General features: G+C 31.1%; 104 protein-coding genes (2 of these 104 cut by a window edge). 61 read left to right on the top strand and 43 right to left on the bottom strand.

The window, feature by feature from the left end; genetic code table 11:
• The 23 genes from WHA43_RS01040 to WHA43_RS00930 form a co-directional block, all read left to right on the top strand.
• Positions 1 to 448, top strand: partial view of a PorP/SprF family type IX secretion system membrane protein gene (locus WHA43_RS01040; protein ID WP_105045325.1) — the 3' end only. Its footprint begins 548 nt before the window's first position; only the last 448 of its 996 coding nucleotides appear in the window; its start codon lies off the left edge, out of view; it ends in the stop codon at positions 446 to 448.
• Positions 449 to 733: 285 nt separating this feature from the next.
• Positions 734 to 1,897, top strand: a complete 1,164-nt coding sequence (locus tag WHA43_RS01035) for a tyrosine-type recombinase/integrase (RefSeq protein WP_226742928.1) — start codon at positions 734 to 736, stop codon at positions 1,895 to 1,897.
• A 54-nt stretch (positions 1,898 to 1,951) separates the two neighbouring features.
• Positions 1,952 to 2,269, top strand: a complete 318-nt coding sequence (locus tag WHA43_RS01030) for a hypothetical protein (protein ID WP_105045323.1) — start codon at positions 1,952 to 1,954, stop codon at positions 2,267 to 2,269.
• 264 nt (positions 2,270 to 2,533) lie between these two features.
• Complete coding sequence (locus WHA43_RS01025; RefSeq protein WP_105045322.1) at positions 2,534 to 2,911, top strand: hypothetical protein; 378 nt, start codon at positions 2,534 to 2,536, stop codon at positions 2,909 to 2,911.
• Positions 2,908 to 3,984 (top strand): DUF418 domain-containing protein, encoded by a 1,077-nt coding sequence (locus tag WHA43_RS01020; protein ID WP_105045321.1) that lies wholly within the window; start codon positions 2,908 to 2,910, stop codon positions 3,982 to 3,984. Before WHA43_RS01025 ends, WHA43_RS01020 begins: the two co-directional genes overlap by 4 nt.
• 336 nt (positions 3,985 to 4,320) lie before the next feature.
• Complete coding sequence (locus WHA43_RS01015) at positions 4,321 to 4,647, top strand: helix-turn-helix domain-containing protein (RefSeq protein ID WP_105045320.1); 327 nt, start codon at positions 4,321 to 4,323, stop codon at positions 4,645 to 4,647.
• Between the two features lie 63 nt (positions 4,648 to 4,710).
• On the top strand, positions 4,711 to 5,568 hold the full coding sequence (locus WHA43_RS01010) for a DNA-methyltransferase (protein ID WP_226742927.1): 858 nt from the start codon (positions 4,711 to 4,713) through the stop codon (positions 5,566 to 5,568).
• A 14-nt stretch (positions 5,569 to 5,582) separates the two neighbouring features.
• Positions 5,583 to 8,348 (top strand): N-6 DNA methylase, encoded by a 2,766-nt coding sequence (locus WHA43_RS01005; RefSeq protein WP_105045318.1) that lies wholly within the window; start codon positions 5,583 to 5,585, stop codon positions 8,346 to 8,348.
• 10 nt (positions 8,349 to 8,358) lie between these two features.
• Positions 8,359 to 8,664 (top strand): hypothetical protein, encoded by a 306-nt coding sequence (locus WHA43_RS01000; RefSeq protein ID WP_105045317.1) that lies wholly within the window; start codon positions 8,359 to 8,361, stop codon positions 8,662 to 8,664.
• A gap of 283 nt (positions 8,665 to 8,947) precedes the next feature.
• The gene (locus WHA43_RS00995) at positions 8,948 to 9,478 is read left to right on the top strand and encodes a hypothetical protein (protein ID WP_105045316.1); all 531 of its coding nucleotides are present in this window, start codon (positions 8,948 to 8,950) and stop codon (positions 9,476 to 9,478) included.
• A 162-nt stretch (positions 9,479 to 9,640) separates the two neighbouring features.
• Positions 9,641 to 10,327, top strand: coding sequence for a T9SS type A sorting domain-containing protein (locus WHA43_RS00990; protein WP_105045315.1), 687 nt, complete (start codon positions 9,641 to 9,643; stop codon positions 10,325 to 10,327).
• Between the two features lie 202 nt (positions 10,328 to 10,529).
• Entirely contained in the window at positions 10,530 to 11,060 is a 531-nt protein-coding gene (locus tag WHA43_RS00985) for an STM3941 family protein (protein ID WP_105045314.1), read from the top strand.
• Positions 11,061 to 11,249: 189 nt separating this feature from the next.
• Positions 11,250 to 11,939 (top strand): hypothetical protein, encoded by a 690-nt coding sequence (locus WHA43_RS00980; protein ID WP_146104879.1) that lies wholly within the window; start codon positions 11,250 to 11,252, stop codon positions 11,937 to 11,939.
• A gap of 155 nt (positions 11,940 to 12,094) precedes the next feature.
• Entirely contained in the window at positions 12,095 to 12,595 is a 501-nt protein-coding gene (locus tag WHA43_RS00975) for a hypothetical protein (RefSeq protein WP_105045312.1), read from the top strand.
• A 187-nt stretch (positions 12,596 to 12,782) separates the two neighbouring features.
• Positions 12,783 to 13,469 carry a T9SS type A sorting domain-containing protein gene (locus tag WHA43_RS00970; RefSeq protein WP_105045311.1) on the top strand — a complete coding sequence of 229 codons (687 nt, stop codon included), beginning with the start codon at positions 12,783 to 12,785 and terminating at the stop codon, positions 13,467 to 13,469.
• Between the two features lie 247 nt (positions 13,470 to 13,716).
• Complete coding sequence (locus WHA43_RS00965) at positions 13,717 to 15,648, top strand: hypothetical protein (RefSeq protein WP_105045310.1); 1,932 nt, start codon at positions 13,717 to 13,719, stop codon at positions 15,646 to 15,648.
• Positions 15,649 to 15,957, top strand: a complete 309-nt coding sequence (locus WHA43_RS00960) for a hypothetical protein (RefSeq protein WP_105045309.1) — start codon at positions 15,649 to 15,651, stop codon at positions 15,955 to 15,957.
• A 256-nt stretch (positions 15,958 to 16,213) separates the two neighbouring features.
• Positions 16,214 to 17,722: an ATP-dependent helicase gene (locus tag WHA43_RS00955; protein WP_105045308.1), complete on the top strand. Its 1,509-nt coding sequence runs from the start codon at positions 16,214 to 16,216 to the stop codon at positions 17,720 to 17,722.
• 2 nt (positions 17,723 to 17,724) lie between these two features.
• Entirely contained in the window at positions 17,725 to 18,387 is a 663-nt protein-coding gene (locus tag WHA43_RS00950) for a DarT ssDNA thymidine ADP-ribosyltransferase family protein (protein ID WP_105045307.1), read from the top strand.
• On the top strand, positions 18,384 to 19,931 hold the full coding sequence (locus tag WHA43_RS00945) for an ADP-ribosylglycohydrolase family protein (protein WP_105045306.1): 1,548 nt from the start codon (positions 18,384 to 18,386) through the stop codon (positions 19,929 to 19,931). The genes WHA43_RS00950 and WHA43_RS00945 overlap by 4 nt, the downstream gene beginning before the upstream one ends.
• A 436-nt stretch (positions 19,932 to 20,367) precedes the next feature.
• Positions 20,368 to 21,426 (top strand): hypothetical protein, encoded by a 1,059-nt coding sequence (locus tag WHA43_RS00940; protein WP_105045305.1) that lies wholly within the window; start codon positions 20,368 to 20,370, stop codon positions 21,424 to 21,426.
• A gap of 32 nt (positions 21,427 to 21,458) precedes the next feature.
• Positions 21,459 to 21,740: a hypothetical protein gene (locus tag WHA43_RS00935; RefSeq protein WP_146104878.1), complete on the top strand. Its 282-nt coding sequence runs from the start codon at positions 21,459 to 21,461 to the stop codon at positions 21,738 to 21,740.
• Between the two features lie 381 nt (positions 21,741 to 22,121).
• Entirely contained in the window at positions 22,122 to 22,808 is a 687-nt protein-coding gene (locus WHA43_RS00930) for a CPBP family intramembrane glutamic endopeptidase (protein ID WP_105045302.1), read from the top strand.
• A 128-nt stretch (positions 22,809 to 22,936) separates the two neighbouring features.
• On the opposite strand, the gene WHA43_RS00925 is transcribed toward WHA43_RS00930, so the two are convergent.
• Positions 22,937 to 23,905, bottom strand: coding sequence for an IS110 family transposase (locus tag WHA43_RS00925; RefSeq protein WP_226742800.1), 969 nt, complete (start codon positions 23,903 to 23,905; stop codon positions 22,937 to 22,939).
• A gap of 387 nt (positions 23,906 to 24,292) precedes the next feature.
• On the opposite strand from WHA43_RS00925, the gene WHA43_RS00920 reads away from it, so the two are divergent.
• From WHA43_RS00920 to WHA43_RS00885, 8 genes are all read left to right on the top strand, one after another.
• Entirely contained in the window at positions 24,293 to 24,856 is a 564-nt protein-coding gene (locus WHA43_RS00920) for a hypothetical protein (RefSeq protein ID WP_226742798.1), read from the top strand.
• Between the two features lie 257 nt (positions 24,857 to 25,113).
• The gene (locus tag WHA43_RS00915) at positions 25,114 to 25,929 is read left to right on the top strand and encodes an SDR family oxidoreductase (protein ID WP_105045301.1); all 816 of its coding nucleotides are present in this window, start codon (positions 25,114 to 25,116) and stop codon (positions 25,927 to 25,929) included.
• Positions 25,930 to 25,940: 11 nt separating this feature from the next.
• Complete coding sequence (locus WHA43_RS00910; RefSeq protein WP_105045300.1) at positions 25,941 to 26,438, top strand: hypothetical protein; 498 nt, start codon at positions 25,941 to 25,943, stop codon at positions 26,436 to 26,438.
• Positions 26,435 to 27,343 (top strand): helix-turn-helix domain-containing protein, encoded by a 909-nt coding sequence (locus tag WHA43_RS00905; RefSeq protein WP_105045299.1) that lies wholly within the window; start codon positions 26,435 to 26,437, stop codon positions 27,341 to 27,343. The genes WHA43_RS00910 and WHA43_RS00905 overlap by 4 nt, the downstream gene beginning before the upstream one ends.
• A gap of 187 nt (positions 27,344 to 27,530) precedes the next feature.
• Entirely contained in the window at positions 27,531 to 28,094 is a 564-nt protein-coding gene (locus WHA43_RS00900; RefSeq protein ID WP_226742798.1) for a hypothetical protein, read from the top strand.
• A 244-nt stretch (positions 28,095 to 28,338) separates the two neighbouring features.
• Positions 28,339 to 29,937 (top strand): hypothetical protein, encoded by a 1,599-nt coding sequence (locus WHA43_RS00895; RefSeq protein WP_105045298.1) that lies wholly within the window; start codon positions 28,339 to 28,341, stop codon positions 29,935 to 29,937.
• 2 nt (positions 29,938 to 29,939) lie between these two features.
• Positions 29,940 to 30,326 carry a hypothetical protein gene (locus tag WHA43_RS00890; RefSeq protein WP_105045297.1) on the top strand — a complete coding sequence of 129 codons (387 nt, stop codon included), beginning with the start codon at positions 29,940 to 29,942 and terminating at the stop codon, positions 30,324 to 30,326.
• A 188-nt stretch (positions 30,327 to 30,514) separates the two neighbouring features.
• A complete protein-coding gene (locus WHA43_RS00885) occupies positions 30,515 to 30,826 on the top strand; it encodes a hypothetical protein (RefSeq protein ID WP_146104877.1) in 312 nt (103 codons plus the stop codon).
• Between the two features lie 351 nt (positions 30,827 to 31,177).
• Here the strand turns inward: WHA43_RS00885 and WHA43_RS00880 are convergent, their stop codons facing one another.
• Positions 31,178 to 32,146, bottom strand: coding sequence for an IS110 family transposase (locus tag WHA43_RS00880; protein ID WP_226742800.1), 969 nt, complete (start codon positions 32,144 to 32,146; stop codon positions 31,178 to 31,180).
• Positions 32,147 to 32,770: 624 nt separating this feature from the next.
• Here WHA43_RS00880 and WHA43_RS00875 point away from each other — a divergent pair.
• Entirely contained in the window at positions 32,771 to 33,568 is a 798-nt protein-coding gene (locus tag WHA43_RS00875) for a DUF3050 domain-containing protein (protein WP_105045295.1), read from the top strand.
• Between the two features lie 235 nt (positions 33,569 to 33,803).
• Here the strand turns inward: WHA43_RS00875 and WHA43_RS00870 are convergent, their stop codons facing one another.
• Positions 33,804 to 34,445, bottom strand: coding sequence for a protein-L-isoaspartate(D-aspartate) O-methyltransferase (locus WHA43_RS00870; protein WP_105047236.1), 642 nt, complete (start codon positions 34,443 to 34,445; stop codon positions 33,804 to 33,806).
• A 138-nt stretch (positions 34,446 to 34,583) separates the two neighbouring features.
• On the opposite strand from WHA43_RS00870, the gene WHA43_RS00865 reads away from it, so the two are divergent.
• The 3 genes from WHA43_RS00865 to WHA43_RS00855 all read left to right on the top strand — a co-directional run bounded on the left by WHA43_RS00865 (position 34,584) and on the right by WHA43_RS00855 (position 37,234).
• A complete protein-coding gene (locus WHA43_RS00865; protein WP_105045294.1) occupies positions 34,584 to 35,543 on the top strand; it encodes a Gfo/Idh/MocA family protein in 960 nt (319 codons plus the stop codon).
• 152 nt (positions 35,544 to 35,695) lie between these two features.
• Complete coding sequence (locus WHA43_RS00860) at positions 35,696 to 36,583, top strand: 3-hydroxybutyryl-CoA dehydrogenase (protein WP_105045293.1); 888 nt, start codon at positions 35,696 to 35,698, stop codon at positions 36,581 to 36,583.
• Between the two features lie 9 nt (positions 36,584 to 36,592).
• Positions 36,593 to 37,234, top strand: coding sequence for an acyloxyacyl hydrolase (locus WHA43_RS00855; protein WP_105045292.1), 642 nt, complete (start codon positions 36,593 to 36,595; stop codon positions 37,232 to 37,234).
• Between the two features lie 9 nt (positions 37,235 to 37,243).
• Here WHA43_RS00855 and WHA43_RS00850 read toward each other — a convergent pair whose 3' ends face one another.
• A complete protein-coding gene (locus WHA43_RS00850; RefSeq protein ID WP_105045291.1) occupies positions 37,244 to 37,717 on the bottom strand; it encodes a Dps family protein in 474 nt (157 codons plus the stop codon).
• 105 nt (positions 37,718 to 37,822) lie between these two features.
• Here WHA43_RS00850 and WHA43_RS00845 point away from each other — a divergent pair, with 105 nt between their 5' ends.
• On the top strand, positions 37,823 to 38,764 hold the full coding sequence (locus WHA43_RS00845; protein WP_105045290.1) for a hydrogen peroxide-inducible genes activator: 942 nt from the start codon (positions 37,823 to 37,825) through the stop codon (positions 38,762 to 38,764).
• Between the two features lie 78 nt (positions 38,765 to 38,842).
• Here WHA43_RS00845 and WHA43_RS00840 read toward each other — a convergent pair whose 3' ends face one another.
• Complete coding sequence (locus WHA43_RS00840) at positions 38,843 to 40,462, bottom strand: ABC-F family ATP-binding cassette domain-containing protein (protein ID WP_105045289.1); 1,620 nt, start codon at positions 40,460 to 40,462, stop codon at positions 38,843 to 38,845.
• 169 nt (positions 40,463 to 40,631) lie between these two features.
• Between WHA43_RS00840 and WHA43_RS00835 the strand changes: the two genes are divergently transcribed.
• A complete protein-coding gene (locus WHA43_RS00835; RefSeq protein ID WP_105045288.1) occupies positions 40,632 to 42,026 on the top strand; it encodes a hypothetical protein in 1,395 nt (464 codons plus the stop codon).
• Between the two features lie 136 nt (positions 42,027 to 42,162).
• Complete coding sequence (locus tag WHA43_RS00830; protein ID WP_105045287.1) at positions 42,163 to 43,968, top strand: DEAD/DEAH box helicase; 1,806 nt, start codon at positions 42,163 to 42,165, stop codon at positions 43,966 to 43,968.
• A gap of 57 nt (positions 43,969 to 44,025) precedes the next feature.
• Here the strand turns inward: WHA43_RS00830 and WHA43_RS00825 are convergent, their stop codons facing one another.
• The 5 genes from WHA43_RS00825 to pheT all read right to left on the bottom strand — a co-directional run bounded on the left by WHA43_RS00825 (position 44,026) and on the right by pheT (position 50,652).
• Positions 44,026 to 45,528 (bottom strand): bifunctional metallophosphatase/5'-nucleotidase, encoded by a 1,503-nt coding sequence (locus WHA43_RS00825; protein WP_105045286.1) that lies wholly within the window; start codon positions 45,526 to 45,528, stop codon positions 44,026 to 44,028.
• Position 45,529: 1 nt separating this feature from the next.
• Positions 45,530 to 46,384, bottom strand: coding sequence for a hydroxymethylglutaryl-CoA lyase (locus WHA43_RS00820; RefSeq protein ID WP_105045285.1), 855 nt, complete (start codon positions 46,382 to 46,384; stop codon positions 45,530 to 45,532).
• 146 nt (positions 46,385 to 46,530) lie between these two features.
• Entirely contained in the window at positions 46,531 to 47,145 is a 615-nt protein-coding gene (locus WHA43_RS00815; protein ID WP_105045284.1) for a LysE family translocator, read from the bottom strand.
• Positions 47,146 to 47,147: 2 nt separating this feature from the next.
• Complete coding sequence (locus WHA43_RS00810; RefSeq protein ID WP_105047235.1) at positions 47,148 to 48,182, bottom strand: quinone-dependent dihydroorotate dehydrogenase; 1,035 nt, start codon at positions 48,180 to 48,182, stop codon at positions 47,148 to 47,150.
• Positions 48,183 to 48,225: 43 nt separating this feature from the next.
• The gene (gene pheT, locus WHA43_RS00805; protein WP_105045283.1) at positions 48,226 to 50,652 is read right to left on the bottom strand and encodes a phenylalanine--tRNA ligase subunit beta; all 2,427 of its coding nucleotides are present in this window, start codon (positions 50,650 to 50,652) and stop codon (positions 48,226 to 48,228) included.
• A gap of 200 nt (positions 50,653 to 50,852) precedes the next feature.
• On the opposite strand from pheT, the gene WHA43_RS00800 reads away from it, so the two are divergent.
• Entirely contained in the window at positions 50,853 to 52,844 is a 1,992-nt protein-coding gene (locus WHA43_RS00800) for an LTA synthase family protein (RefSeq protein WP_226742911.1), read from the top strand.
• On the opposite strand, the gene WHA43_RS00795 is transcribed toward WHA43_RS00800, so the two are convergent.
• From WHA43_RS00795 to WHA43_RS00775, 5 genes are read right to left on the bottom strand one after another with little or no spacing between them, the layout of a single operon-like run.
• Positions 52,833 to 53,393 carry a phosphatase PAP2 family protein gene (locus WHA43_RS00795; RefSeq protein WP_105045281.1) on the bottom strand — a complete coding sequence of 187 codons (561 nt, stop codon included), beginning with the start codon at positions 53,391 to 53,393 and terminating at the stop codon, positions 52,833 to 52,835. The genes WHA43_RS00800 and WHA43_RS00795 overlap by 12 nt on opposite strands.
• 1 nt (position 53,394) lies before the next feature.
• The gene (locus WHA43_RS00790) at positions 53,395 to 54,549 is read right to left on the bottom strand and encodes a peptidylprolyl isomerase (protein ID WP_105045280.1); all 1,155 of its coding nucleotides are present in this window, start codon (positions 54,547 to 54,549) and stop codon (positions 53,395 to 53,397) included.
• Entirely contained in the window at positions 54,549 to 55,256 is a 708-nt protein-coding gene (locus WHA43_RS00785) for an FKBP-type peptidyl-prolyl cis-trans isomerase (protein ID WP_105045279.1), read from the bottom strand. Before WHA43_RS00785 ends, WHA43_RS00790 begins: the two co-directional genes overlap by 1 nt.
• A 2-nt stretch (positions 55,257 to 55,258) precedes the next feature.
• A complete protein-coding gene (gene gldI, locus WHA43_RS00780; protein ID WP_105045278.1) occupies positions 55,259 to 55,795 on the bottom strand; it encodes a gliding motility-associated peptidyl-prolyl isomerase GldI in 537 nt (178 codons plus the stop codon).
• The gene (locus WHA43_RS00775; protein WP_105045277.1) at positions 55,785 to 56,813 is read right to left on the bottom strand and encodes a DHH family phosphoesterase; all 1,029 of its coding nucleotides are present in this window, start codon (positions 56,811 to 56,813) and stop codon (positions 55,785 to 55,787) included. Before WHA43_RS00775 ends, gldI begins: the two co-directional genes overlap by 11 nt.
• A 175-nt stretch (positions 56,814 to 56,988) precedes the next feature.
• Between WHA43_RS00775 and WHA43_RS00770 the strand changes: the two genes are divergently transcribed.
• Positions 56,989 to 57,408, top strand: coding sequence for a nucleoside-diphosphate kinase (locus WHA43_RS00770; protein WP_105045276.1), 420 nt, complete (start codon positions 56,989 to 56,991; stop codon positions 57,406 to 57,408).
• A gap of 62 nt (positions 57,409 to 57,470) precedes the next feature.
• Here the strand turns inward: WHA43_RS00770 and WHA43_RS00765 are convergent, their stop codons facing one another.
• Positions 57,471 to 57,767: a DUF721 domain-containing protein gene (locus WHA43_RS00765; RefSeq protein ID WP_105045275.1), complete on the bottom strand. Its 297-nt coding sequence runs from the start codon at positions 57,765 to 57,767 to the stop codon at positions 57,471 to 57,473.
• Positions 57,767 to 58,846: a DNA replication/repair protein RecF gene (recF, locus tag WHA43_RS00760; RefSeq protein WP_105047234.1), complete on the bottom strand. Its 1,080-nt coding sequence runs from the start codon at positions 58,844 to 58,846 to the stop codon at positions 57,767 to 57,769. The genes WHA43_RS00765 and recF overlap by 1 nt, the downstream gene beginning before the upstream one ends.
• Before the next feature lie 114 nt (positions 58,847 to 58,960).
• Between recF and WHA43_RS00755 the strand changes: the two genes are divergently transcribed.
• The 7 genes from WHA43_RS00755 (at position 58,961) to WHA43_RS00725 (ending at position 65,130) form a co-directional block, all read left to right on the top strand.
• Positions 58,961 to 59,728 (top strand): tetratricopeptide repeat protein, encoded by a 768-nt coding sequence (locus tag WHA43_RS00755; RefSeq protein WP_105045274.1) that lies wholly within the window; start codon positions 58,961 to 58,963, stop codon positions 59,726 to 59,728.
• Positions 59,729 to 59,799: 71 nt separating this feature from the next.
• Positions 59,800 to 60,306, top strand: a complete 507-nt coding sequence (ribH, locus tag WHA43_RS00750) for a 6,7-dimethyl-8-ribityllumazine synthase (protein WP_105045273.1) — start codon at positions 59,800 to 59,802, stop codon at positions 60,304 to 60,306.
• A 134-nt stretch (positions 60,307 to 60,440) separates the two neighbouring features.
• Positions 60,441 to 60,716 carry a riboflavin synthase subunit beta gene (locus WHA43_RS00745; protein ID WP_105045272.1) on the top strand — a complete coding sequence of 92 codons (276 nt, stop codon included), beginning with the start codon at positions 60,441 to 60,443 and terminating at the stop codon, positions 60,714 to 60,716.
• Positions 60,716 to 62,527, top strand: coding sequence for a DNA mismatch repair endonuclease MutL (gene mutL, locus WHA43_RS00740; RefSeq protein ID WP_105045271.1), 1,812 nt, complete (start codon positions 60,716 to 60,718; stop codon positions 62,525 to 62,527). Before WHA43_RS00745 ends, mutL begins: the two co-directional genes overlap by 1 nt.
• Positions 62,528 to 62,530: 3 nt before the next feature.
• The gene (locus WHA43_RS00735; protein WP_105045270.1) at positions 62,531 to 63,262 is read left to right on the top strand and encodes a rhomboid family intramembrane serine protease; all 732 of its coding nucleotides are present in this window, start codon (positions 62,531 to 62,533) and stop codon (positions 63,260 to 63,262) included.
• Positions 63,262 to 64,113 (top strand): rhomboid family protein, encoded by an 852-nt coding sequence (locus WHA43_RS00730; RefSeq protein WP_105045269.1) that lies wholly within the window; start codon positions 63,262 to 63,264, stop codon positions 64,111 to 64,113. The genes WHA43_RS00735 and WHA43_RS00730 overlap by 1 nt, the downstream gene beginning before the upstream one ends.
• A gap of 6 nt (positions 64,114 to 64,119) precedes the next feature.
• Positions 64,120 to 65,130: an endonuclease/exonuclease/phosphatase family protein gene (locus WHA43_RS00725; protein WP_105045268.1), complete on the top strand. Its 1,011-nt coding sequence runs from the start codon at positions 64,120 to 64,122 to the stop codon at positions 65,128 to 65,130.
• A 6-nt stretch (positions 65,131 to 65,136) separates the two neighbouring features.
• Here the strand turns inward: WHA43_RS00725 and WHA43_RS00720 are convergent, their stop codons facing one another.
• A complete protein-coding gene (locus WHA43_RS00720) occupies positions 65,137 to 66,297 on the bottom strand; it encodes an FAD-dependent monooxygenase (RefSeq protein WP_105045267.1) in 1,161 nt (386 codons plus the stop codon).
• A gap of 27 nt (positions 66,298 to 66,324) precedes the next feature.
• Positions 66,325 to 66,642: an antibiotic biosynthesis monooxygenase family protein gene (locus WHA43_RS00715; RefSeq protein ID WP_105045266.1), complete on the bottom strand. Its 318-nt coding sequence runs from the start codon at positions 66,640 to 66,642 to the stop codon at positions 66,325 to 66,327.
• A gap of 96 nt (positions 66,643 to 66,738) precedes the next feature.
• Here WHA43_RS00715 and mtaB point away from each other — a divergent pair, with 96 nt between their 5' ends.
• Genes mtaB through WHA43_RS00700 form a run of 3 tightly spaced genes read left to right on the top strand, consistent with a single transcriptional unit; the run spans position 66,739 to position 69,738 of the window.
• Positions 66,739 to 68,073, top strand: coding sequence for a tRNA (N(6)-L-threonylcarbamoyladenosine(37)-C(2))-methylthiotransferase MtaB (mtaB, locus tag WHA43_RS00710; RefSeq protein ID WP_105045265.1), 1,335 nt, complete (start codon positions 66,739 to 66,741; stop codon positions 68,071 to 68,073).
• Positions 68,074 to 68,127: 54 nt separating this feature from the next.
• Entirely contained in the window at positions 68,128 to 68,790 is a 663-nt protein-coding gene (locus WHA43_RS00705) for an alpha/beta hydrolase (RefSeq protein WP_105045264.1), read from the top strand.
• A gap of 45 nt (positions 68,791 to 68,835) precedes the next feature.
• Positions 68,836 to 69,738: a lytic transglycosylase domain-containing protein gene (locus WHA43_RS00700; RefSeq protein ID WP_105045263.1), complete on the top strand. Its 903-nt coding sequence runs from the start codon at positions 68,836 to 68,838 to the stop codon at positions 69,736 to 69,738.
• Between the two features lies 1 nt (position 69,739).
• On the opposite strand, the gene WHA43_RS00695 is transcribed toward WHA43_RS00700, so the two are convergent.
• From WHA43_RS00695 to WHA43_RS00670, 6 genes are all read right to left on the bottom strand, one after another.
• Positions 69,740 to 69,937, bottom strand: coding sequence for a YwbE family protein (locus WHA43_RS00695; RefSeq protein ID WP_262903992.1), 198 nt, complete (start codon positions 69,935 to 69,937; stop codon positions 69,740 to 69,742).
• A gap of 82 nt (positions 69,938 to 70,019) precedes the next feature.
• Complete coding sequence (locus WHA43_RS00690) at positions 70,020 to 70,211, bottom strand: cold-shock protein (protein ID WP_105045262.1); 192 nt, start codon at positions 70,209 to 70,211, stop codon at positions 70,020 to 70,022.
• A gap of 109 nt (positions 70,212 to 70,320) precedes the next feature.
• A complete protein-coding gene (locus tag WHA43_RS00685) occupies positions 70,321 to 71,262 on the bottom strand; it encodes an NAD(P)H-dependent flavin oxidoreductase (RefSeq protein ID WP_170039481.1) in 942 nt (313 codons plus the stop codon).
• A 10-nt stretch (positions 71,263 to 71,272) separates the two neighbouring features.
• Entirely contained in the window at positions 71,273 to 72,940 is a 1,668-nt protein-coding gene (locus tag WHA43_RS00680) for a S8 family serine peptidase (protein ID WP_105045261.1), read from the bottom strand.
• A gap of 51 nt (positions 72,941 to 72,991) precedes the next feature.
• Positions 72,992 to 74,179 carry a tRNA 2-thiouridine(34) synthase MnmA gene (mnmA, locus tag WHA43_RS00675; protein WP_105045260.1) on the bottom strand — a complete coding sequence of 396 codons (1,188 nt, stop codon included), beginning with the start codon at positions 74,177 to 74,179 and terminating at the stop codon, positions 72,992 to 72,994.
• A gap of 87 nt (positions 74,180 to 74,266) precedes the next feature.
• On the bottom strand, positions 74,267 to 74,980 hold the full coding sequence (locus WHA43_RS00670) for a toxin-antitoxin system YwqK family antitoxin (protein WP_105045259.1): 714 nt from the start codon (positions 74,978 to 74,980) through the stop codon (positions 74,267 to 74,269).
• A gap of 195 nt (positions 74,981 to 75,175) precedes the next feature.
• Here WHA43_RS00670 and purB point away from each other — a divergent pair, with 195 nt between their 5' ends.
• From purB to WHA43_RS00655, 3 genes are read left to right on the top strand one after another with little or no spacing between them, the layout of a single operon-like run.
• Complete coding sequence (gene purB / locus WHA43_RS00665; RefSeq protein ID WP_105045258.1) at positions 75,176 to 76,519, top strand: adenylosuccinate lyase; 1,344 nt, start codon at positions 75,176 to 75,178, stop codon at positions 76,517 to 76,519.
• 6 nt (positions 76,520 to 76,525) lie between these two features.
• On the top strand, positions 76,526 to 76,930 hold the full coding sequence (locus WHA43_RS00660; RefSeq protein ID WP_226742912.1) for a hypothetical protein: 405 nt from the start codon (positions 76,526 to 76,528) through the stop codon (positions 76,928 to 76,930).
• 8 nt (positions 76,931 to 76,938) lie between these two features.
• Positions 76,939 to 77,703: a TerC family protein gene (locus WHA43_RS00655; RefSeq protein WP_105045257.1), complete on the top strand. Its 765-nt coding sequence runs from the start codon at positions 76,939 to 76,941 to the stop codon at positions 77,701 to 77,703.
• A 15-nt stretch (positions 77,704 to 77,718) separates the two neighbouring features.
• Here WHA43_RS00655 and WHA43_RS00650 read toward each other — a convergent pair whose 3' ends face one another.
• Complete coding sequence (locus WHA43_RS00650; protein WP_105045256.1) at positions 77,719 to 79,014, bottom strand: MFS transporter; 1,296 nt, start codon at positions 79,012 to 79,014, stop codon at positions 77,719 to 77,721.
• A gap of 76 nt (positions 79,015 to 79,090) precedes the next feature.
• Complete coding sequence (locus WHA43_RS00645) at positions 79,091 to 79,912, bottom strand: M48 family metallopeptidase (protein WP_105045255.1); 822 nt, start codon at positions 79,910 to 79,912, stop codon at positions 79,091 to 79,093.
• Between the two features lie 175 nt (positions 79,913 to 80,087).
• Here WHA43_RS00645 and msrB point away from each other — a divergent pair, with 175 nt between their 5' ends.
• The 5 genes from msrB (at position 80,088) to folD (ending at position 84,949) form a co-directional block, all read left to right on the top strand.
• A complete protein-coding gene (msrB, locus tag WHA43_RS00640; protein WP_105047230.1) occupies positions 80,088 to 80,567 on the top strand; it encodes a peptide-methionine (R)-S-oxide reductase MsrB in 480 nt (159 codons plus the stop codon).
• A 47-nt stretch (positions 80,568 to 80,614) separates the two neighbouring features.
• Positions 80,615 to 81,148, top strand: coding sequence for a DinB family protein (locus WHA43_RS00635; protein ID WP_105045254.1), 534 nt, complete (start codon positions 80,615 to 80,617; stop codon positions 81,146 to 81,148).
• Positions 81,149 to 81,278: 130 nt separating this feature from the next.
• On the top strand, positions 81,279 to 82,607 hold the full coding sequence (gene ffh, locus WHA43_RS00630; RefSeq protein WP_105045253.1) for a signal recognition particle protein: 1,329 nt from the start codon (positions 81,279 to 81,281) through the stop codon (positions 82,605 to 82,607).
• A 216-nt stretch (positions 82,608 to 82,823) separates the two neighbouring features.
• On the top strand, positions 82,824 to 84,077 hold the full coding sequence (locus WHA43_RS00625) for a hypothetical protein (protein ID WP_146104876.1): 1,254 nt from the start codon (positions 82,824 to 82,826) through the stop codon (positions 84,075 to 84,077).
• Positions 84,074 to 84,949 carry a bifunctional methylenetetrahydrofolate dehydrogenase/methenyltetrahydrofolate cyclohydrolase FolD gene (gene folD, locus WHA43_RS00620; protein WP_105045251.1) on the top strand — a complete coding sequence of 292 codons (876 nt, stop codon included), beginning with the start codon at positions 84,074 to 84,076 and terminating at the stop codon, positions 84,947 to 84,949. The genes WHA43_RS00625 and folD overlap by 4 nt, the downstream gene beginning before the upstream one ends.
• Positions 84,950 to 84,963: 14 nt before the next feature.
• Here folD and WHA43_RS00615 read toward each other — a convergent pair whose 3' ends face one another.
• The 3 genes from WHA43_RS00615 to WHA43_RS00605 form a co-directional block, all read right to left on the bottom strand.
• Positions 84,964 to 85,332 carry a cupin domain-containing protein gene (locus WHA43_RS00615; protein ID WP_105045250.1) on the bottom strand — a complete coding sequence of 123 codons (369 nt, stop codon included), beginning with the start codon at positions 85,330 to 85,332 and terminating at the stop codon, positions 84,964 to 84,966.
• A gap of 132 nt (positions 85,333 to 85,464) precedes the next feature.
• The gene (locus WHA43_RS00610) at positions 85,465 to 86,028 is read right to left on the bottom strand and encodes a hypothetical protein (RefSeq protein WP_105045249.1); all 564 of its coding nucleotides are present in this window, start codon (positions 86,026 to 86,028) and stop codon (positions 85,465 to 85,467) included.
• A 40-nt stretch (positions 86,029 to 86,068) separates the two neighbouring features.
• A complete protein-coding gene (locus tag WHA43_RS00605) occupies positions 86,069 to 87,619 on the bottom strand; it encodes a helicase HerA-like domain-containing protein (protein ID WP_105045248.1) in 1,551 nt (516 codons plus the stop codon).
• Positions 87,620 to 87,890: 271 nt separating this feature from the next.
• Here WHA43_RS00605 and WHA43_RS00600 point away from each other — a divergent pair, with 271 nt between their 5' ends.
• From WHA43_RS00600 to WHA43_RS00590, 3 genes are all read left to right on the top strand, one after another.
• Positions 87,891 to 91,034: a WD40/YVTN/BNR-like repeat-containing protein gene (locus WHA43_RS00600; protein WP_105045247.1), complete on the top strand. Its 3,144-nt coding sequence runs from the start codon at positions 87,891 to 87,893 to the stop codon at positions 91,032 to 91,034.
• 75 nt (positions 91,035 to 91,109) lie between these two features.
• Positions 91,110 to 92,417, top strand: coding sequence for a DUF819 domain-containing protein (locus WHA43_RS00595; RefSeq protein ID WP_105045246.1), 1,308 nt, complete (start codon positions 91,110 to 91,112; stop codon positions 92,415 to 92,417).
• A 42-nt stretch (positions 92,418 to 92,459) separates the two neighbouring features.
• Positions 92,460 to 93,161 carry a DUF4369 domain-containing protein gene (locus WHA43_RS00590; protein WP_105045245.1) on the top strand — a complete coding sequence of 234 codons (702 nt, stop codon included), beginning with the start codon at positions 92,460 to 92,462 and terminating at the stop codon, positions 93,159 to 93,161.
• Between the two features lie 70 nt (positions 93,162 to 93,231).
• Here WHA43_RS00590 and WHA43_RS00585 read toward each other — a convergent pair whose 3' ends face one another.
• From WHA43_RS00585 to WHA43_RS00525, 13 genes are all read right to left on the bottom strand, one after another.
• A complete protein-coding gene (locus tag WHA43_RS00585) occupies positions 93,232 to 94,527 on the bottom strand; it encodes a T9SS type A sorting domain-containing protein (RefSeq protein WP_105045244.1) in 1,296 nt (431 codons plus the stop codon).
• A gap of 234 nt (positions 94,528 to 94,761) precedes the next feature.
• The gene (locus WHA43_RS00580; RefSeq protein ID WP_105045243.1) at positions 94,762 to 95,685 is read right to left on the bottom strand and encodes a glycosyl hydrolase family 17 protein; all 924 of its coding nucleotides are present in this window, start codon (positions 95,683 to 95,685) and stop codon (positions 94,762 to 94,764) included.
• A 23-nt stretch (positions 95,686 to 95,708) separates the two neighbouring features.
• Positions 95,709 to 97,139, bottom strand: coding sequence for an MFS transporter (locus WHA43_RS00575; RefSeq protein WP_105045242.1), 1,431 nt, complete (start codon positions 97,137 to 97,139; stop codon positions 95,709 to 95,711).
• A gap of 23 nt (positions 97,140 to 97,162) precedes the next feature.
• Positions 97,163 to 98,626 (bottom strand): glycoside hydrolase family 30 protein, encoded by a 1,464-nt coding sequence (locus tag WHA43_RS00570; RefSeq protein ID WP_105045241.1) that lies wholly within the window; start codon positions 98,624 to 98,626, stop codon positions 97,163 to 97,165.
• Between the two features lie 49 nt (positions 98,627 to 98,675).
• Complete coding sequence (locus tag WHA43_RS00565; protein WP_211290335.1) at positions 98,676 to 99,959, bottom strand: glycosyl hydrolase family 17; 1,284 nt, start codon at positions 99,957 to 99,959, stop codon at positions 98,676 to 98,678.
• 50 nt (positions 99,960 to 100,009) lie between these two features.
• Complete coding sequence (locus WHA43_RS00560; protein WP_226742913.1) at positions 100,010 to 101,815, bottom strand: glycoside hydrolase family 3 protein; 1,806 nt, start codon at positions 101,813 to 101,815, stop codon at positions 100,010 to 100,012.
• 4 nt (positions 101,816 to 101,819) lie between these two features.
• Entirely contained in the window at positions 101,820 to 105,269 is a 3,450-nt protein-coding gene (locus WHA43_RS00555) for a hypothetical protein (protein WP_105045239.1), read from the bottom strand.
• 127 nt (positions 105,270 to 105,396) lie between these two features.
• A complete protein-coding gene (locus WHA43_RS00550) occupies positions 105,397 to 106,233 on the bottom strand; it encodes a glycoside hydrolase family 16 protein (protein WP_105045238.1) in 837 nt (278 codons plus the stop codon).
• A 25-nt stretch (positions 106,234 to 106,258) separates the two neighbouring features.
• Complete coding sequence (locus WHA43_RS00545) at positions 106,259 to 107,668, bottom strand: Ig-like domain-containing protein (protein ID WP_105045237.1); 1,410 nt, start codon at positions 107,666 to 107,668, stop codon at positions 106,259 to 106,261.
• 12 nt (positions 107,669 to 107,680) lie between these two features.
• Positions 107,681 to 110,860: a glycoside hydrolase family 2 TIM barrel-domain containing protein gene (locus tag WHA43_RS00540; protein ID WP_105045236.1), complete on the bottom strand. Its 3,180-nt coding sequence runs from the start codon at positions 110,858 to 110,860 to the stop codon at positions 107,681 to 107,683.
• Between the two features lie 409 nt (positions 110,861 to 111,269).
• On the bottom strand, positions 111,270 to 112,184 hold the full coding sequence (locus WHA43_RS00535; RefSeq protein ID WP_105045235.1) for a glucan endo-1,3-beta-D-glucosidase: 915 nt from the start codon (positions 112,182 to 112,184) through the stop codon (positions 111,270 to 111,272).
• Positions 112,185 to 112,218: 34 nt separating this feature from the next.
• A complete protein-coding gene (locus tag WHA43_RS00530; protein ID WP_105045234.1) occupies positions 112,219 to 114,204 on the bottom strand; it encodes a carbohydrate binding domain-containing protein in 1,986 nt (661 codons plus the stop codon).
• A 13-nt stretch (positions 114,205 to 114,217) separates the two neighbouring features.
• Positions 114,218 to 115,343, bottom strand: partial view of a RagB/SusD family nutrient uptake outer membrane protein gene (locus WHA43_RS00525; protein ID WP_105047228.1) — the 3' portion only. It continues 353 nt past the right edge of the window; 1,126 of the gene's 1,479 nt are visible here — the last part of the coding sequence; its start codon lies beyond the right edge, outside the window — the gene reads right to left on this strand; its stop codon occupies positions 114,218 to 114,220.

The raw sequence follows: 115,343 nt of genomic DNA, 5'->3' as shown, positions 1-115,343 counted from the left end.
TAACAAACCAAATATTTCATTAACTGCTAATGGTAATGTTCCTTTGGATGTTTTTTTATCAATACACACCAAATATTATTTACCTATTTTAGAAAATAACCCAACTTGGTTTACCAATAAAAGTAAGATTTATTTTTTATCTAATTTTATGATGCAAGGCTCAACAAATAGATTGGATATTGGTATGCAATATATTTTTGATGACCAGTTTTCATTTGGTATTGTTGCAGCAACTAATCCAATGAAAAATGTTGATGAAAATCCATTTATTTCATCTATTAGTAGTTTTGTTGGAATCAAATGGCAAGGTTTTCGATTTGGTTATTCGTATGATTTTAATACTTCTAAAATTATCAATACTGGGGGTATTCATGAGTTTTCTGTTGGATATGATTTTGAAGTTAATATAAGACTACTAGATCGTTATAAATGTGTTTCTTATTTTTAAATTTCATTCTTAATAAATAAGAAATTATTATTTCTATTGATGTATACATTTATGTTATTATTTTAAAATAATCCCCTCTGCAAAAGTCTTTACAAAATTGCTGCGCTGTACTTTTTTTTTGCTGCGCTGCTTTTTTTACATACTAGAAAAATTGCTATTTTTTGTGTTTGCTTGTTTTTTTTAGATGCTTATTTATGAACGAGAAAGTTTTAAAAATTAGTTAATGTATTACGATTTTGTAAGCATTTATTTTGTATATTTCAATGCTATTTAAAAAGAATGCTATTGAAAAATCTACCCACTATTGTTTTAGAGCAAGCGGTTTATAAGAAAAATCCGAGGCTTTTGATTCGTTTTCCTTACGATTCTTTACTGATTCAACATGTTCGGCAAATTGATGGAGCTACTTGGAGCAAAACCTTGCGTGTATGGCATGTAGCTGATACGAAAGAGAATTTGGCTTCGATTATTGCTATTTTTAAGGATGTTGCTACTGTAGATATATCAAAAATTGGCACTAATGAGGTTTTTAGGCGCAATTTAACAGAGGCTCAACGAACGTTATTGAATAATTTTTACTTGTATTTGAAAGGCAAAAGGTATAGTGAAAGTACGATACAGACGTATACTTTTTTTGTGGCAGATTTTGTGAATTTTCATACAGAAACAGCTTTAGAAGAACTTACCAATAGATCTGTAGAAGTTTTTATTGAAAAGGTTTTTATCCCCAGAAAGTATTCTATTAGTTCGCAAAGACAGTTTATTAGTGCATTGAAGGTTTTTACTGTTTTTTATCCTCATACAAAAATCAATGATTTGCAATTAGAGCGTCCTAAAAAATCGAGAATATTGCCCAATGTATTGTCTCAAGAAGAAGTTTTACGGATTGTACAGGTTACAAAAAATTTAAAGCATCGCGCAATTATTGTATTGTTGTATTCGTCTGGATTGCGCATTGGGGAAATTACCAGTTTGCAATTAAAAAATATTGATGTTGAGCGTAGGCAAGTAAAAGTAGTGAGTGGCAAAGGGAGAAAAGACAGGTTTGTTGTATTGGCAAGTTCGTTTTTACCTTTATTAATGAATTATTTAACGACCTATGTACCAAAAGTTTATTTTATTGAAGGACCTGAGGGAGAGCGATATTCTGAAAGTAGTATTCGTAAATTTTTAGAGAAAAGTGTTGCTTTGGCAAAGATTTCGAAAAAAGTAACGCCACATACATTGCGTCATAGTTATGCTACTCATTTATTGGAGAATGGTGTTGGTTTGCGACATATACAAGAGTTGTTAGGGCATGCTAAACCAGAGACTACCATGATTTATACTCATGTTGCAAAAAAAGATTTATTAGAAATTAAGAGTCCGTTAGATACAATTTTATTAACTTTAAGCCGAAATACAAAAGATGAACAAAACTTCCTATTATCCGGAAATAATCCGATATAAAAAAGAATTTTGTTCTTGATATAACCAGTTGGGCAACATTTAAAAAATAAACCTATGAAAATAAACAAAGAAGGAACAGTATTCTTTTCATTCGATACTGAAGAAAATCCAAAAGCATTTAAAGAACCTAATTTTATAAATTGGGTAGATTTTGAAATTGACGACAATAAAGGAATTATTACTTCCATAGGTCAGACTTTAAGTGTTAAAATTTTTGTTGGAACTGATGATGAATTTTTAATTTTCAAAACTAATATTTTACCTGAAAAAGGACTTAACAAAATAGCTGTGGCTTGGAGTCCATCAGAAATTAAACTTTTTATGAATGGAGAAAAAATAGAATCAATCAATCCAAATGATTTTAAACCTTAGTTAATTCTTTAAGTTGTTTTTCTGAGAAAGAAACAGGAACTTGTATTCCATTTCTTTTGAATTTAAGGTGTAACTTTACTTTAAGGAAATAATATTTAACCTTGATTTTATAAAAAACGTTGCCCAACACCGTGCATAATTTAGTGCTACTTTTAGCCACTTTGGAAAATTTTTGTTTACTCATAATCTTGTTTTTATTTATTAGTTTTATTTCTTAATTTACGCACCAAACCATGCACAAACACGTTGTAGCCAATTTTAAGAATGAACAGGATATTTACAATTACAATAACGATTTTAGCTTTAAGTATAAATGCAAAAAGTCAATCTAAACTTGATTTCTGTAAAAAATGGAATTTGGAAGGATATATTTATTGGGGAATTACCTTTTCTCCCGAAGAGACAGAAAAAAATGACTATTTGAATTTTATAGAAGATGGAACATTTATTAGTGTTGATGAAGGAAAATTGGAAAACGGAACTTGGAAATGGGATTTAAAAAATAAATCACTTCATTTATGCGATAGCAAATCAAACAAACCAATAATATTTGGAATAATTAAAGTGACAAAGAATGAACTCATTCTTTTATTAAAAGACAATGAAGACAGTATAAAACTTAAATTTCTGGCAGAAAAATGAAAGAAAGAATAATCGGAATTGATATAGCAAGAGCATTAGCAGTTATCGGAATGATAATCGTTAATTTTAAAATCGTGTTTGGCGAAAATGGATTGAGTTGGGTTAAATCATTTGCAAGTGCTTTTGATGGAAAGGCAGCAGCAACTTTTGTGGTTTTAGCAGGCGTTGGACTTGCTTTAATGACAAATTCTGCATTGAAAAATAATGACAGCCAAAAATTAAAAACTGCTCGGATAAGAATTGCAAAAAGAGCATTGTTCCTATTCATTGTTGGTCTTTCATATATAGTAATTTGGCCAGCGGACATTTTGCATTTTTATGGAATTTATATGCTTGCTATTTTGCTTCTACTAAAAAGCAATGAAAAAACTATTTTAATTTCGGCAATTGCATTAATACTGTTTTATCCATTATTAATTGGCTTTTGGAATTACGAAACAGGTTGGAATTTTGACACTTTAGATTATCTCGATTTTTGGACAGTTAATGGATTTTTTAGAAATCTATTCTTCAATGGTTTTCACCCAGTAATACCTTGGACAGCTTTTATGCTTTTTGGTTTTTGGTTTGGCAAACAAGACTTGAAAAGTGACCGATTTATCAAAAAAGCATTTTTGGTTAGTTCAATTACTTTTGTTGTAATTCAAATTTTATCACACGTGTCAATTTCATTTTTATCAGAAGGAAACGAACAAATAGCAAGTGAATTATCAGAAATTATTGGAACAAACCCAATGCCACCATTACCAATTTATATGTTTAATGGTATTGCAATTTCCGTATTAATAATATCAGCTTGTATCATTATCGGAAAAAGATTTTCAACAAACAAAATACTTTTGGCTCTAAATAAAACGGGACAATTAGCTCTAACTTTTTATGTTGCACACGTAATAATTGGTATGGGACTTATTGAAGCAATTAACCCAGAAAAAATGGGGAATTATCCAATAGAATTTTCAGTTGCGTATGCTTTAATTTTTAGTGTTTTATGTGTATTCTTTGCAACTTATTGGCTGAAAAGTAGAGAAAATGGACCTGTAGAATGGATAATGAAAAAAATAATCCGATAGAAAAACTGGCTACAACAATGTATATAAAAAATAGGCGAGACAGTGCTAAATTTGAGCTTCAAAGCTCGTATCAAACTTTGTGCTTAGCCGAAACTGACGTTCTTCGTAATCGCCTACTTTTCATATACTAACCGTTGTGCGTCAGTGTAAAAGCCGACCCGCAAATGGCACATTTGGTTTTTGCCGACACACGAGCCAACGCTAAAAAAACCAAAAGAGCCATTTTTTGCCACCGCTCTGACATAATCCGTAGCTAAAAAAAACTTCTCAAGAATTCTGATTGTAGATAAATATTAGTATTTTTGACAAAATTGTCAAGGCAAAATATTCAAGGTAATGAAAGAAACATTTGGAGAATACATTCACAATTTGCGGGTTGAGAAAGGCTTAACGCTAACAAAACTTGCTGCAGCACTTGATATAGACCAATCAACACTTTCCAAGATTGAAAATAAAAAACGCAATGTTCCAGAGGAAATACTTCCTAAACTTGCTAAAGTTTTCAAGCTTGACATTACTTCTCTTGAAAAGGAGTTTTACAGCGAAAAAATCGCTGAAATGATTTACCGAGTTCCAGACTCAACAGAATTGTTGACATTGGCAGAGGAAAAGGCAAAATATTACAGGTTGTCTAAGTTTAAACAGGGAAATTTAAAATTTTAAAAAATGGCAAAATCAATAGACCAATATATTAACAAAGTTATTCAAGGCGACTGCTTAGAGGTTATGAAAAACATACCAAGCAAGTCAATAGATATGATTCTTTGTGATTTACCATACGGAACAACACAAAACAAATGGGATTCCGTGATTGATTTAGACCAACTGTGGGAACATTATGAGAGAATCATCAAAGATAATGGAGCAATAGCCTTGACCTCACAAGGACTTTTTACAGCTAAGTTAATTATGAGCAACGAAAAATTGTTTAAATACAAAATTGTTTGGATTAAGTCAAAATCAACAAATTTCCTTAATGCAAAAAAACAGCCACTTCGTAAACACGAGGACATCTGTCTTTTTTATAAAAAACAACCATCATACAATCCTCAGATGACGAACGGAGAGGCATACGACAAAGGTATTAGAAAAGACCAATTTACAGGTAGTTACGGAGATTTTAAACCAAAACACGTAAAAAGCAATGGTGAGAGATACCCGAATGATGTTGTTTGCTATGAAGAACAACCCATTGACGATTTTGTATATGTGAAAACAGCGGAATCCGAAGGGCCTGTTTTGCATCCGACACAAAAACCAATTGAATTAGGAAGATACCTTATAAAGACCTTCACAAAACCAGGAGATGTTGTTCTTGACAATGCTTGTGGTAGTGGTAGTTTCCTACTTTCTGCAATTCTTGAAAACAGACAATTTATTGGGATTGAAAAGAATGAAGATGTTCTGCTACATAAAGTTAAGCCAGTTGATTACATAAAAATTTGCACTGACAGAATTCAAGAAACACTTAAACGCAAGGAAATTGAAGAATCAACTTTAAGATTATTCAATGAGCCAATTGCAAAATATCATACACTTAATTACAAAAACGGAAAGGCAAAAGCAAGTCCAGCAATTTATTAATTGAATTACCTGAAATGGCAAAAGTTACATACAACGAAAGAAGTTGGGCAATAGACGTAATAAGTGAAATAGGCTTACACCTTGCAAATAAGAGTTGGCACTTTAAAAGTGCAGGTGGTGAAAGTACCATAAGCAACGAAAAGTCAAGTCTATTTCCTGATGTGTTGATTTTCAAAGACCAAACAAGAAATATCATTTTACAAGGTTGGGAATTGAAAATGCCTGACACACCAATTAATGATGCTGAACTCATTGTCAATGCAATCAAAAAAGCCAAAATTTTACAAAGAGACAGTTTTATTCTGTGGAATGTAAAGAGTGCCGTTCTTTATTCTAAACAAGGAGATTCATTCGCAATTTTAAAAACTTGGAATGACATTGACATTAATAAACGAACAGAAGTAAAACCAAAAGAATCTCTTTGGAAGTCATTACTACATACCATACTTTCAGACTTAAACGGCTATTTTGAATCAGGAGAAATATCAGATGAAGTTTCTTCAGAAATTTTAGCTGTTGATGCAATCATTGATGTTATTCTCGAAAATATATCCTCGACAGCAGAAAATATAAGAGCTAATTTTAGGAGAAACTCAAGACTTGAAGCCAAAATAAATAATTGGTGGTTATCCTCTGCAACTGAATATGGTTATAATCCATCAGCAGTAAAAGACGCTTCAAATAAATTACCTACTATTTCAAAAGTAATATTAACAGATTGGGTTTTTAAAATTATCTTCGCAAATGTTCTGAAAAGGCATTTTAATGAAGCAAGAGCAATAGAATCAATAAACAATGAAACCTCGGTTGAGCAAGCGAAGGAAATAATTGCCTCAATATCCGAGCATTGTAATTTTTGGAACATTTTCAGCGATAACCTTGCAATTGAGTTCATTTCAACTTCTGCTTGGAAACAGATTATCCAGTTAAATCAGTTTCTTTCATCAATCAACATTGCAGGAATTGAAATAGAAATCCTCCATAATTTACTCCAATCTTCGATAGTATCTGCAAAACGAAAGGTTGCAGGACAATTCGCAACACCTAAAAAATTAGCAGATTTATTAGTGAGGTTAACCGTTGAAGACAAAGAAGGAGTTGTAATTGACCCTTGTTGTGGAACAGGAACAATAATCAATCAAGCATATTTGCTCAAAGAAGAATACGAGTTTAACCAAGACGAAATAATAAACAGCATTTGGGCATCAGACAAACATTCTTTCCCTATTCAATTATCTACACTTACTTTGGCTAAGCCAAATAACATCGGCAAAGTGTTAAACATTTTCAGAAAGGATGTGATTGAATTAGTAACAGGGCAGAATGTAACTTTCAAAGACCCGAACAATGGAAACGATATTGTAAAGCTTTTTCCTACCATTGATTATGTTGTTTCAAACTTACCTTTTATCAAGAGTAAAGAAATTCAGGTTTTAAACCCGAACATCACAGAAATAAACAGTTTCATTGAAGAAGAAGCTTACACCACAAAATCATTAAGTGGCAAAAGTGATATTTTCGCTTACATCCCCTTTTATTTACATCAGCTACTTTCTGAAAACGGAAAAATTGGGCTTATACTTTCTAATGCTTGGTTGGGAACTGATTACGGAGAAATTTTCTTAGAGCTTATTCAAAAATTCTATGACATTGAAACTGTTGTAATTTCAGGAAAAGGAAAATGGTTTGACAACGCAGATGTAGTGACTACTTTTCTAATTGCAAAAAAGCGAAACCCAAATACTCCAATAGACCAAAACAGAACAATTTCATTTTGCACCCTAAAAGAAAGCATAAATGAAATACCTGACATCAAACAATTGAGTGAAAATATTTTGTTAGAAACAGAAAATGAAATTGTAGCTATTCAGAATTATTCAGTCAATGAGATAGCCAACTTTGAAACTATTGGTGTTCCTTGGTGCGGTTACTTTGCAAATCTTAATTGGCTTACAGAAGTTTCAGAAAAACTAATTGATTGCAATCAGTTTTTCAATTTTACTCGTGGCGAAAGAAGAGGTTGGAATGCCTTATTTTATCCTGCATTTGGTCATAACATTGAAGCGGAATACATAAGACCAGTTCTGAAAAACCTAAGAGGAACATCAGGACTTTATTGTTCAGCAGATGGAGAAGCATTTTGTTGTTCAAGAAGTATTGCAGAATTAGAGCAACTCAATCATTCAGGTGCTTTGCAATGGATTAGAAATTTTGAAAATCAAAACAATGAAACAGGCGTTCCGCTTACTCAATCTTTGCGCAAAGCAAATATGTTATGGTATGAAATGAAAACCGAAAATATGGCTGACTTTGTCGCCAATGTAAATTACGATAGAAGTTTATTTATTGCAACCTTTGAGAATCGTTCATTCATTGACCAAAGAATGATTGGTCTTTCGCTAAAAGAAGATTTTCAAAATGAAAACAGAATTTTATTGCTTGCCTTATTGAATAGCGTTTTAAGTATGTTTTTCATTGAGAGTTTTGGTTTTGGAAGAGGTTTAGGTGCACTTGATTTGAGAGCAACAAAATTTGAACGAGATTTTAAACTTTTGAATTTCCAGCTTTTATCTAACGACCAAAAACAAAGAATTATAAATGCTTTTCAACCAATTGCCAATAGAAATAGATTGCCTTTAAAGCAAGAAATTGAGCAAGCAGACAGAGTGAATTTTGAAAAAGTTCTATTGGAAGCATTCGGAATTGATGAACACTTTGAAGCGATAAAATCATCCTTATTGGATCTATACAATATAAGATTTGCAGTTAAGAATATCTAATTATTTGAAAATGGAGGCAAAGACAAATGACCTGACTGAAATAACGTTAAAAATGCTTTTAGACGAAGGAATTATTGAAAATGGAACAGTTTTATATTCTGACACTAATCCTACTAAAACGGCAAAGATAAATTCGGACGGTTTTATTGACTTGAAAATTGACGGGAGTCAGAAACTTTATCCATTTCCGAGTGGTGCAGCAAGGGCATTAGTTAACTTAAGTGTTAATGGGTGGAAATTTTGGAAAATAAAAATCAATGATGAACTGAAGGAAATTTCAGAATTAAGACAAATCTATAAGGAAAGAAAAAAGTAATGCCAACGCCAAAAGTCATACACATTTGCAATTCGCACCAGCCAACTCGCAAGCCCAAAATTGCAAAAGAGTATGTCTTTGCCAACGCTGACAGACGACCGAAAAAGAACACCGAACGCACAACAGCGTGTATAAGAAATAGCGGGTTTAGTGTTAAATCAAAGGTCGGTGCTTTTAATAAAAGTCAGTGCCAAACTGATAGTGAAGTGCTTTTTAATCCGCTACTTCTCATACACGCGAAACGTTGGCAATAATTTAAAAACAGACTCGAACTCTAAACGAAATGATGAAAAAATTGACAATAATCGGAATTTGTCTTCTATTTATAAATTGTGCATCACTTCCAAAAATTGAATCAGAAGACCTACAACATATAACGGAAAAAAATATTGCGAAATTAAATGGAATTTACAGCAATTTTGCAGAAAATTCAGAAAAATACATACATCTCACTCTTTCAGGAAGATTGACATCTTTAAAATTAAAAGACACAATTTCCGAAGTAAAAATAGAAGTTCTAAATGACAAAGAAATTCGATTTTCATTTTTACAAAACCAAATGGAAATTGATTCAAAAATCGTGAAATACAAATTGCAAAATGACGGATTCTTACTTTTGCGAAACAAGAACTTTAGATTACACGGAATTCCTTGGATTTTTGGAGATTATGAAATCCGAAAATATGAATTCGGACTTTCTAAATCGGGAAGTTTAATAATGAATGGAATTGAAAAAAGAGAAGGTGCTCATTTAATAATTTTATGGAGTCCAAGTAACAATTATAAGTTTACGGACATTTATGGAAAAAAATAAAAAACTATTGCCAACACCGTGTATAATTAATGGCTTGGTTATCGCCTACTTACGAAAATCCTCGCGGATTTTCTATTCGATTTTTATTTGCTAAATTAGGTGCTTAAACACGCCACTAATCATACACAAAACCGTTAGCCACAAGCTAAAAAAAGAAAAATAATGAAACATTTATTAATATTAATTTCAATAATTTATTCTATTAACTGTTTCGGACAAGAGCCAAATCCTGAATTATTTCAAACTTGGTATTTATATTCAGTTATGGCAAGTGATGGTAGTCCAAGTCCATATATAGTTTCCGAGATAAATCCCAATATAACACCTTCACTAACAATTGTCGAAGATTTAACTTTTAGTGGAATAGGAGCTTGTAATTCATTCAATGGAACATTCATATTCTCGAATAACACTTTAAGTACTGACCAATTTTCAAATTTAACTAATGAATGTGGAATTCAAATTCATAAATCATTTGAAACAGAATATTTTAATTTTATGGAATATGCTATTGGTTACCAAATAACTTCAGAAAATGATGGTTTAGTTTTAAATTTATCAACAGCTGTTTTTGGGGAAGCTGTTTTTAAAAACTTCAAACTAAATATAAAAGATTTTGATTTAAATAAAATTGAAATTTATCCAAATCCAACAAATTCAATTATTTACATTAAATCAAAAAATACCTCTATTACGAAAATTGAATTTTTAAATTCTTTTGGGCAAACTATGAGAATTATTAAAAGTAAGTTTGAATCTATAGATATTTCTAATTTATCTGCTGGAATTTATATGATGAAAATTTATTCGGAATTTGGAATACAAAACAGAAAAATATTAAAAAAATAGAATTTTGAATTTAAAAGCCAGTGGCTAACACCGTATAAAAAAAATTGCTTATTTTTAGCTTCACCAAAGGTAGTTGCATTTTTGCCAACTTCTGAATTTCCTTCGGAAATTCCTCGTTGTCAAAACCGCAACTTTCTTTATACATAAACGTTGTACGTAATTTTAAAATTGCGTATTACAACAAAAAATTAATAAACTTTTAATGAGCACAAAGTACTATTATAAAAATAAAAAAAATGACATTTTTAGAATACTTTTAGTTTTACCTTTAATTGCTTTTTATTACCCATTAACACTTTTTTACATAAGTCCAAGTGAACACATATGGTGGAGAATGCCATCAGAAATCTATGTTTTAATGTTCTCAATTTTTGGATATATAGTAATTAGTTTTTCAATAATTGTAATGTTCAAATTAATTCTTAAAAAAGGTTATGTGAAAATTAATAATGAAGGAATTTATAACGATTTTTTCTTCTCAAATAAAAAAAATCTTAAATGGAATGAAATTGAAAGTATTAGATTAATCAAATACAATCAAAATCTTTATCTTGGTTTTTTTCTAAAAAAAAATGAATTCGGAAAAAAAAGAGGTTTTGATTATCTTGCTCATAAGTTAAACATATCAACATTTGGAACAGGTCATTTTATACATTCTTCATTTCTAAATTGTACATTTATGGAATTAGTAAAAGAGGTAAACAAAAGATTTCCGAAAGGAATTGACACATAAAAAACTAAAAATTAATTTTCATTTTAAAAAAACTACGTACAACACCGTGTATAAAAAATTGCTATTTTTAGCTTACCCAAAAGTTGTTGCTTCTTTGCCAACTTCAGAATTTCCGTTGGAAATTCCTCGTTGTCAAATACGCAACTTTTCATAACACAAACACGTTGGGTAACATATGAAAGAAAATTTATGAAAAAATTGCTAGCTTTAATATTTTTAACTTATTCATCCGGAATTTTTTCACAGAATAAATCTGAATACAACTGTGTGAATGATTTCGATGAAATTGAAACGGAAGTTGAATTGCAGAAGACAGTTAGGTTTAAAATAATTTCCTCTCGAAAGTTATATACAAAAGAAACTTTTGAATTTAGTGAAGGAATTTTAATTGTTTCTAATCTTAATGAAAAATTAAACCCTAAGGAAATTGCTCAAGTAATTTCCACTATTGGAATTAAAAATAATTTGAGTAAAATTACTGCGTTTGAAACTTGTCACGCTTTAGAAATATATTATAAAAACACAAAGCCTAATGAAGAAGAATTAAATCATCTTAAAGAAAATTTAATCATTGAACTTTCTTTAGATATTAATAAATCATTGAGTAAGAAGGAAAGAAAAAGAAACAAGAAAAAAAGAGATTTCATTGAAACTAATGGAATAAATGCTTGTAAAGTTTTATCAAAAAATAAGCCTGAAAATTTTAGCGAGAAAGACCTATCAAATGTAATCGTTTCTGAAAGTTCTAAAAATATTGAGAAAATGTTGAAAATATATGACTTGTCATTTGAAGAAGGTTCTTTAATATTTATGAAAGATTTGACAACCTATTTAGTTGATAATTGTAAAATTATAAAAGATTTTGTAGAAAGGAATTAATAATACGTTACCCAACACCGTACAAAATTAATTGCTTGCTTTTGGCTTACTTACGAAAATCCTCGCGGATTTTCTTTGTCAGTAATTATTTAGTAAATTTATTACTTAAACACAGCAACTAATCTTGTACAAACACGTTGTAGGTAATTAACGGAATGAAAAAATACAGTTCATCTTCATCTTTTGCTTTTTTTGAATCTATTTTAGCTTCTTTAATGATTTTAGGAATTGGAATCTTCTTAGGCATTTCAATTGAAAAAATTGGAATTCAAATCTTAATCATAATTGGAAGTATTTTATTGAGTATTTGGCTAGTTTTATATCAAAGAAAAAAAGTTTTTGAAATAATATTTGAGAAAGAAAAAATAAGAATTGAATATGTTTACAACAGTAATAAAATTGAAATTGACTATGCTGAATTACTAACTGTTGAATATATTTCAACTACCAAAAACCCAACAAGAAACAAAATTGAATTCAAACTAAATGGGAGCATTAAGAAATTAAAATTTTTGAGTGTTGCAGACTCAAATGAATATGTGGAATTTATAAAATTCTTGAAATCAAAAAATGAAAACATAAAATGGAAAGTTTTTCCATCTGACAATATTATGAATCATAAATTACAGGAAGTTTATGGTTTTAATTATCGTTAATTTGAAAGAATAATGACTGAATAAAAACTACCTACAACACCGTACAAAATTAATTGCTTGCTTTTTGCTTACTTACGAAAATCCTCGCGGATTTTCTTCGTCAGTTATTATTTACTAACTTTAGTGCTTTAACCACGCAACTAATTTTGTACAAACACGTTAGCCACAAGCTAAAAAACGAAAAATAATGAAACATTTATTAATATTAATTTCAATAATTTATTCTATAAACTGTTTTGGACAAGAACCAAATCCTGAATTATTTCAAACTTGGTATTTGTATTCTGTTATGGAAAGCGATGCAAGTCCAGGTCCATATATAGTTTCCGAAATAAACCCCACAATAACGCCTTCATTAACAATTGTCGAAGATTTAACTTTTAGTGGAATAGGAGCTTGTAATTCATTCAATGGAACATTCACATTCTTGAATAACACTTTAAGTACTGACCAATTTTCAAATTTAACTAATGACTGTGGAATTCAAATTCATAACTCATTTGAAACAGAATATTTTAATTTTATGGAATATGCTATTGGATACCAAATAACTTCAGAAAATGATGGTTTAGTTTTAAATTTATCAACAGGTATTTTTGGGAATGCCGTTTTTAAAAACTTCACACTAAATACAAAAGATTTTGATTTAAATAAAACTGAAATTTATCCAAATCCGACAAACTCTATTATTTACATTAAATCAAAAAATACTTCTATTACGAAAATTGAATTTTATAATTCTTTTGGGCAAAATATGAGAATTATTAAAAGTAAATTTGAAACTATAGATATTTCTAATTTATCTGCTGGAGTTTATATGATGAAAATTTATTCGGAATTTGGAATACAAAACAAAAAAATATTAAAAAAATAGAATTTGGAATTTAAAAGCCAGTGGCTAACACCGTATAAAATTAATTGCTAGTTTTAGCCAATTTACGAAAGTCCTCGCGGACTTTCTATCTGTGATTTATTTGCTAACTTTAGTACTTAAAACACGCAACTAATCTTATACAACAACGTTGTGGTTTATATTCGCTTAATTGCAAGCGATATTTAATACCTAAAAATTGCACCTTGTTAATAAAAAAAATTGAATATTAATTTTAAATTTAAACAATATGAAAACAGAAAAAATCAACCTAACCAAATTATTTAAAATTGGAATTTTATCCTTTTGCATATCCCTACTATTTAGTAGTTGTGAAAATGATGAATTTATTATTAATTCCTCAAACCAAGAGAAGAACACTAGTTATTCACAAAAAACGTTTGGAAACATTCAAAAAACAGAAAAATTTAAAGAAGCTTTTAATAAGGTTTTTAAAACTAAAAAGCAAGCTTTAACCTCAGATAATAGACTTAAAACAGTTATGGAGGTAAATTACGGTTTTACGATAGATACAAATGCTGTAAATATAATCTCGTCAGATAAGTTTACTTCTTATACAATGCTTATCCATAGGTCAGTTAATGATGAAACTTTTTATGAAAATTTAATAATTCAAATTGACAGTTTAAACAACACTAAAGCTTATATTTTAAAGTATAAATTAAGATCTCAATTAACACCCCATGAAGACCATCATTCATTTGAGCAAGATACTGAAATTACGGTAACACCAATAATTTATGACAATACACAATCTAAAATAATTGAAGAATGTAGAACTATTTGGGTAACATATTGCCCATATCAATTTGAGCATGTAGCTGGTCCATCCTGCTATAATCATCCAGAAAGATTATATCAAAAACCAAAATCAGAATGTATTACTTATGATGATGGACCTGATACTATAGACACAGGAGGAGGTGGAACAAGTGGTGGTTCAACAGGAGTTGGAGGTGGAAGTTCAACTAGTATTTATACTACACCCATTATTTCAAATATAAGCCCTATAAAATTTTATGAAATAATTACTTCATTTGAAGATGCAATAAATTTCGTTCCATCAAGATTTGAAAGTGTAGAAACCCAATTTAGTTATTTAGGTGCAGTTGGTAAATTTCTTAAACAAACTGAATTTTATGAATTAGGTGAAGTGTTATTTGATTTATCCATCAATCAAACTACTGTAAATCAAAATGAAGCCGCTCTTATGGCTTCAAAAACTGTTGAGATTCTGAATCTAATAAAAAATATAGATAATTTTGACCAATTGTCAATAAGCAGTCAAAAAATTGTTGCAACAAATTCATTATTTCTTTCTCTTCTGCCAAATGTAACTTCTATAGTTGGTCAATATTGGCCTAAAAACGATGAAGAATGGATGGTAATTAATGACCTTATTAAGCAATTTTTACCAGAGTTAATTTTAGGTTTTGTTCCTGGAAGTAGTGCTTTAGATGTTATATCTGGAATAAATAAAGCAGACGCAATTACTGTAACTTTAGGTATTGCTGGTTTATTAGTAGATGCATTTGGCGGAAGTATTTTTAAAGGATTTGCTAAAGCTAGTAAGGTGGTATTAAACGCATTTACTTCTTTTAAAATTATTTATAAATATGCTAAAACAATTCGCATAGCCCTAAAAAATGGATTAAAAATTACTTTAGATAATAATACAGTTAAATTATTTAATAAAACTGGAAATGAAATAGGAAGTGTTTTGAGCAATGTATTACGTTTAAAATTCCCTGCTTATGGTGGTGATATCATTTCACATCCATCTAAAACTACTACTATCATAGGAAAATTCGCTAAAGATCAACCTAATGGCACTGATGCTCTCATTAAAAGTGGATTAACTGAAAGTATTAATGGCGTAACCTCTAAAACAACTTTTAATGTTTTGAATGAAGTTCCAAACCCAAATTGGACTACCGATCAACAAATTTGGGACAATATAAATGAACCTTGGTTAAGAGACGCAGCAAGTAGAAATGATATAATTAGAGTTATTTCTGACCCAAATAATCCAATCAATCTTATTAATGATAAAGGACAAATTTCATTTTTTGCAAGAGAACATAATCTTTTAACAACACCTGTTTCACAAGGAGGTTTAGGCTATACGTATAATCCATTAACTTACACATATACAAAATAAATGAATAGTAATTTAAAAGTAAAATACATTGACCAAAGATGGGATGGTGTTGAAGGTTGGTTGGGTAATGACAATTTATTTTGGATAAGATTGGATTTCTTTTTAGAATACTTTATATCTGGTAATTTAGAATTATCTAAAAGACATAAGAATAAAGAATTGAGTTTAGAAGAATACTGCGAAAAGCTATTTGAAAAATTTAATGAAAAAACATTTTACAATAAGAAATTTGAATATACAAAATATACTGAATGGTTAAATATGAAAAATCCAAAAATAAATGAAGTAATTGAATTGTTCAACAAATAATACAAACCACAACCACGTGTATAAAAAATAGCAGTTAAGTGCAAACTACAAGGTTTGTACTTGTCTGCTATCTTTATTGCAAAATCGAAAGTAATCACAATTTTACTCTGCTACTTTTCATACACAACTACGTTGTGCCTCATTGTAGAAAGCCAACCGCACATTCAAGCACATTTGGTTTTTGCCAAACGCATAACCCAAACAAAAAACCAAAAGAGCTTGAATTTTGCCAACGCTCGACAGAAACTGAAATGATATGTTAAAAAAGATAACTTTAAAAGGAGAACAAAAGAAGGTGCTATTCTTACCACCGACAAATCCCATTCAAATAAAGGGAGTTGCAGGAAGTGGCAAGACAACTGTTGCACTATATAGAGCAAAGCACCTACTAGAAACGCAGAACACTCTTTTTCAAGAAGCTAAAATCGTAATTTTCACTTTCAATAAGACATTAGCAGCCTACATAAGAGCAGTAAGTCCTTATATAAATGGTGGGTATCAGAAAGACTCTGACGAGATAAAACCTAAAACACCAGATGGACTTAATGTCACGATTGTGAATTTCCACAGTTGGGCATATCATTTTGCAGGAATTGGGTACAACACAACTGTTATGCAATGGGAACAGATTGAAATTATAGAAAGCATAAAAACCTCACTAACATCTACAAGCTCTAACGTATTAACTAAAAGTTCAGAGTTTTTTCAAGAAGAGATTTCTTGGATAAAGGGTAAGCTATTCAATTCAAAAACGGAGTATGTAGAAGCAAAACGGACAGGCAGGGGAACTTCGGATAGAGTTACTGCAAGTGACAAAGAAGTAATATGGAATGTCTACTTAAAATATAATCAAGAGCTTAAAAACAGGGGGAAAGTTGATTTTGATGATTATGCGATAAAAAGTTTACAAAAAATAGAAAACGACCCATTTTGGAAACCACCCTTCACTCATATAATTATTGATGAAGCCCAAGATTTAAACAAAGCTCAAATCCTAGTTATTTCAAAATTGGTATCTCAAGAAACAGAGAGTATTTCAATCATTGCAGATGCCGCCCAGAGAATTTTTAAGAGTGGTTTTACTTGGTCGGAAGTTGGACTAAATGTTCGTGGTGGTAGGACTATAGAATTCAAAAAAAATTACCGGAATTCTGTACACATTGCTCGTGCAGCTCTTTCCTTGTTGGCTAATGAAGAAGATAAATCAGAATTTACAGATGTAGAAACAGCTCTTTCAGGTGGTCAAAAACCAATTGTAGGTTATTTTGAAGACTTTGATGACCAACTTGCTTATTTGAAAGGAGAATTACAAAACATAAAAAATGAAGGAAAAATAAGTAGTACGATTGTTTTACACAGGACTAATGATGGCGTGAGAAGGATTCAAAACTACCTTAATAATAATGGTTTACAGACCGAACTTGTAAAATCAAATCAGGCTGTAAACTACAATAGTGACAGCATCAAAATCTGCACAATGTCTTCTATTAAAGGGTTAGAGTTCAATAATGTCTTCATAATGGATTTAACAGATGATGTTATTCCCTATCCCCCAGGCTTTATTGAGACCGATGATGAATTTCATATTTCAACTGAAAGAAGGCTTTTATATACCTGTATGACTAGAGCAAGAACAGGTCTTTATCTAATAGGCGATAAGGATAACCCCTCAAGATACATAGCCGAGATTGATGACGATTTATTGAATAATGTTACAGAATCTTCTTCGGATGACGATTTTGAAGATGATGGCCTACCTTTCTAATTATGGAATTAAAAAAAGATTACATAGAATTTCAAAGCGAAATATCAAGGCGGGGAATTGAGTATTTAATACACTTTACGCCAACTATTAACCTGTACAGCATTTTAGAGCAGGAAAAACTAATGTCAAGAAGAGTTCTTGAAAATTTAGATATTGAACAATTCGATATATTGGACTATGTACAATTTACTGATAGTGTCAGATATGATGATAAAAGCTTTATAAATTTATCTATTTCAGGCCCAAACACTTTTCTGTTTTCTAAATTCCAAGAGAGAACAAAAGATGACATAACAATAAATTGGTGTGTCTTGAAAATTGACCCAAAACACATCTATGAAAAGGAGACAAAGTTTGCGGTAACTAATGCGGCATCAAATGCTGCAAAGTCAATTGGAGTAACGGGGGACATTGAAAAATTTAAAATGCTTTTTGCTAACAACATAAACATTCCCTTTGGTGTCCGTGGCAGGTTAAATTCAAAGTTCCCAACGAATGTTCAAGCCGAAGTGCTAGTAAAGGATGAAATACCAATTGAAAGTATTATTCAAGTGTGTTTTGATTCTCAGGAAAGTTTAGCATCTGCAAAAGCTGCATTGTCAGAGTTTAATACAAGTAATTTCGTTGTTGATAAAGAAATTTTTTCGCCAAATCGAGCAATATGAAACCAGAAACTAAATATAAGGGAGCGGTTAAGCTAGCTGCAATTGGGGATGCACTTGGTTGGATAACAGAGTTTGAGAAAAGCTCTGATTCATTGAAGTTAAAATATGGAACTGATTATGTTTCCAATTTCTACGGATGGAAAAAGGAAGTTGGTGGGAGATTCAATGGATACATAGATAATTTGACAAAAGGTTCGTATTCAGACGACACCCAACTTTTGCTTTCTGTTGCAAGGTCAATTAAAGTTGACGGCACTATTGACCGTGAATATTTTTCTAAAATAGAATTACCAAATTGGCTTTTGTATGCACGTGGAGCAGGTCGAACTATCAAAAATGCAGCGAGAAAGATTGAACGAAAATCAGCAAAATGGAATAGTAATTTTTTTAGTTACAAGGCAGGTAATACAACGATAGATTATAGAGAAAGCGGAGCAAATGGTGCAGCAATGCGAATTCTTCCTATAGCTCTAGCTAACTTTGGAGAAATTGATAAAATCAAAGAAGAAATTTTTGCAAACAGTATTGTAACACACGGACACCCAAGAGCAATTATTGGGGCTATGCTTTACGGTTATGCAGTTGATACAATTCTAAAATTTCGACCTGAACATTTTACATACGAAGCATTTTTAACAGAACTTGGAAAAGACATTCATCTTAAGCTTTCAATTCCATTTATTCAAAAAGCCAATTTTAGCATTTGGGAAAAAGAATGGAATAGTAAAGCCAAAATACCATTCAAAGAGCAATATCAAACGATTCTCGATGAAACCCAACAGTATTTGCGAGATGTATATAAGAGTCTGACTAATAAAATCGAAGACGAAAAGGCACTTAGAACTTTAGGCTGTTACCATTCAGATACAAAAGGTTCGGGAACGTCAACTGTAATTGCAGGTATTTTTCTTTGTTGTAAATATCATAAAGAACCAATAAAGGGAATAGAACAAGCTGTTAACTCAATTGGAACTGATACTGATAGCATTGCAGCCTTCACAGGTGGATTAATTGGCTCACTACACGGCACATCCATTATTCCTGATAGGTTTAAATCAATTCAAGATTCAGATTATCTTGAAAATATAGCTGTAAGGTTATTAGAGATTTCAGAGAGCAGGGCAACAGAAATAAAAACTGAAAGACATTCAGAGTTAAAGTCAATAAATCCTATTAACAAAGACAATTTTGAATTAGGTGAATATGTATTTTTCTTACCTCTTGGCAAAGGCAAGGTCGTTCATATTGATAGGCAGGATACTTTAACTAAAGGGAAGTATAATCTAATAATTGATGTTGAATTTGACTTGGGACAAAGTTGTCGATTCGCCCAAATATTGAATAAAACAGAAAAGGAAATTTCTAAATCTGAATCCATTGACAACCTTGACGAGATTGAAAAGGATATAAACTTTTTAAATTCTCTAAAAATAGACTTCCAAACAAAAGAACGAATTGACAAATTTTTGAATGGATTAAACAAAGAGCAACAAAAGGAATTCAGAGAAATCTTAAACCAAATTGAGAAGAATGCCAAACGCTAGCAGTCACATACATTGCCAAGCCGCACCAGCCAACGCTAAAACCAAAGCTTGGCAAAGAGTGTGTCTACCCCATCGCACGACCAAAACGACAGACAAACCAACGACAGAAAAAGAACAACGAAGGCACAACATCACCTATACGCAAGCAGGGGTTTCGTGCTTCGTAGGACAGGAAAGTGGTAAATTTAAAGTTCAGTTCTTCGTAGGAAGTTCAGTGTTTAAAATCCCTGCCTGCGTATAGCTGAGAACCGTTATGGGCAAGTTTATGAAAAGACAACCAAACGGAAAAAGACAGACAAAAGAACCGCCAAAGGAAAACTTTGATAGTTCCTAAAACATATTTTGTAAAAAAGAAAAAAGTTGAGACCAGAAACAACTTTAAAAAACGGGGCAGAACCGAAAAGCCAAAGGAGTAGGAAAAAAATAATTTATAAATATGAAAGAACAGAACAAGATAGGTTGTTTGCCTGCCGTTTTTTGGTTTTTAGGTGGTGTATTCTTAATGACCGGAATTGCTGGTATTCAATGGATTGGTCAAGATGGATTTGATGGCATTGGAAGTTTCTTTATGATACCTTTAGGAGGTTTCCTAATCTATTTAGGTATTAAGAAACATCAGGATTTTAAAAGGAAAATAGAAAAAGAAGAAAAATATAAGAAAGAAGAAAAAGAAAAATCTATCATTAGAAGAGAAGAAATCAATATTCAGAAAAATAATGAAATTAAAATTAAATTAATAAAAGCTGACAATCTTAAAATAAAATTATCAGAAATTCAGGACATTAAGATAATTGATGTTTCAGATTACAAAAATATAATAATTGATAATGAAAAAAGTATTCTTGACAAAGGAGGTGATAATCAATTATTTTCATTTATGAAAATTGATACATTTTTACGTGACTATCGTGGAAGGATAATTTCAGACCAATCTGGTCTGAACGAAGTCCTTGACATTGAATGGCTCAAATCAAGAATACAATTAGAAGGTCAAAGAAATGATTTAGATAAAATCATTGAAAATCTGGATGACATGTCAGCTAAACTAGAAGGTGGAAGAACAAAAGGTTTTGATTCTAATGTAGATAAATTGTTTGAATTAGGAGATGTAATGAAACCGGCATTAGAAAATCAAATAAAAACTATGGAATATTATAGAAACATGGCTGTAGCAATGATTGTTTTTTACTTAAATGACAAAAAAATTAGATATTTTGAAATATATGAAGCTTTTGAAAAACTTGGTGTTTTTGATAGCACATGGCAGAAAAACGTATTGAACAAGCTTGATAATATTGAAATTCGATTAGCTCAAATAAGCAATCAGTTAACAGAGTTAAATCAAAATTTCATTTCTCTTGTTGAATCAAGCGAAAATGTTATTTCAGAACTTAAAGAAATAAATAGCAGTATTATGACCAACAATATGCTTCAAGCCATTAATGCTTATCAAACTTGGAGAATTAACAAGAATACTAAATCATTAAGAAATTGATAATCAAAAAAGAGGTGTTAAAAAAATTTAGTATGGAAGAAATATTAAACAACTTGTTCGTTGGTGAATTACTGTACACAACTGCAAATGGAACTCAATATTTATTTATCGAACGAAGTAATGATTTTGGAGTTACTTATTCTATAAACCAAAATCAAAAAACTCTGCCCTTAAATACTATTAATGCTGCCTTAGAAGCTTTTAATACTGGAGAAGAAATAAATGCTCAATGGTATATTAATTATAACCAAAATGAGTATAACACTAGACCTTGTAATCTTTCAGTATTAAGAGTACTGTTGAATCGTATTTGAAAATCTGGTATTGTAAATTAAATGAGACAAAATAATTTAATTGATCAAATCAAGCATGATATTAATAAAAGGGATGTAAAACATTTCCGAGCATCAGACTTTGATTTTTTGAAACCCAATTCTACAAATTTTATTTGGAAACACTCTGATAAAAACAAGAAATTAAAAGGAAAAGTATACTTTATTTGGATAAAAAGAGGGTTATATAAAATGAAATAAACCAGCCCATAACAGCGTTTATAAGAAATAGCGGGTTAAGTGCTAAATCAAAGGTCTTTACTTTTAATAAAAGTCTGTGCCAGCCCGTAAGTGAAGTGCTTTTTAATCCGCTACTTCTCATACACGCAAACCGTTAGGCATAATTTAAAACCAACCAAGTAAATGATAGGAATTTTAGTAGCAATTGCCATTTCGTGGTTACTTTTATATCTGATTGAAAAGAAGAATATTTTAGCATTAGGATTTCTTCCAATTGGCAAAAGATTAAAACAATTCTTAATCGGATTTTTAATTACTGGAATACTTTGCGTTCTTGTTCAATATTTAGAATCATATCTAAAATCTTCGACTTGGATTTTGAATAAAGAAATTTCGAGCGGAATTATAATAAAATCTTTTTGGTGGGATTTTAAATCTGTATTGACAGAAGAACTGATTTTTCGTGGAGCTTTATTATATATTCTCATCCAAAAAATCGGCTCAAGAAAAAGTATCTTGATTTCTGCAATCGCATTCGGAATTTATCATTGGTTCTCATATGGAGTTTTAGGCAATGTAATGGCAATGATTTTAGTTTTTATCGGAACTGGATTAATGGGTTACGCTTGGGCTTGGGCTTTTTCAAAAACTAAATCAATAATGCTACCTTTCGGACTTCATTTGGGCTGGAATTTTATATACAACACAATATTTTCAAAAGGACCTTTAGGCGAATTAGTATTAATTTCAAAAGGTGGAAATGACTTAACCTATTGGGCTTCATTATTGAATTTTGTCAGTGGATTGGTCATAGTCCCTATTATAGTTCTGATTTACGTAAGATATTTTGTAAAAGAACAAACGGAATAAAAAACTATGCCTAACAAAGAACTGAGTTAAAAAACAAACAATTTTTCAATAATTTTTCTGCAATATTTATCTAAGCTTACAAGTAGCTTTCACCCTTTAAACCATCATTTTTTTTATTTAAAACCTACTTATTTAGGCATTACTGATACAAAACTTTCTTCGTAAGGATTTCCAGATTTTGCAATAGCAAATGCCTGTTTTAACAGCTTATTTGATACTGCTATTAATGCCAACTTTTTACTTTTACCTTTGTTTGTGATTCGCTCGTAAATTTCTCTGCAAGCCTTATTTTGCTTACAAGCACTAAAGGAACATAAAAACAATAAGTTGCGTAGTTTCCTGTTTCCAACCTTACTTATTCTACTTCTTGCTCTTACACTACTGCCAGATTCTCTTATGGTTGGTGTGATGCCCACATAGCTGCACAGTTGTGAAGCATTCTCAAACTTTTTAAATCCATCTGTTACTACTATTAAAAATAATGCTGTTTTAACTCCAATACCAGGAATACTTTGAAGTAAGGTTAATTGAACTTGCTGGTCTTGTTTTACTAAAGAAAGTAGCTTCTGCTCTATCCCTGTGATTTCTTTATCTAACTGTTTTTTAACTCGTTTTAAAGAACTATACACATATTTTGAAGGAATCCCTAAAATCTCCTCGCCATGAATCTTATTCATTTTGGCTGTTCGATTTTTTAGTAAACTATCCATCAAACGAAATAACTGTAAACACTCACTCTGAGCTTCGTTGAGAGCTGTGTATAATGGAACTTCATTGATTAGACCATACTCACAAATCGCTTTTGAATCACTTTTATCGGTTTTAACTTTTGCTAATCGCATTTGTATAAAACGCTTTACTGACAAAGGATTTACTACTGAAACATCTTGATCATTGTGATACAAAAACTGTGCTAAACGATAATGGTAATAGCCTGTAGCCTCCATGATAACTAAACTGTTTTCTCCTAAAATCTTTTGAAACTTTAGAAATCCTTTTTCTGTATTGTTAAATTGTAAGTGACCCTGAACACTTCCATAACAATCAAATACATCTTTACTGATGTCAATTCCAAAAGTTTCTTTATATTTACTCATAACTAATGATTTATGAAAGAATAAACTACTAGAATCACAACAACTTGAAATCGAGATCTAGGTCTCACAGAACTGAACGTGATTTTTAGTAGAAAAGAGAGAGGATTATTCCCGAAGTTTCGGGATTGTCGAAGTTCTAGCTTCACCGTGTATACTAACCTTAATTCTCTCTTTTATTCTTTCTGATTATTGTTTAAATTTATGAATTGTAAACTTAAGCCGTGCATAATTTAGTGCTACATTTAGCAACTTTGGAAAATTCTCGTTTACTTCTCATTTTGTTTATATTTATTAGTTTTATTTCTTAATTTACGCACCAAACTATGCACAACTAAGTTGTAAAACATTTTGACTAAAAAATAAACTTAATAACAAAAAATAAACTGAATGAAAAAAATCTTATTGACCTTGACATTTTGCGGACTGACTTTAATTGCGAAATCACAAACCGCAAGTGTAGAACAATCTACCTACGGAATACAAACAGGAGTTTTAGGAATTTGGGCTCATAAAGAAACGAAATTATCAAATCAAATAGCTTTAAGAGCAGAAATCGGAATGGATGCTGGTTTTTGGGGCGGAAGTTTCTATCCTGAAAATGGATATTTAATGACACCTGTAATTAGATTAGAACCTAGATGGTATTATAACCTTAACAAAAGAGTATCTAAATCGAGAAATATTGGTGGGAACAGTGGGAATTTTTTAACATTACAGACAAGCTACAATCCGAATTGGTTTGTAATTTCAAATTATGATAATGTAGAAGTAGCTGACCAAATTTCCATAATACCAACTTGGGGAATTAGACGAAATATTGGAAACCATTTTACATACGAAACTGGAATTGGAGTTGGATACAGGTATATTTTCGCTAAAAGTGTCGGATATTTAGAAAATGAAGGAGAAGCTGCTTTGAATTTACATTTAAGAATTGGATATCGATTTTAACGGAATAAAAAACGTTTTACAACAATGGCTATAAGTAATTGCTTATTCACGCCTACTTCTGAAAATCCTCACGGATTTTCAGTTTGATGCGTACTTGCAAAGTTAAGTGCTAACCCACGCAACTACTCATAGCCGAGACCGTTAGCAGTAAGCTTAGACCGACAATCCGTAAAAAGAATACAAACAACCTGAATTTGTATTATCAGGCAACTAATGTTTCTTGTGAATTTTGCACCATAATTTTAAAATCATAAGAAATGAAAAAGACAATTTTAATTACAGGTGCAAGCAGTGGCATAGGAAAAGAAACTGCAAAATTATTTCACTCTAAGGGTTGGAATGTAATTGCTACAATGCGAAATCCAGAAAACGAAACTGAATTGAATCATTTAGATAATGTTTTAGTTGCCAAACTTGATGTTTTAGATTTGGATTCAATTCAAAAAGCATTTCAAGACGGAGTTCAAAAATTTGGAAGTGTTGACGTATTGCTTAATAATGCTGGCTATGGTGCATACGGACCATTGGAAACATTTAGTAGAGAAAAAATTGTACGACAATTCAACACCAATGTTATTGGGCTTTTAGACGTTACTAAAACAGTTCTTCCACTTTTTAGACAAAACAAAAAAGGAATTATTATTAATATTTCGTCAATTGGTGGCAAAATGACTTTCCCATTGGGTTCATTATACCACGGGACAAAATTTGCGGTTGAGGGTATTTCTGAATCTCTTAATTATGAAGTAGAGCAATTTGGCGGACAAGTAAAAATTGTAGAGCCAGGTATGATAGCAACAGATTTTGGCGGTAGGTCTTTTGATTTTAGTAATGACGAAAATATGGCAGAATATCAAACAATTGTAGGTGCTTTGATGGCTGCTTTGCCTGTAATGGCACAAAATGCTTCACCTGCAAGTGTAGTTGCGGAGGTAATATTTGAAGCTGCGACAGATGGAAAAAGGCAATTGCGATATACCGCTGGCGAAGATGCGAAAATGCTTATTACAAACCGTCAACAATATGATGACGCTACATTTATAGGAGGCATTAAATCACAATTTGGACTTTAAAACATCCTAATATGAATCCAGTTGTAAAATACTTTAATGGAGAAAAAGCCGAAAGCTATATTTTCATTTTAATAGGAGTCATTGCATTGGCAATGGCTCTCTATTTCATTTTTGCGTTGAAATCCTCATTTTGGAAAGGGGTTGCTATTCCTTTTATAATTGTTGCATTACTTGAATTTATAGTAGGATTTACAATTGTAACAAGAAGTCCAAAAGACATTACACGAGTTGAAACTTTCATCAAAAAAGAACCACAAAGTATAAAAACGCTTGAAATTCCTCGAATGGAAAAAGTAATGAGTAATTTTGTGATTTTTAGATACGCTGAAATAGCATTGATTATTTTAGGCATAACACTTATGTATAGTTCTATGAATGATACATTTTGGAGAGGAATAGGACTTGGCTTGTTCATTCAAGCCAGCATTGTATTATGTTTAGATTTCTTTGCAGAAAGACGTGGGCATCATTATATGGAATACTTAACGGAATTCTCTGAAAAATTATGAAAGAACTAATACACCTTCAAAATATCACAGATTTACATAAGTTGTTTAACATAGGAAACAGTTACCATCCATTGGTAACTGTTTTAGATTTTAGCAAAGTTACAGAGCAATTAGAGCATAATTCTAAAATCACTACCGATTTCTATTCAATTATGTTCAAGAACTATTGCAAGAATAATATTAAATACGGGAGAAAAACGATAGATTTTCAAGACGGAAATTTAATTTGTATAGCACCCAATCAAACCATAGAAATAGATAATGAAGTAGAAGAAAGAGAAGACATAATGGGTTGGGGTTTATTTTTTCATCCCGACCTAATTCGCTCCACCACTTTAAATGACAAAATAAAGAGTTATAGCTTTTTCCATTACGAAGTTTCTGAAGCACTTCATCTTTCGGACAAGGAAAAAAATATTCTTTTTGAATGTATTCAAAAAATACAAATAGAACTTCAAGAGAATATTGATGTACATAGCCAATATATTATTGTTTCAACAATAGAATTATTACTAAACTATTGTTCAAGATTTTATGGCAGACAAATGATTACAAGAAGCCAAGCCAACAAATCAACAATTTCCCAAATAGAAACAATACTGACAGAGTATTTTGCGAAAACAAAAGTAGAAGAACAAGGATTGCCAACTGTTAAGTTCTTAGCCGACAAGCTTCATTTATCGCCCAGTTATTTAAGTGACCTATTAAAAAAGGAAACAGGCAAAAATGCACAAGAACACATTCATTATTACCTTATTGAAGAAGCAAAAGGTTTGCTCTTAAATTCCGACAAAAATATTAGCGAAATTGCATTTAATTTAGGTTTTGAATATCCACAATACTTCAATAAACTTTTTAAACAAAAGACCGGTAAAACACCAATGGAATATAGAATCTTAAACTAAAAAAGCCTACTGCTAACAGGCGTTTGGCGCAATGGCGGGTGACGTGGTTAATTGAACATTCTACCTCACATCAACTTTTGTGGTGTATTGACAGTTTTGTGCCCCGAAATCCGCCACTGCGCCAAGCGCCAAAACGTTGTAAAACATTTTGACTAAAAAATAAACTTAATAACAAAAAATAAACTGAATGAAAAAAATCTTATTGACCTTGACATTTTGCGGACTGACTTTAATTGCGAAATCACAAACCGCAAGTGTAGAACAATCTACCTACGGAATACAAACAGGAGTTTTAGGAATTTGGGCTCATAAAGAAACGAAATTATCAAATCAAATAGCTTTAAGAGCAGAAATCGGAATGGATGCTGGTTTTTGGGGCGGAAGTTTCTATCCTGAAAATGGATATTTAATGACACCTGTAATTAGATTAGAACCTAGATGGTATTATAACCTTAACAAAAGAGTATCTAAATCGAGAAATATTGGTGGGAACAGTGGGAATTTTTTAACATTACAGACAAGCTACAATCCGAATTGGTTTGTAATTTCAAATTATGATAATGTAGAAGTAGCTGACCAAATTTCCATAATACCAACTTGGGGAATTAGACGAAATATTGGAAACCATTTTACATACGAAACTGGAATTGGAGTTGGATACAGGTATATTTTCGCTAAAAGTGTCGGATATTTAGAAAATGAAGGAGAAGCTGCTTTGAATTTACATTTAAGAATTGGATATCGATTTTAACGGAATAAAAAACGTTTTACAACAATGGCTATAAGTAATTGCTTGTTCACGCCTACTTCTGAAAATCCTCACGGATTTTCAGTTTGATGCGTACTTGCAAAGTTAAGTGCTAACCCACGCAACTACTCATAGCCGAGACCGTTGTGGTTTATATTTGACCAAATTACTAGCTGAATTAAAAAATCAAAAAATTGCAACTAGTTAAACTACTAAAATTGAATATTAATTTATAAATTTAACCAAAATGAAAAACAAAAAAAACAAAATTACTAATCTTTTAAAAATAGGAATTCTATTCTTTGGAGTTTCTTTATTACTATGGAATTGTGAAAAAGATGAATTTACTTCTAATCCAGATCAGAGCAACTTATTATCCAAACTTCAAAGCGAATTTAATGCTGAAAGTTTCAAAAAAGCAATACCTTATGAATTTGAGGTACTTTGGAATAATGAAAACAAAAAATATCATAAAGAATTAGAAATATATTATTACGAATTTCCTATCAATTTCACTAATTCTTTCAATCCTAACAATTTTAAAACTATAAATGTTAGTAAATATTCAACTATTTATAAAGTTTTTGTAGTTGAGAACGAAAATCAAGAACACTCTTTTTACATTTATAAATCTTATACTGAAAATATAAATAAGAAAAAACTAAAAGAGAAAAACATTTTATTTGAAGAAGAAATCTCATATGGTTTAAACCATATTCTAAACAATGAAGGAGAAATAGTATATGCTGAAAAAATTGAAAACGGTAAAAAAGACGAAAATATTTTTTTTAATAAAGAATTTAAAAAGAAAAAACCTAAAGATAATTATCAAAGTAGAATGATGCAAGATTGCTATACTGTTACAACATATCATTACACTGACAATTATATTAAATGGGGTAATGGTCCTTATACATATGTTAGTACGACATTTAATGGGACAAGTACAGAAACTATTTGTGAGTCTTATTGGTTACCAGATTTAAATATTGGTGGTGGTGGTAATTCTGGTGGTTATTATACAAACCCAGGAAATAGTCCTGCATATCAAGATTGTCAGTCAAATAGCAATAAAAATTATCAAGGTAGATATGTAGAAGAAAGCAATCCTTGTAAATATGTGATATCTGTAAACCCTATTGAATGTGGTGAGGGTTATGTATACGACCCAGTTTTGGGTACTTGTGTCGAAGAGGATAAAATTATTAATGAACTTACGGGGAAAGCAAAGTGCTTAAACTACCATTTAGACAAAAAAGGTGATTCTTTTATAAAAGATATTTTAAGAAAGTTTCAAGGAGATTCCGAATTTGATATTAAAATAAAATCTGAAGATAAAGTTTATAGAAACGGAACAAGTATTGAATTAAATGGAAAAACTATAGAACCTATTAATGGTATTATAGAAATCAATATTAGTACTGACAAATTTTCCAATATGCCTGCTTTAGGTGCTGTTAGAACTCTAATTCATGAATATATTCATGCAGACATTTTCAGTAAATTAAACACAAAGTATCCAACAAATGGAGATTTAGATTTTAAAACAACATACGAAAAATACGAAATAGAAAAGCAACATAACACAATGGGGGAGCTATATGTTACATCTATGAGAGATGCTTTAAAAAGTTTCCACAAAGATGTTTTGGTTGGAGACTACAATTACCTTACAAATAATGGAGCAAACCCATTACCTGATAGTTTTTATGAAGCATTAGCTTGGCAAGGATTAAAAGAACATAATGTGAAACCTTACACTGACTTATCAATTTCCAAAAAAGCTGAATTAACAAATAGTTTAAACCTTTACTATCATAGTACCACAAAAAACTGCCCAGAGTAATTATGAAAAAATCATTTATATTATTTATTATACTTATTATATCTTCTAGTAGTTCAATTTATGGACAAAAAAGAGATACATTATTTATTAATTACAACGATAATTTATTATTAAAAAAATGGCAAGACCCAAATAATAATGAATTTTCTTATAGAATAAAAGGGACTGGTAATAATGGTCTTGTATATTTATTGGAACAGAAAAAATATAATAATTTGAAACATAAAAAAATTAAATGTCTAAAGAAATTTTTAAAAAAGAAAGATATTTATAATAAAAAAGGTAAAAAAGATGATTGGAAGTTAAATCAATTTTTGGATAAATACATAATTTTTTTGGTTAAAGGAAAAGAATTTACAAAATTAGAGCCAAGATATGAAATAGATTAAAATACAAACCACAACCAAGTATATAAAAAATAGCAGTTAAGTGTAAATTTTAAAGGCTTATACTTTTCTGCTATTTTAACTTATAAACTAAATATAATCGTATGTTTATTCTGCTACTTTTCATATACAAAACGTTAGCATTCATTATGATGAAATTAACCAATTACGAAATAGAAGTATTTAATCTAATGTTGAGAGATAGGTTCAGTAATGAAGAATTGAATTCTATTTTGAATAGTCCAATTACAGGATATAATTTTACGGGCGCAGGATATTTCCTTGAATTAACTAATGATATACTTCCAAAAGATAGAAGGGCTATTTCAGAGCCAACTTTATTCGGACGTGCGGACAACATTGAAGTTGGATTTTTAATTTTTATTGAGAATTCTAAACTGACTCTCGAATGTCACAGTTGGGGAGAAGAAAACCCGCCAGAAACTATAAGAGAAAAGACAATATCCGTTGAAATTATTGAATTGGACAATAAAGAAAATTGAAGAAGGAAGTTGTAGGAAAAGAATAAAAAACGAAAATTTAAATGAAATAAATCTACAAAAAAGTAAAAAGTCAGAATTGAATCTGTCAGAATTTAGTGTTTGTGGGAATTGAATTTGGAGTTAAATTGTTTGTTAGAATTTACAAATTGTGAAAAATTGTCTGTCAGAATTGACTTTTAAAGAAAATTTAAGAAATTAAGAACAAAATCATAATTTAAAAAAACAACGAAATGCTAACAAAGAACTGAGTTAAAAAACAAACAATTTTTCAATAATTTTTCTGCAATATTTATCTAAGCTTACAAGTAGCTTTCACCCTTTAAACCATCATTTTTTTTATTTAAAACCTACTTATTTAGGCATTACTGATACAAAACTTTCTTCGTAAGGATTTCCAGATTTTGCAATAGCAAATGCCTGTTTTAACAGCTTATTTGATACTGCTATTAATGCCAACTTTTTACTTTTACCTTTGTTTGTGATTCGCTCGTAAATTTCTCTGCAAGCCTTATTTTGCTTACAAGCACTAAAGGAACATAAAAACAATAAGTTGCGTAGTTTCCTGTTTCCAACCTTACTTATTCTACTTCTTGCTCTTACACTACTGCCAGATTCTCTTATGGTTGGTGTGATGCCCACATAGCTGCACAGTTGTGAAGCATTCTCAAACTTTTTAAATCCATCTGTTACTACTATTAAAAATAATGCTGTTTTAACTCCAATACCAGGAATACTTTGAAGTAAGGTTAATTGAACTTGCTGGTCTTGTTTTACTAAAGAAAGTAGCTTCTGCTCTATCCCTGTGATTTCTTTATCTAACTGTTTTTTAACTCGTTTTAAAGAACTATACACATATTTTGAAGGAATCCCTAAAATCTCCTCGCCATGAATCTTATTCATTTTGGCTGTTCGATTTTTTAGTAAACTATCCATCAAACGAAATAACTGTAAACACTCACTCTGAGCTTCGTTGAGAGCTGTGTATAATGGAACTTCATTGATTAGACCATACTCACAAATCGCTTTTGAATCACTTTTATCGGTTTTAACTTTTGCTAATCGCATTTGTATAAAACGCTTTACTGACAAAGGATTTACTACTGAAACATCTTGATCATTGTGATACAAAAACTGTGCTAAACGATAATGGTAATAGCCTGTAGCCTCCATGATAACTAAACTGTTTTCTCCTAAAATCTTTTGAAACTTTAGAAATCCTTTTTCTGTATTGTTAAATTGTAAGTGACCCTGAACACTTCCATAACAATCAAATACATCTTTACTGATGTCAATTCCAAAAGTTTCTTTATATTTACTCATAACTAATGATTTATGAAAGAATAAACTACTAGAATCACAACAACTTGAAATCGAGATCTAGGTCTCACAGAACTGAACGTGATTTTTAGTAGAAAAGAGAGAGGATTATCAATGTTGTCGAAGTTCTAGCTTCACCGTGTATACTAACCTTAATTCTCTCTTTTATTCTTTCTGATTATTGTTTAAATTTATGAATTGTAAACTTAAGCCGTGTATAAAGATTGTTAGTTTTATAAAAAAACCAATGTTAGTTGCTCATTTGCTAGCTTCTTATTTTGTTCAGAATTACAAAATTAGTAGAGATAGTTGAATTGCGCACGACTTTGAATGGGAACAAAATCTAAAGGAGTTGAAATAAAAAAAAACGAATGAATAACTAAATTTCAACTAATCAAAAAAACTGTTGAAGATTTAAATGAAATTTGGAACTGTACTTTTAATAAATTTTATACAACAACGTTGATATTCATACACAATTCTATTCTACTTATAATTTATACTGCTTTTAGTCAACAAAACTTTCTACTATTTTATCATTTGATAAATTTATGGCTTATTCAAGATATTACATTTATTAAGTTATAATTTTGATTTTAAATTATTGTAAAAATAGAAATGTAAAAAATGAATAAATTAGAATTTATAGAAAATGAAATTTTAGGATTGAGAGATGAATTGAAAAATCATAAACTTTACAAAAATTTACACTCTATTAATGATATTAAAATTTTTATGGAAAATCATGTATTTGCTGTATGGGATTTTATGTCATTATTAAAAAATCTACAAATAAACCTTACTAAAGTTGCAACGCCTTGGACACCACCTAAAAATCCAAAACTTTCAAGATTTATAAATGAAATTGTTTTTGGAGAAGAAAGCGATATAAATGAGTTGGGTGAACCAAAAAGTCATTTTGAGATGTATTTAGATGCAATGCTTCAAATAAATGCAAATACAAATAAAATTAATGATTTTATGACACTCATTAAATTAGGAAATTCAATTGATTATTGCTTTAGTCAAATCAATGTTGATAAAAGAGTAGCTGACTTTGTTAAATTCACGTTTTCAATAATTGAAACAGATAAGACTCACCTTGTAGCTTCTGCATTTACTTTTGGCAGAGAAGATGTTATCCCAGACATGTTTATTGAAATACTAAAAAGTTCAGATTCTGAAAATAAATTATACAGTAAAGTAAATTATTACCTAAAAAGGCATATAGAACTTGATGGAGATGAGCATGGCCCACTATCTCTTGAGATGATTTCTGAATTGTGTAAAGATGATGAACAAAAATGGGATGAAACACTAACTGTAGCTAAACAATCATTAAAAAAAAGAATTGAACTTTGGAATGCTATTTCTGAATTGATAGAGAATGAAAGGCATATTAAAAAAGCTACTTATTTTATTTGATTTTTTTTAATTTCTTTACACCCAATACTTATATTTCTTTTACATCATTTTTTTAAATCATTAAAGTTCGTTTAGGGTAAAAATTGCTTAAAATTATAAGTATAAATGCTAAAAAGTGTAAAACATCGTATTTTGTTAAACTTTATAGATTTAATTTGGCAAGCCACTAAAATTAGTTTAAAAAATAACTCATATCAATCAGCAATCTAACTTAAAGATACTATGAGACTTTTTTTTAACTGCGCTCTTCTAACATAGGCACAAAAGAAAAATCCCCTAATTCATGTTTTTCAAATTCTTTATTAGATTTTCGAATAAACAAGGTCATGATTTGCTTTTGATCTCCTACAGGAATCAATAACATTCCTCCTATTTTTAATTGCGCCATAAGAGGTTTAGGCACAAAAGGAGCGCCTGCTGTTACAATGATTTTATCGAAAGGAGCCTCTTCTGGTAGACCTTTATAGCCATCCCCAAAAATAAATTTCTTAGGATAATACCCTAATTTTGGTAAAAACAGGGAAGTTTTTTTAAACAGTTCGTGTTGCCTTTCGATAGTGTACACTAGTGCTTTCATTTCAAGTAACACAGCCGTTTGATATCCTGAGCCTGTACCGATTTCTAAGATTTTATCTCCTTTAGCAATTTGCAATGTTTGTGATTGAAATGCCACAGTATAAGGTTGAGAAATGGTTTGCTCGGCAGCAATTGGAAATGCTTTGTCTTGATAGGCATGATCTTCAAAACTCGAATCGATAAATAAATGTCGTGGAATGGCACGAATGGCATCCAATACTTTTTCATCGGTGATTCCTTTGTTTTTTAAAACGCTAGCTAATTGATTGCGAAGTCCTTGGTGTTTTACAGTATCTCTCAATGTCATATCCATTTACGAAAGCTAAAAATAACAATATTTTTATTTAAATACTCATAAAATTGTATCTTTGTTTTTTTCGAAATCTAAGGATTATCTCGTAATAGATTTTGAATAAAACCTTATAAATATCTTGAGAGTATGTTGAAAGTTGGAGTTTTAGGTGCTGGTCATCTTGGTAAAATTCATTTGCGCTTATTGCAACAATCTGAAAAATATGAGTTGGTAGGTTTTTACGATCCATCACCTGAAAATACATCGAAAGTAGTGGCCGAATTTGGGTATAAATCTTTTAATTCAGTTGATGAATTGATTGATGCTGTGGAGATTGTAGACATTGTTACCCCTACTCTTTCGCATTTTGATTGCGCCAAAAATGCCATTGAAAAAGGTCGTCATATTTTTGTAGAAAAACCTATTGCAAAAACAGTAATTGAGGCTGAAGCGATTAAAACCTTGGCGAGTCAATATCATGTATTAGGGCAAGTTGGACATGTAGAGCGTTTCAACCCTGCGTTTTTAGCCGTTAAAGACATGATCAATAATCCTATGTTTATTGAAACACATCGTTTAGCGGAATTCAATCCAAGAGGTACAGATGTACCTGTAGTATTGGATTTGATGATTCATGATATTGATATTATTTTATCGGTCGTAAAATCGAAAGTAAAAAATATCCATGCGAGTGGCATTTCTGTAATTTCTGAAACTCCGGATATTGCCAATGCTCGCATTGAATTCGAAAATGGTTGTGTGGCAAACTTAACATCGAGCAGAATATCCATGAAAAACATGCGTAAAACGCGCTTTTTTCAGAAGGATGCTTACATTTCTGTTGATTTTTTAGAGAAAAAAACAGAAGTCGTGCGTATGAAAGATGCCCCCGAAAATCCTGATGATTATGCCATGATTTTGCAAAATGATGAAGGTGTACAAAAACAAATTTATTTTGAAAATCCTGAGATTGTACAAAATAATGCCATTTTAGACGAATTGGAAACCTTTGCAGATGCCATTAATAACAACACTTCTCCTGTTGTTACATTGAGTAATGGGACTGAAGCATTGAGAATTGCACAGTGGGTGATTGATAGTTTTTAGTCTAAACTCTTGATTGTTTGTCCTAAAATTATTTAGATTTACAAATTTGCGTTAGGGATTGAAACGGCATCCTTTTTTGAGGAACGAAAAAAAGATACAGTGGAAAGCCCGAAAAACGCCCAAATAAATAAACAAATTATACATTCTATTTTATGAAAAATATAGCGGTTATTGGTGCAGGAACTATGGGAAATGGCATTGCGCACACTTTTGCACAATGTGATTATAATGTACAATTGATTGATGTTTCGGAAGTTTCATTGCAACGTGGATTGAATACTATTGCTAGTAATTTAGACAGAATGGTGGCTAAAGAAAAAATTACCCAAGCTGATAAAGAGAAAACGTTGGCGAATATCACCACGTTTACTTCTATCAAAGAGGGTGTAAAATATGCCAGTTTGGTTGTAGAGGCTGCTACTGAAAATGTGGCTTTGAAAACACAAATTTTTAAAGAGTTGGATGAAGTTTGTGCTGATGATACCATTTTAGCTACCAACACCTCTTCTATTTCCATTACCCAAATTGGGGCTGCTACCAAAAGAGCTGACAAAGTAATTGGAATGCATTTTATGAATCCTGTGCCTATCATGCAATTGGTAGAAATTATTAGAGGTTACAATACCAGTGATGAGGTTACTCAGTTTATTGTTGATTTGTCTAAAAAGATTGGAAAAATTCCGGTTGAAGTAAATGATTACCCTGGGTTTGTTGCGAATCGAATTTTAATGCCCATGATCAACGAATCTATTGAAACTTTATATAATGGTGTTGCTGGAGTTTCAGAGATAGATACGGTTATGAAATTAGGAATGGCACATCCTATGGGGCCATTGCAATTGGCTGATTTTATTGGATTAGATGTTTGCTTATCTATCTTAAATGTGATGTATGAAGGCTTTAAAAACCCGAAATATGCACCTTGTCCATTGTTGGTAAACATGGTAAGAGCGGGTAAATTTGGTGTAAAATCGGGTGAAGGTTTTTATGACTATTCAGCAAGTAAAAAAGCTGAAAAAGTAGCCAAAATGTTTTCATAAGCCGCGTAAATGAAAAATAAAATTGTAGTTTTCATTGTTCTTTTACTTGTTTTTAAAGGATTTAGTCAAGATACAAAGAAGTCTTTTTTAACCCCTTACAAAATCGGATTTTTATATAATAATGGATCTAATGAAAACTTTATTTTTGATGATCCTGACTATACATATAGCACACAAACCTATAAGGGACAGCTATTTTATCAACTTGGCTCTTGGAAAAGGATTGATTTTGAATTGATTGTACAACCTCAAATTCAGTTTTTACGTCATCAACTTCTCAATGAATGGTATGTAACACCAGATCAAGAAAATTATCAGGATAAAATCGTTGAGTTTACCAAACCTAAATCCATGCACTTATATGGTATTGAATTTGGATTCAGTGGCATTACAAAAATCATACAAAATCTTTATTTTCAGGGAAGTTTGAGTTTGGGATTTTCGGTAATTGATACCCGAACTGAACGTTTGGCACAAGGATTTACGTTTATAGAAAATTTATCTTTTGGATTTTTATACAAAACTACTCCAAAACATCATTTTTACATTGGAACTAATTTTGGACATGTCTCTAACCTTGATTTTCAAAAACCCAATGATGGCTATAATATTCTAGGTTTTGATGTTGGGTATGCTTTTGTTTTGAAGTGAATCTTACAATTATTTCCCCAACCAAGAGTTCAACATCCAAATTGTTTTTTCTTGCTCGGCAATAAAATCGCTCATCATAGAGTTGGTACCTTCATCATTCGATTCATCTGAAAGATGTAAAATTTCACGTTCTAAAACCAATAATTTTGATAAAGAACTAACCACCAATTCAACCGTTTCAACATCATTAGAAATGTCTTTTCCAACAGGCACAGTTGAGGCGTTTAAGTAATCTTGAAAAGTATGCAATGGTTTTCCTTGCAAGGTTAAAATTCGCTCTGCTATTTCATCAATCTTCACTTGTGCATCTGTATAAAATTCTTCGAATTTCAGGTGCAATTCAAAGAAGTTTTTTCCTTTGATGTTCCAATGCAACCCTCTTAGATTTTGATAATAAATTTGAAAGTTTGCGAGCAAACTATTGAGTTTTTCGGAAAGATTTTTACTTTCTTGTTTGTCTAATCCTATAGTTAAAATACTCATAATGAAGTGTTTTTTTGATTCAAAGTAAATTTACCTAAAATTTAGCATAACAAACTATAATTAATATTGATAGTTTTAATATCTTTATCAGATATTATTATTAACATGACAATCACTCAATTAAAATACGTTTTATCGGTTGCTGAATATCAAAATTTCACCATAGCAGCTGAACACAGCTTTGTAACTCAGCCTACTTTGAGCATGCAAATTCAAAAATTAGAAGAAGAGTTGGAAGTAAAAATCTTCAATCGTTCTAAAAAACCGATAGAATTGACCGAAGTTGGTAAAAAAATAGTACAGCAAGCCAAGGTGATTGTCGACGAAAGCAATAGAATTACAGACATTGTGCACCAGCAAAAAGGCTATGTTGGTGGCGAATTCAAACTAGGTATGATTCCAACTATCATGCCTACGTTACTGCCCATGTTTTTGAACAATTTTACGAAGAAATATCCCAAAGTAAAGTTGATTATTGAGGAATTGACCACAGAAGATATCATCAAAAAATTGACAGATGGTCATTTGGATGCTGCCATTGTAGCTACACCTTTAGAAAACGAAGCCATTAAAGAACGTCCTTTATATTACGAGCCTTTTGTGGGTTTGATTCCAGAAAACCATCGTCTTTTTCAATCAAAATATATTGCTGTAGAAGATTTAGAAATGGAAGATATTTTGCTCCTTGAAGACGGACATTGCTTTAAAGACAGCATTATTAATTTATGCAGAAATTACAAAGTTGATAATAAAAAAGGTTTTCAATTGGCAAGTGGAAGTTTTGATACTCTTATCAAACTCTCAAAAGAAGGTTTAGGAATGACTTTATTGCCTTATTTACACACGTTGGATTTGTCTGAAAAAGATAAAAAACACCTCAGGGAATTTCAAAGTCCACCCCCTGCAAGAGAAGTGAGTTTGATTTATCACAGATCGCAACTGAAAATGCAATTGATTGAAGCGCTTAAAAAAACCATTGATGGAGTTGTAAGAGGTGCTATTTCATTTTCGGATGTAAAGATTATTAGTCCTATTCAGAAAAAATAGAGTAGACTTTAGTCAGTAGACTGTAGACTTTAGAAGTTCATCAAAACTACAAACTACAGTCTACTGACTACAGACTATTTATACATACATTTTATCACGTAATTCCTTGATTTTTGGATCTGAAATATAATCATCAAACGTAGTATATCTATCAATGATTCCATTTGGTGTCAATTCGATGATTCTGTTTGCAACTGTTTGTGCGAATTCATGGTCATGAGTTGTAAATAACACAGTCCCTTTAAAATTTATCAACGAATTGTTTAATGCCTGTATAGACTCTAAATCTAAGTGGTTTGTAGGTTCATCTAATAATAAAATATTGGCTCTTTTCATCATCATTCTAGACAACATACAACGCACTTTTTCACCTCCAGAAAGCACATTGCTTTTTTTCAAAGCCTCTTCTCCAGAGAAAATCATTTTTCCTAAAAAACCTCTTAAAAAAACCTCTTCACGCTCTTCTTCAGTTTGCGCATATTGACGCAACCAATCTACCAAATTTAAATTTCCGTCTTGAAAAAATGAAGAGTTGTCTAAAGGCAAATACGATTGTGTTGTTGTAACACCCCATGAATATTTACCTGCATCTGCTTTGTCATTATCTGTAATAATTTCGTAAAATGCTGTAACAGCTCTCGAGTTTTTTGAAATAACAGCCACCTTATCTCCTTTGTTGAGGTTGATATGAACGTCGTCAAATAATTTTTCACCTTCAAAACTTTTGCTCAGTCCTTCAATATTTAAAATTTGATCGCCTGCTTCTCTATCTTGCTCAAAAATAATCGCTGGATAACGTCTGCTTGATGGTTTGATATCTTCAACATTGAGTTTTTCAATCATTTTTTTACGAGAAGTTGCTTGTTTTGATTTGGCTACATTGGCAGAAAAACGACGAATAAATTCTTCTAATTCTTTCTTTTTATCTTCGGCTTTTTTGTTTTGTTGAGCACGTTGTTTGGCTGCTAATTGACTAGATTCGTACCAAAACGTATAATTTCCAGAATAGTGATTGATTTTTCCAAAATCGATATCAGAAATATGTGTACAAACAGCGTCTAAAAAGTGTCTGTCGTGCGAAACAACAATCACACAATTGTCATAATTTGCCAAGAAATTTTCTAACCAAGCAATGGTTTCAAAATCCAAATCATTGGTAGGCTCATCCATAATCAATACATCAGGATTTCCAAAAAGTGCTTGAGCTAATAAGACTCTTACCTTTTGTTTTCCATCTAAATCTTTCATCAAGGTGAAATGAAACTCTTCTGAAACCCCTAAATTCGACAACAAAGCTGCAGCATCAGAATCTGCATTCCAACCATTCATTTCTTCAAAAACGATTTGAAGTTCGCCAATTTTCTCAGCATTTTCATCAGAATAATCTGCATATAAATCGTCGATTTGTTTTTTTATTTTAAACAAATCTTTATTTCCCATGATGACAGTTTCCAAGACAGCAAATTCATCAAACTCGTTGTGATTTTGAGTAAGAACAGACATTCTTTTTCCGGGTTCTAAATGAACTTGACCTGAAGTTGGATCTTGTTTTCCAGAAATTATTTTTAAAAAAGTTGATTTTCCTGCGCCATTTGCACCAATAATTCCGTAGCAATTTCCTTGCTGGAATTTGGTATTTACTTCATCAAACAAAACTCTTTTTCCGAATTGGACAGATAAATTAGAAACTGATAACATATTGTAAAATTTTGTGCAAAAGTACGAATTTGATTTACTTTTGTGGCCTGATTTTAAATGCTTTTTGAGGATTTTTTTTAAGGAAGCATTGTTGATTTTTTAACAGCGCATTAACAATCATAGCTATTCTGAATACCTAAATTTGTGTTGTCTATAGTAAAGCCGGTAAATGTTTACATATTTAAAAAATATATTATTTTTAATAGTTTCTATTTCTTTAATTAATTGTAAATCAGAGACAAAAGAAACACATACTTATTTTGGTGGAAAAATAATCCATCCAAAATCTGATCATGTTATTTTGTATTCTATGGATCAAGCCATAGACACTTTTTATCTTGATGAAAACAATAATTTTTTTGGAGAATTAAAAATTGCTTCAGAAGGACTGTTTTACTTTACACACGGATACGAAAATCAGTACATGTATTTGCAACCCAATGACAGTTTGCTTTTACGTTTAAATACATGGGATTTTGATGAATCACTTGTTTTTGCAGGAAAAGGTGCAGACAGAAATAATGTATTGATTGATTGCTTTTTAGAAGAAGAAAAAGAATCAAATAGTACGTATGAATTCAATAAATTAGACCCAAAGAAATTTAAAGAAAAATTTGATTCCTTACTTAAAGACAAACTTTTTTTGTACGATGAATATGTAAAAACTCATCCTGAAGAAAGTAATGGCTACCGAAAAGTATTGAAAGTTGCTTTGACCTATCCTTTGTATGCACGTTTGGAAAAATATCCAATGATTCATGCGAAACTGATGGAATCAGATAAACTTCCTGAGATTGACAATTCATTTTACGATTACAGAAAAACTGTAGAAATTGATGATGATTCGTTGATTTATTATCCTCCGTATTCAAAGTACGTAAGAAATCATTTGTACAACGAAACCTATTCATTAGGATACCCACCTATGAAGCGAAATTATTCTGCCAATTTCACTTCGGATTTGTTGACTATAATCAATAAGAAAATTTCACATGAAGACACAAAAAATGCATTTTTAAAACAAACTATTTTAAGTCATTTTTTCAATAAATCAAGTTGTAATTTAAATCAAATACCTTTTGATAAGTATTTGAAATTCAGTACAGATGAAGAAGACAAAAAGCAGGTTGAAAACTTAATTGAAGATACAAAATACATTCTTTTGAATAGTAAATTACCCGAATTTACCATCAACGATTATTTATATACGCCAAGATCAATTCATGAGTTGATTGGAGGTAAAAATGCTTTTCTTTTCTTTTGGAGTCCAGAATACGTATCGGAATCCTATTTAGTTTCTCGGATCAATTTTTTATCAAACACCTATCAAAACATTACTTTCATTCCCATAAAAATTGACGGTGTAAAAACAGAACGCATTGAAAAACTAGATATCAAAAATCAATTTTACTTAGCAGATGATAGTAAAGCAAATGATTTTTTAACTTCAAAAATGCCGCGTTCTATTCTTGTAAATAAACAAGGAAAAGTAATGAATGGCTATGCCTCTATTTCATCACCAAACTTAGATGAATACCTAGAAAATTTAAATAAATTAAAATAATCAGTAATTAGTTGCTAATCATTTAATTTAGACTACCTTTGCACGATTTTTAAAACGAGATTTTTTCGTTTAAAATCAAGTCGAAATTTAACAAACGGTTTGCAGGTGGGCGTCTGTGAATCACAAAAAACACAGTATGTCAACATTTTTAGAGTTGGGTTTGAAAGAACCTATCACAAGAGCATTATTAGATTTAGGATATGAAAATCCTACAATTATTCAAGAAAAAGCAATCCCGCAAATCATTTCTTCAAAGAGCGATTTAAAAGCTTTCGCACAAACAGGCACAGGAAAAACAGCCGCTTTTAGTTTGCCAATTTTACAGTTGGTAGATGAAAACAACCCTCACACACAAGCAATTATTTTATCGCCAACAAGAGAATTAGCCGTTCAAATAGGTAAAAACATCCAAGATTTTTCAAAATACTTGAAAAATTTAAAAGTTGTAACAGTATATGGTGGTGCAAGTATGGAAGAACAAATTCGTTCTCTTAACAAAGGTGCACAAATCATTGTTGGTACACCAGGTAGAACTTTAGATTTGATTAATAGAAAAGCGCTAAAGCTTGGTAATATTGATTGGTTGGTGTTGGATGAAGCTGATGAAATGCTGAATATGGGCTTTAAAGAAGATTTAGACAGCATCTTACAAGTTACACCAAAAACCAAACAAACATTGTTATTTTCTGCAACTTTTCCTGCGGAAGTTGAGGCAATTTCTAAAAACTATATGACCAAACCTGTAGAAATTACATCTGGTCAAAAAAATGAAAGCTCAGACAATGTTAGTCACGAATATTATTTGGTAAACGAAAGTACACGTTACCTTGCTTTGAAAAGAATTGCAGATTTAAATCCTGATATTTATGGAATCATTTTCTGTAGAACGAGAAGGGAAACCCAAGAAGTTGCTGATAAATTAATCAAAGACGGTTATAATGCAGATGCATTGCACGGAGATTTATCTCAAGCACAAAGAGATTCTGTGATGGATAAATTCCATAATAAAAGTGTGCAATTACTGGTTGCTACTGATGTAGCTGCACGTGGAATTGATGTAAACAACTTGACACACGTTATCAACCACAAATTACCAGACCAAATTGAAAACTATAACCATAGAAGTGGACGAACTGGACGTGCTGGAAAAAAAGGAATTTCATTGGTTTTGGTAAACAATAAAGAAAAAAGCAAATTAAAACCGATTGAAAAAATCATCAATAAGAAATTCATTGAAACAAGAGTTCCTTCTGGAAAAGAAATTTGCGAAAGTCAATTAATGCACTTGATAGAAAGAGTAAAAAATACTGTCGTAAATGAAACTCAAATTCAAGAATTTTTACCAAGTATATATAAAAAATTAGCTGACTTTTCTAGAGAAGAATTGATTCAGAAATTTGTTTCGCTTGAATTCAATACCTTTTTATCATATTATGAAAATTCAAAAGATTTGAATGATTTATCTAGAGACACTTCAAGAGCTAGATCTACTAGTGAAAATATGACCCGTTTTTTTATTAATGTTGGTAGAAAAGACAATTTAAATCCTGCGAAATTGATTGGATTGATCAATGATCAAAACATCGGACATAAAATTGAAATTGGTGCGATTGATATTTTAGATACTTTTTCGTTTTTTGAAATCGATAAAAATTTCGAAGAAAAAACTTTAGAAGCATTTGCTACCAACCAACCAGATTTTGAAGGACGAACAGTAAATGTTGAAATCACTAAAAAAGAGCGTTCAGGAAATTCAAGAAGAGATGGTAAAAAACCATTTGCTAAAAAAGACGGTGGTTTTGGAAGACGCAGAAGTGATGAAGGGGCAGCAAAAAAAGGAGCTGATTTTAGTGGAAGAAAAAGAACAGACAGAAAATTTAGTGATCGTCCAAAAAGTTCTGTAGATAAAAAAGCAGGTGGATTTGGTAGAAAAAGAAAATAATATACCTCACTTTAAAACTAAAAAAAAGCTTGACAAATTGTGAAGCTTTTTTTTTTATTATTTTTTCAAATATGCAACTACTGCTTTTCGGATATCAAAAGCCATTTCACTCTCTTTTGGATGATACACAGAAAGCACTTCTTTGTGTGTTTCTGTTAAAAAAGGAATGTCAAAACCTTTCAATAAATAATCAGAAAATGCTACTGTATATGTTTTTTGAATATCTAAACTTTTACCTTTAATAAGCCACTGCTCTCCTACTTTTTCAACATTGAAACGTTGCAAATAAGCACCTGTTCCAGCTGCTAAAACCCCATAATCAAGGACTCTTTTTAGCAATCTTCCTTTGATTTGTACTTTTAAAATTGCACCTCCATATGGCAACACTCTAAAAATATCAACAGGCGTTATATTCCCTACTAAAACATCATCAATACGAATAGAACCTCCATTTACCAAAGCACAATCAACTTCATCATTAAAAGAAAAAGACATAGATTTTGTAATCAACACTCCTAAATTGGTTTGCTCACTGCGAATTGGCGTATCTCTACCATCCAAGCCAGGATTGGCATTGAAAATAATTTCATTCGGATTATCAATGATTTTTTTGATATTATCTGTTAAAATTGTTTGCCACTTTGCTACAATTTTCCCTACATTTTCGTCGTCTTTGATGCCTTTGTTTATCTCTTTCAATTCTGAAACAACTGTTGCATTTTTTGTATGTTTATCAAACGAAATCCGATGAACATATACTGTTTTGGCATTTGCATCCGCTTTTGTAATTATCACATTCCCTACTTTTTCTGAACTATTGGTGTGTTCATGACCACCCATAATCAATGGAATGTTAGGCAATAATTTGGCAATTCGTTTGTCATTTACAATTTTCACATGCGTTAAACCAAAAACCACATCAACACTGTCTTTGACAGCATTGTATGAGGCTCTTGCCTTATCAAACATGTTTTCATAATACACATATTCTTTTGGATTTGAAGGAATGCAAACACTGATAAAACCAATTTTGATTTTTGTACCATCTGCATCTTCAAACTCTTTGATAAAGGTGTCTTGCAAAGGTACTTTTACACCATTTTTTTCTTTGTAAAAAGATATAGTATCTTTTTCTGAAACCAATTTTACGTTGGATGAAATCCAAGGAAAATGACTTTCATTCAGTCTTTTTTGTAAATCGTTTTGCGATAAATCAAACTCGTGATTTCCAAATGCAACTACATCAAAGTTCATGGCGTTCATCACTTCAATCATTTGCCTTCCATAAACTCGCTCATTATCAACCTTTAAAGTTCCTAACAAAGACGGATTTAAAAAATCACCTGCCATTACTAACAAGGTATTTTTATTTTCTTGCAACAACTGTTGATGTAAGGTTTCTACTCTTGCCATTCCTCCAAATTCTCCACCTTGAATGGGTGCAATCTCATACACATCATTAAGTTGCATAATGGTAAAATCAATTTTGTCGTTATTTTTTACACACGAATAAAAAGAAATTAAGAACGTAAAAAGGAATAGGAGTTTATGATTTTTCATGTCAAAATATTTCTAAGGCTTTGTTGTAAGCGCTCTCAAAACTCATGGGTTTTATGTTGGTATTGGCTTTTTGCGCCGTAAAATAACTCAGTAATTTTTCAGTAGGCATGTTTCCTGTCAAATCATCTTTTGCCATTGGACAACCTCCATACCCTTTAATAGCGCCATCAAAACGAACGCAACCCGCTTTGAAAGCTGCATTAACTTTTTCGAACCAAGAATCAGGAGTAGTATGCAAATGCGCCCCAAATTCAATTTTTGGGTATTGTGAAATTAAATTGGAGAATAAATAATCAATAATTTCGGGAGTTGAACTGCCAATTGTGTCTGATAATGATAAAATTTTCACTCCCATTTTAGCAAGTTTTTCTGTCCATTTTCCTACAATATCAACATTCCAAGGATCTCCATACGGATTTCCAAAACCCATAGACAAATAAGCAACAACTTCTTTATTTGTTTTGATAGAAATTTCTAAAATCTCATCCAAAGTTTCAATAGATTCTTCAATCGTTTTGTGTGTATTTCGCATCTGAAAATTTTCAGAAATAGAAAAAGGATAGCCCAAATAATCAATTTCTTCAAATTGCGAAGCATCGCTTGCACCTCTTGTATTTGCTACAATTGCCAATAATTTGGTCTGTGTTCTAGACAAATCTAACATTGCTAAAACTTCAGCAGTATCTCGCATTTGAGGAATGGCTTTAGGCGATACAAAACTTCCAAAATCTATGGTATCAAAACCCACATTCAACAACGAATTGATGTACAATGCTTTTTTTTCGGTAGGAATAAAATGACTTTTAATGCCTTGCATGGCATCTCTTGGACATTCTATGATTTTGACTTGTTTCATTGAAATCAAAGATAGCGAAAGAAACGAATTTGTAAAATTATTTATTACAGAAAATTATTGAATTTTAAAAAATAAGATTGCTTTTTTGAGAAAAACACAAAGAATACCCATTCAACTATCTTTTCAAATTTATTTATGTATAAGAATTACCAAAAAATGAGAAGTGCAATCCCAACAAAAACAAGAATTTGTGCCCATTTTAAAATCAAACCAGTTTGTTTGTTTTGAAGAATATAATCAGAAATTTTACCTCCTAAAAAGGCAATACTTCCAAAAATAATAAAAGAAACTAAGATAAAAATAAGTCCTAAAATGTAAAATTGAATAACTGATGAAAGCTCTTTAGAAAACAAAAATTGCGGAAAAAAAGCCAAGAAAAAAATAGTCACTTTCGGATTCAAGACATTCATTAAAAAGCCTGTTTTGAATAGTTGTAAAGTGGATTTTTTTTGAATGTTTTCTGTTGAAAAAGTAATTTCAGCATCACTTTGATACACTTTGTAAGCCAAAAACAACAAGTATGAAGCTCCGAATACTTTTAATAAAAAAAACAGATTTTCATGACTTTTAATGATTGCAGAAACACCAAATGCAACCAAAGTTGTATGAATAATACAGCCTGTCATTAAACCAAAAACAGTGGCAAATCCGTATTTTTTTCCATTGACAATGCTTTGCGTCAATACAAAAATATTGTCAGGACCTGGAGAAATAGCCAAAATAGACGTTGCTAATGCAAAAGAAATCAACGTTTCAAACATTGCTACAATTGATTTAAAATTGCTTTGTTGATGCGTTTTATCAAACTTGGTCCTTCATAAACAAAACCTGTGTAAATTTGTATCAAATCTGCACCCGCTTTGAGTTTTTCTAAAGCATCTTGTTCAGAATGAATGCCTCCTACTCCAATAATTGGAAACGCTTTTTGAGAATTTTCTGACAAATATTTTATCACTCTAGTACTTTGATTTTTAATAGGTTGCCCACTCAAACCGCCATTTCCTATTTGTTGCAATCTTTCTTTTGAAACTTTTAAACCTTCTCTTGATGTTGAAGTGTTGGAAGCAATTACCCCATCAATTTTTGTTTCTGCAACCAACTCAATGATTTCATCTAATTGATGATCGTTTAAATCTGGAGCGATTTTTAATAAAATTGGTTTTTTAATTTTAAACGTTTGATTTACTTTTTGACATGCAGTAATTAGTGAAATCAAATAGTCTTTGTCATTCAGTTTTGCATGACTTGAAACATTTGGGCAACTCACATTCAGCACAAAATAATCAACAAAAGGATGTAATTCTTGAAAACATTCTAGATAATCAGCTGTGTAATTTTCTGGCAATGTTTGGGTATTTTTTCCAATATTTCCGCCAATAATAACTTTGTGTTTGTTCTTTTTTAATTGTTTGATAACAGCTTCTAAACCATGATTGTTGAACCCCATTCTGTTGATAATTCCTTGATCTTCTTTTAAGCGAAACAAGCGTTTTTTGGGATTTCCTTCTTGTCCTTTTGGAGTTACAGTACCAATTTCAATAAAGCCAAAACCAAAATCAGCCAATTCGTTATATAAAACTGCATTTTTATCAAAACCAGCTGCCAAACCTACTGGATTTTTAAATGTAAGTCCGAATAATTTGCGCTCTAATCTCACATCATTCAATTGATAATAACTTCTAAAAAGTGAAGAAACAAAGGGAATTTTTGATAAAAACCTAATCAAAGAAAAAGTGAAATAATGCACTTTCTCTGGATCAAAAAGAAATAAAATAGGTCTTAAAATAGTTTTATACATATCCTCAAATGTAAAAAAAAGCTCCAAATTAGGAGCTTATAAATTATCGCAAAACTGCGTTTAAATTTTTCTCAAACGATTGTTGTAATTTTTGCATGATTTTTTCAATTTGCTTTTCTTCCAAGGTTTTTGATTCATCTTGCAATACAAAACTTACAGCGTATGATTTTTTTCCTTCAGGCAAATTACTTCCTTCATACACATCAAACAAATCAACATCTTTCAACAAATTTTTCTCTGATTGAAAAGCCAAATTAAACAATTCCTTAAATTCAGTTTTTGAATCTAACAACAAGGCTAAATCCCTTTTTACTTGTGGAAATTTCGGTAATTCCTGTAATTTAAAATTTTGATTATTTGAAAGCTTTAATACATTTTCCCATTTGAAATCAGCAAATAAAACCTCTTGCTTGATGCCAAATTCTTTTAAAATAGGTCGTTTTACAACTCCAAAATCAACCAAAACTGTTTTTCCTAAACTTAAAGAAATACCTTCAGAAAAAACATCATTCTTTGTAGGACTGTTTTTTAAATTATTCAATCCTAAACGTGCTAAAATAGCTGTCACTACTCCTTTTAGATAGAAAAAGTCACTAGTATTTGTTTGTATATTCCAAGAATCTTTAGCTCTATTTCCAGTTACAAAAAGCGTTAAGTGCTTGTCCTCTGAATAGCCACTTTCAAAATTGTGATAGGTTTTACCAAATTCAAATAATTTTAAAGCATTATTCTTTCTATTGATATTGTAATTAACAGATTCTAATCCACTGAATAACAATGATTGACGAAGTACACTTAAATCATTGCTCAAAGGATTTAAAATGTTCACATTTGCATTTTCGTGTAAGTTTTCACTGAGCTTTACATAAGAACTTTTTGTTAAAGAGTTTGCCATTGTCTCATGGTAACCCAATGAAATTAACTGATTTGCAACGGTATTTTCAATTTTAACTTCATCGTTTTTATCAAAAGAAATTGAGGTGTTTAACTTGTATGAAAACTCGATATTGTTATATCCATAAACACGTAAAATTTCTTCAATAATGTCAGCTTCGCGTTGAACGTCTGTTCTGTAAGAAGGAATTGTCAAACCTAAACCACCTTCAGTTTCACTATTTATTTTAATTTCAAGAGATGCTAAAATATTTTTGATAGTATCTTTTGAAATTACCTGACCAATCAATCGAAATGCATTTTCGTAAGACAAGAATACTTGATAATCTTCAATTTTATCGGGATAAAAATCGGAAATATCAGAAGTAATTTTTCCACCTGCATATTCTTCTACCAATAAAGCTGCTCTTTTTAAAGCATATTTTGTCATGTTGATGTCAATTCCTCTTTCAAATCTAAAAGAAGCATCCGTATTTAGCGCATGACGTTTTGCAGATTTTCGGATAGAAATCGGATTAAAAAAGGCACTTTCAATAAAAATAGAAGTAGTATTTTCTGAAACACCTGAATTGATTCCTCCAAAAACTCCCCCTAAACACATAGGGTTTTCATTGGCATCACAAATCATGATATCTTCATCTGAAAGAGATCTTTCAACTCCGTCTAAAGTGGTGAACTTTGTTCCTTCAGCCAATGTTTTTACAATGATTTTATTTCCTGTAATTTTCTGAGCATCAAAAGCATGCAAAGGCTGCCCTAATTCATGCATTACATAATTGGTAATGTCAACTACATTATTTTTAGGCGTAATTCCGATTGCTTTTAAACGATTTTGAATCCATTTTGGAGATTCTTTTATAGTAATGTCAGAAATGGTAATTCCGCAATAACGAGGCGCCAATTCTTTATTTGGAATCTCAACTTCTATGCGAGAAGTTCGTTCATCTACATGAAAATCGCTCACAGAAGGAGAAATCAATTCTAATTTTAACTCACGTTGAATCAAACCAGCTCGCAAATCTCTGGCAACACCATAATGACTCATGGCATCTGATCTGTTTGGTGTTAAACCAATTTCGAAAACATAATCTGTTTGAATATCAAATACTTTTGCTGCAGGAGTTCCTGGAGCTAAAGAAGCATCTAAAATCATGATGCCATCATGGCTTTTGCCTAATCCGATTTCATCCTCGGCACAAATCATTCCATGACTTTCTTCACCTCTTATTTTACTTTTTGTAATGACAAAAGATTCACCTTTTTCAGTGTATAAAGTTGTTCCAACAGTGGCAACAGGTACTTTTTGACCCGCAGCAACATTGGGTGCTCCACATACAATTTGAACTGGTATTCCATCTCCTAAATCAACAGTGGTTAATTTTAGTTTGTCTGCATTTGGATGTTGTACGCAAGTTAAAACCTCACCAACAACAATCCCCTCAAGACTTCCTTTAATTGATTCAACTTTTTCAATTCCTTCTACTTCCAAACCTAAATCAGTCAACAATTCTCCTGTTTCAGAAGCTTCCCAGCTTACATTTAAAAATTGTTTCAACCAATTGTATGATATTTTCATAAATCTCTTTTTGAGTTTTTCTGGCGCAAATTTAAGTATTTTAATCAACTTATCTTTGAATATTTTTGAAAGTTACGTGGCTTTCAGGGTAAAAAATCAGAAAAATTATCTGATAAAAATCCAATTTTAAAAAGAAAATTTGCATGCTATTAAATTCACTTAAATTTAATACTTTTGATGATTCAAACACCATATTAAAAATGCCAAACTACATAAAGTATATTTTTAAAAATGTACTTTTTCTTTTTGTTTACCTTACAATCTTTCGATTGTTATTTTATTTTTTTGCATTAGATACGACCGGTTTTGATACTTCCGAATTAAAAAATGCTTTTTTCTTAGGATCAAGATTTGATTTAAAATTGGCTTCTTTAGGTGTTTTTCCTATTGCTATTTTGGTTTTAATTCTCAATAACCGATTTTTTGTAAAACCAATATTCAAAAAAACTGCAAACTTTTATTGGGTATTTTTCTATGTTGTGATTACCATTTTTTACTTATTTGATTTTGGATTTTACAATTATCTAAATACAAGAATTGATGCAACTGCACTTCGTTTTACAACGAATTTAATGATTTCACTTCAAGTAATGGTGGAAAGTTATCCTGTGTTTACAGGTCTTTTTGGATTGTTGATTCTTGGAATTCTCGTTTATAAATTTAGCAATTGGCAATACAAAATTGCTGCAAAAAATAGTTTTGTTTTATCTATTAAAAGAAAGAGCATCTATTTTGTGAGTACGATCATTGTGCTCTCATTTTTTATTTATAACAGTTTTACGCATTATCCTTTACGTTGGAGCCAAGCATTTTTTTCGAAAAATATTGCCATCAATCAATTTGCTTTAAATCCGGTTTTATACTTTTTTGACAGTTTTGCTTTTAGAAGTGAAGGTGTTGATTTAGAAGACTTTAAAAAGTATTATCCTATTATTTCAGAAAATTTACATTTACCAAAAGACACGATTTCTTTCGAAAGAAAAATGATTTTCAACAAATCATCTTCAGAAAAAATGAATGTTGTATTTGTGATGTTAGAATCTTTGGGTGTAAAACCTTTGGGGTATTATGGAAATGCCGCAAATGCTTCGCCACATATCGATTCTTTATTGAGAAAAAGTATCCATTTTTCTAACTTTTATGTACATAAATCTGGCACAGCCGCTAGTGTTTTTTCTAGTGTTACAGGATTGCCAGATGTTGATGATATCAATACTGCCTCTAGAAATCCAATGATTATTGATCAGCGAATTTTGTTTGATCAATTTGATGGATATGAAAAATTGTATTTGATTGGAGGAAGTGCTAATTGGGCAAATATCAGAGGGATTTTTCAAGCAAACATAGCTGGTCTTCAAATTTTTGAAGAAGGAAGTTATGAAATGGAAAACAGAGCAGATGTTTGGGGAATTGATGATTACGAATTATTTAAAGAATCTGATGAAGAATTTAAAAAATTACATGAGCAAAAAAAACCATTTGTAGCTTATATACAAACCGCTTCTAATCACATTCCTTTTACAGTTCCTGATAAAAAAGAAGAGTTTATACCACTATCAAAAGATTCAATTTCAGCAGATGTATTGGAAAAATCTGGGTTTAAATCCATTGAGCAACTCAATGCTTTGCGTTATTTAGATTTTAATGTTGGGAAATTTTTAGAAAGAGCCAAAAAATCAGGCTATTATGATAATACAGTTTTTGTATTTTTTGGTGATCACAATACTGCTATGAATCCCACTGATAAATATTCGAAAGAATATGATTTGAATATTCAATTACAACATGTACCTTTTATCATTCACGCACCAAAACTTTTTGCACCAATTGAAATTAAAACATATGGAAAATTGATTGATTTATTTCCAACTGTTATGAGTTTGATGAATATCAATCACACAAATTATACTTTAGGAAGAAATCTTTTAGATCCTTTTGCTGCAAAAGATTCATTTTCATTTGTTTATTTAAGAATGAATGGCGAACCAACCATTGGAATTTTGAAAGACAGTTTATACTTTTCTAAAACACTAGTAACAAAAACAAAAGGATTGTATGATTTAAGAACAAAAACATTGGATGATCTTTCTAAAAAAGATTCTTTAAAAGCCTCACAAATGGACAGTTTGCTGATGGCTTATTACCATTCAACAAAATACTTGTATTTTAATAATAAAAAATTAGCCCATTAGTTTTTTAAAAACAACACTAAATAACTTGTAGTATACAATTGCAAGGATTGTTCCTGCAATAAAACCAGTTACGATATCTAACGGAAAATGAACTCCTAAGTAGATTCTGCTATATCCAAAAATCAAAGGAAAAAGCAGTAAGAAATAGGTGTTTTTGTAATGGTTTCTTAATAAGAGAATTATAAAAACTGTAAAAAAAGTAGACGTTGTAGCGTGACCAGAGGTAAAGCTAAAACTTTGAGGCTGAATAAAATTACGTAATAAATGTTTGATTTCTGGATCGTTATTAGGTCGTAATCTTTGAAAATAATCTTTTATGATGTTTGTAAACTGGTCAGAAAAAGCCACTAAGATTATGATTGATAATAGAATAAATCCGCCTTTTTTTAGCCCGAATGTTTTAAAAATCATATAAAAAATAAGAAGAAATAATGGCGTCCAATACAATTGTTTAGTGATTAACAACCAAAACGAATCCCATTGTTCACTTCCTAAATTATTTAAGAAAATGAGCAGTTCTTTGTCTTTTTGTATAAGAATTTCTAACAAACTACTTTTCTATTTCTATAATTTCTACTTCGAAAATCAAATCTGATTTTGCAGGAAAAGGGCCATAAGCTGCCTCTCCAAAACCAATATAATAAGGCACAAATAAACGAGCTTTTTCACCTTCTCTCATCATTCTTACACCTTCAGCAAAACCGGTAATCATTGGTCTTTGTTTATCATCTAAACGAAAAACCAAAGGTGCTCCACTATCTTCTGTTGATTGTATTTTTTTACCATCTGCCAGAAATAATGAAAAATGAGCTCTTATCGATTTATGATCAACAACTTTTTGTCCTTTTGGATTGCTTTTCAATACTAAAAATCCTAAACCAGAAGCTGTTTTTATAGCATTTGATTCGTCTAATTTTGCGTAAAATGCATTTCTATTCACAAGATATTCATTGTATCTTTTTTCTTCAATTGCATCTTTTATTTTTTGACGACCTTCTTCACCAAGTTCATATTGAACCATTTCTTCTTCGAAAACTTTTGGAGCATCAAACTTTTTTGCATCATCACCAATTCTGATGATTTTAATTGTTTTGATAGTATCAAACTGAACAATTGAATTTACCACTGAAAGTCTCAGAGAATCAATCGCTTTTTGCAGTTTATTTGTATCGGAAAATTGATTTTTTAACTCTTTTAATTGTAAAGAGTTTATAATTGTTTTGCCAAAAACAGCATGTTTTCCGTCTAAATGTTGAGAGGGAGTTTTTGTGATAAAAAACTGACTTCCATTGGTGTCAGGACCAGAATTTCCCATGGATAAAACTCCATAATCGTTATGAGTGTATACATACTCATTGTTTTCATCAACCGGAAATTCATCTCCAAAACGATATCCTGGAAATCCTTTACCTGTTTCTGTTGGATCACCAGCTTGAATGATGAAATTGTTTACCACTCTGTGAAAACGAATTCCATCGTAATATTTTTTTCCTTTAATAGAATCAGGAACTTTTTCGTTATTTCCTTCTGCTAAAGAAACAAAACTGGCAACTGTCATTGGAACATCTTCATAATACAATTCCAATAAAATATCGCCTTTGTTTGTTTGAATTTCGGCATACAAACCATCTTTCAATCCCTCATATTTAGTTGAATTACAGCTAAATATGAAAGGAATTAAAAGTAATAGTTTTAAATATTTCATTATTCGTTAGTGATTTCTAACATTTCAATTTCAAAAATCAACGTTGAGAATGGTTTGATTAAATCACCTCTTTGTTGTGCGCCATAAGCCAATTCTTGAGGAATGAATAAACGATATTTTGCTCCTTTATTCATCAATAATAACCCTTCACTAAATCCTTGTATGAATTGAGTTGGTGTAGCATCAATAGGTTCTTTTCTATCAACTGAACTATCAAAAACTTGACCATCAATTGTAGTTCCGTGGTAATGAATTTTAATTTTTGAAGTTGGTAACGCTTTTTCACCAGAACCTTCTGTCAACACTTCATATTGCAAACCACTATTGGTAGTAATGATTCCTTTTTTTACTTTGTTTTCAGCTAAGAAATCTTCCCCTGCTTTTTTAACAGCACCAAATTTTTTCTCTGCTTCTTTTTGAACTTTATCTTGTTGTAATTTTTGGAAAAATTTACTTAAAAAAGCATTTAAATCCTCTGGCTTTATCAACATGTTTAATGAATCAATACCATTTCTGTACCCTTGTAAAAACAATTCTTTGTTTGCTTCCTCAAAATTGGCTTTTACTTTGATTGCCATGTCTAATCCTAAAGCATAACTTGCTGAATCGATTTCAGTTTTAAGCTCTTTTACATCTTTCACTTGACTATTGCAAGAGATTAAACTTGAAATTGTCAAAAGCACTACTAAATTTTTTAAAATTCTCATTTTTAGTTTGTTATTTTAATTAATGTTACTGTAATTTTTATTGATTGGTTTACTCCAATTTTATTTCCATCACCTAAAACACCAAAAGCATTGTAGAATGGAAGCACAAATGTAATGGTTTCTCCGGTTTTCATCAACTTTATTCCTTTTTGTAAGCCAGAAATAAAATCTTCTTTGTCTATTTTATATGTTTTTTGTCCTAATTCCTCTTTACTATATATAATAGCATCATTCAAATCTGAAATTTGATATACAATAACTACTTCATCTCCTAATTTTGGAGTTGGTAAATTTTCTTGAATTTGATGATTATAAGCATACCAAAAACCTTGTGATGATTGCTTGAAATTAAGTAAAGTGTCTTTTTTAATCAACTCTGCAAGCATCTCATCTTCTGCTTTATTGATTTTTTTTGAATCTTCGATAACCTCTTTATAGATTGTAGTAGAAGGTTTGGGGTTTATAGGTCTTCTTGGTTCAATTTTTGAACAACTTAAAAGAAAAATAAAACTCAACAGAAAAAATGAATTAACTTTCATAAGAATTTTCTAATGCAGTGATATAATTTGGTAACAACTCAATGAATTTTGCAACAGTCTCTTGTAGAGTTAAACTTGATTTTCCTCCTGCTGCATTGTCATGTCCACCACCTTCAAAATGGTTTCTTGCAAACTGATTTACAGAAAAACTTCCTTTAGAACGAAATGAAATTTTGATGATGTTTTGCTCAATATCTTCAATAAAAATGGCTGCAAAAACGATTCCTTTTATAGATAGAGCGTAATTTACAACTCCCTCAGAATCACCTTTTTGGAACTCAAACCTGTTTTTTTCTTCATCAGTCAACGTGATGAAAGCTGTTTTGTATTGTTCTAACACTTTTAGGTTTTGCAAAGCTTGTCCTAATAAAAGTAGTCTGTTTTTTGAATTAGAATCATACACATTTGAATGAATTCTATCATTTTCAGCACCTTTATCAATTAAATCTGCAATAATTCTATGTGTTTTACTTGTAGTTGATCTAAAACGAAAAGAACCAGTATCTGTCATGATTCCTGTGTATAAACAAGTTGCAATTGTTGCATCAATAAGGTGTAAATCATTATTCATTTCTATGAATTGATACACCATTTGTGCAGTAGAACAAATTTCTACATCAGAATACATATACCTAAAATCATCAGGTTGTTGATGATGATCAATCAACACAAAATCGTTAGGATATTTTTGCAACGTTTGCTGCATATCATCACCAACTCTATGCAATGCATTGAAATCCAACAAAAAAATAATATCGGAGTTTGAAATTGCTTTTTGCGCTTGTTTATTTTGCCAATCAAAACGAAAAGTAGTTTCAGAGCCTGGCAACCAATGTAAAAAATCTGGATATTCATTAGGTACTAAAACTGTACAATGATGTCCTTTTTTATCCAAATAGTGCTTTAACCCTAATGTAGCGCCAATGGCATCTCCATCTGGATTTTTGTGGCCAACAATCACGATATTTCTAGAAAATTCTAAAAACTTTTTTAATTCGTTTATTCCTTTTAAAATCATAGGTTGCGAATATACAATATAATCAGAATCTCAAAAAGTTATTTCCAGAAGAAATAAGAGAATAAAATGTTAAATCAATAGTAAAAATAAATTTTAATCGTTTTTAAAAGAGATTGATGTCTATTGTTGTTTATACCATATAAAACCTTACTTTTGCAAAAATTTTAAAAACAGAATGGCTACAAATAGAACATTTACCATGATCAAACCAGATGCAGTTGAAAACGGGCATACTGGAGCAATTTTAGCACAAATTAATGCAGCGGGATTTCGTATTGTTGCATTAAAAAAAACGCAAATGACCAAAAACGATGCAGAAAATTTTTATGAAGTTCATAAAGAGCGTCCATTTTTTGGAGAATTGGTTGAATTTATGACAAGAGGCCCAATTGTTGCTGCAATTTTAGAAAAAGAAAATGCTGTAGAAGATTTTAGAACTTTAATTGGTGCTACAAATCCTGCAAATGCTACTGAAGGAACCATTAGAAAATTATATGCAACATCTATGGGTGAAAATGCAATTCACGGATCAGATTCTGATGAAAATGCATTGATTGAAGGTAATTTTCACTTTTCAGGTAGAGAACAATTTTAAGAATACTTGCAAATTCTTTATGTTATATTTAGGAAAACTCGCTGATTTATTGGCGAGTTTTTTTATGCCAATATGATTTTTGAAATGATATTTTCGCCCATTTCTTCATTCATCATTTTAATTATTTTTTCCTTTCCATACGTTAATTCTTCCCTTAAAACGGAAGATGATAATTGAACAATTAACGTTTTGTTTTGCAATTTTACAGAAGTTGTATATCCTGCAACTCCTTGACCCATCAATTTTGCCCAAGTTTCTTCAATCTGAATTTTTTGCATTCCTTTAGTCAGATTGTTTTCTTTGATAAAAATTTGCATCAAGTCTTTTACCAAAAATGAATCATTTTCTCTTTTTGCCATTACAACTTAAAAATTTGATACGGTTTGTTACTCATTTTTACAATGTTTTCTGTTCTTTCAGGATGTGTATCTGTGATAAAAATTTGCCCAAATTCATCATTATTTACCAAATCTACAATTTGCGAAACTCTGTTTTCGTCTAATTTATCAAAAATATCATCCAATAAAACTATAGGAGTTATGGTTGATTTTTGCTTGATAAACTCAAATTGCGCCAATTTAAGTGCAATCAGATATGATTTTTGTTGCCCCTGAGAGCCAAATTTTTTAATAGGATATTCACCGATATCAAAACTCAAATCATCTTTGTGAATTCCTGCTGTAGTGAATTGTAAAATTTTATCTTTTTCTAATGATTTTTTTAGCAATTGTTTGATTTCAAAATCATGTAAATGACTTTTATACAGCAAATTAACTCGTTCTGAATCTCCTGAAATGATTTGATATTTTTGATTGAAAATCGGAATAAATGCCTCTAAAAATTGCTTGCGAACTTCGTAAATTCTAGTTCCATATTCAGACAATTGCTCATCATAAACCCCTAAATTTAAAGCATCAAAAGTGCGATTCGCAGCAAAATATTTCAACAAAGCATTGCGTTGAGTCAATACTTTATTATATGAAATCAAATCATTTAAATACTGTTTGTTTTGTTGCGAGATAACACCATCAATAAATTTTCTTCGAGTTTCACTGCCTTCTGTAACCAAATCTCGGTCAGCAGGAGAAATAATTACCAATGGAAATTGCCCAACATGTTCTGAAAACTTCTCGTAAATTTTATCATTTCGTTTCAATACTTTTTTTTGCCCTTTTTTAAGACTACACACAATTTTTTCAGGTCTTTCATCAATCAAATAATCACCTTCAATCATAAAAAAAGAAGCATTGTGATTGATATTTTGCACAGCAACAGTATTGAAATAACTTTTTGCAAACGACAAATAGTAAATTGCATCCAATACATTGGTTTTTCCAACGCCATTATTGCCCACAAAACAATTTATTTTCTTCTGAAAATCAAAAGTTTGCGAAGTTATATTTTTAAAATTTACAATAGATAATTTTTGAAGATACATTCCTTTAATTTTACTTCTCAAATGATTCGCAAATTATCGAAAATTTTGCAAAATAAGCGCTTTTAAAATCCAATTAAAAAAACTATTTTTGTGCCCACAAATTTTTAAACAACGATGGCAACATACAAGAAAAGAGGATATAAACCAGGTAACAAGAAAGAAGAAAATCAATCTGATGAATCGGCTTATGAAACAGCAGGAGTATTGAATACTTTAGACGAAACTGCTTCAAAATCTGAAAAATGGATTGAAAAAAATAGCAAACCTTTGATGATTGCTTTAGTTGGATTGGTAGTTGTTTTCTTAGCATATTTAGGGTATCATAAATTTATTGATGAGCCAAAAGAATTAGAAGCTGCAGACGAATTGGCTTTTCCAAGAAAATATTTTGATGAAGCTGCTGTTGCTGGATCAGGAGTTGATTCTCTTTTAAATCTAGGTTTAGAAGGTGCTGACGGAAAATATGGTTTTGTTGATATTGCTGAATCTTATAGTGGAACAAATGCTGGAAATTTAGCCAACTATTATGCAGGTGTATCTTATTTACAATTGAAACAATATGATAAAGCAATTGAATTTTTAAGTAAATTTAATTCTGATGATGAAATGTTAGGCCCTATTTCTTTGGGTGCTATTGGAGATGCATTTTCTGATATCAATCAACCAAAAGATGCTTTGGAATACTATGAAAAAGCCGCTAACAAAAAAGACAACGAATTTACAACTCCTTTATACTTGTTCAAAGCAGGACAAATAGCAATGAATTTGAAAGAGTTTAAAAAAGCTGAAGAATTTTTTACAAAAATCAAAGAAAATTATTCAAAATCTGATCAAGGAAGAGATATTGAAAAATTCATAAATGCAGCAAAATACGCTGAATAGTTTTTATTTTTAGTTTTAAGTTCTTAGTAATTAAAACTTTAAACTTTGAACTCAAAACTTTGAACCAAAAAATGGCAACGACTAATTTAACTTATTACGACAAAACCACTATCCCAAATGCGAATTCATTTCGATTTGGGATTGTTGTTTCTGAATGGAATCCTGAAATAACCCAAAATTTAAAAAAAGGAGCTATTGAAACTTTATTAGATTGTGGTGCTCAAGAAAAAAACATTATTTTTTGGGATGTTCCTGGCAGTTTTGAATTGGTTTTTGGATGCAAAAAAATGATTCAAACTCAAAAATTAGATGCCGTTATTGCCATTGGAAATGTAATTCAAGGTGAAACTAAACATTTTGACTTTGTTTGTGAAGGTGTAACTCAAGGAATTGTTGACTTGAATATAAAATATGATATTCCTGTGATTTTTTGCGTTTTAACAGACAATACCATACAACAATCACTAGATCGTTCTGGAGGAAAATTAGGCAATAAAGGCATTGAGTGCGCCATTGCAGCCATCAAAATGGCAGTTTTAAAAAACACCGGAAAACCAACAGAAAGCATTGGTTTTTAAATAAGAATCCTAAACTATTTTTTAAGAATACTTTTTACATCATTTCTTGATGTATTCCTATTATTTCTTTAAATTTGGATACTTTTAAAATTGGAGAGATTGCTAGTCTTCTTTCTAATAAAGACACATACATTATGGGATTTTTAAAAAGGACAAATAAAAAATTTGAATACAAACCGCGTTTTTACAAAGGAGAAGGAAATCCGTATAAGATAGAACACAAATTAGATAAATACCGAAAAACAACAGGTAAAAACAGAAATCTTAAATCAAAATTAACAGATGCAATTGGCGAGTTAAGAGACTCAGATAAAACAGTTAACAAAACTATTATTTATATTATTATAGTTCTTGTGTTGATTTTTTTATATATCATCGATTTTGATTTGTCTATATTCTTTACAAAATAATGTCAGATATCATTCAGCTATTACCAGATCATGTAGCCAATCAAATTGCTGCTGGTGAGGTCGTTCAACGTCCTGCATCTGTTGTTAAAGAATTGCTTGAAAATGCAATAGATGCTGGTGCAACTGATATTAAATTACTTATCAAAGAAGCAGGCAAAATACTCATTCAAGTTATTGACAACGGAAAAGGCATGAGTGTTACTGATGCTAGAATGTGTTTTGAACGTCATGCAACATCCAAAATAAGAAAAGCTGAGGATTTATTTAGTTTGCACACCAAAGGTTTTCGTGGTGAAGCCTTGGCTTCAATTGCAGCAATTGCGCATGTTGAATTAAAAACCAAACAAGAAGATCAAGAATTAGGAACTTCAATTAAAATTGAAGGAAGCAAAATTGTGTCTCAAGGCTTTATCAATACAGCAACTGGTACAAGTATCGCTGTAAAAAATTTGTTTTACAACATTCCTGCTCGCAGAAAGTTTTTAAAATCTGATACTATTGAAACACGTCATATAATTGATGAATTTCAACGAGTTGTTTTGGCACATCCTGGAATTTCATTTTTATTGCATCACAATGATATTGAAGTGTATAACCTAAAAAGCAGCAATTTTAGAAAACGAATTGTGGCTGTTTTTGGATCAAAAATGAATGAAAAACTAGTTCCGATTGAAGAACAGACAGATATTGTTGCCATTACAGGTTTTGTGACCAAACCCTCATTTTCAAAGAAAAAAAGAGGAGAACAATTCTTTTTTGTGAATGATCGTTTTATCAAAAATAGCTATTTGAATCATGCTGTTGTAAGTGCTTTTGAAGGTTTGCTAGAAACAGGTTCACATCCCTCCTATTTTTTATACTTACAAGTTCCTGCAAATACAATTGATATCAACATTCATCCAACTAAAACCGAAATTGAGTTTGACAATGCAAATGCGTTGTATGCCATGTTGAGAGCGACTATCAAACATAGTTTGGGACAATACAATGTAGCTCCAATTCTGGATTTTAATAGAGATGCCAATTTGGATATCCCTTATCAACTTGAAAAAAGTTCGAGTTTGGCATCAACCCCAAAAATCATTGTAGATCCTAATTTTAATCCGTTTAAAGAGGCAAGTCAAAAAGAAATTCATTTTCCTTTTAACAGAGAAAAACAAACTCAAAATTGGGAATCATTATATACTTCTGTTGAACCTTTACAAGAAATTCAACAAGAAAAACTATTTGAAAATCAGCAAGATAAAACTCAAAAGACATTTCAAATTCAGCGAAAATACATCATCAGTTTGATAAAATCTGGGGTGGTTTTAATTCATCAATCGTTGGCACATCAACGTATTTTGTATGAATCTTTTTTAGAAAGTATTACTGTAAAAGAAGCCAATAGCCAACAATTATTGTTTCCTGTAAAAATTTCGTTTTCATCCAATGAAATTGAAATGATTTATACCATCAAACAAGAATTGGAAAATGCAGGGTTTTCTTTTGATGAATTTACCAAAGATAGTGTTACCATCAAAGGAATTCCAACTTCTGTAACAGAAAGTAAAATTTCGATTATTTTAGAAGATTTATTGAATGACATTAACCTTGAAGTTCCTGATACAAGTTACAGTCATTTTGATGTGATGGCAAAATCGTTTGCCAAAACATTGTCTATAAAAACAGGTACATTTTTATCAGAAAAAGAACAAGAAAATCTAGTAAATGACTTATTTTCGTGCAAAGAACCTTCTATTTCTCCAACTGGGAAGTCAACTTTTAAAACACTGACTTTACAAGAAATAGACAATCTATTTAACAGCTAAAAAATGAACAATTTTACAGACGCTATCAAACATTTGATTGTTATAAATATAATTGTATTTGTTGCTCCGCAATTAATGCAAACGGATTATACCAATATTTTAGCCTTGCATTTTCCTAAAAATGAGCATTTTGGTTTTTGGCAATATGCTACTCACCTATTTATGCATGGAGGTTTTGCGCATATTTTATTTAATATGTATGGTTTATGGGCTTTTGGAACGCCTTTGGAACAAATGTGGGGAAAAAATAAGTTTATTTTCTTTTATTTTTCATCTGGAATTGGAGCTGGTTTGATTTATACTTTAGTAAATTATTATCAATTCAATGCCATTTATGATTTGTTTATACAAGCTGGATTGACTGATAATGAAGTTATTGCAATTTTAAAAGAAGGAAGCACAAATGATATCAGAGTTTTACAAGCAATAACCCAACAGCAATTCAATGAAATTTTTGCTTTATACAATACACCTGCAGTTGGAGCTTCTGGAGCAGTTTACGGTGTTTTAGTGGCATTCGGAATGTATTTTAAAGATGCTAAATTGGCATTGATTTTCTTTCCTGTGCCCATTGCAGCGAAATATTTTATTCCTATTATGATTTTGGGAGATTTATTCTTTGGTGTAACCAAATATTCCGTTGGAAATATTGCCCATTTTGCTCACATTGGTGGTGCTTTAATTGGATTTATCATTGCTTTTTATTGGAAAAAAAATCAATTTAAAATGTACTAATGAGCTTTGTAAATAATTTAAAACATCGATTTGATAAAGGAAATGTAATAGAAAAATTGATATATATCAATATTTTTCTATTTGTGTTAACGCTTTTGATTAGTGTTTTTCAAAGCTTGTTTAAAAATGATGTCAATTGGATGGTTGATTGGTTTTCTTTAGAAGCCAATATCGATTCATTATTTACAAAACCATGGACGCTTATTTCTTATGGATTTTTGCATGCTGATTTTCTGCACATCTTATTCAATTTGATTGCCTTATATTTTATTGGGAATTTATTTATTGACTATTTTACGCAAAAACAATTGCTAACATTTTACATTTTAGGTACTTTTTTTGGCGGCATTTTTTATCTTTTTAGTCAAAATTATTTTCCATTATTTGAAGGAAAAACATCGGTTTTAGTTGGAGCATCTGCAGGAATATCAGCCATATTTATTGGAATTGCAACATATATGCCCAATTACGAATTGAAAATTCGGTTTATTGGTTTTGTAAAATTATGGTATTTAGCTGCAATTTGGGTTGGAATAGACGTTTTAGGTTTGGCAGGAGGAAATGCAGGAGGGCATTTTGCACATTTAGGAGGAAGCCTATTTGGATTTTTATATGTCAGCAAAGCAAGTAATAAAGAGATTGCTATTTTTAAAAATTTAGCAGCAATTTTTTCAGTAAAGAAAAAACCTTTAAAAACAGTTTATAAATCTACAAATACCAAAAGAGAAACAACAAAAAGCGATTTCACTCAAAAACAAATTGATGAAATTTTAGATAAAATTAGCAAATCAGGATATGACACACTTACCAAAGCAGAAAAAGAATTTCTGTTCAAACAAGGAAAAAATTAACGAATTTTGAAAAAGCTATCTATCATCAACAAAATTATTTATTTCATAAATATTGTTGTAGCCATTTTGCTTTTCGCATCCTATTTATTGCCTTTTATTTCACCTGAAAAACTTCCAATTTTAGCAATTGCAAGTTTATTAGTACCTTTTTTAATTTTTGCAAATATCGTTTTTGCTATATATTGGTTGTTGTCATTTAAAAGACAATTTTTAGTATCCTCGTCAATTTTAATTTTGGGTTGGCTAACATTAACACCAATTTACAAATTGTTTGAAAAGAAAACTCTTTCAAACAACAGTCTTTCAGTGATGAGTTATAATGTGCGTCTATTCAATCAATATGAATGGATTAACGATACTGAAATTCCGACAAAAATTAATATGTTAATTCAAGAAAGTTCTCCAGATATTTTAGTATTTCAAGATTATTATTCACTTGTAAATCAAGATTTTAAATTTAACTTCAAATACGTTAATACAAAAACGGCATCAAACAAAAACGGATTGGCTATTTACTCAAAATATCCAATCATAAACAGTGGTTCTTTAGATTTAAAACACACTTCAAACAACATTATTTATGCCGATATTTTAAGAGGAAAAGACACTATCAGAGTTTACAATCTACACCTACAATCACTCAAATTAAAAACTGATAAAGAAAATTTTGGGCAAGAGAACTCAGAAAAATTAGTATCAATTTTAGAGGATGGATTTAAAAAACAAGTCAATCAAACAACTGTATTTTTAGATCATGAAAAAAAGTGGAAAGGCAAAAAAATAATTGCTGGCGACTTTAACAATACGAGTTTTTCATGGGTGTACAATCAAATTTCTAAAGATAAAAAAGATGCATTTATTGAAGCAGGTAAAGGATTTGGAAAAACTTTCAACTATTGGTTTCCACTTAGAATTGATTTTATTTTGACAGATAACACAGCCGAAATTCATCAATTTTCTTCATTTAACCAAAAATATTCTGATCACTTTCCGATAATGACCACAATTAATTGGTAAAAAACATTAATAACTTCTTTTTTTAATAATTGCAAAAGATTTTTTTGAAAGCCTATTTTTAAAAAGCGAAACAATAAAGCTAAATATGTATTTATATCTAGCTAATTTTAACATAAAGGCGCTAAACTTCAATAATTTGCCAAATTCTCTTTTTACTTCAAGTTCGTAATTTTTTAAAGAGGATTCTGAAAAATCATTGTTTTTCAAGCATTTTTGGATATTTTTTGCAGCAATAATTCCTGACATCATTCCTGTTCCAACTCCTTCTTTATAAAATGGGTTTGCTAATCCTGCAGCATCACCAACAAGTAAAAATCTATTTCCTACTATTTTTTGATTTCCAAAAGCATACGGAATTACCCAACCACGCCATTTACTAATTCTGGTTGCATTATTAAACCTATGCTTTATTTGTTGATTTGTCGAGATAATTTTTTCGATTTCATCAACCAAATTAATCTTGTTCTCTTTGATAAAATGAGAATTACTTCCTAAACTCACATTCGATTCCCCATTAGCCAGAGGAAAAATATAGAAGAAAAATGGCATTTTATTATAAATGATTCTAATTTCACTTTCATTTCCTGCAGGCATGTCGTTAATTCCTTTAAAGTAAGCTGTTACAAAAGTTGACATCTTTTCATCATCAATTTTATTTTTAGCTACTTTTTTTGATACAATAGATTGTGCTCCATCAGCACCAACAATAATATTTGCTAAAATTTGCTTACTATCTTTTAATGTAATTAAAATACCTTCTGTTGTTTCCTGAATACTTTTAACAGCATTGCCAAATTCTTTTTGAGTATAGGTTTCAGAAAGTTTTTGTACCAAAAAATTATCAAAATCGATTCTTTTTGCATAAGAAATAATCATATCTCGGTCATTACTCTCTGTAAAAACAATATCTTGTTTAGCATTAATATGAAGTCGAATTATCTTTGAATGTAAAATTTTAGTGTGATTTAAAAATTCTTCAAAAATATTGTCACCCAAGATTTTCATAACCTTATAAGCATATAAAATTAATCCATCTCCACAGGTTTTATCTCTTGGAAAAGTTTCTTTATCAATAATATAATGATGTATTTTAAGTTTTGACAACATTAAAGAAGTTGCTGCACCAGCAGGACCCGCACCAATAATACAAACAGCTGTTTTAATCATACATTTTAAAATTGTAAATTTACTTTTTTATTTCAAAAAACCATATTCGCGTTCCACTTTACAAATTCTCAATTGGTAGGTTCTGTACCATTTTTCTCTACCTAAATTTCTAGCCAAAGTGTGTTCTGTATTATTTTTCCAAGCAGTAATATCTTCTAATGTTCTCCAATAAGAAACTGTAATTCCTATATCATTTCTTGCAGAATCTATTCCTAAAAAACCTTTTTGTTGGCTCGCTAAAACCTCCATTTTTTGAGCAGTTTTCTCATAATCCTCTAAATTTTCGCTAACCACTGTTGTAAAGATAACAGCATAGTATGGAGGTTTTAAATTATTAACAATCATTTTTATTCTCTTTTAATAGGTAAAGCAAAAAGTCAAAAAAACTGAACTTTCATTTATGAATTAAATTGTATTTTTGCATTCTATAAAAATACCTAAATGAGTACAGAAAAAAAAGTAGCTTTTTATACTTTAGGCTGTAAATTAAATTTTTCTGAAACATCTACTATTGCTCGAAATTTTAAAAATGAAGGCTTTCAAAGAGTAGATTTTGAATCAAAAGCTGATGTGTATGTTATCAATACTTGTTCAGTAACTGATAATGCAGACAAGCGTTTTAAATCGATTGTTAAAAATGCATTGAAACAAAACAGCAATGCTTTTTTAATTGCTGTAGGATGTTATGCACAATTAAAACCCGAAGAATTGGCTGCAGTTGATGGTGTTGATTTGGTTTTGGGTGCTACTGAAAAGTTCAATGTAACTAGTTATATCAATGATTTGACTAAAAATGAAGTTGGTGAAGTGCATTCTTGTGAAATTTCGGAAGCTGATTTTTATGTAGGTTCGTATTCAATTGGCGATAGAACACGTGCTTTTTTAAAAGTCCAAGATGGTTGTGATTATAAATGTACGTATTGTACAATTCCACTTGCAAGAGGAATTTCAAGAAGTGATACTTTAGAAAATGTGTTGAAAAACGCCAAAGAAATAGCTTCAAAAGGCATTAAAGAAATCGTATTAACTGGCGTAAACATTGGTGATTACGGAAAAGGCGAATTTGGAAATAAAAAACACGAGCATACTTTTTTTGAACTTGTTAAAGAATTAGATAAAATTGATGGAATTCATCGTTTGCGAATTTCATCCATAGAACCCAATTTATTGACTGATGAAACTATTGAATTTGTATCAAAATCGAATTCATTTGTTCCTCATTTTCACATTCCATTACAATCAGGAAGCGATGAATTGTTAAAGAAAATGAAACGCCGTTATTTACGAAAAACATATACAAACCGAGTTGAGCGCATCAAAGAAACCATGCCAAATGCCTGTATTGGTGTTGATGTGATTGTAGGATTTCCTGGAGAAACTGACGAACTTTTTTTAGAAACATACAATTATTTAAACGCTTTAGATATTTCATATTTGCATGTTTTTACTTACTCTGAAAGACCAAATACTGAAGCTTTTGATATGAAAGGTGTTGTACCAAACAATGTTCGTGCAAAACGCAGTAAAATGTTGCGTGGATTATCAGTTAAAAAAAGACGTGCTTTTTACGAATCTCAATTAGGAAAAACAGCTACTGTTTTGTTCGAAAATGAAAATAAAGAAGGCTACATTCATGGATTTACTGAAAATTACATCAAAGTAAAAACACCTTGGAATCCTTCTTTAATAAACACTTTGCATACTATAACACTTACCGAAATTGATAGCGATGGTTTAGTTCGTTTCGAATTTATAAATGAGCCTGCCTTTATTTAAACTTAAATTTATTTCGTTGAATATAAAATAAATATACCCCCCAATATTTAAAAAATGACATATAAAATTCCTATTTATCTGATGCCAGGTTTGGCAGCTGGACCTGAAATTTTTGAAAATTTATCATTATCAAAAGAGAAATATGAAATCCATTATTTAAAATGGAAAAAACCATTGGATTTAGAGGAAACTATTTCTAATTACGCAATGAGAATGTGTGAAGAAGTGAAAAAAGAAAATCCTGTTTTGGTTGGAGTTTCTTTTGGAGGAATTTTGGTACAAGAAATGAGTAAATTTTTACATTGTAAAAAAGTCATCATTATTTCGAGTGTAAAAACTACTGATGAACTTCCTAAAAGGTTTAAAGTAGCCACTTTTGGAAATTTATATAAAATATTTCCAACAAAAATAATTTCTCATTTTGAAGATTTTAGTCGTTTTTTTATAGGAAAAACACTTCAAAAAAGAGCGTTGATTTATAAAAAATATCTTTCTGAAAGAAATGAAACGTATTTAAAATGGGCAATAAAAAACGTTTTAAAATGGCAACAACAAGAAATTATTGAAAATTTGATTCATATTCATGGAGTTGAAGATAAGATTTTCCCTATAAACAATATCAAAAATGCCATTGAAATTGAAAACGGAACTCACATTATGATATTGAATAAGGCAAAAAAAATATCTGAAATTATCGATAAAAGTTTAACTTTTTAAAGAGCAAAATTTTACCTAATTTTAGGGGTAAATTCAATAAAACCAATGAACAATTCAATTCGCTTTTTATCGTTATTAATCATCGTTTTTACAACTTTATTTTTTGTAAATGGAATTCACAAGTCTGATATTCCGTTAAAAACAAATACTCACGAGAATTATAAAATAAAAGCACTAAAAATTCCTGAAAACCTAAACTTTGCTGGTGAAAGAGTTCCATTAGAAAATCCGAATATTTTTGAAAGAATGGACAGAGAATTGTTGGTAAATACCTATTGGCAATCGAATGGTTTGTTGTTATTTAAGCGCGCAAATAAGTATTTTCCTGTTTTAGAACCTTTGCTAAAAAAGCATGGTTTGCCCGATGATTTTAAATTTTTAGCTTTGGCTGAAAGTGCTTTTATTGATGAAACATCAAGTGCTGGTGCTGCTGGTATGTGGCATTTTATGGTTGAAACTGGAAAAGAATATGGTTTAGAAATCAATAGCAATGTTGATGAACGCTACAATATCGAAAAATCGACTGCAGTTGCTGCTGAATACCTAAAAAAATCAAAAGAAAAATTAGGTTCTTGGACCTTGGCTGCAGCTGCTTACAATGCAGGGAATTTCGGAGTTTCTAGTAGATTAGAAGCCCAAAAAGTAAATAGCTATTATGATGTTTTATTACCTAATGAAACTGAACGCTATGTTTTTAGAATTTTAGCTTTGAAAGAAATAATGACAAATCCTGAAAAATATGGTTTTATTTTTGATAAAGAGGATTTGTATACTTTACCCGAAACAACCATCGTAAAAGTTGATACTACGATTACGAACTTGGTTACTTTTGGTAAAAAATTCGGAGTAACATACAAAGAATTAAAAATTCACAATGCTTGGTTACGAGAGAATAAATTGAATAACAAAAGCGGAAAAGTTTATGAAATTAAAATTCCTGTAAAATAAATTATTCAATTACATTTTTTACCCTTCCAATCAACCCTGTTTCTAATTGAACCTTAATTCCATGTGGATGGTTGACAGATTTTGTTAAAATTTTTGAGACAACACCTTGTGTGATTTCTCCATAAATTTGATGCTCTTTTAAAACAATTTCTACAAACATTCCTTTTTTGATATTTGCTCGTTTTCTACCATCAATCATTTTAAAAATTTTTGTAAAAATAAAAAAGCCTATCAATTTTGATAGGCTTTTGGTAAAAAATTAACTAGTAATAAAATATATATTATAATACTCTTACGTTTACTGCGTTTAATCCTTTTCTTCCATCTTGTAAGTCGAACTCAACTTCATCGTTTTCACGAATTTCGTCAACTAATCCTGACACATGTACAAAATGTTCTTTGTTTGTTCCTTCTTCAGTGATAAATCCAAATCCTTTTGAATCATTGAAAAATTTTACGGTACCTTTATTCATTATAAAAAATTATTGTGTTGTTAATTAGTAACAACGTTATTATGTCACAAAGATACGTTCAATAAATTTATAAACAGCTAATTAATTGATATTCTTTTAATTAAATAGTTTAAAGCTTACTAATGAGTGCTTTAACTTCATTAAATTCAGTAATAATTTCCTCTAAAACAACTTTTGTTGGTTTTATATTATTGATTAAACCTGCGATTTGCCCTATTTCTAGTTCTCCATTTTCTAAATCACCTTCAAAAATTCCTTTTTTTGCACGAGCTCTTCCTAATAAATCTTTCAATTGTTCTATGGTAGGATTTTGCTTATATAGTTCTTGTACTTCTTGATAAAATTTATTTTTTACCAAACGCACAGGAGCTAACTCTTTTAAAGTTACATGAGTATCACCATCTTTTACATCAAGTATGGTTTGTTTAAAATTTTGATGTGCAGAAGATTCAATAGTTGCTGCAAATCTACTTCCAATTTGTACACCATCAGCCCCTAAAACTATGGCAGCCAACATACCTCTTCCAGTTGCAATTCCTCCAGCTGCAATTACAGGAATTGAAACTGCTTGTTTAACCATTGGAATCAATGTAAAAGTGGTAGATTCTTCACGACCATTATGCCCTCCAGCTTCAAATCCTTCACAAACAACGGCATCAACTCCAGCTTCTTGAGCTTTCAATGCAAATTTTACAGAACTCACTACATGTACAACAGTAATTCCTTTTTCTTTCAAAAAGGAGGTCCATGTTTTTGGATTTCCAGCAGAAGTAAATACAATTTTTACATTTTCATCCACAATAATATCCATAATTTTTTCAATTTCTGGATACAACATTGGCACGTTTACCCCAAAAGGTTTATTGGTAGCTTTTTTACATTTTTGAATGTGCTCTCTCAGCACTTCCGGATACATGGATCCTGCACCAATCAAACCCAAACCACCAGCATTTGAAACTGCTGAAGCTAATTTCCACCCAGAAACCCAAACCATTCCACCTTGAATTATAGGATATTGTATGTTGAAGAGTTTTGTTATTTTGTTAATCATTATGTTTTATTTATTCTTTCAAAATCTTAATTGTTCTTGAACCTAAATCACTAAAAATCTTCAAAAAATAAATTCCTTTTTTAAAAGTTGTAATTTCAATGTTTTCAGAGCTTATTACTTGTTTCTCGAACACTTTTTTTCCTAAAACATTATAAATTTCCAATGAATAAGTTGAAGATGAATTCTCTAAAAATTGAATATTAAATGAATTTTTAACTGGATTTGGGCTGATTTTTATATTTGTTAATATACTATCTTCCAAAGAAGCTGTATAATTATTCAAAGCAACTTGAAAATTAGGAATTCCAAACCCATGCTGTGCTGTAGGATTTGAAAACCTGTCTGCTGATTCGTATATAGATTTCTTTAAATAATAATTCAGATTTTGAGCAGATTTACTTTTTTTAGGAGATGATGATTTTAATAAGAAAAAACTATTCTGATTTAAACAAGCTATTAAACCTGCCATAATTGGCGATGAAAAAGACGTTCCATTTGCCGATATTATTGTCCCATTTGAATGGTTAATGACTGCAGCATTTACTCCTTGAGCTAAAATTTCTGGTTTAACTCTTCCGTCTGAACTTGGCCCAAAAGAACTAAAAGAAGCTATTGTCCCTTGATAATTCACTGCTCCAACACTAATAACAGACGTTGCATCTGCAGGTGCAACAATATAGTTCCAAGAATTATCTCCTTCATTTCCTGCAGAGTTTACAACCAAAATACCTTTGCTGTCTGCAATTTCTGCTCCTCTAGAAATAAAAGTAGTTTTTCCGTCCATATCTGCATACGAATAATTGTGCGAAGGATTATCAAAAGTACTGTAGCCTAAAGAAGTATTTATAACATTCACTCCCAAACTATCTGCTTTTTCAGCGGCTTCAACCCAAAGTGTTTCTTCTAAAACAGTTTCTGTTTCTGCAATTTCTGTGATGAATAAATAAAATTTTGCATCAGGAGCTGAGCCAACAAATTCATTTTGAATAAATCCTGCAATGGTTGATAAAACATTAGTACCATGACTATCTCTTGAATAAAAATTAGAATTTCTATCAGCAAAATTATAGCCTCCTAAAATTTGATTATTGTCTCTAACTCGTTTAAAAGCAGGTAATGTATTAACATTAGGAAAACCTGCATCTAAAACAGCAATAATTTGACCTTCGCCTGTTAAGTTTTGTTGATGTAAATAGTCGCCTTTCAACATTTTTATTTGATTTTCTGCACTTCCGTACACAAAATCAGTGAAAGAATTTTGAAATTTTTGATGATGTTTTGCTGTTATTTTTTTTGATGAACGCTTGTTACCATTTAAATTTTTGTTGGCAAATTCTATTCGATTGATAAAAGTAAAGATTGATGAAAGGTTTTTTATATCATTTTCAGTTCCTTGAACATGAATGGCATTTAACCATTTTGATTTTCCTAAAATGGTAATAGCTCCAATATTTTTTAATTGATTGTAATAATTTTCATCAATAGGTACATCTGTTTCATCTAACTTAATTTGTTGCATAGTTCTTCTATCAAGAGAACGTTGAGAAAGCATCTGCAAAGGGTTTGCTAAAAAAATAGCCGAATTTGGCTTATCATTCAAATATAACCAAGCATCTTCTTGTTGAGAAAACAAAAAAAATGACGATATTAAAAAATAAAGAAATAATACTTTTTTCATGATTTGAAGTAAACCATAAAAATATCAAATTTATACCGCCAAAAAAAGTTTTTAGGAAATTACTCCAGAACCCAACAATTCCTCATTTTGATACCAAGCTACAAACTGTCCTTCTTGAATGGCTGACTGCGGATTTTCAAATTCTACATACATCCCATTTTCAACTTGATATAAAGTTGCTTTTTCTAACTTTTGACGATAGCGAATGCGAGCTTCTACAACTAAACTTTTTCCGATTTCCAGTTTTAAATCTTCACGAATCCAGTGAATCTCGTCATTGGCAACAAACAACACATTTCTATACAATCCCGGATGATTTTTACCTTCACCAGTATAAATAATATTCTCATTTACATCAGTTTCTATGACAAACAATGGTTCTTTTGTGCCACCAACAGCCAATCCTTTTCTTTGACCTTTGGTAAAATAATGTGCCCCTTGATGTTTGCCAACAACTTTTCCATCTTGTTTTTTATACCTAAATTTCTGAGAAAAGTATGCTAGTTCAGCTTCTTTGGTTTCAAAAGTTGGAATTTGTCTTAAATATTCATGAAAATCAGCAGGAATTTGAACAATTTCTCCAATTTTTGGCTGCAATTTTTGTTGTAAAAACTCTGGCAAACGTACTTTTCCGATAAAACATAAACCCTGAGAATCTTTTTTTTCAGCTGTAATTAAATTAGCTTTTTTAGCGATTTCTCTCACTTCGGGTTTTAATAGCTCACCAATTGGAAACAATGATTTTGCCAATTGAGCTTGAGATAATTGACATAAAAAATAGGATTGATCTTTATTTCCATCTTTCCCTGCCAACAATTTGTAAATGGTTTTTCCATTAATATTTTCTTCGGATTTTCTACAATAATGACCTGTAGCTACAAAATCTGCCCCTAATTGAAGAGCAATTTTCATGAAAACATCAAACTTTATTTCACGATTGCAAAGCACATCTGGATTTGGAGTTCGTCCTTTTTCATATTCATCAAACATATAATCCACAATGCGTTCTTTGTATTGCTCACTCAAATCAACCACTTGAAATGGAATTTCTAATTTTTGCGCAACAATCATAGCATCATTACTGTCTTCTAACCATGGACATTCGTTGGAAATTGTAACAGAATCATCGTGCCAATTTTTCATAAAAAGGCCAATAACCTCATAACCTTGCTCTTTTAATAAATAGGCTGTAACGCTCGAATCTACACCACCAGAAAGTCCGACAACTACTCGTTTCATCTTTGATTTTTAAAGTGGCAAAGGTACGATTTTGTATTTACAAAAAAGTGACGAAAATGTTTAGATTGATTTACTGTGAACTAGAAATTAGTCTTTCTGTTTTTTTGTGTAGCGATTTTGTTTTTCAATTTCTTTTTCGTCAGTGATTTCTCCATCAATATAAAATTCCCATTTCCCGAATTTCTTTCCCTCTTTATATATGCCTTTTTCACGTAAATTTCCATTCAATTCAAAGAATTTTGCAGGACCATTCAGTACATTATTTTCATAGGTAACTTCTTCGATCAAAATTCCATCGCTCGAAAATTTTTGAGAAATTCCCTGTTTTAAACCATTTTTATAATGTGTAATTTCGGTTGGTTTTCCATTTGGATAATAATTCATCAATTTACCTTCTAATTTTCCTTGATGATACCATTCTTCGGACATTATTTTGCCGTCTTGAAAAAAATATTGCCACTTTCCAACCCTATTTTTATCGATAAAAAATCCTTTGGATTGTAATTTTCCATTTGTCAAATAAAACTCAACTGCAACAGAATCAGTTGTTTCAGAAAATCTTTTGATCATTGATGGTTGCAGCGGATTTGATTCGTCATAAAACTTAAAAACGCCTATTTCCTTGCCATTTTTAAATTGTCCCTCGTATCGAATATTTTGATTGTCATAGTATTTTTTCCAAACTCCAGTTCGTTGTTTATTAGCATCAAATTGATTTATTTTTTGAGCAAAATTTGAAGTCGCAAATAAAAAACAACTCAAAAAAAGTATCGAAGTAAAAATTTTTTCTAGAGAAATCATGCAATGAATTTTTTGTAAATATACAAATCCGAATTTAAAAGATAATTCATAATTTTAATAACAACTTTTCTATTGAAATAGTATGATTCTTAAGAATTAAATAAAAAAATACCGTTAAACTCATAAAAAAAATAGTCAGATTCAAATGAATAAATCTTATGAAATGCCTATTTTTGTAACTTATTTTTTGAAACAATGAACTTGACACCACTAAATGCAATTTCGCCAATTGATGGACGTTATCGCAGTAAAATTGACAATTTAGCGAACTATTTTTCAGAAGAAGCTTTGATAAAATATCGTGTTCGTGTAGAAATCGAATATTTTATCGCACTTTGCGAACTGCCTTTGCCTCAATTAGCTGATTTTAACAAATTAAAATTTTCTGATTTAAGAAGTATTTATCAAAATTTCACTTCAGAAGATGCTCAAAAAATAAAAGACATTGAAAAAATAACCAATCATGATGTAAAAGCGGTTGAATATTTTATCAAAGAAAAAATGGATGTTTTAGGATTGCAAAATCACAAAGAATTCATTCATTTTGGATTGACCTCACAAGACATCAACAATACTGCAATTCCGCTTTCTATAAAAGAATTTTTGGAAACAGTTTTTGTGCCTCATTTTGATGAACTTTTAGCAAAACTAAAAGAGCTCGTAATTGAATGGAAAGATGTTTCTATGTTGGCAAGAACTCATGGTCAGCCTGCATCTCCAACAAGATTAGGTAAAGAAATTGATGTTTTTGTAGTTCGTTTAGAAGCACAAATCGCCGTTTTAAAAAATATCCCAAATGCAGCCAAATTTGGTGGCGCAACAGGAAATTTCAATGCGCATAAAGTTGCGTATCCAAATTTTGATTGGAAAAATTTTGGAAGTCAATTTGTTGAAAATCAATTAGGTTTGCACCATTCTTTTCCAACAACACAAATTGAACATTATGATCATTTGGCGTCATTATTTGATGCTTTGAAAAGAATCAATACCATCATTATTGATTTGAATAGAGATTTTTGGACTTATGTTTCTATGGATTATTTCAAGCAAAAAATCAAAGTTGGTGAGATTGGAAGTTCTGCAATGCCACATAAAGTAAATCCGATTGATTTTGAAAATTCGGAAGGAAATTTAGGAATTGCCAATGCCATTTTTGAGCATTTATCAGCAAAATTACCTATTTCGCGTTTGCAAAGAGATTTGACAGATAGTACTGTTTTACGCAATGTTGGTGTGCCTTTTGGACATACAATCATTGGCTTTACCTCAACTTTGAAAGGTTTGAACAAATTATTATTGAACAAACAAAAATTTGAAGATGATTTAGAAAATAATTGGGCTGTAGTTGCAGAAGCAATTCAAACGATTTTAAGACGTGAAGGATATCCAAATCCGTATGAAGCGTTGAAAGGTTTGACGCGAACCAATGAAAAAATCAATCAAAAATCAATTGCGGATTTTATTGATACTTTGGATGTCTCTGAAGAAATTAAAAAAGAGTTAAAAGTAATTACACCTGCAAATTATACTGGAATATAGTTAATTATGAATTATAAATTAAGAGTTAAGAAATCTAAGCTGTTTTCTTTTTGTTTTGCAATTGCTGTATTTAGCCTTTTTTATTCATGTAAATCAGAATTTTCGGACAATTCAGATCGATTTAAAGAAGGGGTTTTTGAAATTCCTGCAGGAGATAATTTCGTAAAAGAAACCATCATCAGAAAAGATACTATTCAAATAAGTAAATACGGAAATAATGTAGATACTTTATCTATCAAATGGAAAAATAACTTTTTCTATACATTAAAGTATCTCAATCCAAAAAACGAGTTACAAAAAGATCCTATGTATATACAAATCAATAAATTGTATGATGACAAATATGATTTTACAGTAAGAATTGGATTCTCTAAATTCTCTCAAAAAGGCACTGTTTATAAATTAAAATAGTACAATTTATGGAAATATTTTTGCATTCAGAAACTTGGATTGCAATCCTAACCTTAACATTTTTAGAAGTTGTTTTAGGAATTGATAACATCATTTTTATTTCAATTTCCGCTAACAAATTGCCCAAAGAACAAGTTAGAAAAGCAACTCTTTTAGGATTGGCTTTGGCAATGGTAATGCGAATTTTATTGCTATTTAGTATCTCTTATTTGATTGCGTTGAAAGATCCATTTATAAGTTTTGATGTTGATTGGTTTCGATCAGGAATTACAGGTCAAAGTGTCATTTTATTTCTAGGAGGATTATTTTTACTGTACAAAAGTACTCGTGAAATTCGTCATAAAGTAGAACACACTGAAGAGGAAGCTATTTTAAAAACTCCAAAAGTAATTTCGTTTTCAAGTGTAATTGTTCAAATTATTTTGATTGATTTGGTTTTTTCTTTTGACAGTATTTTAACTGCTGTTGGCATGACCAATGGCATTAATGGAGCATTAACTATCATGGTTATTGCTGTGATTATTTCCATTTTAATTATGATGATTTTTGCACAACCCATCAATAATTTTGTACACAAAAACCCAACCATACAAATGTTAGCATTGGCATTTTTAATTTTAATTGGATTTATGCTGATTGCTGAAGCTGCACATTTATCACATACTGAAATTTTTAATCAATCAGTTGGAGTGATTCCAAAAGGCTATTTGTATTTTGCTATTGCGTTTTCACTGGGAGTTGAAATGCTGAATTTGAGAGTTCGAAAGAAATAAAATCTTAAATTTTAATTATTGAACATATTTCGTCTTTTTCATAGTGCTTAAAACAACAAAAGCCGCTAAGAAAAATAGTGCCAAACTCAATACACTCCATTGCATAGAATCAGTCATGGCATATAAAAATCCATAGACTAAGGTTCCTAAAACGATGGCAATTTTTTCAGTAACATCGTAAAAGCTGAAGTAAGTTGCATGGTCTTGCGTTTCTGGTAGTAATTTAGAATATGTAGATCTTGCAAGAGATTGAATTGCTCCTAAAACCAACCCCAGAATTCCACCCAAAGCATAAAAATAAATGGCAACATTTGGGAGTTCTTTGTGTAATAAAAAAGCGCAAAAACAAACAATCATCCAAATAAAAATAGTGATTTTTAAAGCCATTATATTTCCTTTCATTTCTGAAATTCTAGAGAATAAAAATGCGCCAAAAATAGCTACAATCTGGATTAATAAAACTGTAATAATCAAATCAATAGCAGCCAAACCTAATTCTGATGAACCAAAAATGGTAGCCAATAAAATGATCGTTTGAACGCCTACACTCAATAAAAAAAAGGAAATTAAAAAGCGTTTTAATGTCGGATTTTCAACTACTTGTTTTGCTACAATTTTCAATTCTCTAAAACCTTTCCAGATATAATCTTTTTCAGGTTTTCTATTATGAACATTATTAGGCAATTTACGGAATGTGATTTGTGCAAAACCCAACCACCACAAACCTACCATTACAAATGAAATTTTAGAAGCTTGGCTTGCTGTAATTCCGAATAAATCAGGCATTTGAATTAATAATAAATTGATTATCAACAAAATAACTGAGCCAATATATCCAAAAATAAAACCTTTTGCACTAGCTCTATCTTGTTGATCTGGATGTGCAATTTCAGGTAAATAAGCATTGTAAAAAACCAAACTCGCCCAAAAACCAATGCTGGCTAAAATGGTAAAAACAATTCCAATCCAAACAGTTTCAATACTATCAAAAAAATATAAACTCATTACTGACAAACTTCCAAGTGTACAAAAAAAGCGCATAAATTTCTTTTTACTTCCTGTGTAATCAGCAATTCCTGATAAAATTGGAGAGATAAAAGCTACTACTAAAAATGAAAATGACAAGGCATAACTATACAGAGTATCAGGATGTTCCCATTCCATCCAAAGAAAATTTACAACTTGATCTTTGGTAACTGCACTATAATATAATGGAAAAACAGCAGTTGCAATTACCAATGAATATACTGAATTTGCCCAATCGTAAAATGCCCAACTATTGATTAATTTTTTATCTCCTTTTTGTAACATAATCTTGCTAATTAAAATGAAAAGCCATTCAAAAGTAATTCTGAATGGCTCACAAGATACTAAAAGTTATATGAACTTATTTTTTTAAGTTCGTTGTTTGTGCATTGAATTTTTCAGCCAATTTAGTTGCTTCTGGCAAATAATTTCGTAATGTTTCAATTCTACTTTCACTTGATGGGTGTGTACTTAAAAATTCAGGCCCTTGTTTTCCTCCAGATAATTTACTCATTCTTACCCAAACCTCAGCAGCCTCTTTACCATCATAACCTGCCATAATCATAAAAACCAATCCCAATTTATCTGCTTCATTTTCATGAGTCCTGCTAAAAGCCAACAAACCAACCTGAGAACCAACACCATAAGCTAGATTCCAAATTTGGGCTGTTTTTGGATCTTTACTAGAAGTACCAATAGCTACTGCAGCTCCACCTAACTGTTGAATTTGAGCAGAAGACATTCGCTCTTGACCATGTTTTGCAAATGCGTGCGCTACTTCATGCCCCATAACAGCTGCAACTCCATCCTCATTAGCACAAATCGGCATGATTCCAGTGTAAAAAACCACTTTTCCACCTGGCATACACCATGCATTTACGGTTTTATCTTCAACCAAATTAAACTCCCATTTGTAAGAATCAGCTTCAGTAATCATTCCGTTAGCTCTCATAAATCTATCAACAGCTGCTGAAACTCTAGCACCAACATCTTTTACTTGCTTTGTCATTTCTTTATTTGATGAAAGTTTATTTTGCTCTAAAAAGCCCTTGTATTGTGCAAAACTCATAGGAAGCACTTGTGCATCACTCACAAAATTAACTCTCTTTCTACCAGTAATAGGCACTGTACTACAATCCGTTAATAATAAACCTACAATAGCTAAAACAATTATTTTTTTCATCTTTATGGGTATTTAGTTTAATTCAATTAAAAAATATGAAATATCTTCACTACTTCAAAAATTATCTAAAAAGATTAACTCCTTAGAAACAATAAAATTACTTTAAAAAATTGAAAAATCAGTATATTTACATCAATGAAAATTTGACACTAAAAGTTTATAAATATTTAAAATGATGAAAAAAATAATTGGATTTCTTTTTATAGCAATGTTGATAAGTTGCACAAGCAATGCACAAACTGATTCAAATAAAAAGAAGAAATACAAAGTAACAAAAACAGTTGATGAATGGAAAAAAGAGTTGTCACCAATGGCATTTTATGTGTTGCGTGAAGCTGGTACAGAAAGAGCTTTTTCAAGTCCGCTAAACAATAATAAAGAAAAAGGTATTTATGTTTGTGCGGGTTGTAAAACTCCTTTGTATGAATCAAAATACAAGTATGATTCAGGTTCAGGCTGGCCTTCATTTGACAGAGGAATCAAAGAAAATATTGAGTTGGATGTAGATTACAAAATTGGTTACGAAAGAACTGAACTTAAATGTAAAACTTGCGGAGGACATTTAGGACATTCTTTTGATGATGGACCGCAAAAAACCACTGGTAAACGCCATTGTATCAATGGTGTTGCTTTGGAATTTATTCCTGAGAAATAAGAAAAATACAAACTGATTTTAAATAACTTACTAAATATTTTTGAGTCATGGACAAATTAGCCATTGCCGATTTAATTGAAGAAAAATACCAAGAATTGTTTGATTGGCTCAATCAACAACCAGCTGAAAATTGGGAAGTTGGTCCTGAAGGAAAATGGACAACAAGTCAACACATTTTGCATCTGGTAAATAGTTTACAGTTGTTAAATAACGTGCTAAGTTATCCTCGATTTTTTCTAAAATATAAATTCGGATTGAGTAATAGACCCTCAAGAGATTACGACGCTGTTGTTAAAAGATATCAAGAAAAGTTGGAAGAGCACAAAGACAAAACCATAGCTTTTAATGAAAATTTAAAAAGTCCTTTGCTAAAAGACCGAATTCGATTGTTGAATAGGTTGCAAATACAACATAAAAAATTGCAATACAAAACCCGAAAAATTAGTGATGTAAATCTGGATACTTTAGTAATTCCTCATCCTTTAATGGGAAAAATGACTGTTAGAGAATTGATTATGTGGTCTGCATATCACACAGAACATCACACCACAATTCTTAAAAAATTATATTCAGCATCCTAAATATATCTAATTTTATTGTTGATTTTATATGGATTTTCATCCAAGAAATTCCTAAATAAAAATCGATTTTCAGTCAAATTGAATCAGCATGAATTCTTATATTTGTGGCTCTTAAAAAAGCAAGTGACTTATGTTTAGTAATTTAAGCGATAAATTAGATAAAGCCCTACACACCCTAAAAGGGCATGGAAAAATCACAGAAATAAATGTTGCAGAAACACTTAAAGAAGTTCGTAGAGCATTACTTGATGCCGACGTTAACTTTAAGATTGCCAAAGAATTTACCAAAAATGTTCAAACAAAAGCTATTGGTCAAAATGTATTAACAACATTGAACCCAGGGCAATTGATGGTAAAATTAGTCAAAGACGAATTGACTACTTTAATGGGTGGTGAAACTGTAGGCATCAATTTAGGAGGTTCTCCAACAGTGATTTTAATGTCTGGTTTACAAGGTTCTGGAAAGACTACTTTTTCTGGAAAATTGGCAAATTACCTAAAAACAAAAAAAACAAAACAAGTACTTTTAGTAGGTTGTGATGTTTATAGACCTGCTGCCGTTAATCAATTACAAGTGGTTGGTGAACAAGTTGGCGTAGAAGTTTATGCAGAAATAGGCAATCAAAATCCGGTTGAAATTTCTTTAAATGCCATCAAATATGCCAAAGCAAATGGTAAAAATGTAGTAATTATAGATACTGCAGGACGTTTAGCGGTTGATGCTGCAATGATGACCGAAATTTCGAATATTCACAAAGCTGTAAATCCGCAAGAAACGCTTTTTGTTGTAGATTCTATGACAGGACAAGATGCTGTAAATACTTCAAAAGCTTTTAATGATGTTTTAAATTTTGATGGAGTTGTATTGACCAAATTAGATGGTGACACACGTGGTGGAGCTGCATTATCTATAAAATCAGTGGTTGATAAACCTATCAAATTTATTGGAACTGGCGAAAAAATGGATGCGATTGATGTGTTTTATCCAGAAAGGATGGCAGATCGTATTTTAGGAATGGGTGATGTGATTTCGTTAGTAGAACGTGCGCAAGATCAATATGATGAGGAAGAAGCCAGAAAATTACAAAAGAAAATTGCAAAAAATCAGTTTGGTTTTGATGATTTCTTGACACAAATTCAGCAAATTAAAAAAATGGGAAGCATGAAAGATTTAATCGGAATGATTCCTGGTGCTGGAAAAGCAATGAAAGATGTTGAAATAAATGATGATGCTTTTAAAGGAATTGAAGCCATTATTCATTCTATGACACCATCAGAAAGAAGCACACCTTCTTTGATAGATGTAAGCAGAAAAAAAAGAATTGCCAAGGGCTCAGGAACTACGATTCAAGAAGTAAATCAATTGATGAAACAGTTTGAACAAATGAGTAAAATGATGAAAATGATGCAAGGTGGTGGTGGCAAAAAAATGATGCAAATGATGCAAGGAATGAAATAAAATATAAGCTGCAATTTTTGCAGCTTTTTTTAATTAAAAATGTCAAAATTCATTCACCTAATTTTTAAAACTAATCTGAACAGAAATTTATTTTTTGTTCTGCTTAGTATTCTTATTTTTTTGTTATCCAAAAATTTTGGGATGTTTGATGATGACATTCTTTTTGGATCAAGAATGGGAAATCATTTATATAATAACTCCATTTTTGATTGGTCTATGCCAATTAGTTTTGACCCAGGTCATCCTCCTTTTTTAGGCACCATTCTCGCTTTGTTTTGGCATATTTTTGGGCATGAGTTATGGGTTAGTCACTTTGCGATGATTCCTTTTACCATTGGTTTTTTTATTCAGTTACATAAATTTATAGCCTATTTTATAAAGGAAATCAAATTACAATTTTTTGCGTTTTTTTTAGTACTAGCAGATCCCTCTTTATCCACTTGCCTAGTTTTAGTTAACATAGAAATTATTACGCTTTTCTTCTTTTTTTTAAGTGTAAATTCACTTTTGTATGAGCAAAAAAAAATCCAATTTATTGGTTTATTTTTTTTAAGTATTGTCTCTTTCAGAAGCATGATGCTATTTGCAGGTATTTGTCTATTTGAAGTTTTATACCGTAAACTCTTACAAAAAGAAGCCTTAAAAAAAATTATCACTTTAAAATTTATTGTTTATTATCTCGCAGCAAGTTTACCAGCATTTATTTATGTTGGATGGAGGTTTTTAGAAAAAGGCTGGTTGCAAACTCACACAAATTCTCCTTGGAAAAGTTTATGGCATTTTGCAGATTTCAATTATTTTGTTAGAAATAGTATGGTATTAATTTGGAGATATGTAGATTTTGGACGAATTTTCATCATACTATTTATAATCATCAGCTTTATTATCTATGGAAAAAAAATAATAGCTAACGCAAAAAACAAGCTGCTGTTATTACTCGCTATTTCATCAGTAATATTTATTATTTCAACCATATTAATTGTCACCAATACAGTTGGTATTCGATATTTTATTACTTCTTATATCTGTCTAAATTTATTTGCATTTTTACTACTTATTCAATTTTACAAACACAAAAAACTAGTATTTTCTATACTATTTTTTGGTTTATTAATTGGTAACCTTTGGATATATCCTGCTCCAATATCTACTGCATTTAGAGCTACCTTAGGGCATGTACCTTATCATTCAATGCGTTTGGAAGCAATTGATTATTTGAATAAAAATAATATTGATGTAGAGTCTGTTGCTAGTTTTTTTCCAAATTACACAACATTAGATTTGATTGATTTTAGCGGAGATCAAAGATCATTTTTAAAATTTACAGGAGTAGAAAAATATGTATTCTATTCTAATATTTATAATTTAACAGAGGAAGAACTAAAAAGTTTACATAATAACTATACTATTCTGAAAGAATTCAATAATTTTAACATCACTATAAAAATTTATATTTTAAAAGTAAAATGACTTTATTAGACGGAAAAAAAACAGCTGCTGATATCAAAGCAGAAATAGCATTAGAAGTATCAAATTTGATTGAAAAAGGTCATAAAAAACCTCATTTAGCAGCAATTATTGTAGGAAATGATGGCGCAAGTATCACCTACGTAAATGCAAAAGTTAAGGCTTGTGAACGTGTAGGATTTGAATCGACCTTGATTCGATTGCCAGAAGAAACTACAGAAGCTGATTTACTAAATGAAATTGCCATTCTAAATATCGATAAAGATATAGATGGTTTTATTGTTCAATTGCCTTTACCAAAACATATTGACGAACAAAAAATATTAATGGCTGTTGATCCAGACAAAGATGTTGATGGATTTCATCCCATGAATGTGGGCAAAATGGCATTGAATTTACCTACATTTATCTCAGCAACTCCATTCGGAATTTTAGAATTATTAGAACGATACAATGTTCAAACTTCTGGAAAACATGTAGTTGTCTTAGGAAGAAGTCATATTGTTGGAAGCCCAATGAGTATTTTACTTTCTCAAAAAAGAAAAGTGGGTGATGCCACTGTTACCATTTGTCACAGTAGAACAAAAAATTTAAAAGAAATTACATTACAAGCGGATATAATTGTAGCTGCTATTGGAATTCCTGAATTTTTAAAAGCAGATATGATAAAAGAAAATGTTACTGTAATTGATGTTGGTATTACACGTTTAGCAGATTCAAGTAAACAAAATGGTTTTCGTTTGGTAGGTGATGTTGCTTTCGAAGAAGTTTCTGAAAAATGCGATTTTATTACTCCTGTTCCTGGTGGAGTTGGCCCAATGACCATCGCTATGTTATTGAAAAATACGTTGTTAGCTAGTAAAAGGAGAAGTTAGTTTTTCTAAAAAAATTACTCCTCTTCCCTATTTACCAAATCCATAGAAAAAGCGGGTGTACAAATGGCAATATATTCGCACGATTCTTCAAAAGGATTAGAGTATTGAACACGTGTATTTTTCTCAATTTTGATAGATTGTCCTGCTGATAAAATAACCACTTCATTTTCTATCACAAATTGTTTTTTACCTTTAATGATATATGTATATTCATCAAATTCAGGTGTTTGAAAAGGTTCACTCCATTTTGGTGGTGCAATCATGTGAGCAATACTGATTGCTGAATTTTTATCAGAAGCTAAACCAAAATGTTCCTCAATGAGTTTTCCATCATTGGTTGGAACAATAAAAGGTGATTTTTGAATGTGGTATTTTTTTTTCATATCAGAATTTGCGAAAGCGATTGGAATGGCATCCTTTTTATGCTGAAACTAAAATTAAAATAAATCTTAAAAAGTTAATTCAGCATAAAAAGATACAATGGAAAGCGCGGTTTTTTGATAAAAAAATTCGCCCTAATCAAACCAAATTACAAACGATTTTATTTTTGCCAAATCAGGAATTTGCTCTAAAGATACTTGTTGAATTGTAAAATCTTTCAAACCTAATTCTTCTTTATCAACTGTCATTGTCGCATTCAATTCATCTAAAAACAAGGTTACTGACAACAAAGTAGACTCTACTCTCAACCTATAATTTGTATTAATTTCTGCAAAAGTAGAAGCTAAATTGATACCGTTTTTAGTAGCAAAACGTTGATCATGAATTTCAATACTTTTGATTAATGACAAAGAATCTTGTTGCTCTTTTGGTGTTATTGTCAATAAAAGTTTTCCTCCTTTTTCAAAAATAAAGTATTCATCCTCTTCTTTAAAATAATCGTCTTCTGATACACTTCCACTCATTTTAGAGCTAATTGAGTCTTTCTTGAAAATTTCTTTTAATTCTTTGATAGTTGTTTCTTTGGTGATCTTACCAACTTTTCCTTTTTCAACAACGAATTTGTCTTTGTCACTACAACTCATAAAACTCACTAAAGCAATCAATGCAACAGCGGTTATAAAATTTTTTTTAATCATTTTTTTTAAATCCTTTTAATTGGTTGATGTACGATTTTTTTTATTTCATCAATTTGCCTAAAACTCCAAAAACAGCTCTTACAAAAGTAGCACTTGTCAACACTTTAACTAATGGGTCTTGTGCTGTACTTCTTCTTGTTGTTGGTTTTGAAGCTTGTTTAGCTTTTTCTTTTTCGAACTTTTCACGCTCTTTTTGAAATTCTTCTTCTCTTTTTGCTTTTTCGGCAGCTAAAATACTACTTTCTATTTTATTGTTTAATAATTCGTAAGCACTTTCTCTGTCAATTTCTTGATTGTATTTATGAATGATTTTCGAGTTATTAATTACCTCTGCTAACTCCTTGTCTGTCAATACATCCATTCTACTCATGGGCGCTCGCAATAAGGTTCTAGCTAATGGAGTTGGAATTCCTTTTTCATTTAATACAGAAACGAAAGCCTCTCCAATTCCGAGTTGTGTTAATACTTCACTTGTGTTATAATATTCTGAATTCGGATAATTTTCGGCTGCTAATTTGATAGCTTTTCTATCTTTTGCTGTGAAAGCACGTAAAGAATGTTGGATTTTTAAACCTAATTGTGCTAAAATATCTTCAGGAACATCATTCGGATTTTGAGTTACAAAATACAATCCAATGCCTTTTGAACGAATCAATTTAACCACACTTTCTATTTGATTTAGTAAAGCTTTGGTAGCTTCTTCAAAAACCAAATGCGCTTCGTCAATAAAAATGATAAGCTCAGGCCTGTCACTATCTCCTTGTTCTGGAAAAGTTTGATACACTTCTGCCAATAGTTGTAGCATAAATGTGGAAAATAATTTGGGTTTGTCTTGAATATCTGTTAAACGCAACACCGAAATAATACCTCTTCCATTTTCATCAACTCTAGTTAAATCATCAACTTCAAAGGATTTTTCTCCAAAAAACAAATCGCCTCCTTGATGTTCAATTTCGATGATTTTTCTTAAAATAGCTCCAGTGCTTGACGTAGAAATGCGTCCATATTCAGCTTCTAGTTCTTCTTTTCCTTCATTGGTAATGAATTGCAACACTTTTTTAAAGTCTTTCAAATCTAATAAAGGCAATTTATGATCGTCACAGTATTTAAAAATAATTGCCATTATTCCCTCTTGTGCTTCAGATAAATCTAAAATTCGTGAGAGCAAAACAGGTCCAAATTCTGAAATTGTAGCCCGAATTCTAGTACCATTTTGTTTGGAAATCGTTAAAATTTCAACAGGAAATTTCTTTGCTTCAAAAGGAAAACCAATGATTTTGTGACGTTCATCAATTTTTGGATTTCCAGTACTTGGTTGCGCCAAACCAGATAAATCACCTTTTACATCCATCAATAACACAGGAATTCCTTTATCTGATAAATTTTCTGCTAAAACTTGCAGGGTTTTGGTTTTTCCAGTTCCTGTTGCACCTGCAATCAAACCATGTCTGTTGAGGGTTTTTAAAGGAACTTTTACAAATGCATTTGTGATGGCTTGTTCACCCAACATAGCAGCACCCAAATTTATAAAATCGCCTTTGGTTGTATAACCTGAATTGATGTATTCAAAGAATTTTTCTTGTTGACTCATTTTTGTAAATTTTGATAAAAATAATCAAAGTTTGTAGGAATGAAAATAAAATATTGAAAAACGTTCAGACATTTTTTTTGATACGAATTTCACAAATTGTTCAAAACTCTATAAATATAGACTAACCTTTTTTTGAAATTAAAATTTCCTTTTATTCGTGTAATTTGTGAAATTAGTGTCTTATTAAAACTATTATCAAAAAAAATATTTTATCCAAACATATACATTTTTGTATCTTGTTGCCTTAATTCAAATTTTCAAATCAAACACAATGAAAAAAATTCTCATTTTATTTTTATTTACAAGTTCTTTGGCTTTTTCTCAGGAATTTTCCATGGATTTGGTTAAAAACATGAAACCCAGAAATATTGGTCCAGGTGGAATGTCTGGACGTGTTACAGCAATAGATGCAGTAGAATCTAATCCTGACATTATCTATGTTGGAACTGCTTCTGGAGGAATTTGGAAATCCACTTCAGGAGGCATCAAATGGGAACCTATTTTTGATAAAGAACTCACAGCTTCCATTGGTGCAATTGCCATTCAACAATCCAATCCGAGTGTAGTTTGGGCAGGAACTGGCGAAGGAAATCCAAGAAATAGTTTGAATGGTGGTTTCGGAATTTATAAATCTTTGGATGCTGGAAAAACATGGAAATTGATGGGTTTAGAAAAAACGCGTCACATTCACAGAGTCATCGTTCATCCTACAAATCCTGATGTTGTGTATGTAGGCGCAATTGGTTCACCTTGGGGAGAACACCAAGAACGTGGTGTTTATAAAACTATGGATGGTGGAAAAACTTGGAAACAAATTTTATTTACCAATAAAAAATCGGGAGTTGCTGATATGATTATAGATCCATCAAATCCAAATAAAATCATTGCTGCCATGTGGGAACACAAACGCGATCCTTGGTTTTTTAAATCAGGTGGTGAAGGAAGTGGTTTATTCATAACACATGATGGAGGAGAAAATTGGAAAAAAATCACTGATAAAGAAGGATTTCCAAAAGGAGATTTGGGTAGAATTGGAGTAGCTATTGCACGTTCAAATCCTGATATTGTGTATGCTTTGGTTGAAGCAAAAAAAAATGCGTTATACAGAAGTGAAGATGGTGGTTTTTCATGGAAAAAAGTAAATGATAAAGATGATATTGGCAATCGTCCTTTTTACTATTCTGAAATTTATGTTGATCCACAAAATGAAAATCGCGTGTATTCTGTATTCACCTATGTAAATGTTTCAGAAGATGGAGGCAGAAATTTTAAAGAATTGATGCCTGCTTATGGCGTTGACAATGGTGTTCATCCTGATCATCATGCTTGGTGGATTCATCCAAAAAACGGAAAATTCATGATTGATGGTAATGATGGTGGTTTAAATATCACCAGAGATGGAGGAAAATCTTGGAGATTTATTGGCAATATTCCTGTGGCACAATTTTATCACATCAATGTTGATAACGAGTTTCCTTACAATGTTTACGGTGGAATGCAAGATAATGGTTCTTGGAGAGGTCCTGCCTACGTTTGGAAAGCACAAGGAATTCGAAATTCATACTGGCAAGAAATCAGTTTTGGTGACGGTTTTGATGTAATTTCAGACAGAGATGATGCACGTTATGGATGGTCTATGAGTCAGCAAGGAAGTGTGGTTCGTTTTGATTATTTGACAGGTAATAATTATTCTGTAAAACCTACACATCCAGATGCAAAAATTGAATTGCGTTTCAACTGGAATGCTGCCATCAATATTGATCCTTTTGATAATAATACCTTGTATTTTGGAAGTCAATTTGTACATAAATCTACTGACAAAGGTTTGACTTGGACAGTAATATCTCCTGATTTAACAACCAATAATCCTGAAAAACTAAAGCAAGGAGAAAGTGGAGGATTAACTATGGATGCAACTGGTGCTGAAAATCACTGTACCATTTTAGTGATTGAACCAACCATTCTCGAAAAAGATGTTTTGTGGGCTGCCACTGATGATGGTCAAGTACATATCACCAATGATGGTGGAAAAAATTGGACAAATGTTTCTAAAAATCTGAAAGATTTGCCAGAAAATAGTTGGATAACACAAATCAAAGCTTCCAATAAAAACAAAGGTGAAGCTTTGTTAGTTGCCAATGATTACAGAAGATTCAACTACAAACCCTATGCGTACAGAACCAAAAATTATGGAAAAACGTGGGAACGTATTGTAGATGAAAATGATGTAGCTAGTTTTACATTGAGTATTATTGAAGATCCAGAAAATGAAAACTTACTCTTTTTAGGAACTGATGACGGATTATACATTTCTATTGATGCAGGAAAAAAATGGACAAAATGGACACAAGGTTTTCCAACAGTTCCAGTAAATGATTTGGTAATTCACCCAAGAGAACACGATTTAATCATTGGTACATTTGGACGAGCAGCTTGGGTTTTAGACGACATCAAACCGTTAAGAGCGCTTGCAAAAGGTAAAAACTTACAGGAAAAATTGTTGCTTTTTCAACCACCAACAGCGTATCAAGCTGCTTATCAACAACCTACAGGAAGTAGATTTGGTGCAGATGCCATGTACCAAGGAGAAAACAGAAAAGGCGGAGCACAAATTTCATACTATTTGAATATTCCAAAAGATGCTAAAAAGGAAGAAAAACAAGATTCTATCAAACTGGAAATTTTTGATGGTAAACGTTTGATTAGAACCTTACAATTTAAAACTCCTGAAGAAAGTGGAATTCATAAAACCACTTGGAATTTGGATGAAAAAGGTGTTGATAGAGCTTCAAGAAGTATCAGAAATTCATCAAGAGAACCCTCAGGAGTTGAGGTAAAACCAGGAGTTTATAAACTAAAAATGAGTTTTGGTGAGTTGGTATCTGAACAAACTATCAAAGTTGGATTTGATCCAAGATTGCAAATTTCTGAAGAGGCAATCAATCAAAAATACGATGCTAGCAAAACCATGGAAAGTCATCAAGAAAAAATGGCAGCAATTGTAAAGCAATTGGTTGAAAGTAAAAATACAGCAACAACAATCAAAGAGCAATTGTCAAAAAATGATAAAAAGAAATACGATGCTGAAATCAAATCTTCGACTGAAGTTATCAAAAAAATTGATGATTTAATAGCTATTTATCTTGGAAAAGTTGATGAAAGACAAGGAATTACTAGAAATCCTGAAGTAACTGTTAGTCAACGTTTTGGAACTGCTTTTAGCTATATTCGTTCGCGTTTTGGAAATCAAACTGACACTGAAAAACAATTGGTAAATCAGTTTTTAGATGCTTTTAAAAATGCTATTTCTAAAACAAATGCTTTTTTTAACTCAGATTGGATTGCTTATAAAAATGCTACAGATGGTATTATTATTTCTCCATTTAAAGAGTTCAAAATCTTTAATGAAAATTAAAAAATATTGATTTTACCCCTGATTTTTAAATAAATCAGGGGTATTTTTTGAATAATAAATTTTAAACTATCAATAATGTCTGAACCAATTATAACAAATGATGCCATCGTTTTTGGAATTTTAATGATTTCATTAGGATTTGTTTTTTATACCGAAAACATTACAACAGGCTTTTGGTCAAAATTCTATAAAATTGTTCCGGGTTTGTTTATGGCATATTTTATTCCTGCACTATTCACCACTTTCGGATTAATTTCTCCAGAATGGGAAACAAAAAATGTAGCTGGTGAAATCGTTAAAAATAAATCACAATTATATTTTGTATCAAGCCAATATTTATTGCCAGCTGCATTGGTTTTAATGACGCTGAGTATAGATTTAAAAGCCATCTTTAATTTGGGTTCAAAAGCATTAATCATGTTTTTTACAGGAACTATAGGGATTATTATTGGTGGTCCAATTGCTATTTTACTCATCTCCATTTTCTCTCCAGAAACTTTGGGAGGAAGCAATTTTGATGCAGTTTGGAGAGGACTTTCAACGCTTGCAGGAAGTTGGATTGGTGGTGGTGCCAACCAAACAGCGATGTTGGAAATTTACAAATACAATCCTGCAAAATATGGAGGAATGGTCATTGTGGATATTGTAGTTGCCAATATTTGGATGGCAATTTTATTGATTGGAATTGGCAAAAAAGATGCTATAGACAAATGGTTGAAAGCAGATACTTCAGCAATCGAAGATTTGAAACAAAAAGTTACGCTTTTTACAGATAAAGTAAAAAGAAATCCAACACTATCAGATTTAATGATTATGCTGGCAATTGCGTTTGGAACTGTAGGATTTGGTCATTTTACGGCTAAATATCTGAGTGAATTTTTCAAAGAATTTGTTGCTACAATTTCATCACCAACTATCAGAAATACATTCTCTTTTTTAGATTCTAGTTTTTTTTGGTTGATTAGTATCGCAACTTTAGTGGCTATTATTTTATCTTTCACCAAAGCCAAAAACTACGAAGGTGCTGGAGCAAGTAAATTAGGAAGTGTTTTTATTTATATTTTAGTAGCCTCTATCGGAATGAAAATGGATTTAAATCAAGCTTTAGAAAATCCTGGCTTGATAGTTATAGGTTTGGTTTGGATGACAATTCATGCCATCCTTTTAATTATTGTTGCAAAAATAATTAAAGCTCCATACTTCTTTTTGGCTGTTGGAAGTCAGGCAAATGTTGGTGGTGCAGCCTCTGCTCCTATTGTTGCACAAGCTTTTCATCCGTCTTTGGCAACTGTTGGTGTTTTATTAGCTGTTTTTGGGTATGCTATTGGAACAGTTGGAGCGATAATTTGTACGATTTTAATGGAATTAGCGGCTACTCTTTAAATAAAAATCAGCATATTTGCAGACTAAAATTTTAAATTAAAAATGAAAAAAATTATTGCAATTTTTAGTATCACTTTTACCATTTTCGCTTGTTCTAAAAAGGAAGGAAACATGATTGTAGAAGGTCAAATAAAAGGATTGAAAAAAGGAACTTTGTATTTACAAAAAATGCGAGATACCGTTTTGGTTTCTGTAGATTCTGTAAAACTTCTAGGATCAGAAATGTTTCGATTAACAGACCAAGTTGATTCACCTGTAATGTATTATTTAACTTTTGATGGAAATACTACTGATAAACGTATTTTGTTTTTTGGTGAAGAAGGTGTAATTACCATTAACGATCATGTTGAAAAATTCGGAATTAATCCAACCATATCTGGATCAAAAAATCAAGAAGTGATGGATAAATTCAATGAAATTAATAAACAATTTCAATCCGAAAGATTGGAATTCATCAAAAAAGATTTTGAAGCTAAAAAATCAGGTAACGAAGAATTGATTCAAAAAGTTGAAGATGATTACAAAAGATTGGTAAGAAGACGCGTTTTATACACAACAAATTTTGCTATCAACAATGCGGATTTTGAAGCTGCTCCTTATATTGCAATTACTGAAATGTACGATGCCACTTTTCAAATGTTAGATACTGTAAATAAATCTTTAACACCAAAAGTGAAAAAATCAGTATACGGAAAAAGTTTAGAAAACTATTTAAATCAAATTAAAAAGTCGGAACAAGAATAATTTTTGTACTTTCTATAAAACAAAAAACCGAGCAAATTTGCTCGGTTTTTTTTATGAAAGAATTTGAAAATTATTGTTTGATAAACTTTGCAGTTCCAACAGTATTTTCGATGTTGTATTTAATCATATACACACCAGAAGCCAAGTTTGAAATATCAATTGACTCGCTAGTTTTGTTGATTGTTACATTCATTACTTTTTTACCTAACACATTGTAGATTTCAGCATTTTGAATAGTATTCGCTGCAGAAATATTCAATCTGTTTGATGCTGGGTTTGGATATAAGCTTACATTGAATAAATTGTCTTCAACAGAAGCAGTTCCAGCAACATATAAATAAACATTATCTAAATAATAAACTCCAATTTTTCCTGCATCTGTAATTAAAAATTGCTTAATAGATTCTCTTGCACCATTCAACGGAAAATCTTTCGATTGCCATTTTTTTACTTCATCTTGACTTTCGATGATATTTGTAATATCAATAGCACTAGTTTCTGCTGTTTGATTTCCATGATTTGATAATTTAGGATTTAAAACTGTACCAGGAGTATGATCAGTAGAAATCCAATAATCCATATGTAAATGAGTCATATTAGTTGCATTAAGAAAAACATCTAAATTCATTCCAATAAAATTACCACCGTCAATTTTTAATACCTTGTTTCCTGCAATAGTAACTTCTTGAAAAGCTGAATCATCCCAATCAACATTAGTTATTGTTGCTGCAGGAGTAAAAGCCTCACTATATAATGACATTACATTATTACCAGTGTAGGTTGGTGGTGTTGGTGGTGCATCAGTTGGCTCTAAAGCTGCAGGTGGAGTAGCTGATAACCCTTGAAGATTTTTTACATAAAAAATCCTACCGTCTGCAGCTCCAAAATTATTAGAACTAGTATTCCAGTTAATATGAAGAGCAAAATCAGCATAAACACCATTAGCAGGAACTTTACCATCCAAACTTTTATCAAAAGTTAAGGTTAAAGTTTCCCATCCTGACCCAGAATGATCTACAGAAGTAACTGATTCTGGGGCACCAGAAACACCACCTTGTGCTTTAGGGGCAATCGTTATTGCTGTTGTGGAATAAACATCTAACTTCATTGTTAATTGAGTATCGGAAGTCAATTTATAATTACCCGATAAAACAACGTTTATACCTTGCCAAACAGTACCTGTAGGACTGCTAGTTATTTTAATTACTTGTACAGATGCATTTGAAGGATCGGCTGCATATTCAGCACTTGTTCCACCAAAAGTACCTTCAAATCCAGTACCATCAAATGATTCTAATAAATCATAAGTTTGAGAAAACCCTATTGAAGAAACCAACAAGGCAAATAATAATGTAATTTTTTTCATAATAATAAAGTGTTAAGTATTAATAATTTGTTCAATGATACAACTATAATTTCCTAAATACGAATTATTCACCACTACATGAACACTACAACATCAAAAAATATGTTTCAAGTATTTTTAAATTTTAAATTTTTCTTTTAAATACTACTAATTATGAATAGCATACTTTATAAAAATTTAATTAACATGTTTCATTTTGATGAAAAAACCATACAAGTTGATTATGTTATTTTGTTAAAATTTTAATTTTTCGTGTTTGTCCCACAATCCCCAATAAGCTCCTACATCACCTTCTGCACCAACTTTCCATGATTCATCAAAAGAGGAGAAGTAAAACATCTCTATATTATCTTTTGCTGACCATACTTGCGCATTGATAAAATATTTCATGGCATTCTCAGCGTTAGAATGTGCACCACCCAAACTACTTCCTTGACTTGGCCATCCTGTTTCTGTAATAATTACTTTTTTCCCCTGTCCTGCATGAGAGGCAATGCTAAACATTTGTTGCATATGAGCCAAAGAATAATCTATACTACAACCTTCCCAATAAGGATAGCAGTTTGATAAAATAACATCGCAAACTTCGGTAATTGAAGGTCTGTGAGAAAACTCATAGTATGCATCTACATAGCCAACAGGAATGTTTAATCCTTTTAAAGCTTCTTTCACACGTAAAATATAACCTAAAAGTTCTTGCTCTGTTAAATCTTTTCGATATAAAACCTCATTACCAACGGCTGCAATATCTACGCAACCTTCTTTGGCTAGTTGAATCAATCCTTCAATTTCTTGTTCATTTTTCTCCAAATCATCACCCAACCATGCACCTACTAAATTTTTCATTCCATGTTTTTTTGCGATTCTAGGAATGTTTTCATTTCCTTCAATACAAGAAAAAGAACGAATCCATTTTGCATTCGGTTTTAAAATTTTAATTCTACGTTCAACTTGTTCTTCAGTAATTGTATCTCCTGGCTCTTGACCGTCTTCATACATACTGAAACAAACTCCGTGCATTCCTTTTTTCAAGGTTTCTCTCCAAAGAGAAACTAAATCTTCATTAGAATAGTTAGAAAAATCTACCCCTTCTTTGCCTGACTCACTAATGTAATTTGCATGATCAGGTTTAAAATAATGTTCTTCTCTATATGACATTGCTTAATTGATTTTAATAATTTTTATAATTCCCCTCTTCTTTCTATTAATTGTTCTTTGATTTTTTTAGCTCGACTTTCGCTTAAACTATAGCTCCACATTACCACAATTGCCAAACCTGCTGTTATAGATGGAATAATTACATCTGCCAATCGTAAACTTGTCATTGTTTCAGCTGTTTGTTGAGCTGCATTTCCATCAAATCCTACAAATTTTAATACAGCACCCCCTAAAACTAACGCTAAAGCTTGCCCCAATTTAACCATCCACCAATAAATTGCCCCAAAAGTTCCTTCTTTACGAGGCATTCCATTTTCTAATTCATCCAAATCACATACATCTGCTGTCATACTCATCATTAATGTAAATAATCCTCCCAAACCAAAAGCCATGAATGGAATTGGCATAAAAATTAAATATGGATTATTAACATCAAAAGCCCACCATTTTAAAATATATCCCACAATAGATAAGGCAGTAGAAATAATGAATGCTTGACGTTTTCCAAATTTATTTGCAATAATTGTTACAATTGGAATTACCGCAAAAGCTGTTACTAAAGCAGTCACTGTAGAAAACCAAGCTGGCCAAGTACCTGCATCTGCATAACTACCATTGTACATGTAAAAAACAATGATATATACACTAAAAGCTGCAACCATTTGAAAACCATTAAAAACTAAAAACGTAGCTCCACATAATTTTAAAAAAGGCTTATTTTTAGCTACTTGAGCAATACTTTTAAAAAGATCTATTAAATTAGAAAATAGTGTTTTAAACGAAATTTCTTTTCTATTTTCCATGTGAGCTGAGTCAATTCCTTTACAAAAAAGAGCTGGTAAAACTCCTAAAATGATACAAGCAATTCCTACAATTATCGATAATTTTCTTACCCCAATTGCTTGAGTTTCAAAAATAGTTGGATCTGCAATAATCACCCAAAACCAAGGCACAATCATCCAAGCTATTTGACCAATGGTTTGTGAAAAAGCCATCAAACGAGTTCGTTCGTTATAATCGGATGTCATTTCATAACCTAAACCTACTAAAGGAGTCGCAAACATGGTATTACCAATTAAAAAAACCATAGACATGATTAAGAAATACCAAAAATTATAATTTTGAGACTCATTTGGATCCATTTGCCATAAAACTGCAAATAAAATTCCGCTTAAAATAGCACCAACAAAAATATAAGGTCTTCTTCTACCCCATTTTGATTTGGTATTATCAGAAATAAACCCCATGATTGGATCAGTAAGCGCATCAAATATTCTTGGTAAACCGCCTAATAAACCTGCCAAAAAAGGATCCATTCCAAATGCTGTTAATAAAAAGAACATAAAAACACCCAAAGCACCAGGCAATAAGTTTAATACCAAATGTCCTGCACCAAAAGCTGCTTTTTGCCCTAAAGGAACTCGATCTCTAACTGGAGTTACATAATTTTTCATATTTCTATTTTAGTTTGTTAGTATTAGTTTTCATTATTTGGAATTACAATTGTTTGAATTGATTGTCCATTCATTTTAATATTTACCTTTTGATTATCAAGTAGTAACTGAATATTTTTTGATTGATTTGTTTCATTAAAAACAACTACTGCAATTGTTCCATCAGGATTTTCTGCTGCTGTAACCATGATGTCTTTATCAGAATTCTCAACTTCAAAAATGGTTGCTTCTGGTCTTATAAATTTGCTAAAATGTGATAAGGTGTAATATAATGGTGTAAAATACACCTCATCTTTTGCTGGATCAACAATTATTGGAGCAACACACCAATTCTTGAACCAATTTGGGCCACCTTGCGTATCTAAAACCATATTCCAATCAATCCAACCATCAACCCAATTATTTAAACAACCTATAATATCTCTTGCATATCTGTGAACAGGTGCATATTTTGGATGCATGTGTTTGTCTTTTTCTGGTGCCCAATCCCAACCCCAATCTGTAGCTTCTTTTTTCCAATACCAAGCATCATCTTTCCACTTTGGAACTTCTGCATCAACACAAGCCTCAGACTGAATTAAATATTTATTAGGTGCTTTTTGATGTGCATATTGCAATTCATCCGAAAAATAATGAAAAGTACTTGCGTACCAATGAATCGCAGTTCCATCAAAATACTTTGAAGTTTCTTCGTTTTTAAATTGTGAATCAATCCATTCTTTTAGATGTTCTCTATTTTGATCATAGCCTAAAATTTTAATTTCAGGATAGTCATTTCGCAATTTCGGTCCTAAGTGATGTTGTACAAAATTGGTCATTTCATCAGGAGTAAAATGCATACTCTCCCAATTATTTCCATTCCCAAGCGGTTCATTTTCAACAGTAAATCCCCAAATATCAATTCCTTCTTTGTTATAAGCAGTTACATATTTTGAGAAAAATAACGCCCAAGTATCATAATATTCTTGTAATAATTTTCCTCCCACCCAAGCATTGTTATCCTTCATCCAAGGTGAAGCTGTCCAAGGTGAAGCTAAAATTTTAAATCCGTCTTTAGATACTTTCATAGCATCTTTGATCATAGGAATGATGTCGCTTTTATCTTCATCAATCGTAAAATTGACCAATTCTTTATCACCAGCAATTGGCGCGTATGAATATTGTCCCAAAGAAAAATCGCACGAATTCATATGTGTTCTTGTCAAAGAATACTTTGCACCCGTTTCTCCAAAATAGGCTTCAATAATAGAATCTCTATTTTTTTTACTAATGTTGTTTAATAAATACGCTGAAGCTTCTGTAAATGAACCTCCAAAACCTGTGATTTTTTGACGCTTTTTCTGTGGAAAAAGCGTGATATTCAACAAACTATCTTTATTTTCTTCAATAGAAAAATCAGTCAATTTTTTTAAATTATTTCCACTTGCAGACGTTTCATAAACATCTACAATCAAAACCTCTTGTTTGATTTCACAACTTAGTATCATAAATGATATTCCTATGTATAATATGTATTTTGTTAGATTCATCTATTACTTATCTTGGATAGTCTGTGTTTGGCGGAAATACCGTTTTTAACAATTCTTTTTTATCTCCGTTAAAAGTTTTGGTAATGGTTTTTCCATCTCGCTTTAATCCTTCAAAAGTTCCTTTATCAACCAAATCCCAAAGTGCAAACTTTGCTTCTCCATTTAAATTGATCAATCCAAAATGATTTTCAGAACCATTTTTATTTCCAGCATCTTTCCATTGTTCGTCAAAAGCTTCAAAATAAAAACAGGATATTTTTTCTTTAGTAGTCCATTTTCTCAAATGCTTAAAATACAAACCTTGCTTGTATTCGTCTGTTGCTCTTGAACCATGAATTCCGTAATGACCATCAGAAATAGACGCCCAACCTGTTTCACCAATATGAATTGTTTTGGTTGAATCGATGCTTTTTACATAATCAGACACATTTTTATACTGCATTTTGGCAAATTCTAAGGCTCTTTTCATTGCCGAATTTACTTTTTCAAGATCTGATAAATTTTGTTCACTTTCTGGAATTTTCCAAAATTCAGGATTGTAATGTGAGTTGTGGTATGCGTACGTATGCATGGAAACATAATCTACTGCTTTGATTAATGCTTCTAAATCTTTTGTTCTGTAGCTTTCTTCACCTCCACCCCAAGAAGCAAAATCATCTGAACTTGTAATCCATAAATCTTTGGGAAGTTTTCCCTCTTTTTTCATTTTTTGAAGATGATTTACCCATTTTAAAATTACATTGGGTTGAACATAATAGCTAGTTGCCCAACGAATCATTGCTTCGTTTCCAACAGCAATAACCTTAACAATATTAGGATATTTATTTGCTAAAGCTGCTGCTCTTGCAATTTCTCCTTCATTTTCAGGACTTTCTACATCGTGATTTGGCTCTAAACCAGTCCAAGCATTCAAACAATCAATCCATGCACCTAACATTACATACATTTCAAAATTTGGATCTTCTTTTTTCAATTGATGAATAGCCTCTAAAACATTAGAAGCGTGAGGTAATTTTGGTTGCACATTATAAGTTCTCAAGATTCGAATTCCCATAGCGTGCAAAAGTTTCATATCTTCTTTTAACTGAGCAATTGTTGGTTGAATTTCTCTTGTTTTTTCTCTGTAACCACCAAATGAAATCGCTTGATAATTTGGATTTCCTAAAATATCTGCTGCTGTAAGTTCTTTTTTTGTACTCAAAATAGTCTTTTGTTTTGATTCTTTATTTGCGCAAGAAATAATAAGAACAACAAGTAATACGTGTAAAAAAGTTTTCATTATATTTTTCATCATTTGTTTGTTTTATTACTATCTGCAATTGAATAGTTTACTGTTTTTTATTATTCATATGTCATTCCAAAACCAAATTCATAAAGGGGATTTTGGGTTTTATCCCAAAAATTAGGACCGTATTTATGTTCAAAATCTTTTACATCTTTTGGCCAAGAATGGGGTAATTTTCCTTTAAAATTATAATCTCCGAAAAGTACTTCTGCAATTCCATCTCCTTCTGATCCTGGCAACCAAGCTACTACAAAAGCATTTGATTGATTGATTTGATCAGTTACCACCAAAGGTCTACCAGAGATTAAAACAACAATTGTTTTTATGCCTTTATCTGAATACTTTTTAATATAATTTTGATGCTCTTCAGTCAAGGTTAATTTCAATTGATTGGATTCATGACCAATGTCTCCAAAAAATTCTGCATATGGATTTTCGCCAACAACAATAATCGCTAAATCTGCATCAAAATGATTTTCTGAAGCGTTTTTATCATACACCAGAGTTCCTTTTGATTGTTTTTTGATGCCCTCTAAAATGGTAGTTGCTTCTTTGTAATTTTCCAATGAACCTTGCCAATTTACAGTCCAACCTCCAGATTGCAATCCTGAGTTATTTGCGTGTTCACCAACAACTACGATTTTTTTAGTTTCTTTTGAAATTGGCAATACTTGATTTTCATTTTTCAATAAAACTAACGATTCTCTTACTGCTTGTTTGGCAATTTCTCGGTGTTTCTTGATGCCAATTTTTGAGACTAATGTTGTGTCTGGAAATGGATTTTCAAACAAACCCAATCTGAATTTTTGACGTAAAATTCTTCTCACAGCATCATCAATCCGGTCTATAGAAACTAATTTTTCTTGAACTGCTTTTTTCAATCCTTCTTGAAAATCTTCTAAATCTCCATCAACAGCCATAATTACATCAACACCTGCATTGACAACTTCAATTCCATTGAAACGAGAATAGGCTTTCCAATCAGACACTACAATTCCATCGAATTTCATTCCGATTTTCAAAGTATCTGTAATCAATGCTTTGTGATTGTGCATAGAAATTCCGTTGATACTATTAAAAGAAGCCATCACAGCACCCACTTTTTCTTGAACTGCAGCTTTATATGGAGGCAATAAATACTTGTGAATTTCATCATCAGAAAGTGTAGTTTCACCACCTTCAACTCCAAAATCAGTTGCGCCATCACCTACAAAATGTTTGGCAGTAGCCATGACAGTTGTTGCATCAGCTAAATTTCCTTGGTGACCTTTAACAGATGCTTTGGTTAGTTTTTCGGTAATATTCGTACTTTCGGAAAAAGCCTCATACACTCTTCCCCATTTTTCGTTGTATGGAATGGCTACACAAGGCGAAAAAACCCAATTGAAACCTGTTGCTTGACTTTCTAAAGCCGTAATTTTTGCAATTTCATAAACCAAATCTTCATTATTTGCAGCCCCTAAACCAATATTGTGCGGAAAAATAGTTGCCCCTTCAAAGGTATTTTGACCATGAACAGCATCAACTCCAAATAACAACGGAATTCCTAAACGAGTTGCTAGCGCTTTTTTTTGTAATTCAATAAAACGTTTTTGCCATTCTTTAGCAGTTTTTCCTGGAGTTGGTCCTTGCGTATGAATGATAGAACCAATGAATTTTTCAGAAACATGTGCATCAGCATTTTCTTCAAAATGACGGATTTGCGACATTTGTCCAATTTTTTCATCCAAAGTCATTTGCTTTAGCAATGCTTCTACTTTTTGTTCAATAAGAATTTCGTTACTTACTTTCATTTCATTTTTACAAGAAAAACCTATCAATAAAAAACAACTCAACAGATATGTTACGATATTGATTTTCATTGATTTACTTTACAATACTTACTTTTAAATGGTTAATTTTATTGGTTCTATTAAATATTTCAGAACTTGTTTCTCTATCTAATGACAAACCGTCTAAAACAATTTTTGATTGATCATTGTAAACGACTTCAATCATTTCTTTATTTGCTAATTGATATACAACAGGCACTTGACAATAGGTAAAACACAACTCATCTTTTTGAATAGTAAGTTTGGTTTTTTCATTTTTCAAATTGATATATTCAAAATTCTGAGGAGTTTCTAAAAACTCAAATTTTCTTAGCAAGGTTGGTTTGAAAAAGATTTTCCCATTTTCAACAAAAACTCCTAATTCTCCAATTCTACTTAAAATATCTTCTTTTACTTGACCTGTCATTCCTGGCTGTTGAGCACCTTTTGTGGCTGGTGTGTGTGAATATGCATCTGTTGGAAATGCACCATACAATTCTGGTGATTTATGTAGGCCAATTCCTGCATTTATTTCATAATAATGGTCTAATAATTTGCCTATTATTACAGCATCTTCATTCGAATTTATGGCTAACAAACAGTTTTCTTGAACAGCCAATAATAGTTTTGAAACCATGTGCCAATAAATAGAACCCAATCCTTCATAGCCGAAAAAAGTTCCTGAACGACCTGTAAATGATTTATGATCAAAGATTTCTTCGAAAACATCCAACACAAATTTGCTGTCTTTAGCAACTAAATCTCCGTAATTTTCTTTCAATTTTTCCAATGCTTTTTGAACACTATTTGCATTGTTAAAAGTTCCGTTGAAATGATAATTTCCTAAAACATCTTTTTCAATTAACCATTTATTATTGTCTTTTACCAATTGTTGTAACAATTCTGATTGCTGCACTTTTGCAGTAGGAATGTTATTTTTCTTGGTAAATCTTGGTAATTCTTTATTTGGATATAAAATGTAACTGTATTGATCTGGTCTGAATAATGAACTATTTTTCAATCCATCTAACAATGACAAAGCCTCTTTTGGAGTTAAATATCCTGAACTTAAAGCAGCCACTTGTCCTTCTAACATTTCTGATAAATAGGAAATGGAAACTTTTTGGTCGTTTTCAATAGTCATTAAATTATAGGCATGATACATATTATCAGCGCGTTTATTTGCACGAATACTATGATCTAAATAATTTTTTGTAATGTTGAAAAAATGCAAAAATGAAGAACGATTTACGGATGTTTTATTTCCAGTAAAACCGTTTTTGTAGATAAATTCTCTGTAATCACTTGCAGGAATTCCAACTCCATCTAACACTCTTTTTCTATCAGCATCATTCACTTTTCCTGATAAAATAGTATTATTCGCATCTAAAGTAGAAACAATTTTACTGAATAATTGTGCAACTTCTTCTGAAATTTCGAAGTTATTGGTATCAGAATTTGCGACTACATTTTCAAAGAAATTTATAAATCTTCTCAAATAATATAAGGTTACCATTGAAACGCCATTTCCAACCAACGCATTGTTGGCATCATTCCATTCTGGACGTTGTGTATTTAACCAAATTCCACCTTCAGGAATAAAGTTGGATACTTTTGCAAGTACAGTAACCAATAATTTTTCAATTAAATTGACACGATAAATTTGGTCTCTTTGGTCTGTTAATAAAGCTCCGTCAACACCAATATTTGCTCTTTTCTTTTCGATAATATGTTGTAAACTATGATCAAAATCAATAGTATCTTTTGGATTTTTTAAAATATCAGCATACGATTTTATCTTGTAAGGTACATTTGCATATACAAATACATCTTCATTAAATAAGGATGCTAATTTTGAAGGATAATGATTTTCAATAAACTCTAAAAACTTCAACAAATAGATAATTTGATGATCACCCCAATAGCCAATATAAGACCAAGGATCGTGTTCTTCAATTACTTCCCAATCAAAACCACCTTTGGTAACTCTGTAAGGATTGTAGCCTTCAAAAGTAGTTGCGTTTAAGAATTTATGAATCATATTCTCAATAAACTGAGGATAAGAATGTGCTAATGCTTCCCAATTTTGGAAAATATCACGCCAGTTTCCTTCGTAATCTAAAATTTTTGAACCATCAATTTCACTACGCGTATTGATAGAAAATCTGTTCCAAGGACGACTTGGATCACCATGTCTTCTACTAAACTTTAGTGGTAAATATTCTATACTTAGACGTTTAAAATCTTTATCTTCATCATTTTCAGCAACTTGTTTTATAAAATCTACGGTAAATTTATCTGGAAAACTTTTTAAAATTTCTTTTTTAGTGGCAAACAATGGTTTGTTTGCATTTGCCATATAAGCAATAAAATCTTGTTTTTCGATGGTATAATTATCATCAAAAATTCCACCTCTCATGATATTGAAAAGTGTATTTGAAAAATGTCTTGTACTGATTAAAGGATCATTTGACAATTGTAAGGCATCAGAAGCTGCTGCCAAATTGATTAAATTTTCAGTTCCTTTATCAATACTTTTTTGTAGTTTATTTTTTAAATCTGCATCATTTTTTATCATTTCGGATATTGCAACCACATCAGCAACTGTTTGATTTACGTTGGCAATTTGCATCCAAGATGATTCGCTTTTTCCTGAAAGTTCAATAGTAGTATTTAAAAAATACGCACCTCTTTCAGCTTTGATATCAACTTCTTGAGTTAATTTTATGCCCTTTCTAAAGTGAGAAAGTTGTTGTGAAGACAATAAATACGTTGGATTTTTTAATCCTAAAGACCAAACAATGTTTGATTTTAATGCTTCACTTGGTTCTGCTTTATCTACAATTACCGCACTTAAGGCAAAAATTCCTAATCCAACTTCAGCTTCTAATTCTGATTTTTTATACGCATCTACCAAATTACTTCTGATTCCTTGTAAATCAGCACTTACAGCCGAAGGTAAAATATTTTCTAATCCGTCTAAAATTTCAAGATTGATTTTTTCATCAGCATTGTTTGTGAAAGTAGCTTTTTTCACAAATCCAAATTCATCACTTGTGTTCCATTCATATCGAAAAGTAACTTGTAAATCATGATTGATTTCTTCAAAAATGAGTTTATTACCATATTCATTTTTGTACAAATTTCTTACAATGTTATACAATCCTTCTTGTTTCTCAGAAAATGGTTCCCAAAGAGCAATTGTATTGTTTTTGTGAATTCTAAACAATGATTTGCTTCCTGTAGTTTCGGCTAATTCCGTGATTTTATCGTCTGTATAATAAGGAAAAAGAGCGCTATCTGCATCTTTTCTTCCAGCAGTTAATCCACCATTACTGGAAATAAACATCCAGTGATTGGAATCTGAAACAATCGTCATAAAAAAAGGACGCATCAAATGTGAGTTTGAGATTTTATAAAAAGTCTCGTTATTAATGGTTAATAATTCTCCTTTAATTGCGCTAGCATTTATTGAAATGTCTTTGTTAGAAACAGTTGTATTCATTAAGTTTTGGTTAAATTTTTTCTGTAAAAATGTGTTTCCACATTTTAAATAAAAAGTTTTTCGGTTTGATGTATTTATTTAAATTGGAATGATACTTAATGAAAAGTATCATTCCAATATTTTTTAATTATTTGTATACTCTTACATAATCCACAATCATTTCTTGTGGAAAAACAGTTTGTGTTGAGGGTGAACCTACGAATGAACCTCCAACAGCTAAATTTAAAATGATGTAAAAGTTATTATCATTAAAAACCCATTCTGCACCTTCTGGAAGATTTTTAGGAGTAATTTGATTGTACAAAACATTATCTACATAATAGTTGATGTAATTTGGTCCCCATTCAATTCCGAAAATATGGAAATCTGTATCAAATCTGTCATTAGGTAACGTATAACTTTTGGTTATAGCTTCACCTGCAGAATATCCTGGCCCATGAATGCTTCCATGAACAATTGTTGGTTGTTGACCTCTGTATTCCATGATGTCAATTTCACCAATTTGCGGCCAAATTACAGATCCGTTAGAATCATCACCTAATAACCAAAAAGCTGGCCATAAACCTTGTCCCCAAGGCAATTTGATTTTTGCTTCATATCGACCATATTTTTGCTCAAAAGTACCTCTTGTAGTAATTTTTGCAGAAGTATAACTAGATCCTAAATAAGGTTCTTTAATTGCTTTAATGTGTAACATTCCATTTTTCACCTCAATGTTTTCAGTGCGATTTGTGTAATATTGCAACTCGTTGTTACCCCATCCGTTTTGTCCAGTTCCAATATCAAAACTCCATTTTGATGAATCAGGAGCTCCAGCTGTAGTAAATTCATCTGCCCAAACTATTTCATTCATCGTAATTACTGTTTGTGTTTCGTCGTTTGAACAACTATATGTTACAATTAATCCCAACAAAATAAGGTATTTTGCTAAGGATTGTCTAGTAAATTTATTTTTAATATTCATGTTTTTAATTTTTAAATAAGGAAATTTAATTTTTGTAGAAATAGATATTGTCTAAATAAAAATTTCTTAACAGAGAAAAATTAATATTTTCAAAAATTATCAATCCTACATTACTTTTATTTTGCATTGCAGCTAAAGAAAATTCAACTGTTATCCAAGAATCTGAAACAATACTTGGTGATTTTCTTACAAATAATTGTTGTCTTGTATCATCTGTACCACCATTGACTCTATCAGGACCAAAATCTACTACAGTCACTAAAAAATCAAAATTTGAAGGAACTGAATTAGGGATGTACATGTTAAAATGTAAATTTGGTTTATCCGTTAAATTTAATGTTGGATTTGCAAATTGAATACCAACGAAGTTGAAATTGGTATAATTTAAAAAATTATCACCTTGAATACTAAAGTCTGCTGATTGAGTTGTTTGATATGGTTGCCAATATCCATTGAAAAAATCAACAGGGGTATTTGTATAATGGTCACTAAAAATTGACACTACATTGTTTGGATCTCTTGTTGGTGTAGGTGCAAAAACAAAAGAACCAATTGAATTTATGGTTAATGAACCTTTTGCTTCTACTCCACCTAAAGTTGCAGTTATTACAGTGTTTCCTGAAGATAAAACCTCTACAACACCTGTTTCACTAACACTTGCCACGCTCGGATTTGAGGAAGTAAAAACAAAATAACCTGGCGCTGAACTTATTGAAATATCTTCTCCTGTTCCTAAGTTAAAGGTTTGATTTAAATCAGCAATATTGATGTTTACACCAATAAATGTGTTTACCGAAATATTATCACCATTTAAAATTGATGGTCTTGGTTGAGCGATGGTTCCTAATTTTTCAAATTTTAACTCATCAATCCAAAATGAATAACCATCCCCATTTTCAGGACCTTCTGCATACCAAAACATCCCTTTTTCTTGTTTTAATTTTGATGCATCAGGAATTGGAATTGTATATTTTACCCAATTCGTAGTAAGTCTTAATGCACGTTTGCTCACTTGGAATTTGTTTTGTCCAAAATCTTGACCAAAACCAATATCATTGATGGTTGCTGCTTTTGATGCTTTTGCCCAAAAAGTTAGCGCATCATATTTAGACAAATCTCTACCTCCGTTATCGTCTCTAAAAATTGCACCAGCATAAGCGCCATTTCTATCTCCTTCATTAGGCACATCGAATCTCATAGACGCAGTTCCTTGATATTTTACCTCAGTATCAACTGAAAAGGCTTCAAATTTAGAATCTGCAAAAGGGTAATATTCTAATCCTGCACTAAAAGAATCAGAGAATACGAATTGATTGGTTGAGAAAGTTGCTTGAACAGCTTCATCTGAAATGTCTCTTTCACAACCTAAGCTTACTAAAAGAAGTAAAGCTAAAGGTTTTGTTATTTTTGAAAATAATTTTTTTGATGTTTTCATAATTAGTTTTTTTTATTTTCCAATGTTAATATGAATGTATGTTCTAATTTCCCATTCTGAACCATTTGGAAATCCTACTGGACTTACAATTGGTGAAGTTGCGAAAGGTGTTGCTGTAGTCATTGGTGAATATCTTGGTGAATTTTCATTTAAAGCTCTCCAAGTTCCTCTGATTCCGACTTTGGTATCAGGTAAAATAAACCAATCTGGTTTTCCAACAGATGTTGAAAAATCTAACATTAATTGAACAGGGAAAGTTAAGTTGAAATCTCTATGGTAGTCAAAAGGACCCCAATCATTTACTTTTACCATTCCTGTGATTTTCATTTTGTTGTAAATCATTCTTAAATCTGCTCCAAAACGAGTAATTGTTCTTTCACTATCACCATTTGCTTGACCTGTTCCGTAGTAAATATTTGAAACAAATCCGAAGTCTGGTCTAATTTTAGATACAATTCTTGAATGTACTTCCCATAAATCTTGTGCAGGTGCTGATTGAGCAAATGCAAAAAATGTACGATTTGCTAAGAAACCAATTGCAGCATCTTGCGTTGTTGGTAAATGACGGTACACAAAGCCTAAGTTCATTGCAAACTTAGCATCTTCAGCTCTATCATTATCCCATTCGTACATGTATGTTCCTGGAGTTGGATCGTAGGTAAGTAAAATTTCACCTGCAGTAGTTTCTCTGTTACCTCCTCTTACAGAAAATGGATCGTCAACAAAATTTCTTAGTCTTCCTGGAGCTCCTACATCATTTGGCATTGGATCAACCAATGGTTTTTGCCATAAAAAGTTTGGTGCAATTTGGAATTTACCAGTATTGTAAGCAAACCCTGTTAAGAAGTTATTTAAGTTTCCACTACCACTGTCTTTCAATTTCCAACCAGTAAATGTCATGGTTTGATCAAAACCACCATTTGCTACAAGCCCCATTACAGAACCTTGAGCATACCAATTGATGTTTCCATTTTGATAGGTAATTTTTGCTTTACCACCAAAATTGTCTTTAGCTTGAATTCTATCATTTAAAACGGTATAATTCCCAGAAGTTCCTGTTGTAACTTGATAAGTTCTTCCGTTTAAAGGTCTACCTGCCCAAATACCACCCAATTGAAACGCAAAGTGTTCACCTTTTTTCTCAATTGCGATAGTAGTTCTTTCAGTTGGTAATGCAGGAATTACCCCTGATCTTGCTTGTATTGGATCTAAAATACGATTTCCATTTTCATCAATTCCATTTCCAGCAACGATATCTTTATGATAAATCGCTGTTACATCAAAATGACCTACTTTTTTTCTGTATTTTAATAAAACAGCAGGGTTTGCTCCCCACCATAATTGTGGACCGAAAGCAGCTTTTAAACCAGCCAAAGAACCTTTACCGTCAACTTCTAAACCTAAAATTTCACCATTATAAATGTCTAAATTCGGACCATAATTTGCTTCTGGATACAAATTAAAAATATCACCTTCATATGCCCAATGATAGTGGCTAGTTCTATAAAACCCTCTCATGTCAAACTTTTCAGCTTTCCACTCAAAAGAAGCGTTGTAGACTCTTAACCTATTATTGTCAGTTAATGTTAAATTTCCATTATCAGAATTTACAGTTACAGGTCTTCCAACATTTTCATAGAAAATATCATCAATTGGATTTCCTGCTACATTCCCTAAAATATTGAAATTTACTTCGGCTTTCATACTTGCAGTTGGTTGACCTGCAACGCCAATGAAATACGATTGCATATGATCAAAACCTAATCTATCAGGATACGTTTGTCCTGTTCCATCTGCAATTTGAGGAGTTGTTAATAAAGAACCTCCTGTGTTGAAAGTTGTAAATTCAGCTCTTAAATTGCTTAGTTTAATTTTTTCATTTCCACCTAAAGCAGCTTTGTCTCCTCTTGCTCTTAAAACAGCATCCATTAATTGAATGTTTTTAAAATAATTGGTAACCGACTCTAAAGTAGTACCTGCAGCATATGGATTTAAGTTGTGCGCTTCTTTTAAAGCATAATAGGCAGCTCTTGGATATAATGTATATAACCCTCTTTCGTTAGTTGGCCCTTTTGCACAAATTCCAAACCACTCTTCGTTCATATTGTTTTTTCCTGGAGCATAATCTCTTTGATAACCACCATTTGACCAAGAAGCATTGTTATCATGAACATCAGCACCTTCTCTTTTGTCAAAACCATATTTCCACCATCCATCACTAAATTGGAAAGTAAAACCTCCAATAGAGTTTTCTGCTTTTCCTAAACCTGCAGCATTTTGATAAATTTCTTTCCAATTTTCAACCATATAAAATGCTTGAGACAATTGATCTTCTTGATTATCAATCGCATTGAAAGCATCAGCACCAAATTCAGTGAATAATAAAGGTTTGTTTAATTTCGTTTTTACTACTTGAAAGATATCTGTAAAAGATGCTCCTCTATACGTATTTGTTCCATAAATATCTACGTCTTTACATTCTTCAGCAACGATATCAATAAATAAAACGTCTCCATTACAAATTGCAACTGGATGCGAAGTATCAATTGATTTCATTTTTTTTGCTGCTTCGTTCATTAAACGATACATTGGTCTTCCTCTTTTTTCACCTATATATTGTTTTTCTTTCTCATCATCTGGAAAATCTTCGGTTTCAGCACCTTGCCAGAACAAACCGTAGTTATTTTCATTTCCTAAAAGGTACATTAAAATACCAGGAGTGTCTTTGTACTCTTTTACTAAATTATCAACTTCAGATAATAAGAATTTCTGAGTTCTTGGTTCAGAATAATCAGTAATTGGTGTCCAAACACCATCTAAAGTCAATCCATAGCGTCCAAAAGAGTGGTTTAACATAGTGTAGATTCCGTGTGTTTCATAAATATACTTGATCCATCTTGCAGGAACACCCGTATATTGGCGAATGGCATTTACACCCATGTTTTTTAATAACATCATTTCAGCGTCAAGTGCACTTTTAATAACTTCATCAGATTTATTCCAAAAATCTGCGTTTACTGTATTTGTACCAATTGGAATATAATCCCAATTCATACCGTTTACAATAAAATCTTTTCCGTTAACAATTAATTTTGATCCTTGGTTATTTGTAACTACAGATACTTTATCTGTTTGACCAAAAACATTAAATGCTAGTAAGAAAAGTAACAATCTCAATAAAATGTTTTTCATAATGTTGTTTTTTTTAAAATAAAATCCGAAGTTAATTTTTTAGTTAGTGTAGATTTTTACTGAGGATTTGATTTTGTTTGTTAATAATTTCATAAAACTAAACTCTTTCACTTTAAATGACATAAAAAATACCTCAACAATAAACATACACCATTAAAATACCAACAAACATTGACTAAACCTCTATAAATAAGGGTTTTTAAGATTTTTAAATTTCAGTAAACAACAAAATGTTGTGTTGTTGTATTGGTAATTTTAATGAAAGTCTCATAGCAATTTACTTTTTAAAATGTAAAAAAAGGTTCGAAATATTGTAAATATAAGAAATAAAAAGATATTATATTGTTAATACTGTAAAAAATAAAAAAAGGTCAGTATATACTGACCTTTTTTATTAGAAACAATTAGGTTATTCTATTACAATGATAAACCACCAATCAAATTCAGAACCACCATCAGTAGTTCTTAATAACATTTCATTAGCTACACCTCTATCAAATATTTGATATTGACGATTACCTCCTGTATAATATCCAATAAATGCATTACCAGTTAAATTGATTGTTTCAACACCTGCTGGAGCTGTTAAAAAGAAACTTTCAGTATAATCAGCAAAAACATAATTTTCAATCTCTGGACCATTAACATTTCCTGTAGTATTTGGACCTAAGTCATTTACAATATATGGATTTCTTCCAAAAATATCTCCGTTTGTAACGTGAGTAAATGTTCCATCTGAACTGAAAATAAAACGATCATCATACATTCCTAAACCTACTTTTTCATCTGGTCCTGCACCATACCATTCTGTTGGTGTTGAACCACCTACAGGACCTAGACCAAAATGACCTGGTTTGGCAGATTGAATTTTCCATGTTCTTGAGGTGGTAGCTGAAGGATTAGCAGGATCAAAACCAAATAATTTTGATTTTAAATCATCTGGTGGTGAATAAGTTGCTAAAACATCTACTTGTATAGATTTACTAGATGAAACTCCAGCAGTTCCTGAAGCTACCACAGTTACAGTGTAGGTATTTAAACCTAATTTACTAAAAATAAAAGATGTTTCTCCTGAAAGAGCAACTGTTTCTGAACCTTCACTTATAAATTTAAATGATACTGCGTTGTCTGCTGTTGCCTTAAAATTTACAGCTCCGCTTCCATCACCATTTGGATTATTAGCATCAGCTCCAACAATTTCAGCAGTAATCTGAATGTTACTTGGCGTGATGATTTCTCCAAATGAATAATCATTTTCCTGACAACCGTAAAAAACGGTTATCAAGGAAAATATTATTACATATACTTTTTTAAAATTTCTCATATTATGATTTAATTTTTATAGTTACTTTAAAATCCTAGTTTTTAGATAACGAAACGTTATCGATATTTACAGTTCCTGCTGCAGCACCTAAATCAAACAAAACTCTTGCATTTGCAGCACCAAAATCTGCTGTAATGGTGTAAGTATACGTTGTTCTATTTGTCGTAATATTAACAGTTTCTGTTTTACTAGACCAAGGATCACCGCTAAGACCAATTCCTGCAATCATAGATCTACTAACGTTTGACCAAGCATCAAAAGTCAATGTATAGGTTGATCCGTTTACAATCTCTAATTTTTGACTTAAGTTAACATCCCATGGATTTCCAGCGTTTGCTACATTAACTGAATAATGATTATTACCATTTGTTAAAACTACAGGAGCAGGAGCATTATCATCTACACCAACAATCCAAGGAGCACTTCCATTTTCAAAATTACCATTTTGAACTAAATTTCCATTACCAATAAATAACGATACATTATCAATATTTACTTGTCCAGCAGCAGCTCCTAAATCAAATAACACCCTTGCATTTGGTGCGCCAAAATCTGCAGTAAATGTTCTTGTATAGGTAGCTCTTGACGAATTAATATTTATTGTTTCAGTTTTATTTGACCATGGATCGGCACTTAAGCCAATACCTGCAATGATTGATCTACTTACATTTGACCATGCATCAAAAGTTAAAGTATAAGTTGTTCCGTTTACAATTTCAACTTTTTGACTTACATTAACTTCCCAAGGATTTCCAGCGTTAGGAACATTTACAGAGTAATAAATATTAGAACCGTTAACTGCAACTGGAGCAGGCGCATTATCATCTACTCCTACAATCCATGAATTACTTCCAGCTTGAAAATCACCATTAGTTAACAAACCGTCATTAAAAGTTGAAACTGAACTTTCTTTGTAAAAATAGAAGTTATCTATATAAACTACACCAGCTAAACCATCTGAATCAATTAAAATTTGTGTAATTTTTTCTTTGTTTGCAAGATTTCCACCATCAAAACCTGTCATATCGATATCGATACTTTGCCAAGTTCCACTTACTGTTGTTCCTAATGATTCGATATCTTCACCACCATCAACAGTATTTACAATTTTTACTAATAACTCATTTGTAACACCATCTGGAACCCAATAATCAATATGCATTTTTTCCATTGCTGAAAGGTTGATTCCAGTTGCATAATTTGTCACCATACCAACAAAATCTAAATTGGTAAGTTTCCAAACATTGTCATTATTTAAATTTATCGCTTCAAAACCACTAGAAGACCAAGTTGTTGGCAACTCACTCAAAGTAACATCTGTATAAGCGTCACTGAAAATTGACACTACATCAGATGCACTTCTTGCAGGAGGAGCTGGAGCAGCAACAATTGGAGCTAAGATTTCTTTTACTTCAAAACTTACTTCGTATTTAGTAGTTGCAATTGCACCACCTTTAGCTTCAACCATAACATTATATGTACCCGCATTTTGATAAGTATACGAAATTGTTGAGCCAATGTTTCCTGAAACTACTGGTTGAGTTACTCCTGTTTCACCTGAATTGAATTCAAAAAATGTCGCAAAATCGGCATTTGCAGTAATATTTACTTGCTTAGAAATCGCAGCATCATTTTCGATTACAACTACTAAATTTTGTGGCGCTTTGAAAGAAACCACTAATTGTTGAGTCGCTTCTGTTTTTACTCCATTTAAATTTACAGCTACTATTTTTACTTGATATGTACCCTCAGCATAAACGTGATGAGCACTTTGTCCTTGAGGTACAATTGCAGGAGCTGCAGTTCCGTCTCCAAAGAAGATTTCAAAACTAACAGCACCATCTGCATTAGGTGTTATAGTTACAGAGCCTGTATTGTCTTGAGTGATGTTATAAAGTGCAGCAACATTGGTTGGAGCATCAATATTATTAACAAAAGACACATCTCTTAAATCATTTTCCGTACATGCTACTAAAAGCAGTAAGAAAAATATTTTTATTATTTGTTGTATGTTTTTCATTCGTATTTATTTTTTAATAATTTGGATTTTGTAACCAACGATTTCCTGCCAATTGAATTTCGATAGCTGGAATTGGGAAAAGTTCATGTTTGCCTGTCACAAAACCATTGATTTCTTGAGCTGCTCTTCCAGTTCTAACCAAGTCAAAGAATCTGTGACCTTCTCCAACTAACTCTACTCTTCTTTCATTCAAGATACTTTCATAAAGTGTTGTTCCTGATGAAGTAATATTGTTTGAAGTATTTCCAAAAGCTCTTGCTCTTACTCTGTTTAAATACGTTCTTGCCTTAGCATCATCTGGAGACGATTTTTTATTGAATGCTTCAGCAGCCATCAATAAAACATCAGCAAAACGAATCGCTCTATAATTGTTTGGGTTTGTCAAGTTTCTGTCACCTTGTGCATTCGTACTTCTTGTTCTAGGAATATATTTTCTGTTGAAATATCCAGTATGTTCATAACCTGTTCCATAAGTTGCACCTGTTGCAGTTGCCCAAGCATCGATATCTAAAATAGCAACATCTTTTCTTAAATCGCCATTTTCGAAAGCATCAACAACTTCTTGCACAGGAACGTTGAAACTAAAACCTGGAGTAAAATCTGGGCCTACGTATGCACGAACACCACTAAACCCTACAGCAACATTTCCTTCGCTACATTGTAAACAACCAAAACCTGCTCCTTGACCATCAAAGTATTGTACTTCAAAAACAGACTCGATATTGTTTTCTCCAGCTTCTTCAAAAATTGTATTGTAATCTGATACTAAATCATAAGGACCATTTACAATTAAATTTTCTAAAACAGTTGCTGCTTCATCAAATTTATTTTGATATAAATATGCCTTTCCTAAAAGGGCTTGTGCAGCTCCTTTTGTAACTCTACCTGGTTCTGATTGTACATATGGTAAATTATCAGCTGCATAGATTAAATCTAACTCAATTTGAGCATATACGTCTGCTTTAGGAGCTCTATCAATGGTGAATTGTTCTCCAAATTGAATTCTTTTATCAACTGCTAAAGGCACATCACCAAACCATTTTACCAATTCGAAATAATAGTAAGCTCTTAAAAAAGTGGCTTGAGCTATGATTTCGTTTTTACCAGCAAAATCAATTTTATCTTTAAACTCAAGGATA

Source organism: Polaribacter gangjinensis (assembly GCF_038024125.1).
Lineage (GTDB): Bacteria > Bacteroidota > Bacteroidia > Flavobacteriales > Flavobacteriaceae > Polaribacter > Polaribacter gangjinensis.
Note: the sequence above shows the minus strand (reverse complement) of the source record. Positions and strands in the feature narration are given on the sequence as shown.

Bases quoted from the DNA above. Each gene is read 5' to 3' on its own strand.
- WHA43_RS01030 (WP_105045323.1), top strand. From the start codon at position 1,952: ATGAAAATAAACAAAGAAGGAACAGTATTCTTTTCATTCGATACTGAA.
- WHA43_RS01025 (WP_105045322.1), top strand. From the start codon at position 2,534: ATGAACAGGATATTTACAATTACAATAACGATTTTAGCTTTAAGTATA.
- WHA43_RS01020 (WP_105045321.1), top strand. From the start codon at position 2,908: ATGAAAGAAAGAATAATCGGAATTGATATAGCAAGAGCATTAGCAGTT.
- WHA43_RS01015 (WP_105045320.1), top strand. From the start codon at position 4,321: ATGAAAGAAACATTTGGAGAATACATTCACAATTTGCGGGTTGAGAAA.
- WHA43_RS01010 (WP_226742927.1), top strand. From the start codon at position 4,711: ATGAAAAACATACCAAGCAAGTCAATAGATATGATTCTTTGTGATTTA.
- WHA43_RS01005 (WP_105045318.1), top strand. From the start codon at position 5,583: ATGGCAAAAGTTACATACAACGAAAGAAGTTGGGCAATAGACGTAATA.
- WHA43_RS01000 (WP_105045317.1), top strand. From the start codon at position 8,359: ATGGAGGCAAAGACAAATGACCTGACTGAAATAACGTTAAAAATGCTT.
- WHA43_RS00995 (WP_105045316.1), top strand. From the start codon at position 8,948: ATGATGAAAAAATTGACAATAATCGGAATTTGTCTTCTATTTATAAAT.
- WHA43_RS00990 (WP_105045315.1), top strand. From the start codon at position 9,641: ATGAAACATTTATTAATATTAATTTCAATAATTTATTCTATTAACTGT.
- WHA43_RS00985 (WP_105045314.1), top strand. From the start codon at position 10,530: ATGAGCACAAAGTACTATTATAAAAATAAAAAAAATGACATTTTTAGA.
- WHA43_RS00980 (WP_146104879.1), top strand. From the start codon at position 11,250: ATGAAAAAATTGCTAGCTTTAATATTTTTAACTTATTCATCCGGAATT.
- WHA43_RS00975 (WP_105045312.1), top strand. From the start codon at position 12,095: ATGAAAAAATACAGTTCATCTTCATCTTTTGCTTTTTTTGAATCTATT.
- WHA43_RS00970 (WP_105045311.1), top strand. From the start codon at position 12,783: ATGAAACATTTATTAATATTAATTTCAATAATTTATTCTATAAACTGT.
- WHA43_RS00965 (WP_105045310.1), top strand. From the start codon at position 13,717: ATGAAAACAGAAAAAATCAACCTAACCAAATTATTTAAAATTGGAATT.
- WHA43_RS00960 (WP_105045309.1), top strand. From the start codon at position 15,649: ATGAATAGTAATTTAAAAGTAAAATACATTGACCAAAGATGGGATGGT.
- WHA43_RS00955 (WP_105045308.1), top strand. From the start codon at position 16,214: ATGTTAAAAAAGATAACTTTAAAAGGAGAACAAAAGAAGGTGCTATTC.
- WHA43_RS00950 (WP_105045307.1), top strand. From the start codon at position 17,725: ATGGAATTAAAAAAAGATTACATAGAATTTCAAAGCGAAATATCAAGG.
- WHA43_RS00945 (WP_105045306.1), top strand. From the start codon at position 18,384: ATGAAACCAGAAACTAAATATAAGGGAGCGGTTAAGCTAGCTGCAATT.
- WHA43_RS00940 (WP_105045305.1), top strand. From the start codon at position 20,368: ATGAAAGAACAGAACAAGATAGGTTGTTTGCCTGCCGTTTTTTGGTTT.
- WHA43_RS00935 (WP_146104878.1), top strand. From the start codon at position 21,459: ATGGAAGAAATATTAAACAACTTGTTCGTTGGTGAATTACTGTACACA.
- WHA43_RS00930 (WP_105045302.1), top strand. From the start codon at position 22,122: ATGATAGGAATTTTAGTAGCAATTGCCATTTCGTGGTTACTTTTATAT.
- WHA43_RS00925 (WP_226742800.1), bottom strand. From the start codon at position 23,905: ATGAGTAAATATAAAGAAACTTTTGGAATTGACATCAGTAAAGATGTA.
- WHA43_RS00920 (WP_226742798.1), top strand. From the start codon at position 24,293: ATGAAAAAAATCTTATTGACCTTGACATTTTGCGGACTGACTTTAATT.
- WHA43_RS00915 (WP_105045301.1), top strand. From the start codon at position 25,114: ATGAAAAAGACAATTTTAATTACAGGTGCAAGCAGTGGCATAGGAAAA.
- WHA43_RS00910 (WP_105045300.1), top strand. From the start codon at position 25,941: ATGAATCCAGTTGTAAAATACTTTAATGGAGAAAAAGCCGAAAGCTAT.
- WHA43_RS00905 (WP_105045299.1), top strand. From the start codon at position 26,435: ATGAAAGAACTAATACACCTTCAAAATATCACAGATTTACATAAGTTG.
- WHA43_RS00900 (WP_226742798.1), top strand. From the start codon at position 27,531: ATGAAAAAAATCTTATTGACCTTGACATTTTGCGGACTGACTTTAATT.
- WHA43_RS00895 (WP_105045298.1), top strand. From the start codon at position 28,339: ATGAAAAACAAAAAAAACAAAATTACTAATCTTTTAAAAATAGGAATT.
- WHA43_RS00890 (WP_105045297.1), top strand. From the start codon at position 29,940: ATGAAAAAATCATTTATATTATTTATTATACTTATTATATCTTCTAGT.
- WHA43_RS00885 (WP_146104877.1), top strand. From the start codon at position 30,515: ATGTTGAGAGATAGGTTCAGTAATGAAGAATTGAATTCTATTTTGAAT.
- WHA43_RS00880 (WP_226742800.1), bottom strand. From the start codon at position 32,146: ATGAGTAAATATAAAGAAACTTTTGGAATTGACATCAGTAAAGATGTA.
- WHA43_RS00875 (WP_105045295.1), top strand. From the start codon at position 32,771: ATGAATAAATTAGAATTTATAGAAAATGAAATTTTAGGATTGAGAGAT.
- WHA43_RS00865 (WP_105045294.1), top strand. From the start codon at position 34,584: ATGTTGAAAGTTGGAGTTTTAGGTGCTGGTCATCTTGGTAAAATTCAT.
- WHA43_RS00860 (WP_105045293.1), top strand. From the start codon at position 35,696: ATGAAAAATATAGCGGTTATTGGTGCAGGAACTATGGGAAATGGCATT.
- WHA43_RS00855 (WP_105045292.1), top strand. From the start codon at position 36,593: ATGAAAAATAAAATTGTAGTTTTCATTGTTCTTTTACTTGTTTTTAAA.
- WHA43_RS00850 (WP_105045291.1), bottom strand. From the start codon at position 37,717: ATGAGTATTTTAACTATAGGATTAGACAAACAAGAAAGTAAAAATCTT.
- WHA43_RS00845 (WP_105045290.1), top strand. From the start codon at position 37,823: ATGACAATCACTCAATTAAAATACGTTTTATCGGTTGCTGAATATCAA.
- WHA43_RS00840 (WP_105045289.1), bottom strand. From the start codon at position 40,462: ATGTTATCAGTTTCTAATTTATCTGTCCAATTCGGAAAAAGAGTTTTG.
- WHA43_RS00835 (WP_105045288.1), top strand. From the start codon at position 40,632: ATGTTTACATATTTAAAAAATATATTATTTTTAATAGTTTCTATTTCT.
- WHA43_RS00830 (WP_105045287.1), top strand. From the start codon at position 42,163: ATGTCAACATTTTTAGAGTTGGGTTTGAAAGAACCTATCACAAGAGCA.
- WHA43_RS00825 (WP_105045286.1), bottom strand. From the start codon at position 45,528: ATGAAAAATCATAAACTCCTATTCCTTTTTACGTTCTTAATTTCTTTT.
- WHA43_RS00820 (WP_105045285.1), bottom strand. From the start codon at position 46,384: ATGAAACAAGTCAAAATCATAGAATGTCCAAGAGATGCCATGCAAGGC.
- WHA43_RS00815 (WP_105045284.1), bottom strand. From the start codon at position 47,145: ATGTTTGAAACGTTGATTTCTTTTGCATTAGCAACGTCTATTTTGGCT.
- WHA43_RS00810 (WP_105047235.1), bottom strand. From the start codon at position 48,182: ATGTATAAAACTATTTTAAGACCTATTTTATTTCTTTTTGATCCAGAG.
- pheT (WP_105045283.1), bottom strand. From the start codon at position 50,652: ATGAAAATATCATACAATTGGTTGAAACAATTTTTAAATGTAAGCTGG.
- WHA43_RS00800 (WP_226742911.1), top strand. From the start codon at position 50,853: ATGCCAAACTACATAAAGTATATTTTTAAAAATGTACTTTTTCTTTTT.
- WHA43_RS00790 (WP_105045280.1), bottom strand. From the start codon at position 54,549: ATGAAATATTTAAAACTATTACTTTTAATTCCTTTCATATTTAGCTGT.
- WHA43_RS00785 (WP_105045279.1), bottom strand. From the start codon at position 55,256: ATGAGAATTTTAAAAAATTTAGTAGTGCTTTTGACAATTTCAAGTTTA.
- gldI (WP_105045278.1), bottom strand. From the start codon at position 55,795: ATGAAAGTTAATTCATTTTTTCTGTTGAGTTTTATTTTTCTTTTAAGT.
- WHA43_RS00775 (WP_105045277.1), bottom strand. From the start codon at position 56,813: ATGATTTTAAAAGGAATAAACGAATTAAAAAAGTTTTTAGAATTTTCT.
- WHA43_RS00770 (WP_105045276.1), top strand. From the start codon at position 56,989: ATGGCTACAAATAGAACATTTACCATGATCAAACCAGATGCAGTTGAA.
- WHA43_RS00765 (WP_105045275.1), bottom strand. From the start codon at position 57,767: ATGGCAAAAAGAGAAAATGATTCATTTTTGGTAAAAGACTTGATGCAA.
- recF (WP_105047234.1), bottom strand. From the start codon at position 58,846: ATGTATCTTCAAAAATTATCTATTGTAAATTTTAAAAATATAACTTCG.
- WHA43_RS00755 (WP_105045274.1), top strand. From the start codon at position 58,961: ATGGCAACATACAAGAAAAGAGGATATAAACCAGGTAACAAGAAAGAA.
- ribH (WP_105045273.1), top strand. From the start codon at position 59,800: ATGGCAACGACTAATTTAACTTATTACGACAAAACCACTATCCCAAAT.
- WHA43_RS00745 (WP_105045272.1), top strand. From the start codon at position 60,441: ATGGGATTTTTAAAAAGGACAAATAAAAAATTTGAATACAAACCGCGT.
- mutL (WP_105045271.1), top strand. From the start codon at position 60,716: ATGTCAGATATCATTCAGCTATTACCAGATCATGTAGCCAATCAAATT.
- WHA43_RS00735 (WP_105045270.1), top strand. From the start codon at position 62,531: ATGAACAATTTTACAGACGCTATCAAACATTTGATTGTTATAAATATA.
- WHA43_RS00730 (WP_105045269.1), top strand. From the start codon at position 63,262: ATGAGCTTTGTAAATAATTTAAAACATCGATTTGATAAAGGAAATGTA.
- WHA43_RS00720 (WP_105045267.1), bottom strand. From the start codon at position 66,297: ATGATTAAAACAGCTGTTTGTATTATTGGTGCGGGTCCTGCTGGTGCA.
- WHA43_RS00715 (WP_105045266.1), bottom strand. From the start codon at position 66,642: ATGATTGTTAATAATTTAAAACCTCCATACTATGCTGTTATCTTTACA.
- mtaB (WP_105045265.1), top strand. From the start codon at position 66,739: ATGAGTACAGAAAAAAAAGTAGCTTTTTATACTTTAGGCTGTAAATTA.
- WHA43_RS00705 (WP_105045264.1), top strand. From the start codon at position 68,128: ATGACATATAAAATTCCTATTTATCTGATGCCAGGTTTGGCAGCTGGA.
- WHA43_RS00700 (WP_105045263.1), top strand. From the start codon at position 68,836: ATGAACAATTCAATTCGCTTTTTATCGTTATTAATCATCGTTTTTACA.
- WHA43_RS00695 (WP_262903992.1), bottom strand. From the start codon at position 69,937: ATGATTGATGGTAGAAAACGAGCAAATATCAAAAAAGGAATGTTTGTA.
- WHA43_RS00690 (WP_105045262.1), bottom strand. From the start codon at position 70,211: ATGAATAAAGGTACCGTAAAATTTTTCAATGATTCAAAAGGATTTGGA.
- WHA43_RS00685 (WP_170039481.1), bottom strand. From the start codon at position 71,262: ATGATTAACAAAATAACAAAACTCTTCAACATACAATATCCTATAATT.
- WHA43_RS00680 (WP_105045261.1), bottom strand. From the start codon at position 72,940: ATGAAAAAAGTATTATTTCTTTATTTTTTAATATCGTCATTTTTTTTG.
- mnmA (WP_105045260.1), bottom strand. From the start codon at position 74,179: ATGAAACGAGTAGTTGTCGGACTTTCTGGTGGTGTAGATTCGAGCGTT.
- WHA43_RS00670 (WP_105045259.1), bottom strand. From the start codon at position 74,980: ATGATTTCTCTAGAAAAAATTTTTACTTCGATACTTTTTTTGAGTTGT.
- purB (WP_105045258.1), top strand. From the start codon at position 75,176: ATGAACTTGACACCACTAAATGCAATTTCGCCAATTGATGGACGTTAT.
- WHA43_RS00660 (WP_226742912.1), top strand. From the start codon at position 76,526: ATGAATTATAAATTAAGAGTTAAGAAATCTAAGCTGTTTTCTTTTTGT.
- WHA43_RS00655 (WP_105045257.1), top strand. From the start codon at position 76,939: ATGGAAATATTTTTGCATTCAGAAACTTGGATTGCAATCCTAACCTTA.
- WHA43_RS00650 (WP_105045256.1), bottom strand. From the start codon at position 79,014: ATGTTACAAAAAGGAGATAAAAAATTAATCAATAGTTGGGCATTTTAC.
- WHA43_RS00645 (WP_105045255.1), bottom strand. From the start codon at position 79,912: ATGAAAAAAATAATTGTTTTAGCTATTGTAGGTTTATTATTAACGGAT.
- msrB (WP_105047230.1), top strand. From the start codon at position 80,088: ATGAAAAAAATAATTGGATTTCTTTTTATAGCAATGTTGATAAGTTGC.
- WHA43_RS00635 (WP_105045254.1), top strand. From the start codon at position 80,615: ATGGACAAATTAGCCATTGCCGATTTAATTGAAGAAAAATACCAAGAA.
- ffh (WP_105045253.1), top strand. From the start codon at position 81,279: ATGTTTAGTAATTTAAGCGATAAATTAGATAAAGCCCTACACACCCTA.
- WHA43_RS00625 (WP_146104876.1), top strand. From the start codon at position 82,824: ATGCCAATTAGTTTTGACCCAGGTCATCCTCCTTTTTTAGGCACCATT.
- folD (WP_105045251.1), top strand. From the start codon at position 84,074: ATGACTTTATTAGACGGAAAAAAAACAGCTGCTGATATCAAAGCAGAA.
- WHA43_RS00615 (WP_105045250.1), bottom strand. From the start codon at position 85,332: ATGAAAAAAAAATACCACATTCAAAAATCACCTTTTATTGTTCCAACC.
- WHA43_RS00610 (WP_105045249.1), bottom strand. From the start codon at position 86,028: ATGATTAAAAAAAATTTTATAACCGCTGTTGCATTGATTGCTTTAGTG.
- WHA43_RS00605 (WP_105045248.1), bottom strand. From the start codon at position 87,619: ATGAGTCAACAAGAAAAATTCTTTGAATACATCAATTCAGGTTATACA.
- WHA43_RS00600 (WP_105045247.1), top strand. From the start codon at position 87,891: ATGAAAAAAATTCTCATTTTATTTTTATTTACAAGTTCTTTGGCTTTT.
- WHA43_RS00595 (WP_105045246.1), top strand. From the start codon at position 91,110: ATGTCTGAACCAATTATAACAAATGATGCCATCGTTTTTGGAATTTTA.
- WHA43_RS00590 (WP_105045245.1), top strand. From the start codon at position 92,460: ATGAAAAAAATTATTGCAATTTTTAGTATCACTTTTACCATTTTCGCT.
- WHA43_RS00585 (WP_105045244.1), bottom strand. From the start codon at position 94,527: ATGAAAAAAATTACATTATTATTTGCCTTGTTGGTTTCTTCAATAGGG.
- WHA43_RS00580 (WP_105045243.1), bottom strand. From the start codon at position 95,685: ATGTCATATAGAGAAGAACATTATTTTAAACCTGATCATGCAAATTAC.
- WHA43_RS00575 (WP_105045242.1), bottom strand. From the start codon at position 97,139: ATGAAAAATTATGTAACTCCAGTTAGAGATCGAGTTCCTTTAGGGCAA.
- WHA43_RS00570 (WP_105045241.1), bottom strand. From the start codon at position 98,626: ATGATACTAAGTTGTGAAATCAAACAAGAGGTTTTGATTGTAGATGTT.
- WHA43_RS00565 (WP_211290335.1), bottom strand. From the start codon at position 99,959: ATGAAAAATATAATGAAAACTTTTTTACACGTATTACTTGTTGTTCTT.
- WHA43_RS00560 (WP_226742913.1), bottom strand. From the start codon at position 101,815: ATGAAAATCAATATCGTAACATATCTGTTGAGTTGTTTTTTATTGATA.
- WHA43_RS00555 (WP_105045239.1), bottom strand. From the start codon at position 105,269: ATGAATACAACTGTTTCTAACAAAGACATTTCAATAAATGCTAGCGCA.
- WHA43_RS00550 (WP_105045238.1), bottom strand. From the start codon at position 106,233: ATGAATATTAAAAATAAATTTACTAGACAATCCTTAGCAAAATACCTT.
- WHA43_RS00545 (WP_105045237.1), bottom strand. From the start codon at position 107,668: ATGAAAACATCAAAAAAATTATTTTCAAAAATAACAAAACCTTTAGCT.
- WHA43_RS00540 (WP_105045236.1), bottom strand. From the start codon at position 110,860: ATGAAAAACATTTTATTGAGATTGTTACTTTTCTTACTAGCATTTAAT.
- WHA43_RS00535 (WP_105045235.1), bottom strand. From the start codon at position 112,184: ATGAGAAATTTTAAAAAAGTATATGTAATAATATTTTCCTTGATAACC.
- WHA43_RS00530 (WP_105045234.1), bottom strand. From the start codon at position 114,204: ATGAAAAACATACAACAAATAATAAAAATATTTTTCTTACTGCTTTTA.